The sequence below is a fragment of the Mucilaginibacter mali genome, assembly GCF_013283875.1.
Lineage (GTDB): Bacteria > Bacteroidota > Bacteroidia > Sphingobacteriales > Sphingobacteriaceae > Mucilaginibacter > Mucilaginibacter mali.
Map to the genome: position 1 here is coordinate 2,417,050 of NZ_CP054139.1, position 115,343 is coordinate 2,532,392.

A 115,343-nucleotide genomic window follows, 5' to 3' on the forward strand; every position below is an offset into this window, starting at 1 on the left:
AAACTTATACCGTTACACCGGTAATCAGCGATGCGCGTATGCAGGTACGCCTTAAAACTCCGCTTGGTGCCGGTGGCGATAAGATATCGGTAAAGGTTAATTACGATTTCTCTATCCCCTTTTATGGCGCCGACCGTATGGGCCGCAAAACCTTTAAGCAAGGCGTAGTTTACGAAATTGCACAATGGTACCCGCGCATGTGCGTATATGATGACGTGGAAGGCTGGAACACCCTGCCTTATATGGGCTTAGGCGAGTTTTACTGCGAGTATGGCGATTTTGATTACTACGTAACCGCCCCCGCTAACATGACTGTGGTTGGCTCAGGCGACCTGCAAAACCCTAACGAAGTGCTTACTCCTACCCAGCAAGCCCGCATGGCTAAAATGCGCGCGAGTGATAAAACCGTAAGCATTATCACTCCTGAAGAAGTTGGCCAGGCGTCGGCCCATGTGGGCACCAAGCCTTTAACGTGGCACTTTAAAATGCTGAACACCCGCGATGTATCATGGGCTGCATCAAAAGCGTTTATTTGGGATGGTGCAAGGGTTAATTTCCCGTCGGGCCGTAAGGGCATCTCTATGTCGGCTTACCCGGCAGAAAGTAATGCTATCGGCTGGAACCGCTCTACCGAATACCTGAAGGGCAGTATGGAGATCTACTCTAAATTATACTACGAATATCCATGGAACTCCGCCGTCAACGTATCGGGCGTGGCTTTAGGTATGGAATATCCGGGCATCATCTTCTGTATGAGCACCTGGGGTGGCGAACAACTTTGGGGCGATGTTACCCATGAGATTGGCCACAACTGGTTCCCGATGATCGTTGGATCGAACGAGCGCAAATACATGTGGCAGGACGAGGGTTTTAACACATTCATTAATCAATATTCTACCAAATACTTCAACAAGGGCGAATATGACCACCCCGAAGCACGTCCGGCTATCGGCCTGGCGGCCCCCATGGCAGCTATGAAAACCCCGTTGATGACGCCATCTGAAGCAATGGGTGTGGGTAATAACGATTATGGCTTTTACTACGTAAAAACTTCGTTGGGTTTAGATATGCTGCGCAATGTGGTATTGGGTCATGATCGTTTTGATTATGCCTTCCACGAGTATATTAAAAACTGGGCAATGAAGCACCCTACACCTTACGACTTTTTCCGCGCCATGAATGATGCCGCAGGCGAAGACCTGAACTGGTTTTTTAAACCGTGGTTCTTTACCACCTGGACAATTGACCAGGCCGTAACATCAGTTACGCACGATAAAAGAGATGGTGCTAACGATATGCGCATCACGCTGGTTAACAAGGAGAAAATGGCCATGCCGGTTGATGCAAAGATCACCCAGGGCGATGGTAAAACCGAAATTATACACCTGCCGGTAAACATCTGGCAGCGCGGCGGCACCTGGACATTTAAATACAATGCCCCGGCCGGTATCCAAAGCATAGAGCTTGATCCGGATCATCAATTACCTGATGTAAACCGTGGTAATAATATCTGGAAGAAATAGAGATTAGAGATTAGAAGGAATCTCTTTTATAGCGATGGGTTTAAAACCCATCGCTATTTTTTTATCGCTATTTTTATCTTTACCTGTATATGCAATACATCTCAAAACTTAAATGGGCCAAGTTAATTATGCTGCTGGCCGCCATCTACAATTTGTTTTGGGGAGCGGTCATTTCACTTTATCCGCAGCTATTGTTGTTTGGCAATCCTCCGACTGATTTTCTGCTGATCATTTTGCGATGCGTAGGGATGCTGGTTGGTGTTTATGGCATTGCTTACTGGTTTGCTTCGCGCGATCCGGAACGTTACTGGCCGTTGATACTGGTTGGCTTTATCGGGAAATTTTTGGGGCCTTTTGGTTCGGCTTATTATATTTATGTTGGGCAATTGCAGCCATCTTTCATTTGGATGAATGTTTGGAACGATTTGATCTGGCTATTACCTTTTGCGTGGGTGATGTGGCTGGTATTGGTTACGCGTAAATAATTTACCTTTTTAAAAACTGTGCAAAACCTTTAACCTTTCGGCTTTTACCTTTCCCCTCAAAAACATTATTTTCGCAGATTACAGAAAAGAGGAAGCAAGATTTGGATTACTTACAGGGATTAAACCCCGAACAACGAGGAGCAGTAGTACAATTAAAAGGCCCGGTAATGATCATTGCCGGCGCCGGATCGGGCAAAACACGTGTAATTACCTATCGTGTGGCGCACCTGATAAACAGCGGTGTTGATGCCTTTAACATACTGGTTTTAACCTTTACCAACAAAGCCGCCAAAGAAATGCGCGAGCGTATTACCCACGTGGTTGGCCCCGAGGCAAAGAATATATGGATGGGCACCTTCCACTCGGTATTTGCAAAGATACTGCGTGTAGAAGCCGAGAAACTGGGCTATCCAAACAACTTCACCATTTACGATACCGACGATAGCAAAAGCGTGTTGCGGGCCATCTTAAAAGAGATGAACCTGGACGATAAGCTGTATAGCGCCAACTTTGTGTACAATCGTATTTCCGCAGCCAAGAATAACCTGATCAGTTGGATGGAATATGCCAAGAACGAACAGATACAGGCCGACGACCATTCCAGCGGGCGCCCGTTTTTAGCTAAGATATACGAAACCTATGCACAGCGCTGCTACAAAGCCGGGGCGATGGATTTTGACGACTTGTTATTCAAAACCAACGAGTTACTGAAGAGTTACCCTGATGTGCTGAACAAATACCAGCACAAATTTCGCTATATTATGGTGGATGAGTATCAGGATACTAACTTTTCGCAATACCTTATTGTAAAGAAGCTGGCCGCTGTTACCGAAAACATTTGCGTAGTGGGCGACGACGCGCAGAGTATCTATGCCTTCCGTGGGGCCAATATCCAAAATATCCTGAACTTTGAAAAGGACTACCCGGATGTGAAGGTATTTAAACTGGAGCAAAACTACCGCAGCACGCAAAACATTGTAAACATTGCAAACAGCATTATCGCCAATAACAAGGAGCAACTGAAGAAGAACGTTTTCAGCGAGAACGAGGTTGGCGACCGGATAAAGGTAATGCGGGCTTTCAGCGATAATGAAGAGGGCAAAATAGTGGCCGAAGCCATTATGCAGGACCGCAGCACCAAAGGCCTGAAATGGGGCGACTTTGCCATTTTGTACCGTACCAACGCACAATCGCGCGCGATGGAGGAAGCCTTGCGTAAAATGGGGACGCCGTATAAAATTTATGGGGGCCTCTCTTTTTATCAGCGCAAAGAAATTAAGGATCTGATCGCTTACTTCCGCCTTACGTTTAACCCCAATGATGAGGTGGCCATGAAACGCGTGATCAATTATCCCAAACGCGGTATTGGCGATACAAGCGTCGACCGGATCATTATCGCCGCCGATCAGCACCAGGTTACCCAGTGGGATGTAATTACCAACGCGCAGCTGTATATGGATGGCCGCAGTGCCGGTGCCGTAGCTACTTTCGGCACGCTGATCCAAAGCTTCCAGGTAATTGGTAAAAACATGTCGGCTTATGATGCCGCCCTGCATATCGCGCAACACTCGGGTTTATTGAAAGATCTTTACGAAGATAAATCGGTAGAAGGACTTAACCGCTATGAGAACATACAGGAATTATTGAACGGTATCAAAGAGTTTTCGGAGCGCGAGGATATCGAAGAAAAAGGCCTTGATGTATTTATGCAGGATATCGCGTTATTAACCAACGATGATAACGACAAAAACCCCGATGCCGATACCGTATCACTGATGACCATCCACTCGTCAAAAGGGCTGGAATTTCCGCAGGTGTATGTGGTGGGTTTAGAGGAGAATTTATTCCCGTCGCAAATGTCGCTCAACTCCCGCAGCGACCTTGAGGAAGAGCGCCGGTTATTTTATGTAGCCGTTACACGTGCCAAAACCAAGTTAACCATTAGCTATGCTACGTCGCGCTTTAAGTTCGGTACGCTGATCAATTGCGAGCCAAGCCGCTTTTTAGATGAGATAGACGCAAAATACATTGAGCTGGATTTTACGGCTAAACCGGCTGCCAGTTCGTTTTTCGAGAACGAGCGGACTGCCTGGAGCCGCAAACCCGATACTTTCTCTAAACCTAAAGCACCGGCAACTTCGCCATCGGCGCCACCTAAAACAACTTCCATTTTGGCTAAGGCCCATGTGCCTACGCCGGGCTTCGCGCCGTCTGATACGTCTAAACTGCAAACAGGTATGGAGGTGGAGCACGAACGTTTCGGCTTTGGCAAGGTATTGCAATTAGAAGGCAACAAACCAGATATAAAAGCGACGATCTTTTTTAAAGAGATCGGCCAAAAGCAATTACTATTAAAGTTTGCCAAGTTGCGCATTGTGAATTAAACTATTTGAATAGCATAGTTAACTATTAATCACAATTAATTACAATTATTAACCCTTGCATATAATTACCCAATTTACGGGGAAGTAATTCCCCATTTTTAAATCAATACTTTAAAAAGAGTGCGTTTTAAGCTATATTAGGCAATATTATAGCAATGGCATGGGCTTTGGTTTATAGTGATGACCATATATAATAAAATTATTGCTCACGAACTATGAACGAGAACTTCAAAACCCAATCAAACAAATCGGCAGGCCGTAACATCCGCGCGGTAAGGCACCAACGCAACTGGAGCCAGGAAGATGTGGCCAACAAGCTTGGTATCTCTATACCTGCTTTTTCAAAAATTGAGACCGGTATCACCGACATCAATTTATCACGCTTACAGCAAATTGCCGATATTTTTGAAATGAGCCTGGTGCAGCTTCTATCTTTTGAAGAAATTCAGGACGATTATCAGTCATCGCACCTGCAGGATGCTAAAAGGAAACTTGAAATTTGCGAAGCCGAGATAGTAGAACTACAACGCAAGGTTATTGGCTTATACGAAGAGTTACGTTATAAGAACGTAGTTGCGGTTTAAAAGCTACAACAATTTGTATTGGGTTTTTATATGATATAATAGGTTTTGCAGTTGAATAAGCTGCAAAACTTATTAACCCTATTTTCCGGATCACAATTTTATGAGGCAATGCATACCTGGCGTTGCTTATTCTGTTAAAACCCCGCCCTGTCGGGGTCGTGCAGCATATCACTCATATCGATGATCTTGTCATCAATTTCGGATACGCACTTATTCATCATCGAGATACATTCCTTCTCATCAACCAGGCCCTCTTTTTCAAGGTTCATTAGGCCTTTAAGGGTAGCTATAGGCCCCCTGATCTGGTGCGAAAGATATGATGAGTAATCAGATAGTTTACGGTTCTTAATCTGAAGGTCCTTGGTACGCTCATCTATAATTTCTTCCAGGTGATGATTGATCCTGTCGAGGTTATCCTTTTGCCTCGATACCTCTTCATTTAGTTCGGTTAAACGCTTGTTAGTTTGCGCTTTACGCTTAACATTTAAAATAAGCAGAATAATTAAACCGGTTAGCAATACAGATGATATTACCGCACCCGTGAGTATTAACTGATTATTTCTATTCTTTGCGATAACCACCTGTTGATCTTTCAGGGTCTTTTCGTTAGCATGCGAGGCCTTCAGGAGTTTAAGCTGGTTAGAAACATATTCGTGGTAGTCGATACTATCCAACTTATAAATATCGCTCAGATACTCCAGCGCCTTACCGTAGTTTTTACGCTTATACTCTAATTGGTAGCGGGTGTATTTATAATCGTAGTCTGTTCTTTTATTTTGCGAGTAAGACAACCCCTCATTTATATATTTCTCGGCGTTATCAAATTGGTTTTGCGCGATATAAATATCGGCAAGTGTCATGTCGATACTGGCTATCGTGGCGCTCATCTCCAACTGTTTGGCCCCTTTGTTAGCCATTAATAACATTTCCTTGGCTTTATCGGGCTTGCCGATTGTGTTGTACACAACTCCGGTGTTCTGCAGGCAACTGATCAGGCTTGCGCTATCTTTTACTATCGAGAACATTTTGCGGGCGATAGCAAATTGTGCCAACGCATCCGGATATTGGTTTTTACGCACATAAACATTACCTATGTTTAAATTAATTGATGCCAATAAAGCGGTATCCTGCAAATGGAGCGCTATACTAAGGCCCTGCTTGTAGTTTTGCAGGGCCACGTTATGATCGTTATCCCGGTATAAATTTCCAATATTGTTGTAAACCTTTGCTACGCCGTTTTTGTTGTTTGCCTTATCAAACCAGGTAAGTGCTTCTAAATAATTGTCAATTGCTTCGCGCTGGTTGTCCTGGTAACCTAAGCCAATACCTATTATACGGTAAGATTCGCCTACGCCATTGTCATAATTTTTGATTTTTTTGGCCAGGGCAAGCGCTTTACGTCCAAGCGCTACTGTTTTTGTAGCTTCAGATAAACGCGCCTTATACGCTTCTTTATTCAGCCTGATCACCTCGCTTGTATCGGCACTGGTAACTTTTTGAAAACCAAATACGTACAACGGAGATATCAAGATGAATAATAGGAAAGATCCTAAGCGTATAATTTTCATCAGTGGTGATAAAGGAATAAATTTGCGTTTTTAAATTATAAATATACCAGTCGTAATTTTGTTTATTACGTAATAAAACTAACAAAAGATATGTAAAATAATTTTTTTTCAACATTTTTTTTTAATTAAAAAAACATTTATACATTTGTACCGTTTGTTTAAGTAAAGTTTATAACAAACTAAAATACAATAAGTTATGATGGTTTTTTAAAGGAATTTCTCATGCTAAAAATTTAATTTATATCGAGGCTTTTTAAAATATAACAACATGAAAAAAAGGACTATCGGAGCAGTTGTACTACTTACAATTACGCTATCAGCACTTACCCGCGGGGAAGTAAAATCAAAAATCCAGGCACCTGAACAACATTATAAAGCTGTAGTAAAACCTAATACTCCGAATATTGACGGCACTGCCGCTTTACTATCGAATACCAATAAGGCTAATTTATCGCAGGCTGATGGCGAATAATCGCAACACTATTAAAATTAATTAAGCAACACCAAATAATTAGTACTCCAAACAACAAACGACAATGAAAAAATTAACCATAGCAGCAGCAATATTATTAAGCACTTTAGCTTTCACTTCGTGCACTAAAGAAAACGTACAGCCACAAGCACAACGTAAAGCAACCACTTTAGCCGATAAAGGAAACTTATCTCAGGCAGATTTTAACGGTGATCCGGATGCTCCTGTAAACGGCGATAAAGGCAATTTATCACAAGCAGACGGCGCTAACTAATTAACGCAACTCCACAACAACCAATTTTTATATTAACAACACACCAACAATAATTAAAACTCCATACGACAATGAAAAAATTAACCATAGCAGCAGCAATATTATTAAGCACTTTAGCTTTCACTTCGTGCACTAAAGAAAACGTACAGCCACAAGCACAACGTAAAGCAACCACTTTAGCCGATAAAGGAAACTTATCTCAGGCAGATTTTAACGGTGATCCGGATGCTCCTGTAAACGGCGACAAAGGCAACTTATCTCAGGCAGACGGCGCTAACTAATTAACGCAACTCCTACTAACAACCAATTTTTATAATAACGCAATCAAACCAACAATAATTAAAACTCCATACAACAATGAAAAAACTAACCATAGCAGCAGCAATATTATTAAGCACTTTAGCTTTCACTTCGTGCACTAAAGAAAACGTACAGCCACAAGCACAACGTAAAGCAACCACTTTAGCCGATAAAGGAAACTTATCTCAGGCAGATTTTAACGGTGATCCGGACGCTCCTGTAAACGGCGATAAAGGCAACTTATCTCAGGCAGACGGCGCTAACTAATTGAAATATTTGATAACCGATCCATTCTTTAATTCATTATTCATTAAATCATTAGTATCATGAAAAAGTTCATCATCATATTAGGCATTGTATTAACATCAGGAATTGCAGCTTTAGCTTTATCTAATAAAAAAGCTCCTGAAACTATTGTGAGCCGGGTTAACATAGATAAAAATGAGTTGAGCGCAGCTAAAGCCCAGGTAAACAACACCGTTAAGGACAACCTTACCAACGCCGATTAATTATACACCCGGGCGGGGTTATTTTACCAGTAAAAGTTTTTTACTTAATTGCTGCCCACCTACCTGCATTACGTAGATGTACATACCTGCGGTTAGGTCGCCAAGGTAGGCGTTTACTTCGTGGAAGCCCGAAGTTTGGTATTCGTCGACGAGGGTGCGCACTGGTTTACCAAGCAGGTTATATAATTTAATTTGCACTTTACCGGCTTGCGATAAGCTGAAATTGATACGTGTGTTATCGCGTACCGGGTTTGGATAGTTTTGACTGATGCCAATAAGCAGAAGTTTTTCTTCGATAGCTTCGTTAATGGCATCAAAAAGTACAAAGCTAATAAGCTTATATCCCTGGGCATTGGGGTGCACCATATCCTGGTACAGGTTAAAATCGCGGCCAAGCGATTGGTTAATATCCGCAAGATATACGTGATAATCCATCGCCAGCTTTTTGTAAAGCGTGTTAATTTGCTTTACCACCAGGTTACAGTTCTTTAAAAACTGATCATTCTTATCGTTATAAAACTGTATGGTGCCTATAATAGGTATCAGGTTATGTTTTATCGATTCTTCAATATAATACCGCATATTTCGTTCGGTATCTGTAATTCTCATCTTTTTATTAACAATGGCCTGCGCATCGTTAGCGCCCATGTCAATAACGATAAAGCCCGTTCGGCCCTCAATCGCTTTCGGGAAACGGGTTAAACCCTGTGTAGTAGTTTCGCCAGGAATACCATTATTGGTGATATCGATAATTTTACCGGTATAACAATTTTCGAAATTTTGCTTCAGGCCGGGCTGAAAAGAAAAGCCCCCAATGCCCGCCACCGTACTGGCGCCAAACGTGGTGATGTTGATACTATCCTTACTGTAAAATTTTGAGGCGGCACTACAATTCGGCAGCTGAGCGTGTGCCGATAGGAAGAACAATAGTAAAGCGACCGTAAAGTAAATTATCCGTTGATAATTCCTGTTTTTCCTTTTCAAAGCCTAACCAATAGTAATTGAACAAATATATAAAATAACCCTTGATATTTAGCAACTTAACCAACAGTAAAACCTATCGGGTAAAACTATATTATTTATGCCGATGCAAATTAAATACCACAATGTGTTTTAAGTGTTAATTAAAGCTATTAGACTTAAAAGTTAACGCAATTGTTGCAACATCATTATAAATTAATATTTGCGGGATATTTAGGCGGGGAATTGCATGGAAATATATCCACAGTTTACACGCTTACCGGCAACAACCTATATATTTGCCAACAAACTAAACAACCAATGCAGGATATAAAACAATATGTAGAAGCCAACAAGCAACGCATGCTTGATGAACTGTTTGAACTGTTGCGCTGCCCATCGGTAAGTGCCGACCCTAAATATAAGGATGATGTATTAAAAACTGCCGACCTGGTAGCCAAGCGACTTACAGAAAGCGGCGCCGATAAGGTAGAAGTTTGCCAAACCGCCGGCTACCCTATTGTTTACGGAGAAAAGATCATCGACCCAGCCAAACCTACCGTTTTGGTTTATGGCCATTATGATGTGCAACCGGCCGATCCGCTGGAATTGTGGCATACCCCTCCTTTTGAACCTACTGTACGCGATGGCAAAATATATGCCCGCGGCGCCTGCGATGATAAAGGCCAGTTTTATATGCACGTTAAAGCATTTGAACTGATGATGCAAACCAACACCTTGCCTTGCAATATCAAATTTATGATTGAGGGTGAAGAGGAAGTTGGGTCGAACAACCTTGGCATCTATGTTAAAGCTAACAAGGAACGCCTGAAAGCCGATGTGGTACTGATATCGGATACATCAATGATCAGCATGGAAAACCCATCGCTGGAGACTGGTCTGCGTGGCTTATCATATTTAGAAGTGGAAGTTGTTGGCCCTAACCGCGATCTGCATTCGGGCGTTTACGGTGGCGCAGTAGCTAACCCGGCTACTATACTGGCCAAAATGATCGCATCTATGCATGATGAAAATAATCATATCGCCATCCCTGGTTTTTATAACGATGTGGTGGAGTTGACCGATACGGAGAAAAAAGAACTTAACTCGGCACCATACGACGAGGAAGAATATAAGAAGGATTTGGGTGTGGATGCCCTGTGGGGCGAAAAAGGCTACTCGACGTTTGAGCGTACCGGCACCCGCCCTACTTTGGAAGTAAACGGTATTTGGGGCGGCTATATTGGCGAAGGCGCAAAAACTGTGCTGCCATCAAAGGCCAACGCCAAAATTTCTATGCGTTTGGTACCCAACCAAAGTTCGGAAAAGATCACCCAGCTGTTTACCGATCACTTCAACAAGATTGCCCCGCCATATGTAAAGGTTACTGTTACGCCACACCATGGCGGCGAACCGGTGGTTACCCCAACGGATAGCATCGCCTACAAGGCAGCACAAATGGCTATTACCGAATCGTTCGGCAAAGCGCCTATCCCAACCCGTGGCGGCGGCAGTATCCCTATTGTGGCACTGTTTGAAGCGGAGTTAGGTATCAAGACCGTTCTGATGGGCTTTGGTTTGGATAGTGACGCGCTGCACTCGCCTAACGAGAAATACGACATTTATAATTACTATAAAGGCATCGAGACTTTACCCTTGTTCCACAAGTATTTTGCGGAGTTGTCTAAGTAAAATAGAGAATTTTTAAACGGCGATGGAAGTTATACATCGCCGTTTAATTTACACACTAAACCGTTCGCATTTAGCTAAAAACGCCTCATCCGCATCAGCGCCGATCCCTGGAGCATCCGGCATTTGCAGATGGTAGCCGTTATAACTAACCCCGCCAACACAGGGGTCTTCCAAATGACCAAGCTTGCAGGTATCCATATCAAAAAATTGGATATTTGGACTGGCATATACCAGGTGCAGCTTGGCGCTCAGGGCTATGCGGCTTTCCAGCATCCCGCCCATCATACAGGGGATGCCGTACCCGGCAGCGGCATCATGTATCTTTATCGCTTCATTTATTCCGCCCGATTTGGCCAGTTTGATATTGATATAATGGCAGGAATGACTTTTTAACTGCTTCAGCGCATCGTAATGGTTATATACACTTTCATCGGCCATAATTTTTACCGGAGATAGCTGCATCAGTTCGGGCAGGCGGTCATCAAACCAGGTGCGCATGGGTTGTTCGCAAAATTCAATATCGTAAGCGCTGATACCATTAAGCGCAAACAACGCGTCGTCAAAAGTCCAGCCCTGGTTAGCGTCAACCCTTATCTTCATTTCCGGGCCAACCGCGGCACGGATCTGCCTGATGCGCTCCACATCGCCGGCGGCATCTTTTCCTAATTTTACCTTTAGATAATTAGCGCCCTCGTTACGGAATGCCAATGCCCGTTGCGCCATAATTTCTGGAGCGGCAATGCCAACGGTGATATCTGTTTCAATACTCCTTTCAGTACCTTTTAGATATTGCCATAACGGTAAACCGGCATTTTTGGCAGCGATATCGTACAAAGCCATATCAAAGGCGCTTTTTATGGTACCGTTGCCGGCGGTAAAATCGTGCAGTTGCTTTAGGCGGGCTTCGATATCCAAAGCATCCTGTCCCTTCCACAGGCGGGCAAACTCCTTTGCCATTACCAGGCAGGTATCCTGCGTTTCGCCTACTATCATAGGGAAAGCCGAGCACTCGCCCACACCATAAAAACCGGCATCGGTATGCACGCGGATAAAGGTATTTTGTGCATAATCCATAGTTCCGGTAGCAATGGTGAACGGCTCCATAGGGATGCTGAAGCGGTAGATATCTATGTGGGTAATGATCATTTTAAATATTAGTGTTAACGGCTAAATATCGTTTTTATACGGGTAACATTCAATCAAAAAATTTGCTTTGCAAAACAATTGGCCTATATTTGTGTCTCCACAACAATTCAACTTTAGCCGCCACCGATGTTCATTCCGGTTGGATCTGCGCTAATTTTAGCTTCAAACAAATAGATATTTACATTTTAAAAGAAATTAATATATGGCTAATTTAAGTCCATCTGCTCCGTTTGATTATAATTCAACCCGGAAAAAATTATTACTTACCGAGTACGGCCGCAACGTACAAAACATGGTGAAATACATTGTGGAGCTGCCGTCTAAAGAGGAACGAAACAAATACGCCCAGGTGGTTATCGACCTGATGGGCTTCCTGAACCCGCACCTGCGCGATGTGGCCGACTTTAAGCACAAACTTTGGGATCACCTGCACATCATATCCGATTTTAAGATAGATGTAGATTCGCCCTACCCGGTTCCAACTGTCGAAGCTATCCATCTGAAGCCTGAACCACTCCGTTATCCGCACCAACGCATCAGGTACAAGCACTATGGCAAAACCATCGAGCTGATGATAGAAAAGGCGAAAAGCATTGACGAGCCTGCCCGCAAACAACACATGGTACAAGCCATTGCCAACTTTATGAAGATGGCCTACGTGCAATGGAATAAAGATTCGGTATCGGACGAAAGCATCCTGGCCGATTTACGCGAACTATCGCGCGGCGAACTGAAGCTGGAAGACAACGTAAACCTGAATAAGGTTGAATTCCGCCAGCAGGATACTAAGGCACGCAACAACAATCAACGTAACAATAATAACAACCAGCGCAACAACAATAACCAGAATAACCGTAACAATAACCAGCGCAACAACAATAACCAAAACAACCGTAACAACCAGCGTAACAACAACGGAGGCGGCAGGAAATACTAATTGGCTGCGCCGTTCATAGCTAATGGTTCATAGTTCATCGCTTATCCAGTAGTGTACTATAAACCATCGGCCATGAACCATGAACTATTTGTGAACCATCAACCATGAACTTCTAAAAATGACTAACGCATTTGAAATTATAGGCGGCAAGCCGCTAAAAGGCGAAATAGTACCGCAGGGTGCCAAAAACGAGGCCCTGCAGATCCTATCGGCTGTGTTACTGACCGGCGAGAAGATGACCATCAGCAATATCCCGGATATTAAAGATGTGAATAAACTGATAGAGCTGCTGGGGGATATGGGCGTAAAGGTTGAGCGACTGAACGGAGACACCTACACCTTCCAGGCTGATGAGATCGATCTGAACTTTTTCGAGTCGGATGTATTCAGGCAAAAAGGCGGTAGCTTGCGTGGATCGGTGATGATCGTTGGCCCGCTGCTGGCCCGCTTCGGCAAGGCATCTATCCCTAAACCGGGTGGCGATAAAATTGGCCGACGACGTTTGGATACCCACTTCCTTGGTTTTGAAAAGCTGGGTGCCCGCTTTGATTATAATGCCGATACCGGTTTTTACAATGTAGATGCATCAAACCTGCAGGGTACTTATATTTTGCTGGATGAAGCATCGGTAACCGGTACAGCTAACGTAGTGATGGCCGCGGTATTATCAAAAGGTACTACCACCATTTATAATGCAGCCTGCGAACCATACCTGCAACAGCTTTGCAAAATGCTGAACCGTATGGGCGCTAAGATCAGCGGCATTGGGTCGAACCTGTTGACCATTGAAGGCGTAACCGAACTGGGCGGCACCGAGCACCGCATGCTACCGGATATGATAGAGATCGGCTCGTTCATTGGTTTGGCTGCCATGACCGGATCGGAGATCACCATTAAAGATGTACATTATAATGAGTTAGGTATTATCCCCGATGTATTCCGTCGTTTAGGTATCAAATTGGAATTGCGCGGCGATGATATTTTTATCCCCGCACAGGAACATTACGAAATAGAGACTTTTATCGACGGTTCTATCATGACCATTGCCGATGCGCCATGGCCTGGCTTCACCCCCGACCTGTTGAGCATTGTGCTGGTGGTAGCTATCCAGGCCAAAGGTTCGGTACTGATCCATCAAAAAATGTTCGAGAGCCGCTTGTTCTTTGTAGATAAACTGCTGGATATGGGCGCACAGATCATCCTTTGCGATCCGCATCGTGCTACCGTTATTGGCTTAGATAAACAAGTACAGCTGCGTGGTATCTCCATGACATCGCCGGATATCCGTGCAGGCGTATCGTTACTGATCGCCGCATTATCTGCACAAGGTAAATCAACAATTTATAACATTGAGCAGATAGAGCGCGGTTATCAGCATATAGATAAACGCCTGCAAGCACTCGGCGCGGATATCAAAAGGGTATGATATCCAACAAAAATAAAAAAACAGAAAAGTCGAAGTTAAATGCTTCGACTTTTCTGTTTTAAAGCCCCTCTCCTTCAGAGAAGAGGTCTGAGGTATTAGAATAACGTAAACTCAACCCTACGGTTCTGTTGACGACCGGCAGCGGTTTTGTTAGTCGCTATCGGTTGTGTTTCGCCGTAACCTGTTGCTTCAATACGTGATGGATTAGCACCTTTACTTACCAGGAACGATTTTACCGACTCGGCCCTGTCTTTCGATAGTTTCATATTAGCTTCGTCCGAACCTACGTTATCGGTATGACCGGCCAGCTTCAGGCTGAAATTTTTCTCGACCAGTAACTGGGCTACTCTTTCCAGGCTTGGGAACGATTTGGCGCGGATAGTAGCCTTACCAAAATCAAACTCCAGGTTTTGGATGGCTTCCTTCACAATTTTCTTATCAGCCTCGGTTACATAAACCTTTACATCAGGCTTGGCAACCGGCAGCGGGCAACCCGAACCATCAACCTTGGTACCGGCAGGCGTGTTAGGGCATTTGTCAAAAAAGTCGGGCACGCCATCGCCGTCGCTATCCATCGTAAACTTAGCCAGGTTGGCGTTAGTTGCGGCTAAATTTGCGTTAGTGGTATTCAGATCGTTGCGCAATTGCTCATTACGGGCTTTTTCAGCATCGATCATGTTTTGCAGCGCGATCTCTTTAGTAGTATACTCGGTACGCATAGATGCTACCGGGTTATGCGTTGCCAATTGCGGTTTTGAGCGTTTGCCTAAAGCAAACTCCAAGCCGATGTGTCCGTACGAAAACTGATCGTAGTTACCGCCTGTGGTATAGCCATCCAGGTTATCGCTATGCATAAAATTTACGGTGTAGCCCAAATCGATATTGATTGAGGGACTAACATTGAATTTTAGGCCGACACCAACCGGAACATAAAACTCGCTGATATTGCTACCATTACGATAACCCGGCGTAGCAGCACCCGAAGCATTGTATAAAGTTGGCTTATACCCGGCAAACCCACCACCGGCCAACATATATGGCTGCATGCCGCCTTGCTGATTACTCCAGCTGATATTGGCAAGCGTGAACACACCGGTCAGATCTACCGCGTAATTAACATCGGTTTTCACACGGTTAAAAGCAGTGCCTAAGGCTGGGTCGGTACCCTCAAGCTGGCCCCGGAAGAAATTGGCTTGTATACCGAACGAGTGCCAGATCTGGTTTTTGATGTAAGCGCCGTAACCGAAATTTATTTTCTGTGTATGCCAATCCTCTTTACCCTGAAAGGGGGTGTAAAATGATGGTGAGGCACCATACAGGCCAATTGACCAGGTACGGAATGAGCTTACGGGCGAAAAAGGTTTTACATAAGTTGCAGTTGCCACAGAATCGGGCGTTTGTGCAAATAGTTTGCTCCCCATCAACAGTCCGGAGACCAGTAACGAGGCTTTGTTTAAATGTAGCTTCATGGTTGTGTAGTTTATAATGGTGTTTATTTAAACACATATACAACCATCCAATATCGGTGCCAATATAAAAACAGGTATTGGTTTATTAACTACAATAAGGTGTTACACAACATCGCTTAAATACAGAATATCAGCATACAATTCTGTTTAAAAAGCTAATTGTAATCTATAACAAATCCACCTGTCGGTTAATAAGCGACAGCACAAATAGTACTAAAAAGGCTACAATTAATTTATTGATATCAGGATTTTACCGGTTGCACCCTCCAGGTAAAACTATACCTGCTCAGCTGAAATGTAAATGAAAAAGTGATATTTTGCTCCATTGGTTTCCCATCGGCAGTGCCTGGTTGCAAGCCCGGCAGCCTGCGCAACTGATTAATTATTCCACGTGCAATTTCCTCGTTAAAAGCGTTGGTATATCTAAGGTTATATACCAGGCCATTTTTACCCACAATACCGGTAATTTCTAACTGATCGTTATACGGCGCTAAGTCTACCTTGCTAAGGTACGCGCTGATCAGCCGGCTAATTTCCTCGCTATACGCCCTTACGCCTCCCTGATAAAAGGCATAAACAATAGCTTGTTTTTTTGTTTCGCCACATGCTGTAGGCGATAGTATCATTTTTTCGGCGGTAACATAAGGTAGCATATCCGGCCCTATAAATGCAATGCGCGACGCGTTAGTGTATTCGCCCATGGCGTTAGCTCCCTTCTCAAACACGCCCTTTTTAAAACTCTCCCGTATTAAGGCCGATTTCGCCGGGTCTGCGGTGGCGTAGCCTTTCCATGTCCCATCGGGCAGTCCGTTATCCAGCTTACCTACCCAGGTTATCGGGCCAGCGCTTACTTCATAATTGCCTTTACCGTTATCAATTATTTTACCTCCCTTTTCGTTCCAAACGCTGGCAATCTTTATTACGCCATTGCTGACTTCAAACGTCATCCTGGGCTTGCCATTATCAAAGTTTATCTCCCACTTACCATCGTACTTGTTATCCTTATAATTGCCTTTTGATTGCAAATTACCATTGGAATAACGGGAGACAAATTCGCCATCCTTTAAACCATCGGCCGAATAATTGCCTTCAGAAAGTATCAGTGATGGATTCTGCCTGCTTACATCCTTAAACTTGCCAAAAAAGATATGTTTGGCCGGGCTGTAATGCGCATAACGGATCATCGTGGCGCAACTATCCTCGATCATTTGATAATCTTCGTTAAGGGCGAGGTTAATGCTATCGTTACGCATCGTACGGAAACGAACCATACGCGGGGCATCCTGGGCAATGGCATATGTGCTTAGCGAGAAGCAAAAAAGAGCAGTAAATAATAGTTTCATTTAACGGGGGTTAATATGTAGCAATATAGCAATTGGCAAGCTATTTAAATACAAAGACCGGCCTTTTTTTGACCGGTCTTTCCGCTTATCTTTTAGATAAATTCAAGATATCAGGAATCAGGATTTACTATCCTTGATTCCCGATTCTCCCATCTTTACTCCCAATCTAATCAATTACTCAGCAGGATGTATAAACACCTGCCAGTTAATGGCCGCTCCGCCTTTTTTAAGAGTGGCAGCTACCGAGCAATATTTATCAACCGATAGTTCGGCAGCGCGCTTGGCTTTATCCTCATCAATATCGCCATAAAGATGGAATTCGATAGTTACATCCTTCCAAAGCGAGGGTTCAACGCCGGCCTCACGATCGCCGTTTACCACCATTTTATAATCCACCACATCCTGGCGTTGTTTCTTTAGTATGCTGATCACGTCGATAGCCGAACAACCTGCCAAACCCATCAGCAACATTTGCATGGGGCGTACGCCGTAGTTTTTGCCGCCGCTTTCGGGGCTGGTATCCATTTTAACAGTATGACCGTTTTGGTCGGTGGCCTCGAAGCCAAAGTCGTCGCTAACGCGTGATAGATTAATTGTAACTGACATAATATATTTGTTGCGCCTAAGTTATGATTTTATTAGCCTAAATTTGGAAAACACTACTAAAAACATAGATTTTAACCATAGCATGAGCAAAACTATAAAAACATTCATTTTCATATTGTCATTTTTCCTGGCCACGCAACTATCTTACGGGCAAAAGCAATTACTATCGTACGAAGACATGAAGTATCTGATAGAAAATAACCTGGGCAAGGCCGATACCTTTATGGTGGCTAAGGGCTATACCATCACCAAGTCAAACATCAAAAAGAAAACCCGCACCTACATGGCAACCATGCAGGGCGGCACCAAAAGCAGCGTAGAAGTACGGGCGGATGGCCGCAAGATATTTGTAGAGATAGATACCGACGATATTTCGCAATACAACATGATCCATAACTCCATCGCCCAGTTTTTGGTAACCAGCGGCACTGTTCCGGCAGATATCCAAAGTTATAATGTAAAGGATCTGGGGATGATCTATATTTCCATTAATGATACGGTGCCATACAGCCCTATCCGTAAGGATTATGATATACACTTAGTAGCAGATAAGAATATTACGAGTTATAATTAGGGCTACCCCATTATTACATGTTGTCATTTCGAACGCAGTGAGAAATCTTATACGTCCATGCGAACCAACTTGCATATCGTATAAGATTTCTCTTTCGCCCCATTCCCTATTCCAGCCCAGCTCTATCGTAATGACAAGTAGTAGAAAACAAAAAGGGGCTACTTCGATGTATCATCCACCTGCATCTTCCCGGTATTAAAACCACGCACGATCAGCCGGTTATCGCTATCCTTATTGATATAATTAATAGCCCAGCTAAAAAATACGATCAGCTTATTACTAAACCCGGCCAGCGATAGCAAGTGCACAAACATCCACATTAGCCAGGCAAAAAATCCCTGGAAGTGTAAGCGGCCAATATCGGCAACGGCCCGGTTACGGCCGACGGTGGCCATAGTACCCTTATCAAAATATTTAAAAGGTATAGCTGGCTGGCCATTAATGATATGGATGAGGTTTTTTGCCAGGTGCTTGCCTTGCTGCATGGCAACAGGAGCAACACCGGGTAAACCCTCCGGTAATTCGGGCGTGATCATAGCGGCAACATCACCTATGGCATAGATGTTCTGACAACCCTCTACCCTGCTGATGTTATCGGTTTTGATGCGGGTACCACGGGTGAGCGGCGCGGTTAAGCCACCCGGCATTTCGCCACGCACACCGGCAGCCCAAAACACGTTACGTGTTTTTAATACAGTGCCGTTATCAATACTCAACGTTAGGCCATCGTAATGTTCTACGTGTACACTGTTAATTACCGTTACGCCACGCTCTACCAAAAAATGCTTTGCCTTTGCCGATGCCCCCTCGGACATTGCAGCCAGCAGTTCCGACTTTCCCTCGGCCAGGTAAACCTTCATATCATCAAGGCACAAACCGGGATAATCCTTACAAAGGATATGCATGCGCATTTCGGCCAACGCGCCGGACAATTCCACACCGGTAGGGCCGCCGCCTACCACCACAAAGGTGAGCAGGGCCTGCCGTTCTTCGGGGTCGGTAGTTACTAATGCCTTTTCCAGGTTTTGTAAAACCAAGGCGCGCAGGTTTAGCGCCTCGGGCAGGTTTTTCATGGGCATAGTGTAATGCTCCAGCTCCTCGCTGCCGAAATAATTGGTATTTGCGCCGGTAGCTATCACCAGGTGATCGTACTTAATATCACCAATATTGGTGTTCAGGATATTGGCATCAGCATTTATTTGCTGCACATCGGCCATTACGAATGTAAAATTCTTTTGCCCGGCAAAAATGCGGCGGATAGGGAACGCTACCGAATCGCCCTCGAGGGCGCCCATAGCTACCTGGTAAAGTAAGGGCTGAAAGGTGTGGTAGTTGTGCCTGTCTAACAGAATTACTTCCACCGGTTTATTTTTAAGGTTTTTTGCAACCTGTATGCCGCCAAAGCCGCCACCAATAATAACAATGCGTGGGGTGCCTGCGGTTGTATTTATCAGATCCATAGATGTGTTTGCGGTGTTAGCCGCGTATACTTAAATTGTAATAATAAGGCGATATGTGTTGCTTATGTTTTCAATGATAGCAAATTTAGGTTGATTAAGCTGTGGAATTATTAATTTAGACGATTGATTACACCCAAATGAAAAAATACCCCTTAATTATCCTGTTGTTTTTAGCTATTGCCTCCTTTGGGCAGGTGCGCACTATTGATAGCAAGACCGATGGTAAATACATCCGTGTAAACGGCGCCCGGCTTTGGGTGGTTACCGTTGGCGATGGCGACCCGATCATCCTGATACCGGGAGGCCCTGGTGGCGCGCATCCCGGTCTGCGCAGTTTCGACGCGCTGGCGCAAAATCATCACCAGCTAATTTATTTTGATGGCTTTGGTCGCGGTAAGTCTGATACGGCTTTAAACGTGAGCGAATATACCCTGGCCCGCGATATTGAAGACATTGAGGGGCTGCGCAAGGCACTGAAGCTTGAGCACGTTTCGGTTTTGGGCCACTCGTACGGTGGCGTGGTGGCACAGGGTTATGCGCTGAAATATCCCGAGCATTTAAGTCACCTAATATTGGCCAATACCTTCCACAGTTTTGTAATGTGGCAGGAAAACGATGATAACAGCAACCGGGAGATCAAGACCAATTATCCCGAAGTTTGGAACGAATTAACGAAACTGCGGGATAAGGGTTTGGTTTCCAGCGATGCCCGGCACCAGGAAATTTATGGGCGCGTACCTTATGGCTTTTTGTATGCCTACAACCCATCAAAATTTGAGGGCGGCAAAAGCGATTACCCCAACAGTATGAACACCAAACTATACTACCAGATGGTAGGCAGGGACGGCGATTTTATTGTAGGCAGCGACATCGGCAGCTTCGACTACCGTAAGCAACTGAAAGACTTGAAAATGCCGGTACTGATCATAGGCGGAAGGTACGACCGTGTGGCCGTACCCTGGATGATGATAAAGTTTAAGCAGTACTGCCCGCAGGCAGAGTTTGTGATGTTTGAACGATCGGGCCATAACCCGCAGGTGGAGGAGCCTGCACGCGAGTTTGCCGTGATCAATGCATTTTTAGCGCGATAAAGTACTTTTTATAGTACCTCTTTGCCCCCACACCCAGGCTTTACTTTTTTGCGTCTCCCAGTTATATACAATGGAATCAGTGTAAAATGCGTTATCGCCTTTAATGGTTTTTACACTTGGAATGCCGGTATAGCTTTTTGTTTTAGGATCAATACGCCCGCTGGCATACAGCAAATGGTTCTTTTTATCTACGAGTACGTAAGCAGCCTCCAGTTTAAAATCTCCGGCGGATACCGATGCATTATAAAGCCTGATGATCTGTCTTTTTTCATCTTCGCATAACGAATCTGCTGCTTGTAAGTTAAGCTTCAATAGATCTGACTTATTAGGAAGAGCTGCTGTTTTATTTTCCTGTTTAGCCTGCGTATTTACAGTTGTTGCCTTTGCATCCACATAGTATTTGTCAAACAGTTCAGGATTGCGGATACCATAACCGCTTTCACCGGGACTAATAGACACCCAATCGGCAATGTTAAATGTTTTATTGCCATTGCTTACCTCGTGCACAAAACGCAGGCGAACGTGATCACCCCATTGTATATCCTTCATTGCAGGCGCGTTAGGTTTAAAGGTGAGGTAAAACTTATAGCCGTTCACTGTTTCAAAAAGGGCGCTTTTCCATTTGCCATTAGGGTATTTTTTAATATCGCTGATCTGTCCATCGGCATACCGCACCTTATTAGGCTCGTATAAGAACGGGGCTGTCGGTAGTTTATCCGCTTCAGCCAACTGGAATATTTTTTCGTTGTTCTTGCTTACAGATGCAGGCACAACCGTTACTATTGTTTGGTCTTTCCCCCATCCAGTACTAAAAACCTTTAGTTGTATCTCATCGCCCGGCTTCAACAGTTTGTTCAATATTTTTTCCTGGCCGTAAAAGGTGAGCAAGGTGTATTTGTGTCCATTCCAGGTAAACACCATTCCCGTTTTGTTTTTTTCGGGTGTGATCTTAATATCTATAGTGCCCGCGTGATATATATCGTCTGATAATTTCTTTTTTGTCTTGTAATCATCCGTTTTCATGTATGCCACTTCCCCGGGCGACAGGTGCATGTTTTTTAGCTTGGCTTTAAGTTTAAGATCGATACCGTTTTTTCTGATCGTATCTTTTTGGCTATCAAAAATATTCACCAGGTCCATTTTATAGCTGAAGAAAAACACAGCTTCATAACCATCCATATTTGCGGTGTATCCTCTTTTACGTATACTGGAGAAGTCTGTTCCATCACAAACCCCTACGCTCCCTTTATTGGCCAGCACCAGTTTAATATTATCTGATACCTTGTTAAATGCTTCCTCGCTGTAAAAATCGCGATCGATATAAAAGCCTACTTTACCATTGTGTTTAATATCTGTTGTAGCCATGCCGCCACGCGAGTATGATACTACCTCATCATAGATTTCGCCGTTACTCTTTTTAACCTCATTGCGAATAAAAAGACCGGCTATCTTCTCCTTATTAGTCCGGTCATCATCAGGGTAAGCAGCGCGGCTATTTTGCGCTTCATCTTTTTCAGGGTAGCGCACTTTATTCGTATTGTCGTTATTCTCCTTTGGTTTATTAATATAAGTAGGCCCATCACCGCCATGGTGCTTAAATATCACTTTACCATCTTTATAAATAGCCGCCTGGATAATAAATATCGAATCCCTCTGAAAGTCAGCATACTTCACCAGTACCTGAATACGATCGCCAACTTTTAACGGTTCGTTAGTTTCAAGGCCCTGGCCGTAATAAAACTTCATACCGTATTTATCGCCATCTAACTCAAATGATACCCGGTCGGTACGGGTTTTGATAAATTGGTTGTTTACTACGCCGTTTATAACCACATCCAGTGTTTTACCATTCATTTCAGATGTTAGTTTCAATTTGCGCTTATATTCATCAGATGAGATATATGCTTTGTTCTTTTCCTTAAACGCTTCTATTGAAGTTTTAGCTTTTGGCGGTAAGCTTTTAAAGTTGAATACTGAAGCATAACCTTTTTGCGGCGCATCGGGAAAACTACCGGCAGGGCCAACACTATAGAAAGCTGAAAGGTACATGGTAACAGACTTATCCGCTTTTTGTATTTCATCCTCGTTATAAAATTTTTTATCGATCAGGAAACCAGCTTTTTCACCCGGTTTTAGCATGGTGCTTACCTTACCGGCCCCGTATACATTTACAATCACTTTATCATAGGTAGTGCCATCATCATTTTTCAAGTGTATGCGGCTATAAAATTGCTTTTCGGGAATCAAACGTTCCTTTAGCAGGTTTTCCTTTTCAAGTGCATTCATATAGGTGATCACCCCTTTATTGGTTTTGATATCCACATAGCCATCCTTAATAGCTACGCCATGCTTCACCACGGTAGCATCAGGGTTCCAAATGCCGGAAGAGGCGATACAGTTCTTACTAATTTTATACAGGATGTCTTTTTTATAAGTTTTACCATCGATGATCACAAGCGGGTCTTTGCCCAGTTCGTCAATATTTTCTATTACGCTGTATTCCTTATCCTTACTTTTTAATCGGGCAAAGGCCAGGCAACTGATAAGCACCACAGGTACCACCAGTACATAAACTATCTTTTTCATATTTGCGGAAGGTTGGTTAAATAACATGGTGATGCGCTTTTTAAGCGGCACTTTGCTGAAGTTATGATACAGCATACCCTGCCCGGCTACCGACAAGTGTACCAGCAGGTTGGCATAGTTATGCTTATCCGTTTCGCGGGCTACGGCGCGATCAACCTCAAACTCGTGGTTTTCTTCTACCGAGCGGGCATACAGGTAAATAAACGGGTTGAACCAAAGGATGATCTGCGCTATTTTAACGATGATCCGATCGACAGAGTGGTAAAGTTTTACGTGCAGCATTTCGTGCGCGATGATCTGCCGTATCTCATCCGGACTTAATTCATCATCGTTCAGGAAAATATAATTCAGGAAGGAGCCATTCGTGATCTTCTCGTTACCGGTAAGGATGTTTACCTTACCTACTTTGGTGATCCGCTTGCCTTTCAACCGTTTAAAAAAAGCAAACAGGGTTGCCAGTAAATGGATATTTAAACCTATTACAGCCAATAAATAGGTATACTGAAGAATAGTGCTCCAGCGCATCGGCTGCGGCTTGGGGACATCGGGGTGGATAACAATTGGTGTTACCTGCTCGGGTTGCTGCGTGTATTGGTATACCACATGCTCCACCACGCCGGTGTAAACATGCGGCTGGCTTAGCTGTATCTTTATCAGCGGGATGATAAAACTCAATACCACCGTAACCAGCAAGTACCACCTGTTGATTACAAAAAACGTAAGCCGGGTTAAAAACAGGTAGTAAAACAGGTAAAATACGGCTGTGCACGCGCATACCTGCAGCAGGTAAATAATGCTATCCATTTTTATTTGTTTTTATTGATGATGTCTTTGATCTTATCCAGGTCTTCTTTGCTCAATTGCTGTTCTTTCACCATAAAGCTGAAAAGGCTCTCGGCCGAGTTATCGAAGTAGCCCGAAAAGAACTTTTTGAATGATGATTTACGGTACTCGCTTTTGCTGATAAGCGGGAAATACTCATAGGTTTTACCATATGCCTTATACCCTGCATAACCCTTCTTCTCCAGCAAACGTACTACCGACGATATGGTATTATAAGGGGGTTTGGGATCATCGGGCAAAGCATCAATGATATCTTTCACGAAGCACTTTTTCAGCTGCCATAAGATGTGCATTACGCGTTCTTCGGTTTTTGTTAATTCTTCCATACTCAAACTTATAACTTATATTTCAGTTTTACAACTATATTTTACGTTATATAACGTTTTTATCAGTTAATATTATTAAATAATTGAAAATCAATTTAATAATTTAACCACAAAGTGCACAAAGAAAGAAACCACAAAGTTCACAAAGGCTTATCATATCTATTATTGGTTATTTCTTTGTGCCCCTTTGTGAAAAACCTTTGTGACCTTTGTGGTTAAATCGCTACCTATTCTCTACTAAATCAGTAGAATTTTTAATTTAAACACTCATCTTTCCCCGTTTATCTCTATTTTCGCAGCTATTAATAAAATATGGAGTCGCTATATATCATCAAGATCGGCGGGAATGTGATAGACAATTCCGAAAGCCTGCATCGTTTCCTTGAAGCTTTTACTAAGCTAAAGGGACATAAAATACTGGTGCACGGTGGCGGTAAGGTGGCTACTCAATTAGGAGAAACCTTAGGCATTGAGGCCAAAATGGTGGATGGTCGCCGCATTACGGATATTGAGACCCTGCGCGTGGTAACCATGGTTTACGGCGGTTTGATCAATAAGAACATCGTTGCCCAGCTACAGCGGTATGGCACCAACGCCATTGGCCTTACCGGTGCCGACGGTAATTTTATTAAAGCCCGAAAGCGCCCGGTAAAAACCATCGACTATGGTTTTGTTGGCGATATTGACGATGATTCGGTAAATGCCAAAGGTATCAGTGCATTGCTTGATGCTGGCTTCACCCCTGTTTTCAGCGCGTTGACACACGATGGCGAGGGCCAGATGCTGAACACCAATGCCGATACTATAGCCTCTGCCCTGGCAGTAGGTTTATCGGGATTGTACAAAACCACGCTAATCTATTGTTTTGAAAAGAAAGGCGTATTGAAAGATATTGATGATGAAGACTCTCTGATCAGGGAGATCAATCCTGAACGTTATGATGAGCTGAAGACGGCGGGCATTATTCACAGCGGTATGCTGCCAAAACTGGATAACGCTTTTAAGGCCATTGGCTTTGGCGTGCAGGCGGTGATCATTGGTCATGCCGATGATCTGGGCAAACTGGGCGACGGCGCATCTTTCGGTACACGATTAAGTAATTAAGAACATGAGCACACCAAACATAGCCATTTTAGGCAGCGGTAATATCGGTCTGTCATTAGCCAAAGGATTGGTTAAAGCCGGCATTTATACGCCGCAGCAAATTGGCCTTACCCGCCGTAATGTAGCGGCTTTAGCCCCGCTTACTGAAGCCGGCTATCAAACCACAGCCAATAATGCCGAAGCTGTAAGCAAAGCAGGCATTGTAGTATTAGCTATTTTACCGCAGCAACTGAATAAATTGCTGGACGAGATAAAACCGGCTATCGACCCGGCTAAACATTTGCTGATATCGGTAGTATCGGGCGTTAGCTGCCAGGATATCCGCCAGCATTTGGGGATGGATGTGCAGGTGGTACGCGCCATGCCTAACACGGCCATTGCCATTGGTCAAAGCATGACCTGCATAGCTACTGATACGGCATCGAACGATAACATCAAACTGGTTACCTCCCTTTTCGATACCGTTGGGGTGAGTATCCGCATTAACGAGGAGTTGATGACGTCAGCCACTGCCCTGTGCGCTTGCGGTATCGCCTTCTTTTTACGGTCGATACGCGCAGCATCGCAAGGTGGTACCGAGATCGGTTTCCATGCCCACGACGCGTTGAAGATGGCCGCCCAGACCGCCAAAGGTGCCGCCGATCTGCTGCTTCAACTGGCATCGCACCCTGAGCAGGAAATTGATAAGGTAACATCGCCCAAGGGCTGTACCATTGCCGGTTTGAACGAGATGGAGCATAACGGCTTCAGTTCGGCTATGATAAAGGGGATAAAAACATCGGCCGAAAAAGCGGGTGTGTTATATAAGCAGTCTTAATTATCAAATTGGTAACTTAGCACCCCGAAACGGAATAGTAAACAAGCATTTATAAAAAACACCTGAATTAAAATACCATAATTACCAGCATCTTACACGCAATTAGCTTATAAGGCATTCCCTTTGCAAAGGTCCGGTAAATTCAAAATACCATGTTCACAGTAGAAAAAATAGGCGGCACATCAATGAGTGCCCTGAAAGACGTAATCAATAACATCATCCTTTTTAACCGTACCGGCGACGAACTTTACAACCGCATTTTTGTAGTTTCGGCATTCTCGGGCGTAACCAATTTATTATTAGAGAATAAGAAGAATGGCGAACCCGGCGTTTATCACCGTCTGGCACAATACCAGGATTTCCATAAGCCACTGAAAGAACTGGTTGCTAAACTAAAAGAACTGAACAAGAAATACGCCGAGCTGGGCCTTGACCTGGCCGTGGCCGATGAATTTATTGAGAACCATATTCACGATGCGCAAAAATATTTAGAGAACCTGTCGAATATCCTGGCATCGGGCTATGTAAGTAAAGAAGGCATCCTGCAAGCAGCCCGCGAGATATTGGCCTCTATCGGTGAAAGTCATTCGGCTTTTAACTTTACCAATATCCTTCAAAATATGGGCATCAACGCTACGCTGATTGACCTTAGTGGTTTGCACGATCATCGCCAGTATACTATCGATCAGCGTATAAAGCATGCCTTTAAGGATATAGAATTCGAGAAAACCATCTGTATTGTAACCGGCTACTGCAAAGGTACCGAGGGTATTATGCGTGAGTTTGACCGTGGTTACAGCGAGGTCACCTTTAGCAAAATTGCGGAGGAAGTAATGCCTGCCGAAGCTATCATTCATAAAGAATACCACCTCTCTACCGCCGATCCCGGCATTGTGGGTTTAGAGAATTGCCACCCGGTGGGCAATACCAATTATGATATTGCCGATCAGCTGGCCGACGTAGGCATGGAAGCCATCCACCCTAAAGCATCGAAACCGCTGGAGATAAATGGCATTAACCTGCGTATCAAGAACACGTTCGAGCCATCGCACCCCGGCACTTTAATTACCCAGGATTTTATTTGCGAAACCAAGCGCGTGGAAGTGATTACCGGTACCGATAAACTAGTGCTGATAGATGTTTACGACCCGCTGATGGTAAGCAACGTGGGGTCTGACTTAAAGATCATGCAGATCTTTTTTGATCATAACGTCAGCTACATTTTCAAAGCCACCAGCGCCAACAGTATATCCATAGTGATCTGGGAACGCGATTTCGACAAAAAGCTGATCGCCGAACTGGAAGATAATTTTGAAAAAGTAATACACGAAAAAACCGCCATGGTTTGTATGCTGGGTACCAATATGGATCAGCCGGGCTTACTGGCCCGCGCCGCCGCAGCGTTAACCGATGCCGGTATTAATATCATGAGCGCCGGTTTTGCCCTGCGTAAAGTGAATATCCAGTTTTTAGTAGCGAGGGAGTTCTTTAACCAGGCAGTTATTGCGCTGAATAAAGCGATGAGTAATTAAATTGTTAAATAAATTACGATCAAGTATCCATGAACAGATCTCCGTCGGAACAGTTAACTTATTGTACTGTACGAATAGAAACTAAATACGAAGATGGTTCTTCCGGAACCGGAACAGGTTTTATAATCCGGTTTCTTGAAAATATAACAGAAGGATTAAATTTTCCAGTAATAATTACAAATGTTCATGTTATTAAAAATTCTATTAAGGGAGAATTAATATTTTGCGAAAAGGATAATAATGGCGAACCAATAGATAGTAAACATGTAATCATAACGTTTGATTCATTTGAGAAATACTGGATTAAGCATCCTGATAAAGACGTCGATTTGTGTTGTATGGCTTTAAGTCATGCTGTTAACAACGCAACAAATATGGGAAAGGAGTTTTTCTTTACAACTCTAAATCATGGCCATTTCGCGGATGATGATCGCAGAAAATCATTTCCCGCAATTGTAGATATCATAATGGTAGGGTATCCTAACGGTTTGTGGGATAGTAAAAATAACAAACCAATCGTAAGAAAAGGAATTACAGCCTCTCACCCCTCTAAACACTTTGAAGGGAGAAAAGAGTTTTTAATAGATGTTGCATGTTATCCGGGATCGAGTGGTTCACCGATTTTTTTATATAATGAAATAGGCTATTTTGATAAAGAAACACAAAAGTTTAAACATGAAGGATTAGATTTATTCTTACTTGGTGTTTTATATGCTGGTCCAATGTACACTATTACTGGTAATATTAAAGTTATCACTATTCCAACCAACAATAAACCTTTATCAATATCCGAAATTCCGATGCACTTAGGTTATGTTATAAATTATAAAAGGATATTAGAACTTGAAGATCACATTAAATATCTTAACAATATGGTTTAATATATATTATTCACACTTACTTACCTAAATTTTCTCCGTCAAGTGCCGCCAATACCTTTTAGGCACATGCATTAAATGCAGCTTAGAATTCTTCCTTGCAGGAATGTTAACACTTTTAAAATAGTTCTTCCACATATCCTGGTACAGGTTTTCATCAGATGTATAGGCTGATATAACGTTTGCGGCTTTCACATCGGCATGCTCGAGTGAAATATATTGTGTATCGTGCAGATCATAATAAACCCCATACCTGCGCCGCAGATCATAAATGATCCATTTCTGATCTGCATACCTCGATTTAAAATGTTCGATTAGTAAGGGCAATACATTAAAATCGGGCTCTATTCCGGCATAAAAGGTTTCATCTCTTAGTTTCCGGAAACGGATAAACGCCTCCATCCGGTGCTTTTCGCGGCGTACCATGCGCACAATTTCCGATACGCGCATTACATACTTGTTGCCGTAATCCTCCTCTATATTTTGGCCGGCGTCAAACACGTAGCGTATGTATCCTAACAAAGTATTGTCCTCCCCGTCAATCTCGGCCAAATGAGCAGCATACAAGCGTTGCACGCCGATAGGTGATAATTTCATTTTTAAACCTCTCAGTACTCGCTGCGCTTTGCCATCATCGGTAATAATCGAAATCACTTCCGTAAACAACGCTTCATTGCGCAACTCCCCTTTTTTCAAACTCACATATACCAGCCTGCGCTCATAAACTTCAAACGCGGCAGTAAGCAGGCCCTCGAAGGTGCCATCGTATATCAGCGTGGTTATCATACTAAAACAGGTTTAATTGTGTAGATGAATTTTTAAGGTATTTGCTTTGCGATTCGGCCAGGATAAATTGCTTGATGCGGCTACCGGTCAGGTCGCGGCGTTCAAAATCGTTACTATTGCACACTATAAAATACCGGGCCCGGTTAACGGCTACGCCCATCTTCTTTAAATGCTCCCAGTTCAGCTTACCAAATTTGCGCGCGCTAACCATTTTTTGCGCCGACTGTAACCCGATGCCCGGCACACGCAATATCAAATGCAGATCGGCTTTATTGACATCTAACGGAAATACCTGCATGTTGCGCAAAGCCCAACTTAGCTTAGGGTCTATATCCAGATCGAGCAGGGGTTGCTGATGGTTTACGATCTCATTCACCTTAAAGCCATAAAAACGCATCAGCCAATCGGCCTGGTATAGGCGGTTTTCGCGCACCATAGGCACGGCGGTATTTAATCCCGGTAAACGCTTATCAGCCAGTACCGGCACATAGCCCGAATAGTAGACCCGCTTTAAATTGTATCCTTTATAAAAACTGGCAGCGGTATACAATACCTGCTGATCGGTCTCCGCTGTCGCACCTACTATTACCTGTGTACTTTGCCCGGCCGGCGCAAACATGGGCGCTTTTTTAAACAGCTTATTTTCCTCCGTGCGTTGTATGATCTCGCTTTTTAAAAAACCCATGGGTTTTATCATCTCCTGCCTGTCTTTGTCTGGTGCCAATAGTTTTAAACCTTCTTCGGTCGGCATTTCCAGGTTAACGCTCAGGCGATCAGCATATAGGCCAGCCTCGCGCATCAGTTCATCGCTGGCACCGGGGATAGATTTCAGATGGATATAGCCGTTAAACTTATGCTCGGTACGCAATTTTTTAGCCACCCGTACCAGGCGCTCCATTGTAAAATCAGCATCTTTAAATATACCCGAACTCAGGAACAACCCTTCTATATAATTGCGCCTGTAGAAGTTGATGGTAAGATCGACCACTTCCTGAACCGTGAACGCGGCGCGCCTGATATCATTGCTTTTGCGCGATACACAGTAGGCGCAGTCGAAAATGCAGTGGTTAGTCAGCAAAATTTTCAATAACGATACGCAGCGCCCATCCTCGGTATAGGTATGGCAAATGCCGTTACTGGCGTTGCCCAAACCCTTATTCTCGTTCTTGCGCTTACTCCCGCTCGATGCGCACGACACATCATACTTAGCGGCATCGGCTAAAATATTCAACTTCTCTGTTATCCTTTCAGCATCCATTAAAAGTAAATTTACTAATATTTTTAGTAAATTGTTTTACCGTTAATAAAAAACTTTACAACCATTAGTGGGTTTAAATACTATACACATCAAAACCATGGAAAAACTATATACTGCTGTAGTTACCGCCAAAGGCGGGCGCGACGGCCATATCAAATCAAACGATGGCATTATCGACCTGGAAATGAAAAAACCCAAAGCCCTGGGCGGCAAAGACGGTTTTGCCAATCCCGAATTGCTTTTTGCCGGTGCCTGGGGCAGTTGCTATCTGGGCGCGTTGGGTTCGGTAGGTAAGCGTGATGGCGTAGATGTAAGCGAAGCTACAGCCGAAGTGCATATCAGTTTTAACCGGGAAAGCGAAACATCGTATGCCCTATCGGCAGAGATCCATGTACATATCCCCGGGATAAATGAAGAGCAAACCCAAAAGCTGGCGGACGCCGCACACCGTGGCTGTCCCTATTCAAAAGCTACGCGCGGGAATATTGATGTTAAGGTAATTGCTGTATAAATTTGCCCCTGATGAGATCAGCAAATAAAAATACCGCCGCATTATTTTTGATAGCCAACACACTGTACATTGTTTGCTTTGCCATATTAATGGTATGGTTAAAGCAGCCCTTTATTGCAGATGTTACACGTCAGCCGGTCATCCTGTCGAACGGGGTATTGGCAACTATACAGATCACCATGTCGGTGCTTAGTCTGTTGGTTTATATGGGGCTGGCCTGGGTATTAAGCGCGCATCACGAAAAGCTATGGATCATCCTGGGCGTTTGCATTTACCTGTTGCTGCAGGTTTATTTCAACCTATTATCGGTATTAAATATTTTTGGCCAACCCCTGCCCCATTTATTTTATAATTATACCGCCTATGTAAATTATGCCCTGCTACTATTTATGCTGATAGGCATGGTACTGGTTCACAACAATACGATCAGGGAATATTTCCGGTGGTTTGGCTTAAGCACGGTTATCGCTATTTTGCTGGTGCGCTTTATGCCTTATCTATACGAACATTATGGTTTAAAATGGGCGCTCATCAATCCCGGGGTGCTAAAGATGATACCGTTTCTGGTGAGTTTATTTTTATTTGTGAAGCTGAGCAGGCGATAAACAAAAAAACTTACGAAATTTTGAAAACTTCGTAAGTCTTTATATTTTTCCAACCTAATCTCTAACCACTAATCTCTCTTAACTTCCCTCCCTATCACACTATACTTATAACCATAGGTAAAATAAAGCACCAGGCCAATGATCAACCAAACCAAAAAGCGGATCCAGCTTTGGTAGGTTAACTCGGTCATCAGGTAAAAGCAACTTAGCAAGCCGAGTACCGGTATCAGCGAAAGCTTTTTGATTACAGCAGCTACAGTTAACCCTGCCGATAATATCACAAAAAGAAAAAATGGGAACCGTTCATGCACATCTGCACCTTCGAATAAGCTAAGGAAAGGTTTCCAGAATACAATCAGACCAATAATAAATAATACCGGCGCGATAAACTGCGAGTTGATATAAGGCATACGGAAGCGCCCTTGCTTTGCTTCATCTTTTGGCAAAAGCAACACACCGCCGCATACCAGCACAAAGGCAAACAACGTACCGATACTGGTTAAATCCGTTACTTCCGTCAGGTTCATGAACAAGGCCGGGATAGCTACCACAAAACCGGTAACAATAGTAGCGAAAGACGGCGTATGATATTTAGGGTGAATGCGAGAGAATGCCTTAGGCAATAGCCCATCCCGGCTCATGCTCATCCAAATGCGGGGCTGGCCTAACTGGAATATCAGCAATACGCTGGCTGTAGCCACTACCGCGCTGATGGATATCACGTAACTGATCTTTTTCAAGCCTACCTTAACAAATACAAAGGCCAGTGGATCACCCACCTGTAGTTCTTTATAACTTACCATGCCGGTTAGCACCAATGCTATCAGGATATATAATACGGTACAGATCACCAGCGAATAGATCATCCCCTTAGGCAGATCCTTTTGCGGGTTTTCGCATTCCTCGGCAGTGGTAGATATGGCATCAAAACCGATATAAGCGAAAAACACACCCGATACTCCCTTCATTACCCCGCGGAAGCCATTAGGTAAAAATGGATGCCAGTTGGCCGGCGTAACATAAAAGAAACCGATAATAATTACCGCAATCACAATAGCGATCTTCAGGAACACCATAGCGTTGGTGGCCTTTTTGGTTTCGCGGATACCTACATAAACCAGCCAGGTAATGGCTACCACTATAGCTAATGCGGGTATATTGGCAATCAGCTTTAACCCGCCAATGCCGGGTGCTGTGTTCCAGGCCAGCGCGGCTGATTTTAAGCTGTCTGTGATTTCGGTTAGTTTACCACTTGCCGTTAATTCCTGCACTTGTTCGTGTGCGCGGAACGCGGTGAAATAATCCAGCGTCAGGTACTCGGGCATGTGGAGGCCAAAGCCCTCCAGAAAGTTCACAAAATAAGTACTCCATGATATAGCTACGGCTATATTACCAATGGCGTACTCCATCAGTAAGTCCCAGCCGATGATCCAGGCAATCAACTCGCCGAAAGTGGCATAGGCATAGGTATAAGCGCTGCCCGCAACCGGTATGCGCGAGGCAAACTCGGCATAGCATAGTGCCGAAAATCCGCAGGTAATAGCCGTTAAAATAAACAGAATGGTAACACCCGGACCGCCATTAAAAGAAGCTTCACCAATTGTAGAGAATATCCCCGCACCCACTACGGCTGCTATACCCATCAGGGTAAGGTCTTTTACTCTAAGTGCTTTGGTGAGATGGTTGCCGGAATGCTCGGCATCGGTAAAACCGCTTTTTACATCGTTAAGTATATGTTCCAGTGATTTCTTTCGGAAAAGGTCTTTTAACATGCTTTGGTCATTATTCTGTCAACCAAACATAATGATTTTTTCGCACTGTGTTAATACCAATGTAATTAAGCACAGTATTGATACATTTCAAGTGTACCTTATAAAAAAGCCTTCCGATTTAAAAAAAACTTCGGAAGGCTGGCTAATATGCATATCTGCATTTTCAAAAAAATTACTTACTCGTTATATCCGTCAGCAAAATATCGTGCCTCCGCTTTTTGCGCAGCATCAGTACAATAAATACAATAATGGCAACGCCAGCGGCCACCAGTACAATTACCGTCGTGCTGAATCCCTGCCATTTACCAAAGGTGGTGTACTGATCGGTACCGTCCAGTTCGGGCGGCGATTTGATGCTTTTAAAGAACGCGTCCATTTCTTTGGATGCCACATCCTTACGGGCCTCGTCATACAAATACTGGAAGGTATAGGTAACCGGCTGGGTATACAAGATCCTGAACTTACGTAACTTTACGCCGCTGCCGGTATCGGTACGCAGCACAAAGTCGCGCACTTCCAGCTTATTAATAATGGTATCGTGGTTATCGGTAATATTACCCTCCTTTAAACTGGCTTGTACTTTAAAAATGTATTCTTTAAAAACGTTTTTCAAATCCTTTTCCTTTTTCAATACCTTATTGGGCGGATTAGGTACACGGCTTACAATGATATATCCGTATTGTCCGCGGGCGCTGTAGGTTTGTTGTCCAAGGGTATCGGTCTTATTAAAATCAACCGGCAGGTTTACGCTGACTACGCTATCTAACTTAACAGGTTTTATTGCCTGCTGGCTATATCCGGCCAGGGCAAAAAGTATCATGCTAAAACTTATTAGTATCTTTTTCATAGTAAATAAATAACTCCAAAAACACTGCCAATTTTTCAACTGATACATAAATATCTGTTCTATAATTACATAATATAGACCTATAGTACTATTTAAATGCACTACAGCAACGCTATAAAATACTTACGCGATAAAATTAAGTGTACTTTTTACACTTAATAAACAAAATTATTTAATTAAGCCTAATAGCTAATCGTATCTTTGCACCATGGAAATAACTGCCGCCAAAACCATCAATCAACGCTTAATGCTGCGCATAGCGGTGGGCTGTATGTTTTTCCTGGCCGGTATCTGTTTTGCCAGTTGGGCATCGCGCATTGCCAGCATACAACAAAGCCTTGGCCTAAGCGATGCGGCTTTAGGTGGCGTACTCTTTACCCTGCCGGTAGGTTTAATGCTTTCGTTACCTTTTGCCGGATGGGTGATCAGTAAAACAGGCAGTCGTAATATCCTGATAGCCGCGGTTATTACTTATGGTGTAGCTTTGGTTGGTTTAGGTTCTGCGCAGCATGTTTGGCAACTGATAGCCTGTTTGCTATGCTTTGGATTTGCCAGTAACACAGTAAACATATCGGTAAATACCCAGGCCGTTATTGCCGAAAAAATGTACGATAAACCCATCATGGCCTCTTTTCATGGCTTGTGGAGTTTGGCGGGCTTCGCGGGTGCAGGTATCGGTACTTTTATGATCGGTAAAAACATTATCCCTCAACATCATTTTATACTGATACTTATTGTAATGATAGCCGGGGTGATCTACAGTTCGCGTTACCTGGATCATGATAAAAATGGTGGCGACAGCGGACCGATATTCGTAATGCCGGATAATTCGCTTATTAAATTGGGGATCATCGCTTTCTGCTCGTTAATGTGCGAAGGCGCCATGTTCGATTGGAGTGTGATCTATTTTAAAAAAGTGATCCTTGCCGATGGCGCCTGGATCGGTGCCGGTTATACCGCCTTTATGCTTACCATGGCATCGGGCCGTTTCATTGCCGACTGGTTTGCGCACCGTTTCGGATTAAAACGCATTTTACAGATCAGTGGCTTATTAACAGCTACCGGTTTGATCATAGCCGTTGCTTTCCCCTACCTGTATACAGCCATGGCCGGCTTCCTGCTGGTAGGCTTTGGCGTGTCATCGGTAGTACCAATGGTTTATAGTGCGGCCGGGCGTTCAAAAACCATGTCGCCGGGTGTGGCGCTGGCTGCGGTATCAACTATTGGATTTATCGGCTTTTTGGTAGGGCCACCAGTTATTGGCTTTATTGCCGGTGCTACCGGTAGCTTGCGTTATTCGTTTATGCTGATTGCTGCCATGGGGATCAGCGTGGCGGTGGTATCTACTAAGGCGAAGCTGTGACCGCTGATTTAAATGATTTTTTGATTTCGCTGATTCTTTCTTAGGGTCAACTATTAAATTGTACTCAAACCCTGTATCGGCTATTCTTCCAGGTCGGAATAATTTGGATTGATCACATAATCAAACTCTTCGTAACCGTTTTTGATGATAAAACGCAATCGTTTAGCCGGTTCCTCAATGTCCAATGATAATTGCCCGATAATGGTTGGCAGGTTATCACGTATCACCTTTAGGTCGGTAATGTGAGGCATCACCACCATAATATCATCGCCTACAGGTGTAATCTCCCAGCCCTGTAAACCGGCATTATTTAATATATCTATCCATTTTTGTTGGTACGTATTCATGACCGCTAATTTTGACCGCTGATTTAAATGATTTTTTGATTTCGTTGATTATCTCTAATAAAAAGAGGCTGTATCATAAATCATGGTATGGCCTCTTTTTTATTTGTGCATAATTTATTGGAATAAAGAGGGGTATTTATTTGATATAATAATCTGATTTTCATATATTTATGTATCGAAAGTAGCGTAGTATGTCCTCTAAAAGACCTGTATTCAAGCCCTACCAGCAACGGCAGTTGATGGCTATTCCTCCGACACTTGACGAATTAGTTCCGGCATCGCACCCGGTGCGTGTAGTTAACGATGTGATCGACAGGCTCTATCTGGAACCATTGCTGAAAGCTTATCATATCCGCGGGAGTTCAAGCTATCACCCGCAAATGTTGTTAAAGGTGCTGGTATATGGGTATGTAACCAACACCTACTCCAGCCGAAAGCTGGCAGCAGCCTGCCGGGAAAGCGTTTACCTGATGTGGCTGAGTTCGATGAACTATCCTGATCATAATACGATCAACCGTTTCCGGGGCGTACGTTTGAAGCATGCGCTGCGTGATGTGTTCGAAGATGTGGTGAAACTTTTGGCAGAGGAAGGCCTGCTCAGTATTGAAGAAGTGAATACGGACGGGACAAAGATAGAGGCGAATGCAAACCGGTATACCTTTGTCTGGAAGAAAGCGATTCAGACCAATAAGGAAAAGATGAAAAAGCAGCTGTCAGAGATATGGGACTATGCCCAAAGCGTAGCAAAAGAAGAAGACAGGCTGCCTGATCCGCCTGACTTTACTGTTATTGACAGTGAAAAGGTCAATGCCGCAGTAGATAAACTCAATGAGAAGCTTTCCTCGCGTGAGGATGTTTCCAAACAGGTCAAAAGCAAGCTGCGGTATATCAGCAAACATTACCCGCAGGCCATTGCCCGCTATGAGCAGCAGGAAGCTCTGCTGGGTGAACGCAACAGCTATTCCAAGACCGATACGGATGCCACATTCATGCGGATGAAGGAAGACCACATGAAAAACGGCCAGTTAAAACCGGGGTATAATGTTCAGATATCCACATCCAACCAGTTCATTGTCAATTACACCATTCACTCCAACACCACAGACACCAATACATTAAGTGCTCATTTAGCGCAGCATGAAGTCAGCTTTGGCAAAGCACCGCAAGTGCTTACAGCCGATGCCGGATATGGCTCCGAGGAGAACTACACGCGGTTGGAACAAAAAGGAACAATCGCCTTTGTAAAGTATGGGATGTTCGATAAGGAACAAAATGAGAATCACAACAACAAGCACCCTTTTGCAGCAAATAAGCTTTTTTACAACCAGGAGAAAGATTGTTACATCTGCCCGATGGGCCAGCAAATGAATTTCATCGGAACAAGTAAAAGAAAAACAAGCACGGAGTTTGAACAAACGGTAAAAAGATACCAGGCAGTTAACTGCGCTAACTGTCCGCTGAACGGTATTTGCCATAAATCAAAAGGGAATCGGATCATTGAAATCAATGAAAACCTGAACCGCCTGAAACAAAAGGCGCACGAGCTGTTAAACAGTGAAGAAGGCATACAACGGCGAAAGAAACGCTGCTTTGATGTAGAACCTGTATTTGGTAATATTAAGCAGAACCATGGCTTTAAACGGTTTATGCTCCGCGGCAAGGAAAAAGTAGAAATAGAATGGGGTTTAGTTGCAATCGCACAAAATCTAAGGAAAAAAGCGGCTTAAATGAGTCGTTTTACCACTCAGGTTCGCCCAAGAAAGCTACCCCCTCCCCCTCAAAAAATTCCATAGAAACTCAATACCAAATTCAGCTATTAGGCTAAAAAAATAAAGACCGCATCATTTGATTTATGATACGGCCTCTTTAATCTTGTAATCCTTAAATCTGTTAAATCTTGGTTCAGGCCATTACTGTGCCATCAAGCTAATATTTTTTACCTGACTGGGGAACCATATCATCATTTCGCCCTTACCCCGGTTAGCCCACGAGTAATATGGAATAGCAGTGATTTGCTTGTTCACCGTGTTTACGTTTTCGCCATTAGCATCAATATTCACTTGTTTTACATCGCCCTTTAATACAGTTACACCATTAAGTAAACCAGCATTATGTTCGGGTTTAAAGGTTGTAGTTGATGGGATAATGAAATTGCTGGTCTTGCCGCCGTTATCGGCCCATTCGGCACAATACATAATCGGGCCGCGTTGCAGGGCTATCTTACCAATATCATCGGTTACTTTAACATTGGCAATAACACGTCTAACTTCCATAGGCAGCGAGATGTCGATCTTATCACCTGCTTTCCATTTTTTGGTGATGACAGCGTAACCATCCTTCATGATATATTCAACAGGTTTACCGTTCAGTTTTATCTCTACTTTATTAATCGCCGGCTGTTGATAGCTGTACAGGTTTGATGGTATAGTTTCTTCCCTGGCCCAACCTGGTATACGGATCTTTAAGTTCATATCCATTGCCGATGAGGGGTTAATAGTAAAGGCCAATCCCCCGTCCCATGGGTAATTATTTTGCTGTACGATGTTTAGCGCCTTACCGTTTACCTTCAGGTTTGCGGTGCCACTGATGAAAAGGTTCACATAAACATCATTACCCTTTTGGGCGTAAACATAACCGGGAATAGCCGGGATCAACCGCACCAAATTGGTTGGACAGCACGAACAGGTAAACCAGCCCGAACGCGCCGGCTCGGCATCGGCATGGGTGAAACCGTTGGTAATTTGCATGGCATTGGTATAAAAAAACGATTTGCCATCCAGCCCTACGCCCGATATTAAACCATTGTACAGTGTTTTCTCCAGCACATCAATATACTTAGCATCGCCATGAAGCAGAAACATGCGCTGGTTCCAAAAAACATTGCCAATAGCAGCACAGGTTTCGTTGTAGGCAGTGGCATTGGGTAATTCATAGTTTCCGCCAAAGCGTTCACCATCGCCAACGGCGCCGATACTACCCTGCACATACATTTTTTGGCTTACCATATTATCCCATATCTTATCAATAGCCGCAAGGTATTGCTTATCGCCGGTAAGCGCGGCTACATCGGCCATACCTGCATACAGGTACATGGCGCGTACAGCATGTCCTTCGGCTTCGTCCTGGTCTACCACGGGTTTATCATCCTGGAAATAGGTGCCGTTTTCCCACACGTTTTTGCTCTTTTTATTATAAGCCTTTTTACCACGCTGATCAATAAAGAACTTGGCCAGGTTCAGGTAATCGGTTTTGCCGGTGATACGATAAAGACGCACCAGGCCCATCTCTACGATCTCGTGCCCAGGCGCTACTCCCCGCTTCCCCGGCCCGAAAGTGGCCACCAGCAGGTCGGCGTTTTTAAGGGCAATATTTAGAAAATTGCGTTTGCCGGTGGCCATATAATGCGCCGCGGCGGCTTCAAACATATGCCCGCTATTATATAATTCGTGGCTCATATTGGCCTCGTTCACCCAACGTTCGGTCCCCGACCACGAATGCGGGTGTAAAGGGTCGATGGTACGGGCAGTATATAGATAGCCGTCCGGCTCCTGCGCTTTGCCAACAATAGTGATCAGCGAATCCATATAGGCATCCAGCTTTTTATCCGGATGTTCGGCCAGCGAGTATGATCCACCCTCGATGGTTTTATAGATATCAGTATCGTCAAAAGGATAGGTAGTACAGAACTTGCCGCTTTTGGCGGCGGCCATTTCAAAATTCTTTACGCGGCCGGTGCTTACGCAACGCTCGAACGAAGCTGGTATCGTTACCGTGCGGTTAGTTTCAATGCGCGGCGACCAGAATTTATCGGCCAGCTTTACACTGGTAAACGGCACCGGTTGCACGGGATAATCCTGTTGGGCAAATGCTGCTGAGGATAGTAAAATAGCAGAGAAGAAGCTGAGGACTTTCATATTTCTTTATAAATGTCATTGCGAGCGATAGCGCGGCAATCTCGTAGCAAAAAGAGCGTAGCTACGAGATTGCCACGTCGCTACGCTCCTCAATGACAGAACGTTTAATTACTTAGCAGAGAACTTATAAACCGTAGTTGTTTTATACGTTTGGCCTGGTTTCAACTCGGTAGTTGGGAAAGCAGGTTTGTTTGGCGAATCCGGGAAATGCTGGGTTTCCAGGCAAAGACCAGTACGGTAATCGTTTTTAGCGCCGCCTTTAACCGCATACTTACCGGCCATAAAGTTACCGCTGTAAAACTGGATACCCGGCTCTTCGGTAAATACTTCCATCACAATGCCGCTTTTATCACCGGTAAGGGTGGTGATGGCTTTGCTGATATCGTGTTTGTTCAGTACATAGTTATGATCGTAACCTTTACCTGCTTTTAACTGATCATCAGCCTGACCAATACGTGCGCCAATAGCGGTAGCAGTACGAAAATCGAAAGGTGTGTTTGCCACAGGGGCAATTTTACCGGTCGGGATCAGCGTAGTATCTACCGGTGTATAGCCATCAGCATCAATTTGCAGCATGTGGTTTAATATGGTGCCACTGCCGCAACCATTCAGGTTCCAGTAAGCATGGTTGGTTAAATTGCAAACAGTTGGCTTATCGGTAGTAGCTTCGTAGCTAATTTTCAGGCTGTTATCATCCTGTAAATTATAAATCACTTTAACATTCAGGTTGCCAGGGAAACCCTGTTCGCCATCTTTAGATATATAAGTAAGTTCAAGGGTGTGGCCGTCGGTCTTTTTTGCATCCCATACTTTTGTATCGAAACCAAATTTGCCGCCGTGCAGCGTATTCGGGCCATTGTTGGCCGGCAAGGTATAGGCTTTACCATTTAGCGTAAAAGTGGCTTTACCGATACGGTTACCATAACGGCCGATAGTGGCGCCATAAAAATCGCCTGCTACCTGGTAAGTGCCAAGGCTATCGAAGCCTACAACCACATCGGTCATTTTGCCTTTATTATCGGGTACTAAAAGGCTTACTAAACGGCCGCCCCAACTGGTAATAGCTGCTTCTACCCCATTTTTATTTTTAAGGTAGTAGAGGTCGGTCTTTTTGCCTTCAACGTCTTTCTGAAAGTTTGCGGCCACCGGTAAAGCGGCTGTAGTTTTTGTTGCGCTGCTACTATCGGTTGTAGCGGTTGAACTTGTGCTTGATGAGCCTGAGCAGGCGCTTAGCGTAGCAATACCTGCTGCTAATAAAATAGCCGCATAGTTTTTAAGGTAGATGTTCATATTTTTGTTTGGTTTATATGATGGTTAATAAATGTAAATCTAACAGTAATTACCATTAGTTCACCAATTTGAGAAAAGATTTTAAAAAAAATTTGGATACATAGAAATTCAATGTATATTTGAAACGTCATGACAGCAATTAGTAAAGATCTTGTAGCTGCGACATCGATACCTGTTATATTGGCCATATTGAAACAGGGTGAGAGTTACGGTTACGAGATTATACAGAAAGTAAAAGAAGCATCGAAAGGGCAATTGCAATTTTCGGATGGTACACTTTACCCCATTTTACGCAAGTTAGAGGATAAAGAGTTTATTATATCTGAATGGCGCATTGCTGAAAACGAAAAACGACGCCGGTACTATAGTATCACATCAAAAGGCAATGATTATTTTAAAGATGAACACGCCGCCTGGGATGCTATGTATCAGCTGATAAATGAATTATGGAACTTACAACCTAAACTTTATACACTTTAATTTAATGAGCCCCGGCAACTGGCGGCAGATACGGCAAATACCGTATTTGTTGCTGGTTGCCTTTTTTATTTCCGCAGAAATGGTTTTATGCAAGCAGGTGATATTTAAGCTGATTTATGGAGCAAATTCAAAGTGTTTTTAATTTAGAAAACGCGATCGGTAACTGGCAACAAGCTATGCTGGTTACAGCGCTAACTCCCGATGATGTTGAAGAATTAACCCAGCATTTGGTTGATGAGATAGAAAGATTACAAAGCAGCGGCTTAGATCAGGATGAAGCATGGATAATTGCAAAAAAGCGCATCGGACAGCCATCAGACATTGACGTTGAGTTTAGCAAAGTAAACTCTGATTTTGCAACTAACCGCAACATGTTAATGGCGTTTTGGGGCGCTACCATATTTATGGTAATGCAATCTTTATTATTTGTGCTGCCTACCCGTTTGTGGCACCTTGTCGGGCATGGTTCAACACTGCACATTGAATATCTCCTGAGCTATACGCAAACCAACAACCTGTTAAATATATTCAGTGTTACTATTTTAATTGGAGGTATTGTTATCATAGCAAGATCAAACCAAATAGTTATTTGGTTTAACAGGATGCTTACAAAAAATAGCGGTATAATTAATCCGATACTCTTAGTAGCAGGTTCGTTCATTGCCTTTTTTAATTATATTCCATTTAAAAACATGTTCTTCAATATCAGCAAAGGCACCAACTTTAACAGCACTTTAAATATGCTGGCGATTATATTTTACGGCTCGCTAATTTTTGGTACGGCCTGGTTCACTATGCGCTATTGCAAAAAAGAATTAAGGAACTTTAAAACCTTTAACGAAAATATTAACTGGCTTACCGCGCTGGCTATAGGGCTTATTATACAAATGATTATACTCAGCACCAAATTTTTTGAGTTATATGGTTTAAAATATATCATCATCGCGCTTTTATTTTGTACAGCCGGATGGATGATAGGTAACTCCAAACGGTACGTGTTAAACTTATTTACAGTACAACTTGGTGCTTTTTACGTTTATTGGGTTATGCTTTTTATGTTTGCACACTGGCCGTGGCTCAGTTGTGCAACAGATTACTTTTCTATACTATTTGCCTTGATTATTGGTTTCATTATAAAAAAACTAACAACGCCGCACCCTCACACGTCCTAAGCGCATGGTTTCCAAAGACCAACCATCGACAATTTTAACGTGCCTATATTATATTGGTAAGATTATGACAGGCTAAACGCATTATATTTGCGCAGCATCATTTTTTGCAGATAAGTTATTATTATTGCCTTTAAAACAAACACATGTAAATGTAAGGTGAGATAATTAATTTATGGACCAAACTGAGCCTTTTTATAATCTGGAGAAAGAGATTAGTACCTGGCAACAAACCATGCTGCTTGGCGCCTTAACACCCGACGATGTAGAAGAACTTACAGAACACCTTCGTGATGAAACGCTTGAGTTACAAAACCATGGCTTAAGCGAGCAAGAAGCATGGATGGTGGCAAGGCAACGTATTGGCCACCCTTTAGCTATTAACAATGAATTTAATAAAGTAAACCCTGATTTTGCCGCCAACCGTAACTTAGTAATGTTATTTTGGGGAGGAATCATATTTATGATACTACAAACTGCATTATTTAGCTATCCGACAAGATTAATGACACCATTGTACAATGGCCCGCACAAAACGTGGGAAAAACCACTTATAACATTAGATCAGGCTGTGGTTTTATTAAATATTTTTAGTGTTCTTACAGTTGGCCTAATCATACTGGTTAACATAAGAGCAACTAAAATATCCATATGGTTCAATACATTACTAATAAAATACAGCATTTATATCAGTCTGATACTTATCACTACGGTAACATTCGTTGCTATGAGGAATTATGGGGCAATAAGCCAATCGATGCGTAGCATATATCGTGAAAATCGCACGCTTGATTTCTCTATTGCTGTAATGGGTTCAATATTTTATGGGGCACTTATCTTTTGTACTATATGGTTCACAATACGCTATCGTAACCAGGAACTCAGAAATTTTAAAATTTTTAGTAGACACATCAACTGGATCATGTCATTGATGATAGGCACTATTTTAGAATTTATAACGGCTCTCACCAATGCCAATGAAAATCCATCCCTTTATCTAAAAATTATACTGATATTCATTTTATTTGGCGCTGCCGGATGGACAATAACAAATTCAAAAAGAATTCTTTTGAATTTTTTCATGGTGCACTTTACTGCTTTATGCTTTTGCATTACAACATACTTTTTTACGCATCATCCCTTTATGGCAGTGATAGAATATTCAAGCACCTGGCTTGCTTTGTATACCGGATATGTAATAAACAAACTGCATACATCCCGGTTAAAACAATTGATTTAGCAGTTAAAAAATCAATTATTTTTAATTTCTCTGTAATATTAAATCGCTAAGGCTACCCCCCCCATTACATTTGCAGTCAAAGTAGTTTTCGGGCATATTATCATAAAAAGCACTTTAAAACATTAATGACAGGCAGCAAATTAATTTATGAACCAAACTCAACCCATTTTTAATTTAGAAAAGGAGATCGGCAGCTGGCAGCAAACCATGTTGCTTAGCGCGCTAACCCCTGACGATGTTGAAGAAATAACACAGCACCTGCGCGATGAAATATCAGGCTTGCAGGCAAATGGCCTAAGCGACAAAGAAGCCTGGTTTGTAGCAAGACATCGCATGGGCGAGCCTTTATCTATCGACCAGGAATTTAAAAAGGTAAATCCCGATTTTGCTGCTAACCGTAGCTTATTAATGCTTTTTTGGGGCGGTACTATATTTATGATGCTTCAAAATCTATATTTTGTTTATCCGGCTTTTTTGCGGTTTATAAGCCGCAGACTAACTGGTGATTTTAAACCAAGGCCGTACATATCCTTATATCAAATATCTGTTATATTAAATGTACTCAACATCCTGGTTTTATGTCTCGCTGTAATATGCTTAACAAGGGCAACAGTAATAGCAACCTGGTTTAATAATTTGTTGATAAAATACAGTGCCTTTTTAAGTGTGTTGGTAATTATACTGGGAGCATTTACAGCTTTCTTTAATTTTCACACCATCACCAACTTAACTAGAAAATATTACGTAGACCTAACGGGTGATATGTTTACTTTCACCACATGTGGGTTTGTATTTTACGGGATACTACTTTTTTGTACAGCCTGGTTTACAATTCGTTATCGTAAATCAGATTTCAGAAACCTAAAATCATTCAGCCTAAATATTACCTGGCCCGTTTCTTTTGGTTTGGGTGTGATGATCACTGTGATAGCGGGTTTCATTAATCTATTAAATTCTGACAGTTTCAAATACCTGGCAATTCTAATAATAGGTATCCCAACAGGTTGGATGGTAGCTAATTCAAAAAGGCACTTCTTAAATTTATTTATGCTTCAACTTAGCCATTTATTTTTTATCACTTATATCGAATTTACTACCAGCCACAACGAATATCGCTTGCTTTATGAACACATGGCAGTACTTATCGCTATAATTATCGGTTCGTTTATTTGTAAAATAAATAAAGCCAGGCTCCAGGCAAGTTAAACAATTGATTTTAGCAGTTAAAAAGTCAATTATTTTTAATCTTTACGTTCGCTTAACATTAAATCGTTAAAGCTATTCGGGTAAACATATTACATTTGCAGGCGCAAACAGTTTTGCGGGCGCATTGTCAATATATACAATATTTGACAATAGAATTGCCGCAATTACGATTTTAATGATTTAATGGATACCCCGGATAAGTTAACACCTGCACAACCGCGAAGGTACAGTTCCTTTAGGCGTGGCCTGGATAATTTTTTTCTGAGCCTGTACAAGATATACCTGTTTGTAGCCAGGTTTTTTAAAGAAGTTTTTTTGCCACCATACGAATGGAACGAGGTAATTAAACAATGTTACCAGGTGGGTGTTCGCTCATTCACGCTGATCACTGTAACCGGTTTTATTGTAGGGGTGATCTTTACCAAGCAATCGCGCCCGTCTTTATCCGAGTTTGGCGCCACCTCGTGGTTACCCAGCCTGGTTTCCATCGCTATTATGCGTGCACTCGCCCCTTTGGTTACCGCGTTAATAGCAGCCGGTAAAGTAGGCTCGAGCATTGGGGCCGAATTAGGCTCGATGCGGGTTACCGAACAGATCGACGCCATGGAGGTATCGGGCACCAAACCTTTTAAATACCTGGTTTGCACGCGGGTAATTGCTACCAGCTTGGCTATCCCCCTGCTGGCTACCTATGTGGGTTTTATCGCTTTGCTGGGTGGTTTCTTAAATGTTAATGCCGGCGAAGGTACCAGTTACAGCACCTACATGCAGCAGGTATTTGAACCATTAACTTTTATCGATTTTGAAGCATCGCTGGTTAAATCTCTTGTTTTTGGGTTTACTATTGGCATCGTGGCCTGTTACCAGGGTTACTATGCCGATAAAGGCACCGAAGGTGTAGGCAAAGCAGCAAACGCATCGGTAGTAACGGCCATGTTTTTGGTATTTATTGAAGAAATAATTATTGTACAGATAGCGGGCTGGTTCCGCTAATATATATGAATAAACCTAAAGGACATATCGATTACAACAATACCGTAATTAACATACGCGGCCTGCGCAAGTCGTTCGGCGATCTGCACATTCTGCGTGGGGTGGATCTTGATCTTTACCAGGGCGAAAACCTGGTGGTGCTTGGCCGTTCGGGTACAGGTAAATCGGTACTGATCAAGATCATATCTGGCCTGCTTAGGGCTGATAGTGGCACGGTGAAGGTATTAGGCGAGGAAGTAACCACAATAACCGAAGATAACCTGCAAAAGCTGCGCATGGATATCGGCTTCTCGTTCCAGAACAGCGCGCTGTACGATAGTATGACCGTGCGTAAAAACCTGGAATTCCCGCTGGTGCGTAACCAGCGCAACCTTAGCCGGGCAGAGATCGATAAAGCAGTTGAAACTGTACTGGATGCTGTTGGCCTGTCGCGTACCATCAACCAAATGCCATCCGAATTATCAGGCGGGCAGCGGAAGCGTATCGGTATAGCACGTACGCTTATCCTGCAGCCTAAAATTATGCTGTATGATGAACCTACCGCCGGATTGGACCCGATTACCTGCATCGAAATTAACGATCTGATAAACGAGGTGCAGGAGCGTTACAAAACATCATCAATTATTATTACGCACGATATGACCTGCGCCAAAAGCACCGGCGACCGCATATCTATATTACTTGAGGGCCAGTTTCAGCGCCAGGGTAATTTTGACGAGGTATTTGATACGGACGATGCCCGTGTTAAACCATTTTACGACTATAACTTTATACAATAAAACAAACATGGATACAGGAGAAAATAAACGGGCCATTATTGTGGGCATATTCATTGCCCTTGGCATTGTTATATTTGTATTAGGGATATTTACTTTAGGCAGCAACCAAAAAACCTTTGGCGGCGGCATACAGATCAGCGCGGTGTTTGATGACGTTGCCGGTTTGAAAAAAGGCGGCGCTGTTTGGTTTTCGGGGGTTAAAGTAGGCACTATCAACAGCATTAAGTTTAAAGGCGTATCGCAGGTTGATGTACAGATGACTGTTGACAAAAGCTTACAGCCTTATATTCACCGCAATGCGGGGGTACGTATCAGTTCGGACGGATTGATCGGCAACAAGATCATTGTAATAGATGGTGGCAGCCCGCAGGCGCCGCCGGTACAGGACGGTGATGTTTTGCAGGCCGAGAAATTGCTATCAACCGATGATATCACCAAAACCCTACAACAAAACAACCTGAACATTTTAGCTATCACTACCGATTTTAAGAAGATAAGCCGTCAAATGGCCGAAGGCAAAGGCGTAGTTGGCGCTTTAATGGGTGATAGCGTACTGGCTATGAAATTCCGTACCATTGTACAAAACCTGAACAATACTACCGCTGCAACCACCCGCATGGCTTTGGAGCTGGATAAATTTGGCGCTAAGCTAAACAGCAAAGGTACTTTGGCCGATAACCTGCTGACCGATACCAGTACTTACCGTAAATTAAGGGCATCGGTAGATAACCTGCAGAAATCAACCGCCTCAGCATCCGAATTTGTAAATAACCTTAACACCGCCAGCGCTAAGCTAAACAGCAAGGATAATGCCATGGGTGTATTGCTAAACGACCCTAAGGCCGCTTCGCAAATCCGTTCGACCCTCGACAATTTGCAGCAAGGTTCGGTAAAACTGAATGATGACCTGGAGGCCCTGCAAAGCAACTGGTTTTTTAAAACCTTTTTCAAAGACAAGGCTAAAGCAAAAGCCGACAGTATTAAAAAAGCGAATAAGCAGTAGTTGAGAATATTTACTTTTTATAATGACCGTGATTAAGTAAATTTGAATATGAACTTGCAGGCCGAAAAAATTGAATTAGCTAAGATGTTACTGGAGACAGATGACAGGTCTTTGCTTAAAGATATCAGGACTTTATTTACACGCAAGGAAGAAACGCTTATTGCAACTCCCCAACATGTTATTGATGGCATAAAAAAGAGTCAGGAACAATTTAAGAATGGCCAATATTCATCTTATGAAGATGTTAAAAAGCTTTTAGATAAAATATGAGTTTCGAGATCTTTATTTCGGATGATGCGACTGAGGGCCTTTTATCAACAGCAAATTATATAAAAAATACATGGGGCGAAGCGGCGCTCAAGAAGTTCAAAAAAAGAGTTGACCAAATATTAAAAAATATTTCGCGGGATCCCTATATCTTTCAAGCATCTGATTTTAGCGATAGCGTCAGACGAGGCTTAATAACTCCCCAATGTTCTATTTATTATCAGATACATGAGGAGTATATCCAGGTTTTATTCTTTTGGGATAACAGGCAAGAGCCAATATTTTAATTATTTCCGAATAAGCTTTTCTATCTCAGGTTCCACACCTACCAACTCTTCTGCATGTTCTTCAGCAGCTTCGGCAGTTGCATAATTTAGTTTACGGAAACGCCATAAGGCGAAGGCCGGCTCCTGCATCCTGTCTATCAGTTTAAAGTATTTGGGAAAGTTGTGCACTTCATCTAACAACAAACCGGGTACGATGCCATTATTATCTAATACCTCGCGAATAGTGTATTCCTTATCCTTAGTTATCCATATCTCAAAGTCACGCCGTATCTCCTCGGCTTTTTCAGGGTCGATAGCCGCGTTGATACAAATTACCTTATCTCCCGGTTTCATAGTTCACTCCTCGCAAATAGTATAAGCTTACAAAGATACAATTAGCGGGTGATAAGGGTTTCAATTAAATGTCAATTTCACAACCCCGCGCGTCATTCTGAACGATAGCGAAGGATTCCAAACTATGCATTTCCACTCTGCTTATCGGGGAACCTTCGCTATCGCTCAGGATGGCGGGTTGGTTTTTATCACGCCCTCTCCACAAACTCCTTCAAACTCTCACCCAAAATAGCGTTCCAGCCCATATTGAAGTTTTTTGATGCAAAGGCTTCTATAGCAGGGAATGTATCCAAACCTGCATGAGTAACCCTCACGCGCGAACCAGCCCCCTCTTCAAACAATTCAAACGTCACCAGCGAATCGCCCGCGTAGCCATCATAGCGCCAGCTATAGGCCAGCTTTTTCCCCGGGACAACTTCCTTTACCACACATTTGTGCAGGTATTGTTCGCCATTGGGGTCGCCGCCCATAAATTCAAATTCAAAACCTACTTCCGGTTTAAATTCGGGTAAAACAAAATACCATTGCTTCATTTTATCGTTATCGGTAAGCGCTTCCCATACTTTACCAACCGGGGCGTTATAGCTTTTCTCTACTACAACCGGTTGTGTTTTTGATGTTTCCATATTGATGTTTGTTTAATTGATTTACTATTTTGTTTCTTCGGATGACAAAAACCTGTCCAGGTCATCCAGCTTGCTTGTCCAAAATTTACGGTACTGATCTACCCAGGTAGCCACCTCGCCCAGTTTTTTATAATCGGGCAGGCAATAGCGGTCGCGCCCCTCCTGCCTGATGGTAATAAGGCCGCATTGCATCAATATCTTAATATGCTTTGAAATAGCCGGCCGGCTGATATCGAATTTATCAGCAATAGCGTTCAGGTTCATCTGCTCGGCAGCCAGCATATTAATAATAGCGCGGCGGGTAGGATCGGCAATGGCCTGGAATACATCTCTTCTCATTATTATATTGAAATAAGTAACCGTTCGGTTACAATTATAAGCGTAACCATTTAGTTACGCAAGTAAATTTTCAAATTTATTTTATCCAAACGCAATTAAACAAAAACGGCCCCGGGCATATTTGCCCGGGGCCGTTACAATACGATATAGGTAAATAAAACTTATTTAATTACGAGTACGCCATCAGCTACAATGGCTACATCTTTTTTAGGGGTTTTTATCGCGGCAATTTCCTGCTCGCTTTTGCCGGCATCTTCGGCATAGTGTTGTAATTGCTCAACCGATGTGGTGGTTACTTTAGCGGTACCCTCAAGTACTACAGTTTTGCCTACAATATTTTGCGGCATAAAATAACCATAGTCTTTAAAGGTAACCATAATCGGTTCGCCGTTGGCCTGGGCCAGTTTCATAAAGCAGCCCTTTTTAGTGCAAACCTGCACTACTTCGCCGGTGATCTGGCCAGTATAAACCGAATCGCTTTTAAACGAAGCGGCCAGCGTTTGGGTATTCACTGCCTTGCCGGCCGTAACAGTTTTACCATAGGTAACCCCCGGTGCAGCAGGCGTTATCTTGTCTTGCGCGAAAGCACCAACTGATACCAGCAATGCCGCGGCAAATAATAAAATAGCTTTCATGTGTTTGATTAGTTTTTAGTATCTGCATCAAAATTAAGCATTTATCAGCCGACAACAAAATGAACGAGGCCCCGCCTTAATTCTTAACAAACTCCAGGTTGAGGCGGATGGGGATATCGTCAGACAATATCGCGTTTTGCAATGACCACATGATATTGGGGTTAGGCTTTTCATGGATCCCAAATTTTATCCGGTCGATGGTGAACTCGGCTGTGGCCTTTACTCGGTTTACCGCCTGTTTTATTACAGCGTTAAAGGTTATCTGCCGTGTTATATTCCTTATGGTCAGGTTACCGGTTACCTTATATTGATCGGGAGTGCCGGTTGCATCTATCCGTATAACATTTATGGCAGATGTTGGATACCCTGCTACAGAAAAGAAACTCTCTCCTTTCAATTGCTCATCAACTTCCTGGTTATCTTTCTTTTGCTGATGATCATTGCTGCTGATGCTGTTCATATCCATAATAAAATTGCCGGTATTGAATTTACCGCCGGCATCGGTACTAAGGCTGCCCGCTTTAAATAGTATGGTACCAGTATGCTTACTACCTACCGTTTTTGTGCCCTGCCAAAAAAGCTTGCTTTTACTGATATCCAATAAATAGGTCGACGCCTGTCCGAAGCATTTCTTTTGATGCAGGTTTAAGGTGATTACCGCTAACAACAGGTAAAAAAGGTTTCTTCTTTTCATAATGTATTTAATTGATGAAGCAAACCTAAAAGCTGTTTACGATAACGTTGCAACAGATTTTGTAAAAAGAAATGTAAAATTCGTAAATTCATGTGCAATATTATTTCAGATGATTTTTGGCAACCGTTTATACTACCTGGCAGGCGCGCTTGTTTTGCTAATGATCGTAGCGTCATGCGCGTATGTCAAAAACTCGGCCGATAGTGAAGCTTTTGAATTTGCCAAACGCGGCATCATGTTGCGCAATGTGGGGCACCTGTTACTGCTGCAATCGGGCGATAGTACCTCGCGCGTGCTACCCGTTAAACAAATTGCCGAAAACGAATACCAGTTACAATTTGAAAACAAGTTTACCTTTCAAACTGATTCGCTGGTTAAAACCATCAAATCATCCCTTGCGCGTAATGATGCATCAGCTGATTATGTGGTAAATGTGATCGGTTGCTCAAGCCCGCAGGTGATATTCGGCTATGCCGTGCTTAATGGCAATAAAAATAACGTGATCCCCTGCTCTGGTCGTAAACAACCGGTGGATTGCTACCGGGTAAATATCCTTTTCAAAAACAAGGGCATCAGCGCCCGGCAAACAGGTTACCTGGTAGGCGGATTGCCGCTGCTGGCTTTTATTGGCCTGCTATTATTTAAACCGAAGCGTAAAGATCAAATTGAGATAGCCGCAATAGATCAACCAGTTACAAGCGATATCATCACGATAGGAAAAATCACTTTTGATAAAACTGCCCGGAACCTCACTATAGGCCATCAATCCATTCAGCTTACTGTTAAGGAAAGCAAACTGCTGCTGATATTCGCGCAGTCGCCTAACCAAATGATAGATCGCGCCCGCCTGCAAAAAGAGATATGGGAAGATGAAGGTGTTATTGTTGGCCGCAGCCTGGATATGTTCATCTCCCGCCTTCGCAAAAAACTGGAAGCCGACCCGTCTGTTAAATTAATTAACATCCACGGTAAGGGTTTCAGGCTTGAGACACTGTAAATATTTCGACGCAAAAGCACTGCACAACTTTTGGCTATAGGGTCGTCAAAACCAAATTTATATCGCCCCGTTCTCATAGGTAAAATGTCCTAATTATCAAATATGTGTAACTATTAAGCACATTTTTTTGATAATGACGGATCATTCAACCGCCTATGATTAGTATAAAAAAAATACCTGTACTGCGCTATGGCTTAATTGTCCTGCTGGTTACCGTGTTGTTTTCGGGGGCAATTTATTTATACATACATTATAATAGTGCGCAAAAACTACAGGGCAATATCAGCAAATTGATCTCAGCGCGCGAAAACTCCGAACTGATAGACAGTTGCCTGCTTAACCTATATAATGCCGATAACAACAGCCGCCTATATGCGGTAACCGGCGATAAACGTTACATTCGCGAGTTTTCTGTACAGATAAACAAACTGAGTGAACTGTTAAGTAAAATTAAATTCAGTGCGCCGGGCATAAGCAATTTGAGAGCCGACAACCTGAAACAACTGGTTAAGGAAAAAGCAGACAAAACCAATAGTTATGTACAATTACGCCGGTTAACCGATAGCCTGATCGCATCGACATCGAAGATAGACAGTACGCTGGCTTTCACTAAAATGCGGATACCTATCCCGGTAAAGCAAACGGTAAAGACGGTGATCCATGTCGACACGCTAAAACAATCGCCAAAAACAAATGCTCAACCGCAGGCACGTAAAAGGTTTCTTGGCCGGGTTATAGCTGCAATCACCGGTAAAAACAAAACACAACCTGGCAGGCCTGTAATGGTGAAGCGTGATACCGTAAAAACCATAACCGAGGCAAAAACGTTTTACACGGTACTCCCCACAAAAACCCGTAATTATTACCACAAGCTCTACTCCGCGAACAATAAGCTGCGCAGCAATGAGCATGACATCCTATTGATCAATAACAACCTTGTAATCAGTATTATATCTGAATTAAAACAATATAAAACGCTTGAACTTGCTTACGCGAATGAAAGCAAAGCCGAACTTACCGGAAAGGTAACAGACGTATTTAAAGAGTATAATTATTTGTCGAAAATAACCCTTGGTGTTTTGATAGCAATGGTGATCATTGTGCTGTATAACATTTGGAAGATATTTATTAACGCGCGTGATATTATTGATGACGCCGAAAAAGCCCGCCTATATGCCGATAACAAAAGCCGCTTTATGGCCAGCATGAGCCACGAGATCCGCACCCCGCTCAACTCGGTCATCGGTTTTTCTGAGCAGCTGAGCATGAGTAAGCTACAGCCCGACCAGGTAGAACAAATAAACGCGATACGCAACTCATCGCACATGCTGTTGGAGGTGGTTAACGAGATACTGGACTTTTCGAAATACGAAACCGGTAAAATGGCATTTGAGCAACAGCCCTTTGTGCTGCAGGACGCATTAACCGGGGTATTGAACACGGTACATATCCAGGCTGCTAAAAAAGGCTTACAATTGAGGAAAAGTTTTTTGTTTAGCGAGGATACCTGCTTTAGTGGGGATATGTTGCGCCTGAAACAGGTGGTAATGAACCTGATGGTGAATGCGATCAAATTCACCCCGTCGGGCGAGATATTTTTACAAGCGGTGGTAATGCCGCTAAAAAATGGCCGGGCTTTGCTAAAAGTACGTATTAAAGATACCGGCATTGGCATTAAAAAGCATGACCTGCCGATGATATTTGATGAATTTTCGCAGGTGAACGATGCGCAGAAGGTTACCCGCCATAAAGGCACAGGTTTAGGTTTGGCGATATGCAAAAAGATAGTTGAGCTACAGGGCGGCCATATCAAAGTGATCAGCGAATTGGGTAAAGGCTCGGTATTTAGCTTCGAACTGCCTTTTATGGTGGCTAAAAAAGAGGATTGCGTTATTGATATACCGATCAGCCCGGCCGAACTTGCCCAAAAAGTAACCGGCGCGCACGTATTGCTGGCCGAGGATAACCAGTTGAATGTGCTATTAGCCAAAACCATCCTGAAAAAGTGGAATATCACCTGCGATATTGCTTATAACGGACAGGAGGCTATCGAACTATTCGAGACTAATCATTACGACATGGTGCTTACCGATATCCAAATGCCGGTAATGGGTGGCCTTGAACTATTGGGTTTGATACGAAACAACACCAATAGCGTTAAAGCAGAAACGCCGGTAATAGTACTCACCGCCAATGTATTGAAAGACGACAGGGATATGTACCAGCAAGCCGGTGCCAACGATATTGTGCTGAAACCTTTTATTGAACGTAACCTGATAGAAAAGATAAGCCTGTTATTAAAAACACGGTACACCCGTACCGACGAACTGTTATTCCGTTACGGGTGATGATGGTGCGGGCGCGCTGCCTTCATTTGGTTTCCCATCGCCCTTAGGTTTGCGCCTTGGCCACTTCTTTTTCTTGTTGCGCTTTTTAGGGTCTTTATTCTCGCCGCCTTCTGATGGTTTACCTCCACCGGATGGCCTGTTACCGCCACCCCTTTTATCGTTATGATTGTGATGGCGGGTACGCTCCGGTACAGGTCCGGGGGCTTCACCCAGTTCTTCGGGCAATTGCTTTTGCGGTACTGGCTTACCGATCATTTGCTCAATACGGCGTAGTTTATGCTCATCGCGATGATTGATCAGGGTGATAGCCGTTCCGGTAGTAGCGGCACGGGCCGTGCGACCAATGCGGTGGATATAATCTTCCGGATCGGGCGGGGCATCGTAATTGATCACCAGATCTATCCCCTCTACATCGATACCGCGTGAAAGCGCATCGGTACCAATAATAATAGGCAGGGTTTTATTTTTAAAATCGCGCAGGATCTCTTCACGTTCCGATTGTTTAAAATCTGAACTGAAGGCCATCACTTTAAGCTTTGCCGAACGCAGCTCCTTATAAACCTCCTTCACTTTCTCTTTGGTTGATGAAAAAATGATGGTGCTCAGGAAATTGCCCTCGGCCAATATCTTCTTAATGAGCGGGATCTTTTGATTATCGAACACGCGATACATCTGCTGATCGATACCCACAGCAGGTTGAGAAATGGCGATATTGATCTGCTCGGGATTGCGCATAATGCTGTTGGCCAGCTGGCGGATCCGTGGCGGCATGGTAGCCGAAAACAATAAGGTTTGCCTGTCGGCCGGTAAATGCCTGATGATGCGGGTAATATCATCATAAAAACCCATATCCAGCATACGGTCGGCTTCGTCCAGTATCAGGTGCTGCAACCTGTCCATTTTAAGCACACCTGAAGTTAAGTGAGCGATCAAACGGCCCGGTGTGGCTATTACCACATCTACATTATTTTGTATGGCACGGCGCTGCTGCTCGTAAACAATGCCATCGCCACCACCAAATACCGCTACCGAACTGATACCAGTAAAATAGGCCAGGCCCTCTACCTGCTGGTCAATTTGCTGGGCCAGTTCGCGTGTGGGCGCTAAAATAAGGGTATTGATATGGCTTTTGTCGCCCTCGCCTATTTTGTTTAATACGGGCAATAAATATGATGCTGTTTTACCGGTACCTGTTTGTGCGCAGGCAATCAGGTCTTTCCCCGTCATAATTACGGGGATGGCCATGGCTTGTATAGGTGTAGGGGTGGTATAGCCCATGGCATCAAGGCCCTCGGCTAAATGTTCGTTAAAGTTAAAATCCTGGAATGTCACTATCTGTATTTGTAGAATTGCGCAAGATAGTAAAATTTAACGGGCTTATCATTAACGTGATAATGCTAACCCTATACCTCCTATAGGTGATTGCATCCAATAAAAATTTAATTACCCCGAAATATACTTACCAATAAAGGGCAACTTGTTAATAAGGTACACCAACAACAAGGTCAATACGAAGCAAACCAATGCCGTAAGCGGGATACTGAAAAACGGGTTGAATGATTTATAACTGAGGTTATAATGCTCATCATAATCCAGCAAAGTAAGCACCAGCGCATGCCCTAAATAGATGCCATAATTATATTTTGTAATAAAATTTCTTATGTTAATTATTGCTATGGATCTAAGCGACTTTGTAAACCTCATCATCATAAAAATAGCCGAGGCCGCGAGCACGATCGGCCAGCTAAGCGGCTCGTACATCAGGGTGCTGATACCATTATAATGCTGGTGCAATAAAGCAGTCCCCCATGTAATAACAGCCACTGACGCAATAGCCAGCACAGCCATCATACCAAACACACGCATGTTGCTAAACTGTTTATTAGCCAGGTAATAGCCCAACACCAGGTAACCAATGTATCCCCCAAAGTACCGGGCATCAACCTGCGGGTTGTAGCGCATTAAGTATGGTTGGCTGAATAACATCACCACCAGCCAAACCACCAAAAAGTAAAGCGTTTCTTTTTCGGACGCGTTACGGATAAATTTACCCAACACCGGAATTATAAGATACAGACCGATAAGCATATACACATACCACAAGTGGTACGAACTACCGTATTTCAATTGGTGCAGCACTTGCTTAACAGTTATCCAGGTATCGCCGGTATAAGGAATTTCCTCGTTATAATAAGCATAGGCCACATACACCAAACTCCAGAACAGGAATGGCACCACTACTCTGCCCAATCGCTTTTTCAGGAATACAAATACATCCTCTTCCCTCCCCAGTAGCAGCGCGCCGGTTATCATTACAAAAACAGGCACGGCAAAACGGGTAAGCGCGTTATAGAGGTCGGCGGCCAGCCATTGCGCACGGGGTACTTTTATATAATCAGCCAGTAAGGGCGAACTGCAATGCAGCATGATCACCGCGAACAGGGCGATAATGCGCAGGTTATTTATCCAGTCTAAATTTTGCGGGCGATCATTCGGCAGGTGGTCCGGGTTTTTCATAACTGAAGTTATAAGGCGGGTGTGGAACAATAAAGGTTTCGTGCACCCGCTCCGACCGGCGGAAATAAGGTATCCATATGGCCGCGGCAATAATACTGCGTACCATCGCGTATCCCGTTGTGTAATTAACGGTGTCGCTATGTAACCTAAGAGATAGCAGGTAATCAACCAGGTTAAAAACAACAATAAAGCCCAGGTAAACAGTAATTGTTTTGGGCAATATATCGCGCTTGTTTAAAAAAAGCACCAGGCAAAAAACGGCCAGGCAAAAAATAAGTGTATACCCAATTGTTTCCCAAACAATAAGGGCTCTTATCGCGCTGCTTCTGCCCGTGTCGGTATACAGATTCCAGGCCGACATGCTGAAGTAATCGCCGGTGATAAAAGTATTAGCTACAATAAAAGGCGTAATAAACAACCCTATCAACACCAGTATCAGCCAGCCACCAATAGCTACAAACGATGCGCCGTGGGCAAAAACAATCCCCGGTGTTTCGATATGATAGATCCAGATGGCCAAACCAACGCATATCACAAGGGTGATCAGTGCCAGGGCAATCATCCATACATTAGGATGTAACTTTATCCCTGCGGTATCATAATTGCCCGCGCCGGGTGTATACGAAAAGCTGTAGGATAGTTTACTGTCGCGCAACAAACTGATATCCTGCCGCGCCTGTTCTAACTGATCGACAGGGATAAAATCCTTCAAAAACGAGAACTGGTAGTGTAACAACAGCGAATTCCCCTTAGCAGTATAATCCGAATTAAAGTGATAAGCATCGCGCTTAACATCGTACTGCCGGTCAGCAATTCCCCAGCCCGATGGCAAAACCACCTCTATGGTATAGTCAATATCATAAGGGTAATTTAAGGTTACGGGGTTTTTAGTTTGATTGGTAATGGTTGGCAACTGCTCGTCGATAGAATTAGCGTAAAAGCCCGCGGTAAATTTGCCAACAACCGTAGTGTCGCGGGTAAAAAAGTCAGGGATCAGGTAGCTTTCAATCGTGGTCAGTTCGTTTCTTTCCTCATCATCTTTAACAATCAACGAATCGCGTTTTTCAATTTTGGGGTAGATCTTGGCGTAGTACTTCAGGTAATTCTTTTCGGTAGTGTATAAACCGTTCGATGCCAACCTGCTGCGGATATCATCGGCCTCGTCTAAGGTATATGTGCTGGTTACATCCAAACGCACCTTATCGCTCACCTTGGTTACGGTATATTTTTCGCGCGAGGTGATCTTACCTAATTTGGTAACCGGGATATCTACCAAACCGGTATTGCCGGGCTTCAATTGCAGTCCCTTGCCATATTTAGGAAAGTACAGATCGGTACCCTTACCACGCTGGTATGACATGGTAGCATCAACCCAAACCTGCTTGCCATTAACCGTAGCCACTGCAACGGCATGATTAAACGCGTCGGTTGTAGGCAGCAGCCGCTCTACCTTATCCTGCAAGGAAGTATTCACCAGCACCATATCGGCCTGGATATTATTGGCGCGCAGTATAGATACCAGCAGCAGGGCCTTATCCTTGCAATCGCCATAACGCTGGTTAAAAACACGTTCAGGCTGGTTGGCCCGATGCGAGTACTCTCCTATTTCAATCCCCATATACCGCACTTCGTCCTGAACCATTTTAACCGCCAGCCGGAAGTATTTTTCCTTATCGTTACCGGCCTCGGCCTTTAATTTTGCCACACGCTGCGCCAGTTCGCCGTGTAATGCTGACGATACCGGGTTAACCGCCAATGCCCAGTTAATTACCTGCGCCCAGTTATCGTATTCGCTTACCTGTATATTGGCATAGGTATCATACCAGCCGGGTGAATTACCAAGATCATCGGCCGCGGGCACCTGGAAACTCTCCCAAACATAATGCTTTGCACCATTGGCGGTAGTGATAACCGGGTTTGGCACTTTGTTAAAATTCTTCACATACAGCTTGCGCGACGCGGATGCCTGCAAACTAAGATACTGGTGAGCGATCACCTGTCCGCCCTGTATATACAGATCCTGGCAAAACCTGCCGCCAAAAACAGGGTTACGGCCCGTTATGGTGTACGAATATTCGATGCGGTCGCCTTTGCGGATATCCGGAATAATATAATTAGCCGAATAGCTGCCCTGGTAAATAAATTTAGAAAAATCCTGCTCATCCGCCATCACCTTAAAATCGGCCGGGTTGAGGCGGTTTTGCGGTTTATTATCGCGCCAAACCACTATTTCATGAAAATCAAGCCGTTCGTAAGCCGGATCAAAGCTTACCGATATTTGCGAGCCATTTTGTATGCCCGCTTCCGATACGATCTCGCGGATGAAATGGTGATAATCAGCAGCACGGTCTACATCCATCTGCCGTTCAAACAGCATCAGGAAATAGCCGTTCTCAATGCTGCGCGCGGGTGGGCGTTGATCATACGGTTTTAAGGCGCTTATCCACAATGGCCTGGGCGAAATATGCACCACAGGATTTGCGGCACCGGCAGTTTTCACTAATCCCGATAGCAACAGCACACTTAAACCGATAGCAAAAGCCCTGATCTTACAATATCTCATACAGGTTTTGAAAATATAAAAAAGATGAGGATTTTACTACACAGGCGACATTAATTTTACCGTGGGTTTATTTTTAAAATAACCACAGAGTTCACAGAGATTTTGCACTGAGTTTATAATGTGTAAATAAATTGCCTGACGAATACCCGGTAATTTCCGACTCATATCTTCTAAATATTACATTATTTGGCTTACTTTGGCGGTTGGATAATTAATATAAAGAATGACTTATTGCCTGGGTATAAAAGTTAAAGAAGGATTAATAGCCATAGCCGATACACGCATAACATCCGGCACGGATACCACCATAAAAAAGAAGGTTTGGGTAAAGCAAAAGGATCACTTTTCGCTTTATATCATGACCAGCGGCCTGCGCTCGGTGCGTGATAAGGCCATGGTGTATTTTGAGGAAATGCTGGAGCATAAAGAATACAACAAGCTTTACAAAGCCGTTAACGCCTTTGGCGAACAGGTGAAGCGTGTTGCTAATGAAGACCGGGCAACCTTAGAAAAAGCCGGGTTTAAATTTGATTTAAACACGGTAATAGGCGGGCAGTTAAAGGACGACGAGGAGCATAAGCTCTTCCTGCTTTATCCCGAAGGTAACTGGGTTGAACTGGGCAGCGGCGCGCCGTTTGTTATCATCGGTAACTCGGGGCATGGCAAACCGATATTGAACCGGGTGCTGAAGGAGGATTCATCTATGCGGTTAGCACTGAAGGTGGGCTTCTTGTCGTTTGACAGCACCAGGGTAAGTTCCAACAATGTGGACTTCCCGATAGATGTGGTTTTGTATAAAAAAGATTCGTTCGATATGATCGAACAACGTTACGAGAAAAAAGATCTGGAATATATATCCGACCAATGGGCGCAGGAATTAAGCACCGCGCTGCAAAACGTTGGCGAAGACTGGATGGAGAAGGCTTTTCACAATTTATCTGAAAATACTGTATGAAATTAAATGTATCGGCACAGCTTGACTATAACATATCCTCGGCAAGTACGCTGATATTGAACATACAGGCCCTGCGTACGCAGGAACAAAAGATTTTGCACGAAGAATTTATCGTAAGCGAAAGCGATGTTAAAATAGATGAACTTACATCTGTAGGTGGCGAAAACCGCATGATGCGCCTGGCCGTGCCTAAGGCTTGCAAATTGCGTGTAAATTATAAGGCTACTGTTGATACCTCGTACCAAATAAACAACTACAGGAAGCTAACCGAAGAGCCGATCTCTAAGCTCGATCCGGAAATATTGCCTTATCTCAACCCCAGTCGTTATTGCCAGTCGGATAAGTTGTACCGTTTGGCTGCGCATATGTTTGGTGATATCGATAGTCCCTTCGCACAGGTGATCGCACTGACCAACTGGATAAATACCAATATCCTGTATCTGAGCGGATCGACCAACTCTCAAACATCGGCCTTTGATACCGTTACCGAACAGGCCGGCGTTTGCCGCGACTTCGCCCATTTGGGCATTGCCCTTTGCCGGGCGCTAACCATTCCGGCCCGGTACTTTACCGGCTATGCCTATAAGCTAAAACCGGCCGATTTTCATGCTTGCTTCGAAGCTTACCTTGGCGACAATTGGGTGCTGTTTGATGCCACCGGCCTTGCCCCGCTAAACGGCATGGTAAAAATAGCCACCGGTCGCGATGCTGCGGATGCCCCCGTATCCAGTCTCTTTGGCAATGTGCGAGGCACGGGCAGGCTGATTAGCTGCGAACTTGCAGAGGACGATTTTAAGCCGTACTACTATTTCGGAAACAAGTTTGAGGGGTTGAGTTATTTGTAGGCTCATCATTCCACAACAAAGCACAAAGCGCCATGCCGAACTTGTTTCGGCACCCCACTTGCATAGTTAAGCACTGCATTCCGGACCTGTGTGATGGGGTGCTGAAACAAGTTCAGCATGACATGTTTGTTTTTCCGCTGAAGCCTCACCCTGCCCTCTCCAGAGGAGAGGGTTCCAAAGTCTCCCCCTTTGGGGGAGATTTAGAGGGGCTTTCATCGGCATGTCATAAAAACCATTAGAGACCGCCGGGATTATATTACTCAGCATGACACATTGTTTTCAATCATTGAACGCTTGCAAAGCCATAACAGTACAGGATGCCGCCATCCAAATAAAAAAGCATTTTTATATTTCCAATTAAACCTGTTTGCCCGCCAAACCCTTACGGAATTATGAAAACACTTTTACAATTAGCTGTTTGTGTATGCTTATCCATTTGCCTGTTTACCAATGATGCATCAGCGCAAAAGGCAGCTCCTGCAGGTACGGTTATCGTCCCGGCTTCCTCTTTTTTAGGCGGCATGCCTAAGGGCGATATCATTGCCGATGCCCGCGGCGATAGCTGGTATTTCAATAACACGGCGCTGGTGCTTAATTCGCTAACCAACCTCATAACCTGGGTAAACGTACCCGAAGCCGGCAAATATTATGTATATGTGCGTAGTAGCGGCGAACGCCGTACCGGTTTTAAGGTAGTAGTGGCCAATATGGTTACGCCCGAGCGTTTTGGCGATACGACGTTGAGCTGGAAGCGCGGTTCGGCGTTTGATTTGAAGGCGGGGCGCACCGTGGTGAAGATCACCCGCATTAACCCCTCGCCTATTGTTGATGTGATTGTGCTGAGCAAGAATCCAAATCTGAAGGAAGAAGACATCTTGCCCTACCAGCTTAATCCCGATGTGGTTTTGCTGAAGGAATATAAGTCGCCGCTATTCCCCGGCCTGCCAAAATTTGGCGATGTAGATGGCGATAAGAAAACCGACTTCCTTATCCTCTCGCCCGATTTTACAGCAACCATGTTCGATAACTTGGGCAAACAATTATGGCAATACCAGGCACCGCCTGAAAACGCCAGGCTACGCTCTGAATTTGAAGCCCCGGGCGTGATCTGGGATTTCGACCACGATGGCAAGGCCGAAGTAGTACACTGGCGCTTTATTGACGGTAAGGAGTGGCTGGTGATCGCCAATGGCCAAACCGGCGAGATCATCCGCAAAACAGAATGGCCTACGCAACCGCTGCCGCATGTGTATAACAATTTCCGTCTGGCCATTGCCAAGTTAACCAAAGGTGCACCTAACGAAATTGCTGTGTTTACCGATATGGGCGGCACCATTAACACCACCCTGTACGATAGCAACCTGAAACAGCTTTGGCAGCATACCGAAAAACGGCTAAAGGATAACCAGGGCCATTATATTTACCCGTTGGATATCGACGAGGACGGCATTGACGAAATTCTTGTCGGTTCGCAACTGCTGGATGCCAAAGGAAAGGAGATCTGGAACCGCTTTGATTTGGTAAACGATAACCACGACCATGCCGATAGCTACAAGGTGATTGATATGGACCACGATGGCAAGCTGGACATTGTGATATCCAACAGCGAGACCGGCGTTTACGCCATTAAGGGCATGACTAAACAGATCATCTGGCAGGCAGTAGCCGAGCACAGCCAGCAACTGGATGTGGGCAATTTCCTCCCGGGCGTGCCTGCGCCGCAAACGGTTATCGGTGGACGTACCTATGGCAAGGCCCCTGGCGAACCGGGCCTGGCCAGTCAGCTGTTTTGGTATGATAACAAGGGTAATTTAGTGAACATGTGGCCGCATGGCTTCCCAATAAACGGTAACCCCAACTTTGTAAGCGGTAACTGGCATGGCAAAGGCGTGCGCGAAGTTTTTTGGTACAAATTTAAGCTGGATAACAAAGGCGAAGGCGTGCTCTATTTCCCCGATCAGGTTTACCACATGTTTGATTTTACCGGTCGCGGGGCGGATGAGGTGGTTACCTTTGGTCGTGGCGTGATGCGTATTTATGGCTCACGTACGGCGATACATACAGGTAAGGACAGGAAAGCCGACTTGCGGTATTTGCAATTGAATGTGGCTAATCATACGCATTATTAGTAGTTTGGTGAAAAACTTGTATGTCGAGATTATTGGCCATCCGGCAAAAACTTAATCTAACCCAGGAAGAGCTGTTTGAAAAATCAGGCGTTTCGGTGCGCACTATTCAGCGCATCGAAGCGGGCACTAATCCGAAGGGATACACCTTAAAGGCGCTGGCCAAAGGATTAGGTATAAGCGAAGATGAACTGACCGGGAAGCAGGAGGCGATCTCAGCAAAAGATACCAAGTGGTTAAAACTGATCAACCTTTCGGCCTTCCCCTTCATGTTCGCTCCACCTTTAAATATCGTAGTGCCGCTGCTTATTATGTTTGCGAAGAAACAGTTTAACCCGCTTACACGGAAAATTGTTACCATACAAATTGTATGGACGCTGATCGCCGTAGTATTGGTTTTAAGTGTTATGATGTTGAACGACTGGTTTGCCATCAGGAGCAAGTATATGATGCTGATCCCTATTGTATGGGTACTGGTAAACACTTTTATTATACTGATAAACGCGGTGACAATAGACCGGAACAAAGTGCTACGCATTGACATCGGTTTCAGCATTATATAACCATTTGATCATTTGGCGGGCTGTTGTCGGCCATTTGGCGGCGGGTGTCGTACAGATAACTTTAGGTTTTTATTTTCCTTTGGAACTATAAAAACAATAAAAATGGCTTACACAAAAATCACGTCAAGGTGCGCATCTATATTGTTACTATGCCTCGCCCTGGGCATACCTGCTTTAGCACAAAAGAAAATCCCTGTAATAAGATCTACCACCAGGCATTCCACTATTTACGATGGAATGATAAAAATGCCATGGGATCTGGACCCTAAAGTTAAGACCGATGTTTATTATGTAAACGTACCGCGCCGGCCAGGCAAAGTAACCCTGGCAACCGATCAGGGCCAGGTTAGCTTTAAAACAAAGTTTGGAAATGATTACGACCTGATCGTGCTGATTAATGATAAAGACAGCTGCCATGTCCGCATCAGCGCTAAGGATGACCCGGCAACGCGGGCGTTAAGCCCGGGCGGCTCCTTCCCTGATACCATATCATTTACATTAAAAGGATCGAGGATCTATTTGCCGGGGATACTTAACGGGAAGGATACCGTGAGTATTCAGTTTGATACCGGCGCCAATGCCGCCTGTGTCAGCAAGGCATCGTCCGAAAGGTTGAAACTTGTTTTTGGGGGTAAAACCATCCTGAGTAATTCGCAGGGTGTTAACGAGGTGCGTAAAAGCGTGAATAATAAACTTACTGTGGGCCGTCTCCATTTCAACAGCATGTCGTTTGTAGAAACCGGTAATATGCAGCCCGGTGAAGACCTGATTATCGGCTACAATCTTTTACGCCATAAGATCATTGAAATTGATTACGATAAACACCTGTTTATTGTGCACGATAAGCTACCTGTCAATGCCAAAAGCTTCGTAAAGCAACCACTGGTTAACCGGCTGAGCCTTAAAACAAATATTGTACAAAACGGCAAAAAATATATCTTTTGGGTGGGCATGGATACCGGGCGCGACGGCACCATGCTGATCGGCCAGGAATTTACAGAACAACCCGGCGTTTGGGAAAATCTGAAAGAATTGACCATGATAAACGGACGCAAAATCATCAGGCTTGACGCAACCATTGCCGGCGTAACCTTTAAAGACATTGTAACCAACGCCGCCGACCCCACAAAACCCGCGGCCCGAAGAACCGGAACTTATTTTGGTAATGTGATCCTTAACCATTTCAATTGGATCATTGATAACGTTAATGGCTGCATTTATTTAAAACCCAATAGTCGTATTAATGAGCCTTATTCTAATTATAGTAGTTATGAGAGTGAGATGAAGAAGTTGAATCAGTAGGCTGGCTGCGGTATTTGCAATTAAATGTGGCAATCATGCATATTATTAATAGATTAGCCATTCATCGCGTGGGATAGTAATAAATGGAAATATTTAAAGACTTCGATTTTTCAAACTTTTGGGATGACAGCGAATATGCGCTTCAAGAGTATATCGAAGAAAAGCCGACAGATCAGTTAATTAAATCAATTGAAGATGAACTTGGTTATAAACTACCGGCTTCATATATTGAGTTAATGAAGTTGCATAATGGGGGAATTCCTAAAAATGATTGTTACCCAACATCAGAACCTACTACCTGGGCAGAAAACCATATCGCAATTACTGGGATCATGAGTATAGGAAGAAATAAAAGTTATTCTCTATGTGGAAGTTTAGGTAGTCAGTTTATGATTGACAAGTGGGGCTACCCAAACACAGGTATTTTTATTTGCGATTGCCCTTCGGCAGGACACGATATGGTAATGCTTGATTATTCAAATTGCGGTAAGAATGGCGAACCTGAAGTTGTTCACATTGACCAGGAATCTGGTTACAAAAAGACCTTTTTAGCTAAGAATTTCGAAAGTTTTATATGCGGTCTTGTTACTTCCGATGTGTATTCATAAAGATATCTCCACTGCTTGCAATGGGTAATAATGAAATCCAGCCAATGGCTATGCATTTTTTAAGATTAGTTCATCAAGAGAACAAAATCTAAACAAATTACTAAAGGCTTTTTTAGAGGATTGAGCTCCCCTTAGAGTTCGAACGCAATTGATTGAGGTAATTAAAAACATGAGTAGAGAATATAGCCTACCCCCTCCTAAACACATAATGCAACACCATCCGATACAACTCATCCGGCAGGAATGGCTTCACCATTACATCATCAATACCCGCTTGTATGGTTTGCTCCTCTACCTCCTTGGGTAAGTTGGCGGTTAGGGCTATAATAGGTACAGCCACATTGCTGGCGCGCATTTTTTTGGCCGATTCGTAACCGTCCATCACGGGCATGTGCAGGTCCATCAGCACCAGGCGGTGGCGGGTAACGTCAAGTTTCTCCAGGGCTTCCTGCCCGTTTGTGGCCACATCAATAGTGGCCCCCCAGCGCTTCAGGTAGGTTTGGGCCACAAGTACGTTCATGGGGTTGTCTTCCACCAGCAAAATAGCAATACCGGTTAAGGGTTGCTGCGTTTCGGCCGGTAAGTTATCTTTCTGCATTTGTTCGGCATTGGCCGCGCTTTTATCAAATGTTTGTATAAAATAGAAGGTAGAGCCCTTGCCCTCCTCGCTATGTAAATTCAGCTGCGCGTTTTGGAGTTCCAATATACGCTTAGTAATGGCCAATCCCAAACCCGTACCCCCAAAGCCGCGCGAGGTTGACGAATCGGCCTGGGTAAAACGTTCGAATATCAGTTGTTGTTTTTCAACCGGGATGCCAATGCCGGTATCTTTCACCTGTATGTTAAGCGTGATGGTTTGGTCGGTTTCCCCGTTCACGCTTACAACCACCTGCACATAACCGATATGGGTAAACTTAATGGCATTATGCACCAAATTGGTCATCACCTGCGAGAGGCGGGTCGGGTCGCCCATTACCTTATGCGTCAACCCCTCATCAATTTTTATCCGTAGCCCTATCCCCTTGTCCTGCGCCGAAGCTTTTAAAGCGGCCACCACATTGCGGGCAATAGCGGCCACATCCATCTCAATATGTTCGAAGGTGATCTTACCGGCTTCTATCTTATTATAATCCAATACATCGTTCACAATAGCCAGCAGGTTGTTGGCACTGAACAGCATTACGTCCAGATGCTCCACCTGGTCGGGGCGCGGGTTATTCTTTAACAGCAGGTGCCCCATTCCTATCACCGAGTTAAGCGGCGTACGGATCTCATGACTCATCGTACTCAAAAACTCGCTTTTGGCTATCAGGCCCTGCTCGGCATCGCGACGGGCCTTCTTTAATACAAACGATACCCGGTGCGACAGGATAAGCGATTGCAGAAAGAAAAACATCAAATACCCGATAAAGCTCAGCAATTGTAAAGGCGGTATCAGCGCCCAGTAATGAAACAGCGATATGCCGAAAACGGACATCAGCGCCACAGCGCTCATCAGCGAATAGATAGCCCCCGGGCGTTTATTGCGGTAAGCGCGCGCGTATACAAACGGAATGTAGACCAGGCAAAACAGCATCACCACCAAAAAGGGGTTCACCAGCTGGGTAAAATAATACGGCGTAAGGCATAAAGAGGCAATGGTAAACGCGAAGCAAAGCAGATTGATGATATATACCGCGGCCTTGTTAGCATCAAGCGGGTAAATATAGCGCGTATACAGGCCAAACAGCCCCAGGCCAAGGAACAAACTCACATACTCCAGCCGGGCGGCTATGTACCAGTGTATACTGGGCAGCAGGCTGTGCAGCACATAATTATCGGTGCCGATAATGCGGTAACTGTAAACAATGGAATATAACGAGAACAGCAATATAGCCTTATCGCGACTGCCCAGCAGGTACAGCCCCAAAAAGAAAAAGCCGCCCATCAGCAAGCAACCGGTCAGCAGCAGGTCGATGGCTTCGGCACGGCGGCGGTCAAGTTCAATAATATCGCGTTTGGCAATAAACAAGGGTTTGCTTACGCCGCCCTTGCTGTGCACAAAATTAGCTACCTGCAATACCAGGTGCAAGGTATCTACCCCGCGGCGCAGGTTGGCACCGCCGTAAGCCCAATGCGGTTCAAAACCTTTTGCCGAAGTACTGATCTGCCCATTCTCGGCCACCGGATCGCCGTTAATAAAAAAGCGGTAAGCGCAATACATATCAGGTACCGAAATGCGCAGGCGCACACTGTCTTTCGGTATCAATACGGTTAGTTTATAGGTGGCATAGCCGAAAGCGGGAAGTTCCTCTCCGTTAAGGTTATACCCGTTCCATTTAAAGGGAAATTTTACAAGGGTGCCTTTATGTTTTGCCGAATCATTGGGTTCGATAAATTGCTGCCAGTAAAATTCCCATTCGCCGTTCAGGGCGATCTTCTTTTCAAATGATTGGTGGCGCAGGTCCAATACTCCTTTTTTGGCTACCGGCGGCTGCGAAAAATCTCCGGTGCACCCGCCCAAAAACAGGCATGGCAGTAAAAACAGCAGCAAACAAAAAGGCCAGGTAAACCTCATGTAACAGACGGTAGATTTGGCTTTAAAGATATTGAATAAAATATAGCTAAAGGGAATATTGTTCATTCATTTTTTGTTTGCACTTAGCCATAAAGCGATTCTGTAGAGACACGATACTTCGTGTCGCCCGCTACGTTGATAATAACCTGGCACTACGCAATGTACTAAGACACGAAGTATCGTGTCTCTACAGAGTGTTCCATCCTGCACCATCCCGATTTGCCTAAAAATCTGGTTACATTAACAACGATTAATAATTGTGTTGATTAAATTTAAATAGTTTTTATAAACCCATTATTTATCCCCGCTTACTGTAACCCATCATGAAGAAACTGTACCAGGCAGCCTTTTTCGTAGCGTGTATTATTGGCATTCATTCATTTGCATTCGCGCAGCAAAATCCACAAACGGCAACCAATATCAATGTCGATATTAATAGATCCGTTGGCGATATGAAGCCCATCTGGGCCTGGTTCGGGCATGACGAGCCTAATTACACCTACATGAAAGATGGCCGCAAGCTGCTCACTGAACTATCGGCGCTTAGCCCGGTACCGGTTTACATGCGCACGCACAACCTGATGACCAGCGGCGATGGCACCCCCGCCCTAAAATGGGGATCGACCAATATTTATACCGAAGATGCCAGGGGCAACCCGGTTTATAACTTCCGCATCGTAGACAGTATTTTTGATACCTATATTAAACGCGGAATGAAACCGCTGGCGCAATTGGGCTTTATGCCCGAGGCGCTCTCCACCCATCCCGAACCTTACCAGCACCACTGGAAACCGGGTGTGGAATATAAAGCGATAGAAACCGGCTGGGCTTATCCCCCAAAAGATTATAAAAAATGGGGCGAACTGGTTTACCAGTGGGTAAAGCATTGCGTAGCCCGTTATGGCGCCAAAGAGGTGGCCTCCTGGTATTGGGAAGTTTGGAACGAACCCGATGGCGCTTACTGGAAAGGTACTGTCCCCGAATTTTATAAACTGTACGATTACGCTGCCGATGGTGTAAAACGCGCGCTGCCCGAAGCTAAAATTGGCGGTTGTAACGTTACCGGTGGTGGCATGCGGTTCCTGACCGGCTTCCTAAACCATTGTTTAAAAGATACCAATTATGTAACCGGTAAGATCGGCTCCCCGCTGGATGCAGTGCTGTTTCATGCTAAGGGATCACCCAAAATAACTAACGGGCAGGTGCGTATGGGTATCCTGAACCAACTGCGCAACATGAACAACATGTTCAAACTGATCGCATCCTATCCGCAACTTAAAGGCTTGCCGGTTATCATCGGCGAATCGGACCCGGAAGGCTGTGCGGCCTGTGGTATGGCTACCAATCCGGAAAATGCCTACCGTAATGGCACACTTTATTCAAGCTATACAGCTGCTTCATTTGCAAGGGCTTATCAACTTGCCGATCAGTACAATATCAATCTCATCGGCGCGGTGAGCTGGTCGTTCGAGTTCGAGGATCAGCCCTGGTTTGCCGGCTTCCGCGACCTGGCTACCAATGGTGTGGATAAGCCGGTACTGAATGTATTCCGCATGTTTGGAATGATGAAGGGCAAGCGCCTCAGTGTTCAAAGCGATGCGATGTATGCTTTGCAACCCATATTGGATTCGGGCATACGCAAACAGCCCGATGTTGGCGCACTGGCATCAGCAACCGATAAAACCGCGGCGGTAATGATGTGGAACTATCATGATGATGACAATGCACGCACCCCTCGCCCGGTATCGCTGCAATTAGCAAACCTCCCTGCAAAAACGGTTACATTAACGCGCTATGTGATCGACTGGACACACAGCAATTCGTACGAGGTATGGAAAAAGATGGGATCGCCGCAAAACCCAACTCCGGCACAGATAGCGCAACTGGAAAAAGCAGGAATGCTGCAAAGTTTGAGTAAAGGGCAAAAAGTGAACACCATCAACGGAAACCTTAACGTAAAAACCACATTGCAGGCGCAGGGGGTTGAGTTGGTGAAGGTGGATTGGTAAAAGACTCACCCGGTCGTGGCTTCGCCCGCCCCCCCTCTCTCCGCTACGCGGAAAGAGGGGGTATACGAGAACCGATAGCAACAGGTTTGAAACTTATCGCTATATAAAAAATACGCCTACCCTCTTTCCGCGTAGCGGAGAGAGGGTAGGCGAGCGTAGCGCAGTCGGGGTGAGTCTACAGATATGGATCGCTTCTGCGCATAACCATAAAATATACAGCATGAAAAAATTAAACATACTCCTCCTCTCGGCCCTTGCATTTGGCACCTTAAAAACATTGGCACAAAACCCGCAGTGGCAAAAGGTAACACTACCCACTTATGCGGATATGGCCTCGCACCTGAAATCGTTCCCGGTGGCTTATTCGCAAACTTTAACCTGGGGACAAACAGGACCGATTAGCAGGGAAAGCATCATTAAGGATCTGGACGATATGAAAAGCCGCGGCATCCGTTGCGTAACTATCGAGGCCGGTTATAAAATGAATGATCCCTACCTATCGGATGGCTGGTTTAAAACCGTGCAGACCATAGTTGAAGAGTTGAAGAAGCGCGACATGCGCCTTTGGATCATCGACGAAGGTAAATATCCCAGCGGTTTCGCGGGCGGCAAATTCAGTCAGGAAAAGCCTGAATTGCGGATGCAGGGTTTGGTGGTTGCTAAGCGAATCTCCTTAAAACAAGACGAAACGGCAAATCAAACCTTAGATCCTTCCATCGTTAGCGCAGTAGCGGTCAATAACGAGACTAAGTCAAACGAAATGATTGACGTCAGCAATCATCAGTTGAACTGGACCGCTAAACAAGGCGACTGGCAAATCATGTTGGTACAGCACCGCTTTAAAACATCGGTTACCCGGGCTGCAAACAACCCTACGGGAGGCAAGGATACGGTCAATTCACTTTGCGATTATCTGAACCCCGCGGCTACCCGGCAGTTTTTGGAGTTTACGCATGTACAATACAAAAAGTACATTGGCAACGAGTTTGGCAAAACCGTTTTAGGTTTCCGTGGCGATGAACCAGAATACAACTTCACCCCATGGACACCGGGTTTAGATGATATTTTTAGAAATAAAAAGGGTTACGATATTAAACCATACATCGGGACGTTTTTCACACAAAACGCCACCAGGGAGCAAAAACTGGCCAAGGCCGATTTTTGGGATGTATGGAGCGACCTGTACCGCGATAATTTCTTTAAGATCCAAGCCGACTGGTGCGCGCAAAACGGATTGGAATATATGGTCCACATCGATCATGAAGATATGCTGATGGACCTGGCCCGCACCGAAGGCGACTTTTTTAAGGATATGCGCTACGTGCAAATACCCGGCGTTGACGCAATATGGCACCAGATCTGGTACGATAACGTAGCCGATTTCCCTAAACTGGCATCATCCGCTGCACACTTGTACGGCCATCCAAGGGCGCTTAGTGAAAGTTTTGCCGCTTATACGCCCAAGCCAACTGTCGACGATGCCCGCTGGGTAGTGAACGAGCAACTGGTGCGGGGTATCAATCTGTTCGAGTTTATGTTTTGGTCGTCATCAGCCGGTGGTCGTGGCGGTGCATCGGGTTATATGGCCGAAACAGGTTTCCCCGCTTTGGAGGAATATTCGAACCGTGCATCCTATCTCCTGTCAAACGGTATCCCGGCGGCACAGGTTGGGCTCTACTGCCCTACCGAAAGCATGTGGCTTGGCAATAAGGATGCCAACACAAGTCTTTTGGCTATCAGCAAGCAACTGTTGGAACACCAAATTGATTTTGATTATGTAGATAACCAGTCGCTGGAAAGTGTTTTTAAAGCCGGCAAGGGCACCTTTACCAATCTGAGCGGCCAAACTTATAAAGTAATTATTGTGCCAACTATCAGTATTCTCACTGCTCCGGCTCTTGCCAGGTTAAAGGCGTTCGCTCAATCAGGCGGCAAGGTGATCTACACCGGCAAAGTACCATTTATAGTAACCGATAAAACATACCGCGATGCCAAAGTACAGGATAATATCAATTGGGCCGTAAATAGCGAACTGACCGATGATATCATTAAAAAACAGATCCCCGCAGATGTTACGCTTGATAAGGCTGCACCTGCTGTAAAATACCTGCACCGCAAATGGAAAGACGCCGAAATGTACTTCTTTTTTAATGAGGGCGATCAATCGCAGAGTTTAAAAGCCGCTGTAGCCGGCACGGGCAAAACTGAATTATGGGATGCTGGCACTGGCACTGTATCAGCCATCACAGGGACCGTTGCGAAAAACGGGCAGACCACTTTACCGCTTGAGTTAGGCGCGCATCAAACCAAATTTATAATTGTACACGCATCAAAATAAAAAAGCGATGAAAAAGATATATACACTGGCAGCGGTACTGATCATTTGTTCATCGTTTGTGATGGTTAAACAGGGCAAGGATAAAACCTACATTATTACCGATTTTGGCGCAAAAGGTGACAGTTTGACCATGAACACCAAAAGTATCCAGCAGGCTATTGATGAGTGCGCGGCTAAAGGCGGCGGGACGGTTGTCGTACCCAGGGGCATCTTTATCAGCGGGGCGATATTTTTAAAAAAGGGTGTTAATTTAAGGGTGGATAAAGGTGCCGTGTTAAAAGGTTCGCTCAACCAGGACGATTACCCACAGGTACCCACCCGCTGGGAGGGCGAAGAACGCAACTTTACATCAGCCTTTATTAATGCCGACCATTGCGATGGCACTATCATCAGCGGTGAAGGCACCATCGATGGCTCGGGCGACTTATGGCTGAAACGGGATAAGGAACGCGGCCGCGCACCCGGCAGCGGGCCAAGATTAGGCCACCCAAGAATGATCTGCGTATCTAATTCGGAGCGGATCACCATTAAAGACCTGCGCCTGCACAACCAGGCCGTCTGGTGCCTGCATGTGTTGTATTGCAAAAACGTGCTGGTAAAAAATCTTAACATCAGCGCCGACCACAACATCCTTAGTTCCGACGGGATGGATATCGACAGCAGCGATGGCGTACATATCACCGAATCGACCATTGATGTGAACGATGATTGCATTTCTATTAAATCGGGCAAGGACGAAGATGGGCTGCGTGTGAACCGGCCAAGCACCAATATCCTGATAGATAAATGCCATTTTGCCTACGGGCATGGCGGCGTGGCTATGGGCAGCGAAACATCGGGCGGCATTAACAAGGTAGTTGTTAAAGATTGCATCGTCGATTCGAACAACTGGGCGCCTATCCGCTTTAAAACACAACCAAGCCGCGGGGGTGTGGTAGAAGACATCACTTATCAGAACATCAAACTGCACGGCACCAAAAAAGCGTTCGAGTTTAACATGGCCTGGCGCATGGTTGGACCGGCAAAGGCTCCGTCGGCGGTACCGCCTGTGGTGCGTAATATCAAGATCATTAACGTAAGCGGTGATGTTGATGCCGTTGGCGATATGCATGGACTGATTAACAGTCCTATCAGCGGTGTCACTTTTAAAAACTGTGATATCACCGCGAAGAGCGGTTTTGTGTTAGAGCGTGTTGAAGATGTTAATCTTGCCGGGTTGAAGTTGACGGTGCAGAATGGAGAGCGTGTGATCAGGAGGGATTAGCAAAGCTAAACACTACGTCTTCCTTAGCAATAGCGAAGGATCCCCGGCAAGCTGAGCCGTTGTGTATAGTTTTGGATCTTTCGCTATCGCTATCCATGACATGTTTGTTTTCCGCTGAAGCCTCACCCTGCCCTCTCCAGAGGAGAGGGTTCCAAAGTCTCCCCCTTTGGGGGAGATTTAGAGGGGGCTTTCATCGGCATGTCATAAAAACCATTAGAGGCCGACGGGATTATATTACTCAAGATGACGTTTTTTTGGTAAAGAAAGAAAGGCCCAATAGTGTACGTTATTGGGCCTTTCTTTCTTTAAGATATCGCTTACTTCGTCAACTTATAAACCTCACTACCGGCTAACAGGTAGCACCCCAGTCCATAATCCTCAAAATCAGGAAAGTTATCATAACCCACCGGCTGGCCGTCTTTTGGCTCCTTGCCGGTGCCTTGCACATAGCCCAGCATACCATCAGGATGTAAACATTCGGTGCTCATGGCGTTCCATGCTTTGGTTAATATAGGCAGGTAGGTTTTCTTATTTAAAACGCCGTGATTGATGCCCCAGGCCATACCGTAGGTAAATAATGCTGTACCCGATAACTCCTTACCGCCAAAGTGTGATGGGTCTTTCAAGCTCACATTCCAGTAACCATCCTCGCGCTGCAGCGGGATCAGGGCCTCAACCATTTCCTTAAACACGGTTTCATACTCATCACGGTGAGGCGCGTTCTTTGGCATAATTTCCAGCACACGTGCCAAAGCGGCCACTACCCAGCCATTTCCACGCGACCAGTAGCAATCGGCACCGTTTGGTTCTTTGTAAGGTGGCACAAAGTCCTTATCCCTCCACCAAAGGTGGTCGGTAGTGTTGTATAAACCTTTGCCGCCGTGCACGGTTTTGCTGTACATATAAATATCGTACATCTTCTCGAAGTACTTGTTATCGTTATACATTACCCCAAATTTGGCAAATACCGGCATGGCCATTTGCAGGGCGTCAATCCAGTTCCAATCGTCTTTCTTCTCGCTGTTCACCATCAGGTCAACGCATTCCTGCATTTTGGCAATACGCTCCGGCTTTTTATCGATCAGGTAAAGGTCGATATAAGTTTGCGCGGCACACTGGTTATCAGCATTACGGGTGATCTTGCTGTCGCGCGGGTTCCAGTTGTGGGTTTCGCCCCACTGCACGGCATAGTCGTAATACTTCTTCTGTGGGTCGAGCTTATACATCGCCATCAGGCCCTCGTAGTAAACGGCCCTTGTCCATAATGTACTTTCGCGGGTAACGCCCTTTACGGTTACCTTAGCACCCGGGTCGGGCCATTTATCCATAAAATACTTGTTGGCCAAAGTCATATCAGCCAATACCTTGGTTTTAGCGGGTAATTTTTGTGCAAATACATTGGCCGTTAAAGCCAGCGTCACCCCCAAACAAATTGTAGTTTTCATATTCATCATATTTTCGATCAGGTTATTCTTTAAGTCATTGTCCTACACCATCTCGTCATTGCGAGCGATAGCGTGGCAATCCCCGGCTTGGTGAGCGACTCTGCTTATCGGGGATTGCCACATCGCTACGCTCTTCGCAATGACGATTTGGGGCTACGGCATCCGCTTCAACCCCTCCCACTTCACGTTCCACTTTCCATCCTTCGGAAAACCTGGCGTGTTGCCTTTGCTGCCATCCCATCCGGCGGCCATCATGGCTACAGCCGTTAATAAACCACCATTTCCGGGCAGGTAGATGGTTAAGCGACCGTCCTGGTAATTATGTCCGTTGGGCAGATAGGTATTGGTTTTTATTGGCATCAACAGTGCCTCAATAGCTTTTTCGGGCAGGTTTAAACGTGCCGCGGTCATGGCCGTCATTGGGAAATCCCAGCCCCATGTTTCGGGCCAGTTCCAGCCTTTCCAAATTACATCAAAGGTTTTATGCATCACGGTAGTATCCATCATTTTGCTCATCGGCATCATACCATAAGCAGCTAAAGTTGATGGATGGTCGGTAATATCCTTTGGATTAGTATACGAATCGGGCGCGCTTTCTGCCTCCAAATAAACACCGTCTTTTTGCGGCAGTGCCGATAGTTTTTGCATCACGGTATCCCAGTCCTTATCACGCGGCAAGCCAAGGCGTTTTTTCCATTCCTGTGCTACGTTCAGCGCCCAGTCCCAGTAAGTGAGTTCGTAAGGCGGGTTAAAGGTCAGGTCGGCCTTGTGCACTTCCTGTGATGGGATGATACCCTTACCCAAAATATAGCGGTTAGTTTCCTTATCAAAATAAGCGAATGAAGCCATAAACTCGGCCGTGGCGAATACCATATTCTTATACTTATCCAGCGTTTCCTTATTGGGATGCGCGCGATAAGCCAACTCTGACATATAAATAAAATGCGGCTGCTGCCAGATGAGGAACGCCCCTACCGACGATGGGCTTTCATTACCCCAGGGATCGGTCATTTTTGGCCAGCGGATACCTTTATAACCCTGTCGCTGCGCAATGGCAAGACCCTGATCCTTGATCTTATTATACCAGCCCAAACTATTCTCCATCAGTTGCGGGCGGCCCCACAGGGCAAAATGCACATCATGCCACCAATGCATCTCCAAATGCGGGCGACCATACCAGCTGTTGTAGGTCAGGCCGGTTTCCTGTGGCGGATATTGCCCTGTGCCCTGCACACCCATAATGTATTGCGATAGTACAATGCGACGTTCCAGTTCCTTAGCCCGTGGGTCGGTACTGCCTGCAAGGTCGATCGCGCCGCCAGATGCCCAATATTTTTGCCAGCCGGTTACGCTGCTGCTTTTAATTGAACCAAAGCCAACCTGGGTAAACACCTTTTTGGTAAGATATTCAAAATCGAAACTCACCTCCAACTGATCGCTATTTTGATTTGGTGTTAAAACAAATTCATGCGGCCTGCCTTCGTCAAGTTTTGCCTGGCCGGTCCAGTTGATATTTACCTGGTAGTTTAGTCCGTTAATATCATGCGATACGGTAGCCCTGCCATTTGCCGAAGAGGCGATCCGCGAAGTATGCTTATCCGCGTTCTTGTAATTCACGCCCATATCGGCAAACTGGTTGGTAGGGAACGGGAAACGAACGCGTACTTTCAAACGGCCCTGCCTCAACAACCCCGACTGTACGCTTACACCGATGGCATCGTTCCATTTACTGCCGTAGGTTTGCACTTTTACACCCTCGCCATCAAAAGTAAAACTACTGCTGATGCCGCCTGTCCATAGGTTCAATTCCTGGCGGATGTTTTGGATATCCGATGGTTTAGCTTCGCTGCCATCCTTATGCAATAGCACAAAACCCAGGTTGCCCAGTTGCAGGCGATGCGGGTTTTCGCGATACCAGTTCACCGCGTCTTTAGTACGCTGCGATGAATTGCCTTGTGTAGAATAGCTGGCCTCGTGCCCGTTAAAATGGTAGGTCTTCAGCGTTTCCTCAAATTTAAAATCGCCGCTGTTAGGGAACTTGCCCCAACCCCATTCCGATTGTGTGCCTAACGGTACGCCCTTGGCATAATGCTCCGGAAAAGTTTGCAGACCGGTAGCATCTACTGTAAACGCGAATCGGCCGTTACCAACGGTAAGCGAGGCTAAAGTATCCATCCACTTGTTCACTACGTTATGCCTGGTCACCAAAGCTTTACGATCTATCTTTTGCACGGCTTTTTGTGCCTGCGTGAAGCCCAGCGAAAAACTTGTAATGACGATAACGGATAATATTTTCTTCATTGGATATAATTACGATTCAATTTTAAATATAAACGGTGCGGCGGTCATATACTTGCCCCCCTGCGATGTAGTGAACAAATAAGTGGGCTTCCCTTTTTGAAACAGCAGTTGTGGCCGTTCAAAACGCCCGTACTTATTCAGGTATTTTGGCGGTGGCGGCTGCTGGATATGGTAATAATCGGCATTGAAGTAAGCGATCTCCGGCTCGTTCCATTTTTTGCCGGTTTTTGATGTCATGATCAAACCATCCTGGTGATTATACCAACCCATATCCCGGGCCAGCATATTAAATTTGCCTTTATCCATCCAAACAAAAGCATCCTCCAACTGAGCGTTATTGCCCTTGCCCGAGAAATCGATAACCGGATTACCATCATATTTCACGTACGGCCCCTCCAACTTATCTGACATGGCCAGCCCGTACTTGCGGTTTCCCTTCACCAGCGGGTCGGTACCGGTCTCGTACTCTTTGGTATTCCACGATTTATAGAACAACCAGTATTGCCCGTTGGGATGTTTGATGAATGCCGGATTGGTGGTGCAATGATCGTCCCAGGCACCCTCCGGACCGGGCAGCAGCAGTGGCGAATCGGGTCGTGTCCATGGCCCGTTCAGCGAATCGGCAATGGCCAGGCCTATACGTTTGGTGTTAGTCTTGCCATTACTGTTGCCCATAAAAAACAGGCAATACTTGCCATCAACAAATTTGATGGATGGGTTGTGACAAGTAGTGGCATCCCAAAAACCGGGGCCACGTGGCGCCAGCACCACGCTTTTAAATGCAAACTCGCTTTCGGGCGTATCGGCTACGGCATGGCAGATCTCCGATCCGTTTATCCAGCCACTCATCTTTTTTGATTCTGCCCAGCGCGAAAAGAATACATGGATCTTGCCATCCGGCCCCTCTATCGGGCTATTGCACCATACGTAATAGCCCTCCATTTCCAACGTACGGCCCACAGGCTTCAGCTTTTTAGCAAAGGCCGATACGTGGTCGCCATCAGCCAAAACCAGTCCCGGCATTAATGCCAGTGCCGAAGCTACCCCTATCTGCTGTATAAATTCTCTGCGTTCCATTGTTTAAAACACTACCTGGTAAACCGGCGTAGTTGTTATGCCATTAAGCACGGCATGGCTATTATCCTTAAAATTAGTATCCGTTCCCGGCTCAAAGTAAATATTAGTTTTACCAATCATTGGCGTTAACTGCAGCATAAATTTATCGCCCGCTAAATGCTGCTGCTCGCGGCGCAGGCTGAAAGGCATAGCGCCAAGGCCATAATAGTCGTCGGCGATAATTTTACCATTAGCGTAGATAGCCGCTGTATTTGCCTGGTAATTAATGAATATTAAAACATCGTATACATTAGCGGGCAAACGTTTTGGCAGCGATAACTCGTACGCCTTGTAAGGCAAGGTATCTAAATAGTTAACGCCATAAGCCGGCTTTAAAGGTGTTTGCCCAATGGCTGAAGCGTATTGATTCATCCGCTTATCATCCGATACTTGTTTAAACGGAACATCTACCCGAGCGGCAGACTTCAACGCCACATCGTAACGGTTAAATATACCTGTTGTGGTAGCCGCATGCACATCTTTATTCTTTACCCGGATGGCCGGATAAGTATAAAACGAGAACTTCTCGTTGCCGACAGAACGTATCGTTAGCGAGTCCTTTACCTCATCATAAAACGCCTGTTTATCGGCTATCAGTAAAGTTTTAATTCCCTTTATATCAAATGTGTAACTATTTTTTGCTTCTTCTTTAGTTAAGATGATAAGCTTTACTTTTTTACCCGACTTTGTGGTAATACTTGCCACACAATTTTTACCCGGCTTGATATCTGTAAGATAGGTAAAGCCGCCATCCTTAACCGCTTTACCGCTTGCGAAAGTTATTTGGGCAATGGTTTTGTTATCCAGTTTAAATTCTGGCTTGATGTTGCCGATAGGATAGTAAAAATAGCTATTGCCCAAAACAGCTGATGGGTGAACTGTAGCGTATTTGATCAGTAAACCACCTGCATTATCATTGAACGGTAGCGCGCCATAGTCGCCATCGCTAATATTAATGCCGCCTTTTTCGGGGATACGTATCGTTTCGCCAGCCGTTTTAATGATAAACGCCGCCTGGTGGGCAGCCATATTTGCATGACGGGTGTAATTATTGAAAAACACAAATCCCGAATTACCTTTATTACGCACCGCGTAACGCAAGGTCTGCATATCATCAGGCTTAGACGGGTTATCTGCCGGGATGGTACTGAACATAGGCGCCAGTTTTTCGGTATAGCTGCTGATGAACTGATGCAGCAATTTCAAATCGTGATAACTTTCGCGGGGATATCCCCATTCATTGAGCGGTGCCTGGAAATCGTACGATATCAGGGGATAATCGTTTGGATACGGATAAATACCTGTCTTCGATTCCTGCGTTGGGTAACTACCATCCCAACTTAGCGGGTGCTGCGTACCATGGAAAACATAGTAACCCAGCATATTAGCGCCAGTACCTAAACGAGTATATAGCATACCCATTACATCTGCCGGTTTAATAATTGGACGGCGTAAATAGGTAATTTGGATCCCCGGCCCCATCTCCACTGTTAAAAACGGATGGCGGTATATGGGCTGACTGGCTTCTTCGGCAACAGGTTTATTAATATCGTTCCCAATGTTTTTATCGCGGCGGTCGGTAATAAATGTATAAAGGTTATTTGGCGGAAGTTCCTTAGTATTCTGCGTCCACGGTGCTTCGGCATAACCGCCCCAAAGTGGTAATACGTCATCCTCGGGCACAATTGGCCCGGGCCAACCGGTTACTACGTAAAACGGCACGTCCATCCCAAGGCTTACAGCCAACTTTTTCAAAGCGGCCATATACTGGTAACCCGCGCTTTGCGGACTGGTGCTGCGCACTTCGTTATCAACCTGCAAGCCAATAATAGGGCCGCCATCTTTATAGTAAAGTCCTTTAAATTGTTTAGCCAGTTCGGTATACCAGGTAACAACCTCGGGCTGGATGTTGCCGTTGGTACTGGCACGGTCGGTGCCGCTTTTTAAACGTTTTTTTACATACCAATCAGGATAACCACCATTACGGGCTTCGCCATGCGCCCATGGCCCAACGCGTACTACAGCCTGCAAGCCGTGTTTAGCACACAATTGCAAAAAGTAACGCACATCCCGGTTATCATCAAAACGAAAATGCCCTTCTTCCTCCTCGTGATGATTCCAGAAGTTATACAGGGCGATAACCTGTATACCCGCCGCCTTCATTTGCAGCAGGGCCTGCTCCCACTCGGCACGGGGGTAGCGCGAATAATGGAACTCGCCCATTATCGGCAAAACTGGTTTACCACCCCGGCGCAGGTACCAGTTGTTCAGATCGAACTTTTGACCTTTCGGATCGACGTTGGTTCCCTGTTTAAAATGATTGTTCTCCACATAAGCAGGATACTTACCTAACGCTACAGTATGCTCTTCTACCGATTGCGCATAACTTGAAACTCCAAACCATCCCGCGAATGCGGCCAATAAACTGATATGTTTAAGATATGCAGGCACTATTTCAGAAATTTATTTAGGGTTAGATCAGGGTACGATTTGATACCGGCAATCACAAATTTGGTATTCTCTTTAGCGCCGGCCTCGATGGTATGGGTATGGTCGGCATGGAAATAAGTGGCACGCACTTTGGCTTCGCCTTCCTTATCATAAAAATCGCAGATCATGGTGTTCAGATCGATGAAGTAAGCGCCGGTTTGCTGCGCTACTTCCTTAGCCCATGCACCATAATTGTTGGTCATATTGCGGCCTGATGATTTACCGTCCTTCCAATCATTACGCGGTATAGGCGAGCAGATGATGGCGATAGCGCCTTTAGCTTTGGCATCGTTAATATACTTGCGCATATACCATCCGTAGCTGTGCACCACTTCCTGTTTTTGCATGTATTTCATAGGGTTGTACACCTCCTTTTGCTCGTCGCCAACGCCTTTAAAAGTGCCGCGGGCACGGGCCGTATCATCCAGCGGGCCGTTATCGTTATGGCCGAACTGCATGATCACATAATCGCCCGGCTTTACTTTGGCCAGTACCTTATCCCACAAACCCATGTTAATAAACGACCGGCTGCTGGTGCCGCCAAGCGCATCATTCTCAATATTTATCCGGGTAGTATCAAAGTATTCGTGAATATAATGCCCCCATCCCCACTGTCCATCCGAGCCCATTTTCTGACCATCATCGCGGCCGTTCTTCACGGTCGAATCGCCGATCATATAAAAAGTGGGCTTATCCTGCGGTTTAATGAACATAAATGACGACAGCGATATGATAGCCGTTGTCAAAATCATTAAACCAGTATGTTTGCGTATGAAACTCTTTGCGTTCATCATCAATATTATTTCTTCACGTAATTATTCAATGCGATGGATGGCTGTAATTTTAACCCCTCAACAAAAGATTGGGCGTTAATTTCGGCACCGGCTTTATTGGTATGCGTGTGGTCGGTACCAAACAGCGCGAAAACCTGTTCGCGGGTTAGCTGGTTGTATTTATTGGCGGTGATGGTATTCACATCCACAAAAGGTACATTTTCCTGCTCGGCTACCTGTTTAGCCCACAGGCCATAGTCTTTATCGGCCAGGATAATTTTCCCGTCCTTATCCCATTCACGGCGCGGTATCATCGAAACTACAATAGGGTTAGCACCTTTTGCTTTCGCTTCGCGGATAAATTTGCGGAAATACCAACCGTAAGTATGCACCACCTCTGGCGCTTTGTTAGCCCAATTAAGGGTAACCGAATCGTCGCTGATGCCCCTTAATACGCCACGGTCGCCGTTCTTTTTAGCGGTATCCGGCTTCGACCCTTCATTGTGGCCGAAACCCATAATTACAAAGTCGCCGGGTTTTAATGATGCAACCACCTTAGCCCAACGGCCTTCGCGGGTAAACGAGCGTGTGCTGCGACCGGCCATGGCGCTGTTTACCACAGTTATACGGTTAGTATCCAGCTGCCAGGCAATGGTGGTACCCCAGCCCCATAATTCCTTATCGTTATTATGCATGGTCGAGTCGCCCACCATATACAACGTAGGCTTTTGCTGGATGAATGCCGAACCGATAACAACCATCATCAGCAGGGCGAAAACGTATTTTATCTTTTTCATTTATTGAGTAAATATTGATTCAGGGGATTTTTAGGGTTGGCACGGATACCATCAACAACAGATTGCGCGTTCACCGCCGCACCCATTTTATTAGTATGCGTTTTATCGGCGGCGAAAATTTTGGCTACCGAATCGGCGCCCATTTTCTCGTATTTATCGGCAGCGATATTATTCATATCGATAAAGATCACGCCCTCCTGCTCGGCTACCTGTTTCGACCACAGGCCGTAGTTCTGATCGGCGCGGGGCACCTTGCCATCTTTAAAAACATCATGCGGTATCATAGATAGCACCATCGGTGTAGCGCCTTTTGACTTGGCTTCGCGGATAAACTTGCGGAAATACCAACCAAAAGTGTGCACGATCTCCAGTTTGCCATCGGGCCAGGTTAAATGTACGGTATCCTCGCCTATGCCTTTCAACACGCCACGCCCGGTAGCACGGCCATTAGCATCAGGGTTTGGCGGCGGGATGCCGGGTTTAGCGCCCTCGTTATGGCCAAAAACCATCAGCACATAATCACCCGGTTTTAGCAGCGAATCTACCTTATCCCAGCGGCCCTCCTTTACAAAGGTACGGGTACTGCGCCCGGCCATAGCATGGTTGGCCACGCTAATGCGGTTGGTATCTACAAAATCGGCAAATGCCGTCCCCCAGCCCATCATCGGCAGGGTATTTTTGGTTGTGGAATCGCCAATGATATAAATGGTTGGCTTTTGTTGTTTTGTAAATGCCAGTCCGATGAGTCCTGCCACCAGCAGCATCGCTAATCCCTTTAATGTATTTTCAGCCCGCTTATCCATAGCTTATTATTTTACAACGTTAATAGCCACCGAACCTGTAGCCACACCCGGCGCCGATGCTTTTACCATTACCGCACCCATAGCGCTGCCTTTTATAATAGCAATGCATTTGCCCTTAAAACTGTTACGATATGGCAGTATAAACGAATCGTGATTGGCCAGATCGCCGTTATCGGTAGCAGCAATAACAGCCGGACCGGTCACACTAAAGGTTACCACCTTATCGCTGTTGGGGCAAAGCACACCATCTGCATCCACCACCTGTGCAGTTACATAGGCTACATCGTCCCAGTTGTTATTTATTTTCGGGCGGTCTACCGTTAATATCACTTTAGCAGGTGCACCGGCGGTCTTGAGCTCATCGTTGGCAACAACTTTACCGCCATTTTTAGCTACAGCTTTAATAGTGCCTTTTTCAAACGGAACGCTCCAATCGCGTGGCGCGTCATTAGCCGGTTTCAGCTTCACACCCAATGATTTACCGTTCAGAAACAACTCCACTTCATCGCAATTGCTGTAAACCGATACGCGGGCATCTGTATAAGCCGCCATATCAGCAGGCGTCCAATCGGCTACCATTGGGCCGCCACCAGCATTATCCCTTTTGCGCACAATATGCACTACCGGTTTCTCCGACCACCAGCTTTCGCGCTGATAACTTAAAGGGCGCGAGCCGCCAGTACGGTCTAACAAAGCCTGCCCGTTAACGGTATTTGGCCAGTCGGCTTCGCCCAGGTAATCTACACCCGTCCACAGGAACTGGCCGGCCATATATTTATTATCGCGCATAGGCAGCCAGGCGCTGAGGGTATGGCCATTTTCGGTACCGATCACTTTCCAATCCGGGTGCGCTTCGTGGGCGGCAACCAGTTCGTTTTCGCGGTAATTTTGGCCAACCACATCCATCATTTTGGCAAAGCCGTTATCGTATACTTTGGATACATTGGGGCGGAACAGCGCCATGGTAACCGGGCGTGTGCCATCAGTCTTGTGGATCAGGTCCTGCATATCGCGGTATTTTTTAAAGCCCGATGAGTCGCCCAGGTTATCGTGGATCTCGTTACCAATACTGTAGATCACGATGGATGGGTGGTTACGGTCGCGCATAACCATATCGCGGGTATCGGTAAGGCCCCATTGTTTAAAAAACTTATCGTAACCGCCTTCGCCGCGCACTTTGTTGGCTTCCCAGGTGTCGAAGTTCTCGTCCATCACCACAAAACCCATGCGGTCGCATAGGTCTAAAAACTCAGGGGCTACCGGGTTGTGCGATGTACGGATACCGTTCACGCCCAAGTCTTTTAGTAATTGCAATCGGCGCTCCCAAACTCGCAATGGAACAGCCGCGCCTACCGCGCCGCCATCGTGGTGCAGGCAAACACCTTTTATCATCAGCTTTTTACCGTTTAGTACAAAGCCTTCTTCTGCGGTAAACTTCGCTTCGCGGATACCGAAACTGGTGGTTTGATCATCAACCACTTTACCGCCAACACTTACCGATGTAAGCGCTTGGTATAAAGCAGGTTTGTCAGTGCTCCATAACTCAGGCTTGGTGATAGTATAGTCGTTCTCTACGGTAACCGAGCCACCCGCAGGCACGCTGCGCGTTCCACCTGACGTCGAGGCGTTAACCGGTTTGCCATCGGCAGCTGCAAAAGTGGTTTTTACCGTAAAGTTTTGGGTTGATCTTCCCGAGTTAACGACGGTTGTTTTAACGTGCACCGTTGCTTTATCGGCACTAACATTTGGTGTGGTTACGTATACACCCCAGTTATCAATATGCAGCGCATCGGTAACTACCAGCCTTACATGCCTGTAAATACCCGCGCCGGTATAATAGCGCGAGGCGGGCTGCACCGAGTTATCGGCACGCACTGATATCACATTGCTTTTGCCATTGCCAAAGTTAAGGTGGCCGGTCAGATCATACATAAAGCTGATATAGCCATAAGGCCGTTTGCCCAGGTGAAAATCGTTTATCCAAACATCGCTGTTGGCCATTACACCATCGAACGCGATGCTCACCTGTTTTGCAGCATCTGCATCATCCATAGTAAAATGCTTACGGTACCAACCTGTACCCGATGGCAAATAACCACCGCCTCGACCTGTAGGGTTATCCTTATTATATTCACCCAAAATCATCCAATCATGCGGAACATCTACCTTTTTCCATTGCGCATCTGCAAAACTTGTTTTGTCGGCTCCGGATGGATCGCCCTGGAAAAACAACCATGACTTGTCGAAAGATAGTGTTTTGCGGCCTGCGGCAGTGGTTTGCGCATGTGTTGTTGCCACAGTTACCAGCAACAGTGAAAGCAATGGAAAGTATATTTTCTTCATAAGCACGATGGTTTATTTTAATTTGGGTTTCAGTTTATCATCAGTTTTTTCCTTCAGTAAGGCCCGGCCAGCTATCCGTTCGGAATGGCGAGGCAGGTAATCCGGCCTTATTATATAAATTGGGATACGGAATACTACGCCACGCGAAACGCACCGCTACCGGTTTGTTTACCAGCGAACTGCTCACTATCAGCATATTTCCTTCTATTTTAGCCTGCGCGCCATGAAAAACGTGGTCATCGCCGGCAATAGTAAATTCTTTGAGGTCGCCATCTTTGGCTACTAATCCCTCGCCCACTTCGTCAAAACTAATGCGGATCTTATCGCCTTCGATTTTCATAGCTTTATAAAGCGGACCTGAATAAGGCATCTCCTTAAAACCATAATCATGCGCAAGTGGCCACAATGCCAGGCGCTTACCAACCAGTTCCTTATTACGCGGATGTACATTGGCCGAGTCGCCGTTATCAATAGTTACAGCCATACCGGTATGCGGCACGTTGCGGTAGGTTAGCAACTGCGCTTCGCGGATCTCGGCATTTTGGGTATAGTGTGGCGAGATCTGCACGAAATAAAACGGCAGGTTTTGATCGTGATGGTCATCGCGCCAGCTTTTTATCATGGCCGGGAACAGTTTGCGATACTGGTAAGCATGGTCGGCATTGCTTTCGCCCTGATACCAGATCACACCTTTTACCGTGTAGTTAATAATAGGCGCTATCATACCGTTATACAGTTTATAAGGCGATTTGCTGTTGGTCATCGGGTCGGCAGGTTTTGCCGGGGCCTTGGGGGCTTTTATATTTTGCAGGCGTGCAGCGGCGGTATCCTTTTGCCATTGCGCCAGTAATGCAGGGTAGTTTTTCATTTCCTGCGGATAGCTTTTCAGCGCGTTATCATAACGGGAAAGGATAACGTTCAGATCGGCGTCCGATTGCAACACTTCCTTCTTCGTCCAGGCTTCGGCTGGGGTACCTCCCCAGGTAGAAGCGATCAGCCCGATGGGGAACCCTGTTTTTGCATAGATCTCGCGGGCGTAGTAATAAGCCACTGCCGAAAACAGGCGGGCGTTACCTGGGTTGGCTTCCTGCCACTCGCCCTGGGTATCATTCATCAACGTATCCGAAACAGTTTCTTTAACGGTGTACTCCCTAATGTATGGGTTATTGATCTTGGCTACTTCGGCCTCGTAATCGTTCACGCCGGTTTCCCAGGTGGCCGGGCCTTTAGCAATGGTAAATTTCATGTTAGATTGTCCCGAACACAACCACACCTCGCCTATCAGTACGTTTTTTATTTCGATGGTATTTTTGCCTTTGAAAGTAAGGCTGTAAGCGGTTTTACTTGCGGCCGGGGTGACTATAGAAATATTCCACTTGCCATTTTTATCGGCGGTAGCAACTATGGCGCTTTTAGACCAGCTATATTCTACACTCACCTTTTCTCCCGGCGATGCCCAGCCCCATAAGTTCACCTTAGATCTTTGCTGCAGCACCATGTTATCGGCAATAACCGAGGGCAGCTTAATATCGGCCCGAGCCATACCGCCGCACAACAATAGCAAAGCAAGCGTTTGCAGTTTTTTAAGGATAAAATTAAAGCCGTTTGGTTTAAAAATCATTCTTCTGTTCATAACTCATATTGGTTTTTAAGAATTTTAAAACTAAAAATTCCTATTGCCCATATATGGTGACTGGTTTGCAATTCATTCAGCAGAAATTACCTTGCGCCGAAGCTATAATTGGTACACGAACTTATAAGATAATTTACCAAATGGCATCCTGTAGTATCCTGTAAAAAACGAGAAAAGCGGCCCGGGCGGGTCGCTATCTCCTTTATTAACCAATTTATTACAGAAGAGAGGTTTAGTGATCTTTTTATATTGCCCGGATGTGTTCAAAACACGAACCATATCCTTCGATGTTTAATTTTTATACTGATAAAATAGCCGATTACGGTTTGTTATAATTGTTATACAAACATAGGGGTCATCAAAAAAACAGCCGTCATGGGGTGTCCTGATTGGGCGGGTTAAACCCTTAATATCAGGACAGTACATGATGGCTGAGGAGCTTTACGCCTGGTATATATACTCACCCCGACTGCGCTACGCTGGTCGACCCTCTCTTCGCTGCGCGGAAAGAGAATAGGAACAGTATCGGATCCCCTCTTTCGCCAAAGGCGAGAGAGGGTGGTCGGGCGTAGCCACGACCGGGTGAGTCCACTCGCCGATGAAGCTCCTGTTACGGTTTCTTCACCGCCAACGGCGTCAACGTTACCGGCCCCATCAAACCTGATGGTTTTGGCGACCAGTTTATTGCCGTAAACAAACCATCGGCACCCCGCGAATCGCGACCGTGTGACGGGAAGTTGGTGTTATAGAATATCCTGTACGGGATATTCTTTTTATCCATATCGATAATACGATTGGCCATCAGGTTGGCCACACGAACTTCCAGTTTGTTTACTGCTTTTAACTGTGCGGCAGAGATGTTCAGTGTATACCGCGGACCTATCAGCGTTGCCAGTTTGGCACCGTTTAAAAACACCTCGGCTTCTTCGTGGGCTTTACCTAAATCAAGCTGCCATGTGCCGGTTGTACCGGCAGGTTTGTTAAAGGTGATGGTATAGCTGCCCGTACCTGAAAATGCCTTAGCGTCATCGCCGCCCAGCTCCGTCCACGATTTTAACTCGCCGGTTTTAATATCGGCAGGGATACTCGGGCCGCCGTTCATAAATTTAAGTGTCCAATCGCCGGTTATAGTAACGGCATCGCCTGCTGTTTGATAATAAATGTATGGCGCGCCAGTAATTACGGTTGGCGATGTTTGCAGCACGCAGCTTTCGCCGGGTTGCAGTTGCAGGTATACACTGGTATGTTTATCCTGCTTTATTTTTGCTATGCCCGATCGTTTGGTCATAGGATTGAAGATCACCACCGATTTGGCGTCAACCGATAGCGGCACCCAGCCATCAACCACTTTATCTGTTTTGTTAGATATAAAATAGCTGTTACCTGTTTTGTAAGTACGGCGCACAAATTGCAGGCCCGAATCAGTCATTTCCTCACGACCAATACCGGCTACAGCCATCAAAGGCGTAACCTCATCCGAAAGCAGGAAGCGCCCTTTGCCAACTTTAGCTTCTTTAACGCCATTATTGGTATTGCTGAATTGCAGTTGAGCTAACAGCCCCATCAGCGCGCTGCCGCGCTCATCCAACTTACCGTATCCGGGCACTGTTGAAGGCAGATTTTTATAAACCACTACAGTAGCACCGGCCTTAGCCAGCGACATGATCTTAGCGAAAACGTCAACCGGGATATATTTGGCATTAGGTAGCAGAATGGTCTTATAGCTATTGCCGCCTGTCATCAGCTTTGTGCCTGCCGATTGTACGTTCAAGATCTGCCTGTCGGATATAAAATCGAAGGTATAGCCTTTTTGCAGCATTTCAGCCGAAGCGGTTTCGAAACCTGTCCCCATAAAATCAGGGCGCATACCGGCATAGTGTTTCAGCAGGTCGCCGCGGCCGAGATCCGAGAAGCTATCGAACAATGGGTAATAAACCAGCACATCGTTATTAGGCTTACCCTGCTGCAGGAACGATTGCACACGGGCGATGTAATTGTTCAGCGTCGAGAAATCGCCCCAGAACGGATTGGTTTGATTGAAATGCACTGCCGCGTAAAACAACCATCCCGGCCATGGCGCATCTTTTGGCGAGTAACTTACGCCATGATAAAAGATGTGGTTAACACCGCCAATAAACAACTTATCAATAGCCTGCTTCACATCGCCCAGCGATGACAGGAAGTGATCATTAAGCCAGGTAGCCGATTCTGATGATGCCAATGGTTTACCCATTACGTGCGCGGCAGATGTGGCCGGTTTGTAGCTCAACACATCGTTACCCTCTGTTTCAGGGATATCGATAGCGCCATACAGATCCAAAATATTAGCGGGCGAACCATGCGATTGATTACGAATGATAGCGCCTTTTGATTTGGCCCACTGGTGCCACGGTTTGGTAAAGTTATCCAGCAACAGGTCGGATATGGTTTCGCGGTAATCGCAAATTACTCGGTTGCTGGTTTCTTTATCGGCTTTGCCTAACAGGGCATCCAAATGATCGCGCAGATCGTAACCGCGACGTTTCATAAACTCATCAAAAAATTGCGGCGTAAAGTTAGATTGCCCGCGGGCATCATCCACCTCGTACGAATCGTTAAAGAAACCACGGATACCGCTTACATCCTTACCTTTAAAAGCTTTATCAAACTGCCCCAGGTAATGATCAAGCGCTGGCCTGCTGAAGTGATCGATCACATAACCCTCGCCACCGGGAGCGGCACGTTCTACCATTTTACCGTGCCAGCCTAAAAACAGTGCGCACAGTTTCCAATCGCCCGCAGGGGCTGTCCAATCCAATTTACCATCAGCGCCTACTTTATTGGTGAGGTTAATGTGCTGACCTTTGCCATCATAAGCCATCAGTATGGTCAGGGGTAGTTTCTTTTCAAAACGCACCTGGTCGAGCGCCATTAGCTGCATATTTTTATTGCTGCTGATGGGTTCTACCAAATCGGTTATCTTGGGTGCAACTCCGTCTGCACGAATGAGCGGCTGTTGGGTAAAGCTTACAGATTCACTCAGCTTTTCACCTCCTTTTACCTCGTAAGTTTTCCAAAACAACTCTTTACTGGCGTCTTCTGTGCTTACCCATGGGCCGCCAAACGGCCAGCCGGTAGCGTTGGCCAGATCAATACCCAGATCAAGGCGCTTACCTTCGGCCAAGGTATGCTGAAGCATACTTACCCATTGCGGCGACAGATAGGTAATAAACTCGTTTTCGTGACCTTTTACCCCATAAATAGGCGTGATCTCCAAACCGCCCAACCCGGCAGCCCGGTAGCTTTCCATATTCCAGGTAAGGTCCTTTTTGTTTACGGCGCTGCCCTCCCACCACCAACGGGCCCATGGCTTGGTTTGTTTGGTAATAACAGGCCAGCTCACCTGTGCCGAAGCGCTATAGCTACTTAATGAAAGCGCCACCGCGGCGGCTATTTTTATATTTTTCTTGTTTACAAACATGTATTGTGTTCCTTATTAGTTCTTAGATCATAGTTCATGGTAGAACTTTCTTTATCCATGAACTATAATCCATGAACCATGAACCGAAAAATTAATGCTTCGCAATCTCCACCGCGTAAACCTGCTCTATGCCGTTCTCGAAATTAGCACGGAAGATGATCCATTTTTCATCGGGCGAGAAGTGTACGTTAGGCTCAAGTTTGTAGTTATGGTTCTTCATCATCACCAGTTTCTCCGATTTTAAGCGGTCGCCGTTGGGTTTAAACAGGTAGATCCATTCGCCATCCGGAGCTTTGGCCACCTGGCCGGGATCGCCGCCATCGCCGGCAAAGGTTTGCTCGTCTTTGGTTACATTAAAGTGTATCGACCATTCGTTGCGGTCCATCTCGTAAACACGGTCTTCCTTACCGGTCTTCATGTTAATAGCCGCCAGGAAAAAGGTTTTCCCTTTAGGTTTCTGCAAATCGAACCACTCGCGCTGACCGCCGATACCGAAAAATTCGTGCCCGGCTATCTCGTTCACCATGGTGCGTTTATGCATCAACTGGTTATCCAGCGTTTTGATATTGATGTTCCAGATACGGTCGTTCTTTTCCCATGGGCCTTCGTGGCAATAGGATAGCACATCAGGATCAACCGGCGAAAATAGTAAGTGGTTGGTCCACTCGTTCTCTTTATGAATTTCCTTTAGTTCGCCTGTTTTGATATTCAGCGTGTACAGTAAATGCTCGATATGCGCATCGTAAATGCGGTTAAAGTACTGGCTTTTTTCAGGATACTTAGCGTGGATCTCTCGCTCTAATTCGCCGGTGGCTTTAACGCAAGCAAGGTAAGTACCATCCGCATTAACGGTAGCTACCCTACCTTTAAAGGCCGGATCGAAGGCATAAACAAACCTGTTCTTACCAGTTAAAGCGTTAACCGCAAAAACACTGTCCCCGCTTTGATAAAAAGCCTCATTGGTTTTAGGGCAAACCATTTCACCAGCAATCTTCGCGTGATTGGTCAGCTGTTTTGTTTCCAGTGTTTTCAGGTTAACAGTGAACAATTGGTTGCCCATCGTCTTATCGGCCACACTGCCCGAAAACACCATCAGATCGCCTTTGCCTCCCTTTTGCGGGATAAAACAATAATTATTAAAATAAAAGCTACCATTGGTAGTGCCCGGGCGACGCACCAGTCGGATCACTTTATGGCCGGTATCCTTATCAATCCATTCGTCGGGCATGCTTTTGCCGCCGGTTTCCATCGCTTCCTGTGCTTTTACGCTTAGCAGGCCCGCCTGTGCCAGGGCAAAGGCCAGCAAAATAATTTTCTTTCTCATCTTTCAGATCAGGTTTTAATTGGTGTATGGCTATGCAGGTAGTGCTACCTGCATAGCGTTTGATATTAGTTTCCCGCCGGCTTTTCCACGCTCCACTTACCGCTCATCGGCAGGCTGAAATTCTCAACCGTATCTGGGTGCGATGGGTCGAACGTGGTTTTATCGATAATAAATTTTTCGATGCCTAAATGGTTGCTTTTAATACCCTCCATTACGCATTTGGCAATTTCGTAAGCGCCGTAACTGTTAAAGTGGGTATTATCGGCCAACGCCTTGGTTTGCCCGGGGAAAGTATTGGCAGGGTAATGTACAAAAGCTTTGGTTGAATTATCCTTGCCCAGGGCCTCGTAAAATTTAGTGGTCATGGCGTTAACATCAATCAAAGCTACGTTCATATCTTTGGCTACCTTTCTGGCGGCGTCGGGGTAATCGCCCAGGTTATTTATCGTATGGCCGCTATCGTTAAAGTTTCGACGCGCGGTCGAGGTTACGATAACCGGGATCATCTGCTTTTCGCGGGCGCGGTTGATGAATAATTTGAAACGTTCGGTATACGATTTATAAGCCCCGTCATTAGGCCCCTTCTCCTTTTGATCGTTATGGCCAAATTCGATAAACAGGTAATCGCCGGGTTTGGCTACACTTAATACCTTATCTAAACGGTGGCTGCCTAAAAAACTGCCCAGCGTCAGGCCCGATTCGGCATGATCGGCCACGGCAACGCCGGGTTTCAGAAAACGCGTGATCATTTGCCCCCAGGCGCACCATGGTTCCTCGTCCTGGTCTACAACGGTTGAGTTACCCGCTAAAAATATGGTGATCTGATCATCAACCTTTTCTACCTCTACAGCATCTACACATGGGTGGCTGTCGTTAAATTCCAGCGTTAGTTTATCGTCCCAATCGTATTTACCTATCTCGCGGGCATTGCGTTTCACCTCGCCGCCGGTACTGATCTGCGGTTTGCGAATGTTTACTATGAAAGTATATTTTTTAGTATCGCCATTGCCTGTAACCGCTTTTTCCAGCATCAGCCGGCGCGATTCGGCCCTTACCGTGGTAGTGCTTTCGCCTTTGATATCGCCCAGGGTAACCGTTACTTTATAATTCCCTTCGGGAACGTTAACCGAGAAGTAAAATGGTTTGTCAGCCGTGATATAATCGCCTGTTAAGGATTTTTTAGCATCACGGGTAACCGCGGTAACCTTCGAACCGAAATCAAAGCCATACCCTTTAGTCGCTACCGATGTATCCTGCGGGGTTACCTTAGTGTATCCTTTGGCCGCTTCGCCGCTACCAAAATCAAACTTAAATTTAGTTTGTGCCTCCTGGGCAAAGGCGTTGACAGCAATGCTTGCTGAACATAAAAAGGGCAATAAGATTTTAAAGCGTGCTCTCATCAATACCAGGACTAATAAAATACAGGGTGCCTGTAAAACGGCGGTTTATATGTTTTAAAGGTATGTTAACACCCAACAAACAGCATCCTGTTCTATCCTGATGAATTGTAACAAGTTTAACACGGGGGGAGTTATCTATGCTTATCCTGCGGCAGTACGATCTCGAACGAAGTCCCCATGCCGGGTTTCGACGTGATATACATGTGGCCTTTCAGCGTATCAACCAAATGCTTTACCAGTGTCAGGCCAAAGCCGTAGCCCTGTTCGCCATCGGTGCCGTCGGTAGTTTTGCCTTGCCCGGTCATTATCTGCTGTATCTTGGCCTCATCCATACCTACGCCCGTATCCTCAACTACCATATGCAATTCGTTGCTAAACTCGCGTACCCGTAGCGATAACCGTACCGTTATGCTGCCATTGGCCGGAGTAAACTTCATAGAGTTTGATACCAGGTTGCCAATAATTTGCAGCAATTTATTTTTTGAGAATGGCACTACCCCGGTTTCGGGGTTGGTGGTCACAGCGAAGTTGATACTCTTATTAACTGCCTGCGGCATGTAAAGCTTTTCCAACTTATCCTTTAAAACCAATTGGTTAAACTCATCGGCACCCAGTTTTGCTTCTTTTTTGGGTTTATCGGCACTTAGTATCTCGTCGGCCAGTTCCAGCAGCGAGTCGCCGCTTTTTTGTATCAGGTTGATAAATTCAAGCACCTCATCAAGCGTGTTTTCATCGCCCTGTTCGCTGATAATCCGTGCCAGGCCAATAATGCCTCCTATCGGCCCACGGATATCATGCGCCACCCGCTTTTGCGATTCGGTAGCGGCGTCCAGCCTGTGCTTCAGCGAATCGATAGCTTTCAACGCCTTCAGGCGGTTAACGATCTCGTCGGCAATGATCTTCAGCATTTCCGTTTTTTCGGGCGTAATTTCTTTTATCCCGGTATCCAGTACACAAAGCGCGCCTATATTATTGCCATTGCCCATTTGCAGCGGCAGGCCGTAGTAGTAGCGCATGTTTGGCGAATCAGTTACGTAGGCTTTATCTTTAAAACGGTCGTCTGCCCGCAAATCGCTCACCTCAAACGGATGGTCGTTCATAATGGTAAACTGGCAAACGGTATCCTCTCGCGGGGTTTGGCCGCCGTCAATATTAAAGTGCGATACGCTCCACTGGTTATAAAGATCAATAAGGTTGATGACCGACATATCGGTACCGGCAATTTTGGCGGCCAGTTTGGTCAGATCTTTAAACTGGTCCTGCAAGTCGGTATAATCCAGGTCAAGATCGCTCAGGGCGACCAGCCTGTCCATTTCGTTAGCGGGTACCGGCGGAACAAAAGTTGGGGTAGTCATAATTATTAGGGTCGGTTATAATGGTCCTTTTAAAATGGATGCGCTTCGGCACAAATATCTTATCCTAAAATAGTTGTTCTATCATTTTTAACGTAAACTATTTTAAAATTGTGTTTGAACTGCTGATTTTGACCGCTGATTTTTAGATGATTCTTTTGATTCCGCTGATTCAGCAACCTACGTGATCAAAAAAATCGGCAAAAACCAACGGTTCAGACAAAATCATCATTAAATTTACGAAGACCAATTGATGTGTTTTTATGCATCCCAACCCAAACAAAACGTTTATGAAAAAAACTTTACTCTTTATTTGCGCCGCGCTTTCTGCATCCGCACTTACCTATGCCCAAAACCGGCCGGGCGAAGGCAGAGCTAACCCGGGCGGCCCCGCTACCACCATTGCCGCTGTAACCCAAAACCTGAAAAAGTTTGACGGCTATTTTAACTTTTACTACGATGAAAAGAGCGGCAAGATCTACCTGGAGATAGATAAGTTTGATAAGGAATTCCTGTACTTCAGTTCGCTGGTGGATGGTGTGGGCAATGGCGGTGCCGAGCGCGGGCAGGCTTCATCGGTAATTACCAAGTTTGTAAAAGTTGGCCCGAAGATATTTTTGGTGGAGCCGGTGACCAATTACCGCGCTGTAAACGGCAACCCCGACGAGGTGAAGGCCGTGGAGCATAACTTTGCCAAGTCGGTTTTGTTTGGCTTTACCCCTGCAGCTATTGAGGGCGATAAAGTACTGGTTGATTTTACCTCCTTTGTAGTACGCGATGTGATGCACGTAGGCGACGATATGGGTTCGGGGGCGGCTAACCCCGGCGCAGCGGCTGTGCGTGGCGCCCGTACGAGTGGTGGCGGCGGCTACCGTTTGGATGATGCCCGTTCAGCCGTTTATATGGATAACACCAAAAACTTTCCTAAAAACACCGAATTTGAGGCGATGCTTACATTTGCCGGCCCAAGTCGTGGCCGTTTGGCGCCTGATCCCGGTTCGGTTACGCTGAACGAACACCAGGCCTTTATCGAACTGCCTGAACCGGGTTATAAGATGCGCAAGTTTGATGCCCGCTCGGGTTTCTTCAACTTCCAGTACCTGGATTTTGCCGCGCCCATGAGCGAACCGCTGACCAAAAAATTTATCGAGCGCCATCGCCTCATTAAAAAAGATCCGTCGGCCGCCGTTAGCGAACCGGTTGAACCTATTGTATACTACATCGACCGTGGCGCGCAACCCATCGTTAAAAAAGCCCTGATAGAAGGCGGTGCCTGGTGGAACCAGGCCTTTGAAGCGGCCGGCTTTAAAAACGCGTTCCTTGTTAAAGAACTTCCGGAAGGTGCTGACCCAATGGATATCCGCTATAACGTGGTAAACTGGGTTACCCGTTCGGGCACGCCTACCCGCGCGTTCTCTTACGGAGCATCGTACATTGACCCGCGCACCGGCGAGATCATCAAGGGCGTGGTAACCTTGGGTTCCGACCGTCATCGCCAGGATTACCTGATAGCTGAGGGTTTACTACAGCCTTATATTGACGGCAAACCGGTGAGCAGGCAAATGGAGGAAATGGCGCTGGCCCGTATCCGCCAGTTATCGGCGCACGAAATTGGGCATACGCTGGGCTTAACACACAACTTCGCGGCCAGCCCTAAAGACCGCGCATCGGTAATGGATTATCCCTACCCGCGTTTTAATATGAAAACCGATGGTACCATCGACCTAAGCGATGCCTACGCAAAAGGCATTGGCAGCTGGGATAAACGGGCCATTATTTGGGGGTATTCCGACTTCCCTAAAAATGTGGATGAGAACGCCGCGCTGGACAAGATCATGAAGGAAACCCTGGCTCAGGGCTTTAAATATATCCCGGATATCGGCGGCAACGCGCACCCTATGGCTAACCAATGGGAAGACGGCGTTAACCCTATCGACCAGTTAAATAAGCTGATGACCATCCGCCGCAAGGTACTGGATAATTTCTCGGAAAAAGCTATCCGCGAAGGTGCGCCCATGGCCACACTTGAAGAGGTTTTGGTGCCGATGTACCTGCTGCACCGCTATCAACTGGAAGCTGTGGCAAAATCTATCGGCGGCTTATATTTTACCCATGCGGTAAAGAATGATGGCCAGGAGCCAACAAAGATGGTAGAACCCGCCGAGCAATGGCGTGCTTTTGATGCCATGATGGCCACCATTACCCCCGATGCGCTGGCCCTGCCCGAAGCATTGATTCAAAAGATCCCGCCGCGCCCATCAGGCTTCCCGGGTAGCGTAGAAACATTTAGCGGGCATACCGGGCCAACGTTTGATCCGATTGCTGCCGCTGAAACCGCTGCCGAAACCACCATTGCCTACATGCTCAGCAACGAACGCGCCGCCCGTTTAATTGAATACAACGCCCGCGACAGCAAGCAACCCGGCTTAATGGCCGTGTTGGATAAAATGATAGACCAAACCTGGAAGGCCACTTTGCCAACCGGCTATAAAGGCCAACTGCAAATATTGGTTAACAACCTGGTGCTAAAGCATCTGCTGATGCTGGCTGCTGATGCCCGCACAGGAGAGAACGTGCGCGGCGAGGCCCTGCTAAAAGTGCACGAACTAAAAGATTGGATGACCGGCAAGTTGCCCGCAGCCGAGACTAAACAAAAGGCAGCCCTTTACTTCGGCCTGTCGGAAATTGAGGAGTTTGAACGCAACCCGGATAAATTTCAACCGGAACCGGCACTGGAGATGCCACCGGGTGCGCCTATCGGCATGCCGGGGATGATGGATTTTGAGGTAATGAGGCAATAAAAAATAAACGGGGGATTTAAAAATCCCCCGTTTATTTTTATATCACCGCACGTTCAAGCGTCCACGCTTGAATGTTATCCGGAGGGAGCGTGGGCGCTTGACGCGGCGGTTGGTATATTATTGATCTTTATACGCCCTGCACGTTGTTATTTACATCGTTTACCACGTTCTTAATTTTCGATTTGGCGTTGCTCAGCAAATCTTCACCAAACTCGGTAGCGCGGTCGGTATAATCGCCTGCCGTAGCTTTTATCGAATCGCGCACCTGGTCGCGGTAATCAGACAGGTTACCTACCATACCATTAATTCTGGATTTGGCACGGTCTGCAATATCATTGCCATAACCACGCAGGTTGCCAGCGGTTTGCTGCGCCTTTTCTTTCGATTTTTCAACCAGGTCGTTAATGTAATCGGCTACTTCGCCGCGTATTTCTTCGCCTTTATCGGTGGTAAATAATAAACCTATGGCGGCACCAGCCGCAGCACCCACTAAAAGCGCCGCGATAATTTTAGTTTGATCTTTCATATTCATTTATTTTAGATAGATGATATAAAAGCAACAAAAACCCTGCCGCTATGTTTACCAATAATTAATTTTTTTAGCTTATTGCAATGCATGCAACTCTGTTTTACCGTTTAACCACGCCTGCCAGTCCAGCACCACCTTATCCCAGTTAAACACCTCAGTATCGGCCCCGCCGCCGGGTTTTGTGGGGAAGTAATTATGATCAAGCCCGGCATAGCATTTAAAGGTAAAATTGGTTTTATGTATGCGGATCATCTCTATCCGCAACAGGTCGTTATACTTGCCCGAGTGATCTTTGGTGCCATAAACTACCAGCACAGGGATCTTTAGTTGCTGTAGATACTCGATGGGTGGAATAGATGATTGGTAAGTGGCCTTATTGGTATCACCCTTCTTTTTGCTTAGGTCGTTTGGCTTGTTTACTATACTTTGCCAGTCTTTAAAAATAGCTTCGGTTTTAATGCCCATGGGGTCAAGTTCGCGCTGCTGCTCTATCTCGGTCATAATGCGCCCGAAGGGGTTTTCCGAACCATAGATCAGTTTGCTTACATCTGTTGATATTAAGGCTAGTTTGGCAGCAACAGTAGCACCTTCGGAATGCCCGGCGATAACGATCTTCTGCTTCGGATCGGCAATATCCAGCTTGCGCAAAAACTTCAGCACCGCCGCGTCGCGCTCGGCATAGTAGTTAATATAATTATGCTGCTGATAAACGTGCGGAAAGAGGCCCGTAGCGAGATCGTTATAGCAATAATCTTTAGTCAGTAAGCTATCATGACAAATTACCGGCACGCCCGGCTTACCGATAATAGCCAGGTGATATTGATTGAGTAAACTATCGGGCTTAAAAACAAATACAAAGTAAGGCTTATCGGCTTTGTCTAATATGATCAATGGAATAGGCAACGATCCCTGCACAAACAGCAGAATAGGCTTCCGCTTTTTTTCGTCGCCTTTTTTCGATTGGATAAGGATATCCACCGGCAAGTCTTTATAAACCATCTGCAGGTGGCGATAGCCAAAATCCTCAGGTTTTTTGTTTTGACATAGCGCCACTGCCGGAAGCAATAGCAACAGGATCAGTTTTTTCATGGTTTGTGCAGGTTCTGATACCTCAAATAAACCTTAAAAACCGATGCCTTGTATGCCATTTAACTTTCTTTAACAGGGGTTTTAACGTTATTTAACAGTTAGGGATGGTGGTGATTAACCACAGAGAGCACGGAGGGAGTAGCACAGAGGACACAGAGACAGAAATCAAACCATTTTTTGTAGAGACACGATACCTTGTGTCTCCCGGTTAGAGGGCAGCATAAAGAGACACGAGGTATCGTGTCTCTACATTTGTATACACAAAAAAAGCGCCCCACTCTTTTGGAGCGGGGCGCTGAAACGGTCTTGATGGTATTATTATACTTAGATAACTTTTACATTTACTGCGTTTACGCCTTTACGTCCGTTCTCAACTTCATAGTTAACTTTGTCGTTTTCACGGATTTCGTCGATAAGGCCTGTCGAATGTACAAACACGTCCTGGCCACCGCCATTAGGGGTGATAAAGCCGAAACCTTTTGTTACATTGAAAAATTTTACTGTTCCTTCGTTCATTGTATTATGGTATTATTTATATAAAGTGTGCAAGGTAAGTAAATAAATCAGATTAAATCCAAATAATCCGTCATTTTAAAAATATCACAATAAAATGAGGTTGGGCTGATACAGGAGATCATTCAAAAAAAGTTGGATGATGGGCCTTTCTTATCCACTCGTTTTTGAATATCGTGCTCCTGCCTTTTACGGTTATAACCTCTGTCAAACAGGTAAACCAGCAAAAATGCAGTCGCCCACAGCGCAGGAAACCAGGTACCGGGTAAATACGAATCGGCGCCCGCAGCAATAAATAATGAAAAAAATCCCGTTACCATATAATAATTGGCTTGCTGGGCACGCAGTATATCTCCGTCGCCGATTACAGCACGCCTGATGGACGATGAAAAATTCGGGATCCAGACTATAAAAAATACCACTTTATGCCAAACCTTTAAATCGGCAAGGTAATCTTCAGGGTGCAACCTGTTTAATTTTTCAAATTCCTCTTCGAATTGCTCAATCACATCTCCGGATACGCCCCGTTTCTCAATCTCCAGTTGTGCTATACTTACAGCCAACGGCGTAAAGCTGCCTTTATCTGCAATTATGATCAGTAATTCTGCTGTATCTAAATTAGCATATCTCTCCTTCAAGCTTTCTTCTGTTACCATATTACTTAGCTTAATCTATAAAACTATTAAAATAACGCTTAAAACCTCCTTAACAATGATTTATAAATATTTATTAAATTTAACATCAGATCAATAACAATGGCCGGCACTCCATCAACCCATAAATCTATAATCATACAGATACGACAGAGCAATAAAGGAACTGGTGGAATAAACCTTTATGGTTTCCTCACCTGGAAAACCGGGTGGACGGACCTACCCGCATAGTCTTCGACATATTAAGATTGACACCTCAGATTATCATAAAAAACTAAAAATCAATAATTTAATATTTATTTGAAAATAATTCTTGCAGATGGTCTCAATCTGTTTACATTTGTACTACTAAATCGATAGACTTTATATACAATGTTAAGATCATCGCCCCTCTTCTGCTGTTGTTGCTGTCGCTAAACAAACGTTTATCAACACCAGTATTCATTTAAAATCATCACACTTAAACACTTCATGAAACTCTTTACAAGCAATTTAAAAATTGTTGTGCTTCTTTTTGCCCTTTTTCCGCTCACCGCACTTGCACAACTTAACGGATCGTATATCCTGAGCGGTAAAATAAACGACGATAAAGGCCAGCCGCTTATTGGCGCTACCGTCAGCATAAAAGGCACAACAACCGGCACCGCTACCGATACTACGGGCAAATTCAGTTTAACAACCAGTCTTAAGCTCCCTTATACGCTGATATTTAAAGCCGTTGGCTATCAGCCGCAAGAGTTTTTGATCAATAAAACCGGGACAGCGTTAAATATCCAGTTAAGTGCACAATCACTACTCATTAACGAAGTGGTGGTTACCGCATCCCGCAAGGAAGAAAAACTGCTTAAATCGCCGGTGGCTATCGAGAAATTGGATATCCGCGCGCTTAAACAATCGCCCGGGCCCAGTTTTTACGATGCACTGGAGAACGTTAAAGGCGTTCAGATGACCACTACCAGTTTAACGCTTAAAGTACCCAATACCCGCGGTTTTAACAGTCCTAATAACTTTCGTTTTATGCAGCTGACGGATGGAGTGGATATGCAGTCGGCCACTTTGGGTGTACCATTAGGTAATGCAATTGGCCCAACCGAGCTGGATATTGCCAGTATCGAGATCACTCCCGGCGCTGCGGCGGCCTTGTATGGTACCAACGCGCTAAATGGCTTATCAAACCTGATCACTAAAGATCCCTTTAAATACCAGGGCCTTAGTTTTTATCATCGCACCGGCGTTAATCATGTGGATGGTATCGGTATAAAACCAAGTGTACTAACTGAGGATGCATTGCGATACGCCAAAGCTTATAACGACAAATTTGCCTTTAAATTGAACTTCAGTTATCTGCAGGGGCAGGACTGGCAATCGAACACGCGGAACGACCAAAACCCCGGCAACCTGAAAACCGCTAACCCCGCCTACCCAGAATTATATGGCAGCAATGCCGCTTACGATGGCTGGAATAAATATGGCGATGACGCTTTGGCCGGCAGTAATACCGTAGTGATAAAAGGCATCACCGTTGATGGCATTGCCCGCCCTAACCTAACAGTTGCCCGTACTGGCTATAACGAGGTGGACCTGGTTGATCCCAAAGTATCAAACCTGAAGTTTGACGGTACATTTGCCTACAAATTAAATCCAACCACTACGCTATCCTACACCTATCGCTTTGGCCGTATGGATGGCGTTTTTCAGCGTGGTAACAAAATAGCATTGAACGGCGCGACAGTTCAAAACCATAAAATAGAACTTAAAGGCAAAGACTTTTTAGTACGCGCTTACGAATCGATAGAGAACACCGGCGACAGCTACAACGTAAAGCCGCTGGCCGATAATCTCGATCTGAACCATGCCAGCAACTCTGCCTGGGGAACTTTATATAAGAATGCGCTTACCGCTTACGGTACAAGCCACGGCGGCCTGACCGCAGCCAACTTTGCCGACGCGAACAATGCCGCTCGTGCCGCGGCAGATGCCGGCCGGGTTGAACCGGGCACCGCAGCCTTTAACGACTTGAAGAAGACCATCATCGGTATCAATAATTGGGATATTAAATCCAGCCTGATACCAAACGCGCCGGTTACGGGTGGTGCGGCACTGGTGCAAAAAAGCCATCTGTATAATGCAGAGGCACAATGGGACTTAGCCGATAAGGTAAAGATCTTCGACTTATTGGTGGGTGGCGATGCACGTATTTACCAGATCATCCCCGATGGCAATAACTTTGTGGATTTCAGCCGCCCTATTGCCGACCGCAACACCCCACTGGCCGATGGCAGTTTTGGCAAAGATGTTTATTACAAAAAATTCGGCGGCTTTGCTCAGGTTACCAAAACCTTGTTCGATAACAAGCTGAAGCTGTTTGGTTCTATCCGTGGTGATTATAATCCATATTACGATCCGAAATTCACGCCGCGTTTGGCAGCCGTTTATTCGCCGGTTGAGAATCATAACTTCAGGTTTACCTTTCAGAATGGTTACCGTTTCCCGGCATTATTCGAGGCCTTATCTTACGTAAATAATGGTCGTGTAAAGCGTGTGGGTAGTCTTCCATTTATTAATGATGGATTGGGTTATTTGGGTAATAGCTACACCCAATCATCAGTAGCGGCATTTAACGCTGCTGTAAACGCCGCCCCGGGTGCGGCCAGCGGTACTGATGCAACTGCTTTAGCCAACCGGAATATTCTGCAGGTAGCCGATCTGCCAAAGGCAAGGCCAGAGCAGATCACCTCGTTCGAAGTAGGTTATAAAGGCATCCTGTTAGATAACAAAGTGTTTGTAGATATTGATGCTTACGCTAACCGTTACAATGGTTTCTTAGGGCAAGTGCAAGTATTTGTACCTAATGGAACTACTGTAGGCACCGATGCCGCCGTACTGGCCATGCTGGATATCAACCGCGACCCTACTACCGCCACTGCCAATAATGCCGGCAGCCAGGGCCAAAGCCGTTACCGGGTATATACCAATGCTAAAAACATCTATAATAACTACGGTTCATCGGCCGGTATTAGCTATAATTTCTACAAGCGCTACACCATATCGGGCAATGCCAGCTTTAATAAAATGGAGGCGCAATCGGCATCGGATATTTTTGTAACCGGCTTTAATACGCCAAAATGGTCGGGCAACGTATCCTTCGGTAACCGCGAGATCGCAAAAAATGTGGGCTTTAACATCGTATATAAATGGCAGCAGGCCTATTTATGGGAAAGCCCTTTGGTAACCGGGACTGTGCCATCCATCAACACGGTGGATGCCCAGGTTACCTTTAAAGTGCCGGTATACAACGCCACCTTTAAAATCGGCGGCACCGATCTGTTCAACAAGCGCTATATCCAATACGCCGGCGGGCCAACCATCGAGGCTATGTATTATGCTTCGGTAACGCTGGATGGGTTGTTAACCCCCTAACCCCCTAAAGGGGGAACCATGTGCATACGGATATGCAATACAAAAAAGGGCGCCGGATACGCGGCGCCCTTTTACTTTCCAACTCCCCCTTTAGGGGGCCGGGGGGTTAAAGCCCTTTCAACACCCCAACCGTATACTCCACCTGCTCCGGGTGCACATCCAGGTGCAGTACAAATCGGATACGATTTGGCCCGGTAGGCAGGCAAATGATGCCCTTCTCCCCTAATTTATTTACGATAACATCAGCCGGTTCTTTGGTATCGAACAGTACGATATTGGTATCAGCAGGCAATACGTTGGTAACCCAGGCACATTTGCTTAGTTCTTCAGCTAAAATACCGGCATGAGCATGATCTATCTTTAGGCGCTCCACATGGTTATCCAGCGCGTAGATACCGGCTGCGGCTAAAAAGCCTGCCTGGCGCATGCCACCGCCAAACACTTTACGGATACGGCGGGCGTATTTAATAGTAGCCACATCGGCCAGAAGTACCGATCCAACCGGAGCGCCCAAACCCTTTGATAAACAAACAGATATCCCGTCGAAATATTTACCGTAATCAAGCGCTTTATCACCTGTGTTAGCCAATGCGTTAAATATGCGGGCGCCATCCAGGTGCAGCTTTAAACTTTTGCTTTTGCACAGATCGGCTATGGGGGCAATATCATTTAGGGTATAGCAACTGCCGCCGCCTTTATTTACCGTATTTTCCAGCACGACCAAACTGGTATGCGGGAAATGGATATTTTCGGCATTTATCTCGGGCGCGATCATTTCGGCAGTGATGCGGCCACGGTTGCCATCCAGTAAACGGGTTGATACGCCAGAGTTAAAGGCGATACCCCCACCCTCGTAACGGTACACGTGCGCGGTTTGGTCGGCTATCAGTTCATCAAGCGGTTGGGTGAAGCATTTAATGGCTATCTGGTTGGTCATGGTGCCCGACGGGCAAAAGATCCCGGCTTTCATGCCGAACATTTTGGCGGCTTTGGCTTCAAGTGCGTTTACGGTTTCGTCTTCGCCAAAAACATCATCGCCAACTTTGGCGTTCATCATTGCTTCAAACATGCCCGGGGTAGGCTTGGTAACGGTATCGCTGCGCAGATCAACAGTTATCATAAATATTAAAAATGTGCGTTATTTGTGTCAGTTATGGTACGTCCAATTTTAATCATTTTTATTTTAATGCTGACTTTCGTATCAGCAAAATCACAAAAATTCCAACCGGGCTTCTTTATCGATACCCGTGGCCAGAAAGTTGACGGATTGATCAACCCGTCACCATCGGGCAAAGCGCCGATGAAAGATGAAGCCTTTATTGTTTATAAAGATAACCCCAAAGGCACCGAAACACGTCTCAGCGCCAGCGATATCAAATGCTATGTCATCGGCCCCGACAGCTTTGTGGTAGCCCATGCCCCTCACAACGAAACCTGGACTAAACAGGAACTTGATTTTGTAAAAGTGGTGTTGAACGAGGAAACCAAACTATACGTTATTAATGGTGGCAAAGCCGGGGGCGGGGGCAGTGGCTTCAGTTTCCACCCGGGGATCTCCATTGGTACTGGCGTTGGCAACTATGGCGGCGTTGGCGTTGGTTATGGTGGCGGGCAGGGCGGCTACGGAGGCGGTAACGGAAATAATAAGATCACTTATTACTTCGGCGCCAACACTGCCGAAATGAGCCAGCTGACGGTAGAAAATTTTAATGATGTAATGAGCGATATTATGGGCGATGAACCCCAGGCCCTTGAAGCGATCCGCAGCGGCAAGTTCACCGTTGGTAATGTGAATGGCTTGATAGAATATTTTAAGAAGCTAAAGGCGGCGCATCAAAAATAATTGCCTGAATCAGAATTTTCAGGATGTCAGGATTTTCAGAATTTTGTTTATTCGTAAATCCTGAAAATTCTGATTCAGGCAGATAAGCTACGCGGTCGCTAATTTACCGTCCGGCTTTTTATCCAGCAATTTATAGTATTGGGGCTGGTCTGGTCTGATGCCTTCCTTAGCGGTAAAGTCTTTAAACATCAGTTCGTATGATAAAATAAACCATACGATGATGCATGGCCAGGCTTTCAACACGTAGTTACTTACAATTTCTTCGCGCAGATATTTAGGGAAAGCATCGGTAAGGCCAAGCCCGGTGATCACCAGTAATAATACCAGAATAATGATATTGCGGGTGGTAAACGGCTTATCCTGCAAAAACATCCACAACATAGCGCCGGTAACAGCGATAACATAAGTAGGATGCTCGGAACCTGTGCTAAACAATACTACCGTAAGTAATGCTGAAGCCAACACTCTCAAACGGAATTTAAGCGCAGTGAATTGACTGAACCTTAGCAGCGGTAGCCCAAATACCACGGCGCCAAACAGCAGGAATGGCGTATTTGGCAGGTAAGGGTTGCCTACCATACGGCGACAAACCCCCATGAACGAAATATCCTGCGCGGCGCCAAAACCTATATTCTGATGATTTTTATCCAACAGCGAATGGTACCAATCGGTATAAGACTGCACTACAAAGTGCGGGCTTGATATTACCGCCGGCAACACCAGGAAAAACGCGAACCAAAATACGGTATAGCCAATAAATTTGCCCTTGTTTTTAGAGAACATGAAAAATGCCAGGCCTATTATGGGATATAGTTTGATCAGCGCACCTAATACAATAAACAAGGTAGCCCATTCATCCTTCCCCTTACGAACCAGCCTGAAACTAAAAATAATAAAAGCTGTGATAATTGGGTTAAACTGTATATTATGTACCGAATTAGCAAACTCTATACTACTACACAGCAGGATAAGCATTTTCACTTTATTTGATAAAGGCAAGGTGTCTACAGCCCAAAGCAGCAACACGGCATTGAGTAAACTCCAGAATAAGAGTCCCCACCCATCGCTCATTAATGCAAATGGCGCAACAAACATGCTAAAAACAGGGCCGTAATGGTTAGAGTCGTAATATTCGCCGGGATATAATTTATAGAGGTCGGTTTGGGCTACGGTATGAAAATATACCTGCTTAAATATAACATAGTTGTTATACATGTTGGGTTTATACTTGTAATACGCGCAGAAAGCAGCTACTGCGATCCAAAGCGCGCACACCAATCTATAGTTGGTTAAAAAGGGGTGTTTCCTGGGCATTTGAAACAAATACGTTACAAAATTAATATATCAACTATTATTTACAATAGCTTAACATCAATAATGTTGATATGACAATTTGTTTACAAATACTGTGCTATAACATAGCCACTTGCCCAGGCCCACTGAAAATTATAGCCTCCTAACCAGCCGGTAACGTCTACACACTCACCGCCAAAAAACAACCCGGGGATTTTTTTGGACTCCAGCGTTCGCGATGACAACTCATCTGTAGAAACTCCTCCCCGCATTACCTCAGCTTTATCGTATCCCTTATCGCCGGCGGGCTTCACTTTAAATTGATGAATGAGTTCGTTAAGGCTTTCCAGTTCGGCTTTATTTAATGATGCCAGGTTCTTATCTGCAGGTAGCCGGCTGCTCAACGCGTCGGCAAATTTGCGGGTGAACAGGTTGGCAATTAAGGCCAGCAAAGGCTTCTTACCATTCAACTTACGCTCCTGCTCTATTACCTCAATGATATTTTGATGAGGCAACAGGTCGATCATGATACTTTCACCCGGCCGCCAGTATGATGAAATTTGCAGGATGGCCGGGCCGCTGAGTCCCCAGTGAGTGAACAGTATGTTTTCTTCAAAGCTGGCCCTATCGTTCCAAACCCGGCAAAAAATACTGTTGCCCGATAGCTGCTCGTACCAGGGCTGGTCTTTACCGGTGATGGTTAGCGGCACTAAGGCCGGGGCAGTGGACACGATCTCCATACCGAAACTACGGGCTGTACGCAGGCCAAAATCGGTAGCGCCCATTTTAGCAATAGGCAGGCCGCCGCTGGCAATAACTACTTTAGGCGTTTTTGTCGTTGATGTTTTGCCCTGTCGTTCGAACGTGATGGTGAAATCATCGCCGTTGTTTTCAATGCTTTTCACTTCGGTATCGCACCAGATCTCCTGCCCCATATCGGCGCATAAATTGGTGAACACGTTTACAATATCCCGTGCCTTATCGCTCTCGGGAAACAGTTGTCCTAAGGTTTTTTCCTTGCCGATGATACCGTATGTCTCGAAGAAGCTGACAGTATCGTCTACCGTCCATTGCGCAAATGCCGATTTGCAGAAATGTGGATTGGCCGAGACAAACTGCTGCGGCGAAGCGTACAGGTTGGTATAATTGCAGCGCCCGCCACCGCTGATGAGGATCTTGGCCCCCACTTTATCATTTTTTTCCAGCACCAGTACACGCTTGCCTAAAAAGCCGGCCTGCACGGCACACATCAGTCCGCAGGCGCCGCCGCCAATAATTATGGCATCAAATTGAGATGTATTTATTAAGTTTGCAACCATGGGCGAAATCTCGCAAATATCAGAATTTGGAAAGATATTGGTGTTTATAATTACCGGATTTGTTTTGGTGGCTGTAACCCTGTTTGTTGGTAAGCTGGTTGCGCCCGATAAGCCCAATCCTGAAAAGCTGACATCGTACGAGTGTGGTGAGGAGCCCACCGGTAACGCCTGGATCCCGTTTAACCCCCGTTTTTATGTGATTGCATTGGTTTTCCTGCTGTTCGAAGTGGAGATGGTGTTCATCATCCCCTGGGCAACTATTTTTGGCAGCCACGAGTTAATAGCCGCCGATAGCCGTTGGGGTAAGTTTACGCTGATAGAAATGTTAATTTTTATGGGCATCCTGATATTGGGTTTAGTTTACGTTTGGCGCAAAGGCGACCTGAACTGGATAAAACCCGAAGCCGAAATACCACATACCAACGTACTGATCCCGGCATCGTTATACGATAAACTGAATACCGAGCAAGGCAACTACACAATAAAAGCCTTTTCGGCCTTAACCGAAAAGGAAATCGCGACAAGCCAGGTGCCGATCGCAACTCCTTCAACTGCTCCTGCTACCGAAACTTCTGCGACAACGCCTGCAACGCCGCCGGTAAGAAAGCCCATGTTTAAACCATCATTTAAAAAGCCAGAAAATGAATCCTGAGAGCATGAACGAGAATGGCGGTGTAATGGTAACCAAGCTGAACGACCTGATGAACTGGTCGCGCCTGTCATCGCTGTGGCCGCTGAGTTTTGGTATTGCCTGCTGCGCGATAGAGATGATGGGGTCAATGGCATCAACTTACGATCTCGACCGCTTTGGCGTATTCCCCCGCCCATCAGCCCGCCAGGCCGACGTGATTATTATAGCCGGCACCGTTACCTTTAAAATGGCCGAGCGCATCAAGCGCCTGTACGAACAAATGCCCGACCCAAAATATGTCATCAGCATGGGTTCCTGCTCAAACTGTGGCGGGCCTTACTGGCAGCATGGCTACCATGTGGTAAAAGGTGTTGACAGGGTGATACCGGTTGATGTTTATGTGCAGGGTTGCCCTCCGCGCCCGGAAGCTTTAATTGGCGCTATTCTGGAATTGCAGAAAAAGATTGAGGGTGAGCAGCTGATCAGTTTAGGTTAACTGAATATTTCTGATCGGCGTGTTTGGCTCTTTGCTCCAAAATATTTTTAATTACCTGCTGTAGCATATAAGAGTCCCAATCTGTTGAAAACCTCAGGCTTTTGTTAAACAAGGCGTTATCTGCATGGCGTATCGCAAAATACGTTTTGTAATTGCTTAGCTGCACCTTATCCCAGGGAATCAATTCGTTATCGTTCCAACAAACACCCTGGTGATTAAACTCCACACCACTGATAAACAAGGCTTCCCGTTTTTTAAACCGTTCGGCAATATCCAACAGATCGGGCTGGAATAGGTTTGCCCAAACCGCATTGATCAATTCTCCAAACTTATCGGTATAAAGGTCTTTCTTTATCCCATAGTAACTTGAAAATTTTAGCGGGATGATCTCATTATTATCCAGCTTCAGTTCAATATTAAAATGCCTCCCAATAGGGAAGTATAATCCTTTTATCCACTTAACCCCAAATCTTAAGGAGAGTACCTTTTCTCTCGGTATCACCATTTTAGCATCCGGATAAGCGTCGGTACTTACAATTAAACAATCGTCGGCAAAACAATAGATTTTTCCTTGCCGGGATAAAAGGTTCGGTATAGATATGGTATTTTCGGCAGACATTTATAAAGCCAATGTATAAATATTCCGCAGTATTTTAAATCTTATATCCCTGTTTTTAGTGGTATTCTGAACATAATTCACCTCCCCCTTATAGGGTGATTTTCGCACATTTCCATTTACACATCCACGCCGTCTATTGCATTTTTTAGTTTTTACCCTATCTTTAAAAACCTTAAACACAAACTATTATGACCAGCAAAACCCAAAATCCCGGCCTGATCAAACAAATTATCCTCACCTGGTTGCTTTGCGGCACGCTTGATGCTATAGCCGCTATGGTGATCAATCCGGGTGTACCCATCGCTGCCATTTTCAAATATATTGCCGGGGGATTTTTTGGCCGGGAAGCGGTAGCGGCAGGCGGTACAGAGATGGTAGTTTACGGTGCCCTGTTCCATTATCTTATCGCGCTGATATTCACTTTTATATTTTTCAAACTCTACCCAACACTTATTGGTGTTGTGCGTAACAAGATAGTGCTGGCCTTTCTTATCGGCATTGTGATATGGCTGATCATGAACCTGCTGGTAGTGCCCTACTTAAGCCACATTGTAACCAGGCCAATAAACCTGGTTGGTATGCTAAAAAATATGGCGGCGTTAATTGCAGCCTTTGGTTTTCCTATAAGTTTTATTGCCGGGAAGTATTGGCGTCAGTGATTAGAGGTTAAAGATTAGAGATTAGACTTTCATATAACTAAAAACGGCAGGATTTTATAAACCTGCCGTTTTATTTTACTAATCTCTGATTAACTAATCTCTAATCTTCAATCGTAAACTACTGCCCCTGTGCCAGCGTATAGCCTATCTTGCCGCCAAAGTTCATCAGGAACTCTACCGAGCAAACCTTTACTTCTTCAGATAGGTCGGCGGCTATGTGCAGGATCTCTTTTTGTTTGATCTGACGGCCTTCCTTCTTTTCAAAACGGATCCGGTATTCGTTCACAAGTTCGGTATAGATTGAACCGGTTGGCCAAACTTGTGTACCACGGTTAGATATCATCACCAGGTCGAAGTTTTCGTTAAAGCGCAGGCTGCGTTTGGCTATCGTGGCCAGTTCATCAGGCTGCATATTTACTTCAACAAACACGTCCACACCTATCATTTCTTCTTCAACACCTTCGGTGGCGGTCAGTTTATTTTTGATCAGGTGTTCCTGGATATCCTTACTTACCTCAAAGCTGGTATCTTCAAACACGCCGCCGTTGGCAGGCACTTTACCTAAGTTAGCGATGATGGCATCGGCAAACTGGTTGGTGTTTGATGCCGGGATCGACTTATCGCCGAAATCGCCGGTGTGCACGCCTTGCTCTAAAGTATACAACAACGCGTTCTCAATAGCGGCAGCGTTAGCGCTGTAACCTAAATAACGCAGCATCGAGATACCCGAAAGCAACAGCGCCGTTGGGTTAGCGATACCCTTACCAGCGATATCCGGCGCTGTACCATGCACAGCTTCAAATATCGAGATATTATCGCCGATGTTAGCCGATGGCGCGAAGCCTAAGCCGCCTACCAAACCTGCGCATAGGTCGGATACGATATCGCCCTGCAGGTTGGTCAGCACAATGGCCTGGAACATTTCCGGGCGCGATACCAGTTTCATGCACAGGTCGTCAACAATGATATCAGTCGCTTCAATTTCAGGATATTCTTTGGCGATATCTTTAAATACCTCCAAAAACATGCCGTCGGTCAGCTTCATGATATTGGCCTTGTGGGCGCAGGCCAGTTTGGTATAGCCCTTGCGTTTAGCCATTTCGAAGGCGTAACGAATTACCTGGGCTGAACCCGGGCGGGTGATGATACGGCGGCCAACGGCTACGTCGTAGGTGAGCAAGTGCTCGATACCACCATAGGTATCTTCTATATTTTCGCGTACAATGGTGATATTGATGGGGATGCCTGCTTTAGAGAAAACAGTATCTACACCGTTCAGCGTACGGAAATCGCGCTGGTTGGCATAGGTATTCCATACTTTACGGGCGGTAACGTTAATACTTTTTACACCTTTGCCCTTGGGGGTTTCCATAGGGCCTTTAAACAACAAGCCTAAGGTTTCGATGGTTTCTTTGGCCTGGGCGGTCATCCCGGTAGAATGGCCTGCATCGAAATAGGACTTGCCCATTTCAACAAATTCGTATTCTAACTTAACATCGTTGGCTTTAAATATGCGCAGTACGGCATCCATTATTTCCGGGCCGATACCATCGCCATTTGCTACCGCTATTTTAGTTTTCATGCAGTATATTTTGTTGGTGATAAATACTATGCAAACATACTACTTTTTGAGCAATCCTCCGCCTCATCTACGTATAAAATACGCTTTTTATCAAACAAATACCAATAGTGTAATTTATACACTATTGCAGTGAATTTATTTTAACATACAGATAATACTTTTAGGCTTTTTGAAAGATTTGGGCTAAACTTGCATCATCATTATGAAAGCATTTTACGGAGATCTGAAACTGGGCATTTTAGGCGGCGGCCAACTGGGGCGCATGCTGATACAACAGGCCATTAATTATAACGTGACAATTAAAGTATTAGATCCTGACCCCGAAGCGCCCTGCCGTAAACTGTGTGATGAATTTACCGCCGGTTCCCTTGGCGATTACGAAACCGTTTACAACTTCGGTAAAACTGTAGACCTGCTCACCATCGAGATTGAAAAGGTAAACGTTGATGCCCTGGAGCAGTTGGAAAAAGAGGGCGTAGTGGTTTATCCGCAACCCCGCATCATCCGCCTGATACAGGATAAGGGACTTCAGAAGCAATTTTTTAAAGAGAACGATATCCCCACGGCTGATTTCCAGATCATATCCTCTATCGAGCAATTGAAACAAAGCCATATCCCCTTTCCATATATCCAAAAGCTGCGTCGCGACGGATACGATGGTAAGGGCGTTTACAAGGTAACTGATGAAGCCGCACTTGATAAAGCCTTTACCGCCCCCAGCCTGGTAGAAAAGCTGATAGACTTTGAAAAGGAAATTGCAGTTATAGTGGCCCGGAACGATAACGGCGAAGTGAAATGCTTCCCGATGGTGGAGATGGAGTTTAACCCCGAAGCCAATTTGGTGGAGTTTTTAATAGCCCCATCGATGCTGCCGTTTGAGATACACCAGGAAGCCGAAAATATTGCCAAACGCATTGCCGAAAGCCTGAAGATAGTCGGATTGCTGGCAGTAGAGATGTTTTTAGATAAACACGGCCGCATTTTGGTGAACGAACTGGCCCCACGCCCGCATAACAGCGGCCACCAAACTATCGAGGGTAATACCGTATCGCAATTTGAGCAGCACCTGCGCGCTATATTTAACCAGCCATTGGGCAATACCGACTGCCTTAACAACGCCATTATGGTAAACGTTTTGGGCGAAGCAGGTTATGAAGGCCCCGCGGTTTACCAGGGCATTGAAAAGATCTTGAACAAACCGGGTGTTTACATTCATCTTTACGGCAAAGCCTTAACAAAACCATTCCGCAAGATGGGCCATGTTACCATTGTGGATGCCGACCGGGAAAAGGCGATTGAGAAGGCACGGTTTGTGCAGGCAACCCTGAAAGTTATTGCCTGATATTAAAGAGCACTATAGCTTCAATTGATACTAACGTATTCTATAAAATGAAACTTAAACCATGCATTGCGGCCTTAGTGTTCATGTTTTTTTCCATAAAATCATTTGGCCAGTATAAGTATATTCAAAAGCTTGGCAATCTTGCTACAATTGCGTTGCCAGATACACCAAAAGTTATAGAGAAGAGCGGTAATAAAATGTATGGCACAAAATACCATGGCGTAATATTTTTTGCAGCAGTTGGTGATGTTTCAGGCGGACTTAGGGACTTATTTGTGAAAAACAATCTCGACTCTCTTTACAATAGCTATATACACGCAATGATAGCCCCGGCCCTGGGTGAAATCTTTTACAAAAACAAGATCAATATTAATGGACACGCAGGTATAGAGTTTGGATATAAAGCCGAAATTAACAGGCAAATGATATTCAGGTATAACCATGTTGTAGCGGTACAAGATACGGTATTGTTGTGCAGCATTTTGTCGGCCGATTCATTATCAAAAGATGACAAAAACCTTGTTCACTTTTTTAATGGGTTCAAGGTAAAAAGCGCAGAAAGGTTGAGCAGCGAACACGCAGAAGAACTGGGATATAATACAGGCTACGTTTTGGGAATTTTGATTGTAATAGCTATTCCCGTTTTGTTAACGCTGGGGATAGTGTTCGCGATAAGAAGAATTGCTTACCGG

The 115,343-nt window shown here is 45.2% G+C and carries 97 protein-coding genes (2 of these 97 only partly in view); 50 read left to right on the plus strand and 47 right to left on the minus strand.

The genetic code is table 11. The features are described 5' to 3' along the window. The 4 genes from HQ865_RS10200 to HQ865_RS10215 all read left to right on the plus strand — a co-directional run. Positions 1–1,523 carry the 3' portion of a M1 family metallopeptidase gene (locus tag HQ865_RS10200; protein WP_173414805.1) on the plus strand. It extends 448 nt beyond the left edge of the window, so the window shows 1,523 of its 1,971 coding nt (coding positions 449–1,971); its start codon lies beyond the left edge, outside the window; the stop codon is at positions 1,521–1,523. Between the two features lie 89 nt (positions 1,524–1,612). Beyond that, the gene (locus tag HQ865_RS10205; RefSeq protein WP_202020466.1) at positions 1,613–2,008 is read left to right on the plus strand and encodes a hypothetical protein; all 396 of its coding nucleotides are present in this window, start codon (positions 1,613–1,615) and stop codon (positions 2,006–2,008) included. Between the two features lie 101 nt (positions 2,009–2,109). Continuing rightward, on the plus strand, positions 2,110–4,392 hold the full coding sequence (locus tag HQ865_RS10210; RefSeq protein WP_173414806.1) for an ATP-dependent helicase: 2,283 nt from the start codon (positions 2,110–2,112) through the stop codon (positions 4,390–4,392). Positions 4,393–4,607: 215 nt separating this feature from the next. Continuing rightward, on the plus strand, positions 4,608–4,976 hold the full coding sequence (locus HQ865_RS10215) for a helix-turn-helix domain-containing protein (protein ID WP_173414807.1): 369 nt from the start codon (positions 4,608–4,610) through the stop codon (positions 4,974–4,976). A 134-nt stretch (positions 4,977–5,110) separates the two neighbouring features. Here the strand turns inward: HQ865_RS10215 and HQ865_RS10220 are convergent, their stop codons facing one another. Then, complete coding sequence (locus HQ865_RS10220; protein ID WP_173414808.1) at positions 5,111–6,544, minus strand: tetratricopeptide repeat protein; 1,434 nt, start codon at positions 6,542–6,544, stop codon at positions 5,111–5,113. Positions 6,545–6,812: 268 nt separating this feature from the next. On the opposite strand from HQ865_RS10220, the gene HQ865_RS10225 reads away from it, so the two are divergent. The 5 genes from HQ865_RS10225 (at position 6,813) to HQ865_RS10245 (ending at position 8,099) form a co-directional block, all read left to right on the plus strand. Next, positions 6,813–7,016: a hypothetical protein gene (locus tag HQ865_RS10225; RefSeq protein ID WP_173414809.1), complete on the plus strand. Its 204-nt coding sequence runs from the start codon at positions 6,813–6,815 to the stop codon at positions 7,014–7,016. A 64-nt stretch (positions 7,017–7,080) separates the two neighbouring features. Then, a complete protein-coding gene (locus tag HQ865_RS10230) occupies positions 7,081–7,290 on the plus strand; it encodes a hypothetical protein (protein WP_173414810.1) in 210 nt (69 codons plus the stop codon). Between the two features lie 71 nt (positions 7,291–7,361). Next, positions 7,362–7,571: a hypothetical protein gene (locus HQ865_RS10235; protein ID WP_173414810.1), complete on the plus strand. Its 210-nt coding sequence runs from the start codon at positions 7,362–7,364 to the stop codon at positions 7,569–7,571. A 76-nt stretch (positions 7,572–7,647) separates the two neighbouring features. Next, entirely contained in the window at positions 7,648–7,857 is a 210-nt protein-coding gene (locus HQ865_RS10240) for a hypothetical protein (RefSeq protein WP_173414810.1), read from the plus strand. Positions 7,858–7,916: 59 nt separating this feature from the next. Then, positions 7,917–8,099: a hypothetical protein gene (locus HQ865_RS10245; RefSeq protein WP_173414811.1), complete on the plus strand. Its 183-nt coding sequence runs from the start codon at positions 7,917–7,919 to the stop codon at positions 8,097–8,099. An 18-nt stretch (positions 8,100–8,117) separates the two neighbouring features. Here HQ865_RS10245 and HQ865_RS10250 read toward each other — a convergent pair whose 3' ends face one another. Further along, positions 8,118–9,083, minus strand: coding sequence for a GDSL-type esterase/lipase family protein (locus HQ865_RS10250; RefSeq protein ID WP_173414812.1), 966 nt, complete (start codon positions 9,081–9,083; stop codon positions 8,118–8,120). Positions 9,084–9,380: 297 nt separating this feature from the next. On the opposite strand from HQ865_RS10250, the gene HQ865_RS10255 reads away from it, so the two are divergent. Beyond that, positions 9,381–10,751 carry a dipeptidase gene (locus HQ865_RS10255; RefSeq protein ID WP_173414813.1) on the plus strand — a complete coding sequence of 457 codons (1,371 nt, stop codon included), beginning with the start codon at positions 9,381–9,383 and terminating at the stop codon, positions 10,749–10,751. A 48-nt stretch (positions 10,752–10,799) separates the two neighbouring features. On the opposite strand, the gene HQ865_RS10260 is transcribed toward HQ865_RS10255, so the two are convergent. Beyond that, the gene (locus tag HQ865_RS10260) at positions 10,800–11,897 is read right to left on the minus strand and encodes a mandelate racemase/muconate lactonizing enzyme family protein (protein WP_173414814.1); all 1,098 of its coding nucleotides are present in this window, start codon (positions 11,895–11,897) and stop codon (positions 10,800–10,802) included. Between the two features lie 202 nt (positions 11,898–12,099). Here HQ865_RS10260 and HQ865_RS10265 point away from each other — a divergent pair, with 202 nt between their 5' ends. Next, positions 12,100–12,834 carry a DUF4290 domain-containing protein gene (locus HQ865_RS10265; protein ID WP_173414815.1) on the plus strand — a complete coding sequence of 245 codons (735 nt, stop codon included), beginning with the start codon at positions 12,100–12,102 and terminating at the stop codon, positions 12,832–12,834. 118 nt (positions 12,835–12,952) lie between these two features. After that, positions 12,953–14,260 (plus strand): UDP-N-acetylglucosamine 1-carboxyvinyltransferase, encoded by a 1,308-nt coding sequence (gene murA / locus HQ865_RS10270; RefSeq protein ID WP_173414816.1) that lies wholly within the window; start codon positions 12,953–12,955, stop codon positions 14,258–14,260. Positions 14,261–14,355: 95 nt separating this feature from the next. Here the strand turns inward: murA and HQ865_RS10275 are convergent, their stop codons facing one another. The 3 genes from HQ865_RS10275 to HQ865_RS10285 all read right to left on the minus strand — a co-directional run bounded on the left by HQ865_RS10275 (position 14,356) and on the right by HQ865_RS10285 (position 17,678). Then, complete coding sequence (locus tag HQ865_RS10275) at positions 14,356–15,729, minus strand: OmpA family protein (RefSeq protein WP_173414817.1); 1,374 nt, start codon at positions 15,727–15,729, stop codon at positions 14,356–14,358. A 242-nt stretch (positions 15,730–15,971) separates the two neighbouring features. Next, positions 15,972–17,072 carry a toxin-antitoxin system YwqK family antitoxin gene (locus HQ865_RS10280; protein WP_173414818.1) on the minus strand — a complete coding sequence of 367 codons (1,101 nt, stop codon included), beginning with the start codon at positions 17,070–17,072 and terminating at the stop codon, positions 15,972–15,974. Positions 17,073–17,246: 174 nt separating this feature from the next. After that, positions 17,247–17,678: an OsmC family protein gene (locus HQ865_RS10285; RefSeq protein WP_173414819.1), complete on the minus strand. Its 432-nt coding sequence runs from the start codon at positions 17,676–17,678 to the stop codon at positions 17,247–17,249. Positions 17,679–17,760: 82 nt separating this feature from the next. On the opposite strand from HQ865_RS10285, the gene HQ865_RS10290 reads away from it, so the two are divergent. Further along, positions 17,761–18,252 (plus strand): hypothetical protein, encoded by a 492-nt coding sequence (locus HQ865_RS10290; protein ID WP_173414820.1) that lies wholly within the window; start codon positions 17,761–17,763, stop codon positions 18,250–18,252. Between the two features lie 158 nt (positions 18,253–18,410). Here the strand turns inward: HQ865_RS10290 and HQ865_RS10295 are convergent, their stop codons facing one another. Beyond that, positions 18,411–19,712 (minus strand): NAD(P)/FAD-dependent oxidoreductase, encoded by a 1,302-nt coding sequence (locus tag HQ865_RS10295; RefSeq protein WP_173414821.1) that lies wholly within the window; start codon positions 19,710–19,712, stop codon positions 18,411–18,413. A 137-nt stretch (positions 19,713–19,849) separates the two neighbouring features. Here HQ865_RS10295 and HQ865_RS10300 point away from each other — a divergent pair, with 137 nt between their 5' ends. Further along, positions 19,850–20,803 (plus strand): alpha/beta fold hydrolase, encoded by a 954-nt coding sequence (locus HQ865_RS10300; protein ID WP_173414822.1) that lies wholly within the window; start codon positions 19,850–19,852, stop codon positions 20,801–20,803. Here HQ865_RS10300 and HQ865_RS10305 read toward each other — a convergent pair. Together HQ865_RS10305 and HQ865_RS10310 are read right to left on the minus strand one after the other, a co-directional pair. Beyond that, entirely contained in the window at positions 20,792–24,193 is a 3,402-nt protein-coding gene (locus HQ865_RS10305) for a M56 family metallopeptidase (RefSeq protein WP_173414823.1), read from the minus strand. The genes HQ865_RS10300 and HQ865_RS10305 overlap by 12 nt on opposite strands. Positions 24,194–24,195: 2 nt before the next feature. Further along, the gene (locus HQ865_RS10310; protein WP_173414824.1) at positions 24,196–24,558 is read right to left on the minus strand and encodes a BlaI/MecI/CopY family transcriptional regulator; all 363 of its coding nucleotides are present in this window, start codon (positions 24,556–24,558) and stop codon (positions 24,196–24,198) included. Between the two features lie 312 nt (positions 24,559–24,870). Between HQ865_RS10310 and argB the strand changes: the two genes are divergently transcribed. The 4 genes from argB to HQ865_RS10330 all read left to right on the plus strand — a co-directional run bounded on the left by argB (position 24,871) and on the right by HQ865_RS10330 (position 28,892). Continuing rightward, positions 24,871–25,662 (plus strand): acetylglutamate kinase, encoded by a 792-nt coding sequence (gene argB / locus HQ865_RS10315; RefSeq protein ID WP_173414825.1) that lies wholly within the window; start codon positions 24,871–24,873, stop codon positions 25,660–25,662. 4 nt (positions 25,663–25,666) lie between these two features. Continuing rightward, a complete protein-coding gene (proC, locus tag HQ865_RS10320; protein ID WP_173414826.1) occupies positions 25,667–26,479 on the plus strand; it encodes a pyrroline-5-carboxylate reductase in 813 nt (270 codons plus the stop codon). Positions 26,480–26,631: 152 nt separating this feature from the next. Beyond that, on the plus strand, positions 26,632–28,011 hold the full coding sequence (locus HQ865_RS10325; RefSeq protein WP_173414827.1) for an aspartate kinase: 1,380 nt from the start codon (positions 26,632–26,634) through the stop codon (positions 28,009–28,011). Between the two features lie 29 nt (positions 28,012–28,040). Further along, positions 28,041–28,892, plus strand: coding sequence for a S1 family peptidase (locus HQ865_RS10330; RefSeq protein ID WP_173414828.1), 852 nt, complete (start codon positions 28,041–28,043; stop codon positions 28,890–28,892). A gap of 24 nt (positions 28,893–28,916) precedes the next feature. On the opposite strand, the gene HQ865_RS10335 is transcribed toward HQ865_RS10330, so the two are convergent. Together HQ865_RS10335 and HQ865_RS10340 are read right to left on the minus strand one after the other, a co-directional pair. Then, entirely contained in the window at positions 28,917–29,675 is a 759-nt protein-coding gene (locus HQ865_RS10335) for a TIGR03915 family putative DNA repair protein (RefSeq protein ID WP_237073785.1), read from the minus strand. A gap of 1 nt (position 29,676) precedes the next feature. Beyond that, complete coding sequence (locus HQ865_RS10340; protein WP_173414829.1) at positions 29,677–30,933, minus strand: putative DNA modification/repair radical SAM protein; 1,257 nt, start codon at positions 30,931–30,933, stop codon at positions 29,677–29,679. Positions 30,934–31,030: 97 nt separating this feature from the next. Between HQ865_RS10340 and HQ865_RS10345 the strand changes: the two genes are divergently transcribed. Next, complete coding sequence (locus tag HQ865_RS10345; RefSeq protein WP_173414830.1) at positions 31,031–31,444, plus strand: Ohr family peroxiredoxin; 414 nt, start codon at positions 31,031–31,033, stop codon at positions 31,442–31,444. A gap of 11 nt (positions 31,445–31,455) precedes the next feature. Then, complete coding sequence (locus HQ865_RS10350) at positions 31,456–32,049, plus strand: hypothetical protein (protein WP_173414831.1); 594 nt, start codon at positions 31,456–31,458, stop codon at positions 32,047–32,049. A 68-nt stretch (positions 32,050–32,117) separates the two neighbouring features. On the opposite strand, the gene HQ865_RS10355 is transcribed toward HQ865_RS10350, so the two are convergent. Together HQ865_RS10355 and HQ865_RS10360 are read right to left on the minus strand one after the other, a co-directional pair. Continuing rightward, positions 32,118–33,821 carry an amino acid permease gene (locus HQ865_RS10355; protein WP_173414832.1) on the minus strand — a complete coding sequence of 568 codons (1,704 nt, stop codon included), beginning with the start codon at positions 33,819–33,821 and terminating at the stop codon, positions 32,118–32,120. A 172-nt stretch (positions 33,822–33,993) separates the two neighbouring features. Then, the gene (locus tag HQ865_RS10360) at positions 33,994–34,668 is read right to left on the minus strand and encodes a hypothetical protein (protein ID WP_173414833.1); all 675 of its coding nucleotides are present in this window, start codon (positions 34,666–34,668) and stop codon (positions 33,994–33,996) included. Positions 34,669–34,876: 208 nt separating this feature from the next. On the opposite strand from HQ865_RS10360, the gene HQ865_RS10365 reads away from it, so the two are divergent. Next, positions 34,877–36,031, plus strand: coding sequence for an MFS transporter (locus tag HQ865_RS10365; RefSeq protein ID WP_173414834.1), 1,155 nt, complete (start codon positions 34,877–34,879; stop codon positions 36,029–36,031). A gap of 80 nt (positions 36,032–36,111) precedes the next feature. On the opposite strand, the gene HQ865_RS10370 is transcribed toward HQ865_RS10365, so the two are convergent. Continuing rightward, the gene (locus tag HQ865_RS10370; RefSeq protein WP_173414835.1) at positions 36,112–36,378 is read right to left on the minus strand and encodes a hypothetical protein; all 267 of its coding nucleotides are present in this window, start codon (positions 36,376–36,378) and stop codon (positions 36,112–36,114) included. Between the two features lie 191 nt (positions 36,379–36,569). On the opposite strand from HQ865_RS10370, the gene HQ865_RS10375 reads away from it, so the two are divergent. Beyond that, entirely contained in the window at positions 36,570–38,105 is a 1,536-nt protein-coding gene (locus tag HQ865_RS10375; protein ID WP_173412997.1) for an IS1182 family transposase, read from the plus strand. A 183-nt stretch (positions 38,106–38,288) separates the two neighbouring features. Here HQ865_RS10375 and HQ865_RS10380 read toward each other — a convergent pair whose 3' ends face one another. Beyond that, positions 38,289–40,292: a glycoside hydrolase family 127 protein gene (locus tag HQ865_RS10380; protein WP_173414836.1), complete on the minus strand. Its 2,004-nt coding sequence runs from the start codon at positions 40,290–40,292 to the stop codon at positions 38,289–38,291. 108 nt (positions 40,293–40,400) lie between these two features. Then, positions 40,401–41,582, minus strand: coding sequence for an aldose epimerase family protein (locus HQ865_RS10385; protein ID WP_173414837.1), 1,182 nt, complete (start codon positions 41,580–41,582; stop codon positions 40,401–40,403). A gap of 129 nt (positions 41,583–41,711) precedes the next feature. Here HQ865_RS10385 and HQ865_RS10390 point away from each other — a divergent pair, with 129 nt between their 5' ends. The 9 genes from HQ865_RS10390 (at position 41,712) to HQ865_RS10430 (ending at position 49,006) form a co-directional block, all read left to right on the plus strand. After that, a complete protein-coding gene (locus tag HQ865_RS10390; RefSeq protein WP_173414838.1) occupies positions 41,712–42,062 on the plus strand; it encodes a PadR family transcriptional regulator in 351 nt (116 codons plus the stop codon). 116 nt (positions 42,063–42,178) lie between these two features. Next, the gene (locus HQ865_RS10395; RefSeq protein ID WP_173414839.1) at positions 42,179–43,234 is read left to right on the plus strand and encodes a hypothetical protein; all 1,056 of its coding nucleotides are present in this window, start codon (positions 42,179–42,181) and stop codon (positions 43,232–43,234) included. A 172-nt stretch (positions 43,235–43,406) separates the two neighbouring features. Beyond that, on the plus strand, positions 43,407–44,471 hold the full coding sequence (locus HQ865_RS10400) for a hypothetical protein (protein ID WP_173414840.1): 1,065 nt from the start codon (positions 43,407–43,409) through the stop codon (positions 44,469–44,471). Between the two features lie 147 nt (positions 44,472–44,618). Beyond that, positions 44,619–45,677: a hypothetical protein gene (locus HQ865_RS10405; RefSeq protein WP_173414841.1), complete on the plus strand. Its 1,059-nt coding sequence runs from the start codon at positions 44,619–44,621 to the stop codon at positions 45,675–45,677. Positions 45,678–45,860: 183 nt separating this feature from the next. After that, positions 45,861–46,670 carry an MlaE family ABC transporter permease gene (locus HQ865_RS10410; RefSeq protein WP_173414842.1) on the plus strand — a complete coding sequence of 270 codons (810 nt, stop codon included), beginning with the start codon at positions 45,861–45,863 and terminating at the stop codon, positions 46,668–46,670. A gap of 5 nt (positions 46,671–46,675) precedes the next feature. Next, positions 46,676–47,449 (plus strand): ABC transporter ATP-binding protein, encoded by a 774-nt coding sequence (locus HQ865_RS10415; protein WP_173414843.1) that lies wholly within the window; start codon positions 46,676–46,678, stop codon positions 47,447–47,449. Between the two features lie 7 nt (positions 47,450–47,456). Then, a complete protein-coding gene (locus HQ865_RS10420; protein ID WP_173414844.1) occupies positions 47,457–48,452 on the plus strand; it encodes an MlaD family protein in 996 nt (331 codons plus the stop codon). Positions 48,453–48,500: 48 nt separating this feature from the next. Continuing rightward, positions 48,501–48,722: a hypothetical protein gene (locus tag HQ865_RS10425; RefSeq protein WP_173414845.1), complete on the plus strand. Its 222-nt coding sequence runs from the start codon at positions 48,501–48,503 to the stop codon at positions 48,720–48,722. Next, positions 48,719–49,006 (plus strand): type II toxin-antitoxin system RelE/ParE family toxin, encoded by a 288-nt coding sequence (locus HQ865_RS10430; protein WP_173414846.1) that lies wholly within the window; start codon positions 48,719–48,721, stop codon positions 49,004–49,006. Before HQ865_RS10425 ends, HQ865_RS10430 begins: the two co-directional genes overlap by 4 nt. On the opposite strand, the gene HQ865_RS10435 is transcribed toward HQ865_RS10430, so the two are convergent. The 5 genes from HQ865_RS10435 to HQ865_RS10455 all read right to left on the minus strand — a co-directional run bounded on the left by HQ865_RS10435 (position 49,007) and on the right by HQ865_RS10455 (position 51,633). After that, positions 49,007–49,339: a hypothetical protein gene (locus tag HQ865_RS10435; protein WP_173414847.1), complete on the minus strand. Its 333-nt coding sequence runs from the start codon at positions 49,337–49,339 to the stop codon at positions 49,007–49,009. A gap of 188 nt (positions 49,340–49,527) precedes the next feature. Continuing rightward, entirely contained in the window at positions 49,528–49,965 is a 438-nt protein-coding gene (locus tag HQ865_RS10440; RefSeq protein WP_173414848.1) for an SRPBCC family protein, read from the minus strand. 24 nt (positions 49,966–49,989) lie between these two features. Further along, on the minus strand, positions 49,990–50,304 hold the full coding sequence (locus tag HQ865_RS10445) for an ArsR/SmtB family transcription factor (RefSeq protein WP_173414849.1): 315 nt from the start codon (positions 50,302–50,304) through the stop codon (positions 49,990–49,992). Between the two features lie 161 nt (positions 50,305–50,465). Continuing rightward, positions 50,466–50,939, minus strand: coding sequence for a DUF4920 domain-containing protein (locus HQ865_RS10450; protein WP_173414850.1), 474 nt, complete (start codon positions 50,937–50,939; stop codon positions 50,466–50,468). 76 nt (positions 50,940–51,015) lie between these two features. After that, positions 51,016–51,633 (minus strand): YceI family protein, encoded by a 618-nt coding sequence (locus HQ865_RS10455; RefSeq protein WP_173414851.1) that lies wholly within the window; start codon positions 51,631–51,633, stop codon positions 51,016–51,018. A 109-nt stretch (positions 51,634–51,742) separates the two neighbouring features. Here HQ865_RS10455 and HQ865_RS10460 point away from each other — a divergent pair, with 109 nt between their 5' ends. Continuing rightward, positions 51,743–52,630 carry a winged helix-turn-helix domain-containing protein gene (locus tag HQ865_RS10460; RefSeq protein WP_173414852.1) on the plus strand — a complete coding sequence of 296 codons (888 nt, stop codon included), beginning with the start codon at positions 51,743–51,745 and terminating at the stop codon, positions 52,628–52,630. Between the two features lie 155 nt (positions 52,631–52,785). After that, on the plus strand, positions 52,786–54,978 hold the full coding sequence (locus HQ865_RS10465) for an ATP-binding protein (RefSeq protein ID WP_173414853.1): 2,193 nt from the start codon (positions 52,786–52,788) through the stop codon (positions 54,976–54,978). Here HQ865_RS10465 and HQ865_RS10470 read toward each other — a convergent pair. The 3 genes from HQ865_RS10470 to HQ865_RS10480 all read right to left on the minus strand — a co-directional run bounded on the left by HQ865_RS10470 (position 54,961) and on the right by HQ865_RS10480 (position 60,058). Continuing rightward, on the minus strand, positions 54,961–56,310 hold the full coding sequence (locus tag HQ865_RS10470; RefSeq protein ID WP_173414854.1) for a DEAD/DEAH box helicase: 1,350 nt from the start codon (positions 56,308–56,310) through the stop codon (positions 54,961–54,963). The two genes, HQ865_RS10465 and HQ865_RS10470, sit on opposite strands and share 18 nt — an antisense overlap. A gap of 111 nt (positions 56,311–56,421) precedes the next feature. Beyond that, the gene (locus HQ865_RS10475) at positions 56,422–57,495 is read right to left on the minus strand and encodes an acyltransferase (RefSeq protein WP_173414855.1); all 1,074 of its coding nucleotides are present in this window, start codon (positions 57,493–57,495) and stop codon (positions 56,422–56,424) included. Continuing rightward, positions 57,467–60,058 (minus strand): DUF3857 domain-containing protein, encoded by a 2,592-nt coding sequence (locus HQ865_RS10480; protein ID WP_173414856.1) that lies wholly within the window; start codon positions 60,056–60,058, stop codon positions 57,467–57,469. Before HQ865_RS10480 ends, HQ865_RS10475 begins: the two co-directional genes overlap by 29 nt. A gap of 223 nt (positions 60,059–60,281) precedes the next feature. Here HQ865_RS10480 and HQ865_RS10485 point away from each other — a divergent pair, with 223 nt between their 5' ends. From HQ865_RS10485 to HQ865_RS10510, 6 genes are all read left to right on the plus strand, one after another. Then, a complete protein-coding gene (locus HQ865_RS10485) occupies positions 60,282–61,013 on the plus strand; it encodes a peptidase (protein ID WP_173414857.1) in 732 nt (243 codons plus the stop codon). Beyond that, a complete protein-coding gene (locus tag HQ865_RS10490; RefSeq protein ID WP_173414858.1) occupies positions 61,010–61,858 on the plus strand; it encodes a transglutaminase-like domain-containing protein in 849 nt (282 codons plus the stop codon). Before HQ865_RS10485 ends, HQ865_RS10490 begins: the two co-directional genes overlap by 4 nt. A gap of 392 nt (positions 61,859–62,250) precedes the next feature. Beyond that, positions 62,251–63,987, plus strand: a complete 1,737-nt coding sequence (locus tag HQ865_RS10495) for a hypothetical protein (RefSeq protein WP_173414859.1) — start codon at positions 62,251–62,253, stop codon at positions 63,985–63,987. Between the two features lie 20 nt (positions 63,988–64,007). Beyond that, positions 64,008–64,547: a helix-turn-helix domain-containing protein gene (locus HQ865_RS10500; RefSeq protein ID WP_173414860.1), complete on the plus strand. Its 540-nt coding sequence runs from the start codon at positions 64,008–64,010 to the stop codon at positions 64,545–64,547. A 102-nt stretch (positions 64,548–64,649) separates the two neighbouring features. Further along, positions 64,650–65,849 carry a retropepsin-like aspartic protease gene (locus HQ865_RS10505; RefSeq protein ID WP_173414861.1) on the plus strand — a complete coding sequence of 400 codons (1,200 nt, stop codon included), beginning with the start codon at positions 64,650–64,652 and terminating at the stop codon, positions 65,847–65,849. Positions 65,850–65,932: 83 nt separating this feature from the next. Further along, positions 65,933–66,457, plus strand: coding sequence for an SMI1/KNR4 family protein (locus HQ865_RS10510; protein WP_173414862.1), 525 nt, complete (start codon positions 65,933–65,935; stop codon positions 66,455–66,457). 187 nt (positions 66,458–66,644) lie between these two features. On the opposite strand, the gene HQ865_RS10515 is transcribed toward HQ865_RS10510, so the two are convergent. After that, positions 66,645–69,014, minus strand: coding sequence for an ATP-binding protein (locus tag HQ865_RS10515; protein WP_173414863.1), 2,370 nt, complete (start codon positions 69,012–69,014; stop codon positions 66,645–66,647). Between the two features lie 323 nt (positions 69,015–69,337). On the opposite strand from HQ865_RS10515, the gene HQ865_RS10520 reads away from it, so the two are divergent. From HQ865_RS10520 to HQ865_RS10530, 3 genes are all read left to right on the plus strand, one after another. After that, entirely contained in the window at positions 69,338–71,023 is a 1,686-nt protein-coding gene (locus HQ865_RS10520; RefSeq protein ID WP_173414864.1) for a GH39 family glycosyl hydrolase, read from the plus strand. A gap of 220 nt (positions 71,024–71,243) precedes the next feature. Continuing rightward, positions 71,244–73,361, plus strand: coding sequence for a glycosyl hydrolase (locus HQ865_RS10525; RefSeq protein ID WP_173414865.1), 2,118 nt, complete (start codon positions 71,244–71,246; stop codon positions 73,359–73,361). Positions 73,362–73,368: 7 nt separating this feature from the next. Next, the gene (locus HQ865_RS10530) at positions 73,369–74,625 is read left to right on the plus strand and encodes a glycoside hydrolase family 28 protein (protein ID WP_173414866.1); all 1,257 of its coding nucleotides are present in this window, start codon (positions 73,369–73,371) and stop codon (positions 74,623–74,625) included. A gap of 317 nt (positions 74,626–74,942) precedes the next feature. Here HQ865_RS10530 and HQ865_RS10535 read toward each other — a convergent pair whose 3' ends face one another. The 13 genes from HQ865_RS10535 to HQ865_RS10595 form a co-directional block, all read right to left on the minus strand. Beyond that, entirely contained in the window at positions 74,943–76,070 is a 1,128-nt protein-coding gene (locus tag HQ865_RS10535; RefSeq protein WP_173414867.1) for a glycoside hydrolase family 88/105 protein, read from the minus strand. Between the two features lie 153 nt (positions 76,071–76,223). Then, positions 76,224–78,371: a hypothetical protein gene (locus HQ865_RS10540; RefSeq protein WP_173414868.1), complete on the minus strand. Its 2,148-nt coding sequence runs from the start codon at positions 78,369–78,371 to the stop codon at positions 76,224–76,226. A gap of 9 nt (positions 78,372–78,380) precedes the next feature. Next, complete coding sequence (locus tag HQ865_RS10545; protein WP_173414869.1) at positions 78,381–79,448, minus strand: glycoside hydrolase family protein; 1,068 nt, start codon at positions 79,446–79,448, stop codon at positions 78,381–78,383. Positions 79,449–79,451: 3 nt separating this feature from the next. Then, the gene (locus HQ865_RS10550) at positions 79,452–81,938 is read right to left on the minus strand and encodes a beta-galactosidase (protein WP_173414870.1); all 2,487 of its coding nucleotides are present in this window, start codon (positions 81,936–81,938) and stop codon (positions 79,452–79,454) included. Then, on the minus strand, positions 81,938–82,729 hold the full coding sequence (locus tag HQ865_RS10555; RefSeq protein WP_173414871.1) for a rhamnogalacturonan acetylesterase: 792 nt from the start codon (positions 82,727–82,729) through the stop codon (positions 81,938–81,940). Before HQ865_RS10555 ends, HQ865_RS10550 begins: the two co-directional genes overlap by 1 nt. A 47-nt stretch (positions 82,730–82,776) precedes the next feature. Beyond that, the gene (locus HQ865_RS10560; RefSeq protein WP_173414872.1) at positions 82,777–83,547 is read right to left on the minus strand and encodes a rhamnogalacturonan acetylesterase; all 771 of its coding nucleotides are present in this window, start codon (positions 83,545–83,547) and stop codon (positions 82,777–82,779) included. Beyond that, positions 83,544–84,350, minus strand: a complete 807-nt coding sequence (locus HQ865_RS10565) for a rhamnogalacturonan acetylesterase (protein WP_173414873.1) — start codon at positions 84,348–84,350, stop codon at positions 83,544–83,546. The genes HQ865_RS10560 and HQ865_RS10565 overlap by 4 nt, the downstream gene beginning before the upstream one ends. A 6-nt stretch (positions 84,351–84,356) precedes the next feature. Next, positions 84,357–86,693, minus strand: a complete 2,337-nt coding sequence (locus HQ865_RS10570; protein ID WP_173414874.1) for a glycoside hydrolase family 2 TIM barrel-domain containing protein — start codon at positions 86,691–86,693, stop codon at positions 84,357–84,359. A 40-nt stretch (positions 86,694–86,733) separates the two neighbouring features. After that, on the minus strand, positions 86,734–88,326 hold the full coding sequence (locus tag HQ865_RS10575) for a sialate O-acetylesterase (RefSeq protein ID WP_202020468.1): 1,593 nt from the start codon (positions 88,324–88,326) through the stop codon (positions 86,734–86,736). A 610-nt stretch (positions 88,327–88,936) separates the two neighbouring features. Continuing rightward, positions 88,937–91,786 carry a glycosyl hydrolase gene (locus HQ865_RS10580; RefSeq protein ID WP_173414875.1) on the minus strand — a complete coding sequence of 950 codons (2,850 nt, stop codon included), beginning with the start codon at positions 91,784–91,786 and terminating at the stop codon, positions 88,937–88,939. A gap of 91 nt (positions 91,787–91,877) precedes the next feature. Then, positions 91,878–93,110: an oligogalacturonate lyase family protein gene (locus HQ865_RS10585; protein ID WP_173414876.1), complete on the minus strand. Its 1,233-nt coding sequence runs from the start codon at positions 93,108–93,110 to the stop codon at positions 91,878–91,880. 65 nt (positions 93,111–93,175) lie between these two features. After that, positions 93,176–94,486, minus strand: coding sequence for a rhamnogalacturonan acetylesterase (locus HQ865_RS10590; protein WP_237073786.1), 1,311 nt, complete (start codon positions 94,484–94,486; stop codon positions 93,176–93,178). A 155-nt stretch (positions 94,487–94,641) separates the two neighbouring features. Next, positions 94,642–95,865 carry a GAF domain-containing sensor histidine kinase gene (locus HQ865_RS10595; protein WP_173414878.1) on the minus strand — a complete coding sequence of 408 codons (1,224 nt, stop codon included), beginning with the start codon at positions 95,863–95,865 and terminating at the stop codon, positions 94,642–94,644. Between the two features lie 287 nt (positions 95,866–96,152). On the opposite strand from HQ865_RS10595, the gene HQ865_RS10600 reads away from it, so the two are divergent. Then, on the plus strand, positions 96,153–98,663 hold the full coding sequence (locus HQ865_RS10600; RefSeq protein WP_173414879.1) for a zinc-dependent metalloprotease: 2,511 nt from the start codon (positions 96,153–96,155) through the stop codon (positions 98,661–98,663). A gap of 127 nt (positions 98,664–98,790) precedes the next feature. Here the strand turns inward: HQ865_RS10600 and HQ865_RS10605 are convergent, their stop codons facing one another. The 4 genes from HQ865_RS10605 to HQ865_RS10620 form a co-directional block, all read right to left on the minus strand. Next, positions 98,791–99,189: a YtxH domain-containing protein gene (locus tag HQ865_RS10605; RefSeq protein WP_173414880.1), complete on the minus strand. Its 399-nt coding sequence runs from the start codon at positions 99,187–99,189 to the stop codon at positions 98,791–98,793. Positions 99,190–99,267: 78 nt separating this feature from the next. Continuing rightward, positions 99,268–100,281, minus strand: a complete 1,014-nt coding sequence (locus tag HQ865_RS10610) for a dienelactone hydrolase family protein (protein WP_173414881.1) — start codon at positions 100,279–100,281, stop codon at positions 99,268–99,270. A gap of 324 nt (positions 100,282–100,605) precedes the next feature. Further along, positions 100,606–100,797 carry a cold-shock protein gene (locus tag HQ865_RS10615; protein WP_173414882.1) on the minus strand — a complete coding sequence of 64 codons (192 nt, stop codon included), beginning with the start codon at positions 100,795–100,797 and terminating at the stop codon, positions 100,606–100,608. Between the two features lie 122 nt (positions 100,798–100,919). Continuing rightward, complete coding sequence (locus tag HQ865_RS10620) at positions 100,920–101,450, minus strand: hypothetical protein (protein ID WP_173414883.1); 531 nt, start codon at positions 101,448–101,450, stop codon at positions 100,920–100,922. A gap of 468 nt (positions 101,451–101,918) precedes the next feature. On the opposite strand from HQ865_RS10620, the gene HQ865_RS10625 reads away from it, so the two are divergent. Beyond that, positions 101,919–104,867 carry a TonB-dependent receptor gene (locus HQ865_RS10625; RefSeq protein WP_173414884.1) on the plus strand — a complete coding sequence of 983 codons (2,949 nt, stop codon included), beginning with the start codon at positions 101,919–101,921 and terminating at the stop codon, positions 104,865–104,867. 106 nt (positions 104,868–104,973) lie between these two features. On the opposite strand, the gene HQ865_RS10630 is transcribed toward HQ865_RS10625, so the two are convergent. Beyond that, positions 104,974–105,987 (minus strand): threonine aldolase family protein, encoded by a 1,014-nt coding sequence (locus HQ865_RS10630; protein WP_173414885.1) that lies wholly within the window; start codon positions 105,985–105,987, stop codon positions 104,974–104,976. Between the two features lie 66 nt (positions 105,988–106,053). Here HQ865_RS10630 and HQ865_RS10635 point away from each other — a divergent pair, with 66 nt between their 5' ends. Continuing rightward, positions 106,054–106,710 (plus strand): hypothetical protein, encoded by a 657-nt coding sequence (locus HQ865_RS10635; RefSeq protein ID WP_173414886.1) that lies wholly within the window; start codon positions 106,054–106,056, stop codon positions 106,708–106,710. A gap of 87 nt (positions 106,711–106,797) precedes the next feature. Here HQ865_RS10635 and HQ865_RS10640 read toward each other — a convergent pair whose 3' ends face one another. Continuing rightward, a complete protein-coding gene (locus tag HQ865_RS10640; protein WP_173414887.1) occupies positions 106,798–107,925 on the minus strand; it encodes a glycosyltransferase family 87 protein in 1,128 nt (375 codons plus the stop codon). A gap of 182 nt (positions 107,926–108,107) precedes the next feature. Further along, complete coding sequence (locus tag HQ865_RS10645) at positions 108,108–109,322, minus strand: BaiN/RdsA family NAD(P)/FAD-dependent oxidoreductase (RefSeq protein ID WP_173414888.1); 1,215 nt, start codon at positions 109,320–109,322, stop codon at positions 108,108–108,110. Here HQ865_RS10645 and HQ865_RS10650 point away from each other — a divergent pair. Both HQ865_RS10650 and HQ865_RS10655 read left to right on the plus strand, forming a co-directional pair. Further along, positions 109,321–109,974, plus strand: coding sequence for an NADH-quinone oxidoreductase subunit A (locus tag HQ865_RS10650; RefSeq protein ID WP_173414889.1), 654 nt, complete (start codon positions 109,321–109,323; stop codon positions 109,972–109,974). The genes HQ865_RS10645 and HQ865_RS10650 overlap by 2 nt on opposite strands. Next, a complete protein-coding gene (locus HQ865_RS10655) occupies positions 109,964–110,449 on the plus strand; it encodes an NADH-quinone oxidoreductase subunit B (protein WP_173414890.1) in 486 nt (161 codons plus the stop codon). The genes HQ865_RS10650 and HQ865_RS10655 overlap by 11 nt, the downstream gene beginning before the upstream one ends. On the opposite strand, the gene HQ865_RS10660 is transcribed toward HQ865_RS10655, so the two are convergent. Continuing rightward, positions 110,436–111,068, minus strand: coding sequence for a hypothetical protein (locus HQ865_RS10660; protein WP_173414891.1), 633 nt, complete (start codon positions 111,066–111,068; stop codon positions 110,436–110,438). The genes HQ865_RS10655 and HQ865_RS10660 overlap by 14 nt on opposite strands. Positions 111,069–111,256: 188 nt before the next feature. Here HQ865_RS10660 and HQ865_RS10665 point away from each other — a divergent pair, with 188 nt between their 5' ends. Further along, positions 111,257–111,727, plus strand: coding sequence for a hypothetical protein (locus tag HQ865_RS10665; protein WP_173414892.1), 471 nt, complete (start codon positions 111,257–111,259; stop codon positions 111,725–111,727). A 118-nt stretch (positions 111,728–111,845) separates the two neighbouring features. Here HQ865_RS10665 and HQ865_RS10670 read toward each other — a convergent pair whose 3' ends face one another. Then, positions 111,846–113,309, minus strand: coding sequence for an isocitrate/isopropylmalate family dehydrogenase (locus tag HQ865_RS10670; RefSeq protein WP_173414893.1), 1,464 nt, complete (start codon positions 113,307–113,309; stop codon positions 111,846–111,848). A gap of 202 nt (positions 113,310–113,511) precedes the next feature. Here HQ865_RS10670 and HQ865_RS10675 point away from each other — a divergent pair, with 202 nt between their 5' ends. Then, positions 113,512–114,651 carry a 5-(carboxyamino)imidazole ribonucleotide synthase gene (locus HQ865_RS10675; protein ID WP_173414894.1) on the plus strand — a complete coding sequence of 380 codons (1,140 nt, stop codon included), beginning with the start codon at positions 113,512–113,514 and terminating at the stop codon, positions 114,649–114,651. A 47-nt stretch (positions 114,652–114,698) separates the two neighbouring features. Further along, positions 114,699–115,343: the 5' portion of a hypothetical protein gene (locus HQ865_RS10680; protein WP_173414895.1), read on the plus strand. Its footprint extends 18 nt past the window's final position; 645 of the gene's 663 nt are visible here — the first part of the coding sequence; the start codon lies at positions 114,699–114,701; its stop codon lies off the right edge, out of view.

Excerpts from the sequence above, each read along its gene's own strand:
- HQ865_RS10255 (WP_173414813.1), top strand. The coding sequence starts at position 9,381 with ATGCAGGATATAAAACAATATGTAGAAGCCAACAAGCAACGCATGCTT.
- HQ865_RS10615 (WP_173414882.1), bottom strand. The coding sequence starts at position 100,797 with ATGAACGAAGGAACAGTAAAATTTTTCAATGTAACAAAAGGTTTCGGC.
- HQ865_RS10205 (WP_202020466.1), top strand. The coding sequence starts at position 1,613 with ATGCAATACATCTCAAAACTTAAATGGGCCAAGTTAATTATGCTGCTG.
- HQ865_RS10500 (WP_173414860.1), top strand. The coding sequence starts at position 64,008 with ATGTCGAGATTATTGGCCATCCGGCAAAAACTTAATCTAACCCAGGAA.
- HQ865_RS10545 (WP_173414869.1), bottom strand. The coding sequence starts at position 79,448 with ATGGAACGCAGAGAATTTATACAGCAGATAGGGGTAGCTTCGGCACTG.
- HQ865_RS10430 (WP_173414846.1), top strand. The coding sequence starts at position 48,719 with ATGAGTTTCGAGATCTTTATTTCGGATGATGCGACTGAGGGCCTTTTA.
- HQ865_RS10475 (WP_173414855.1), bottom strand. The coding sequence starts at position 57,495 with ATGAAAAACCCGGACCACCTGCCGAATGATCGCCCGCAAAATTTAGAC.
- HQ865_RS10480 (WP_173414856.1), bottom strand. The coding sequence starts at position 60,058 with ATGAGATATTGTAAGATCAGGGCTTTTGCTATCGGTTTAAGTGTGCTG.
- HQ865_RS10335 (WP_237073785.1), bottom strand. The coding sequence starts at position 29,675 with ATGATAACCACGCTGATATACGATGGCACCTTCGAGGGCCTGCTTACT.
- proC (WP_173414826.1), top strand. The coding sequence starts at position 25,667 with ATGAGCACACCAAACATAGCCATTTTAGGCAGCGGTAATATCGGTCTG.
- HQ865_RS10495 (WP_173414859.1), top strand. The coding sequence starts at position 62,251 with ATGAAAACACTTTTACAATTAGCTGTTTGTGTATGCTTATCCATTTGC.
- HQ865_RS10285 (WP_173414819.1), bottom strand. The coding sequence starts at position 17,678 with ATGTCAGTTACAATTAATCTATCACGCGTTAGCGACGACTTTGGCTTC.
- HQ865_RS10640 (WP_173414887.1), bottom strand. The coding sequence starts at position 107,925 with ATGTATAACAACTATGTTATATTTAAGCAGGTATATTTTCATACCGTA.
- HQ865_RS10225 (WP_173414809.1), top strand. The coding sequence starts at position 6,813 with ATGAAAAAAAGGACTATCGGAGCAGTTGTACTACTTACAATTACGCTA.
- HQ865_RS10325 (WP_173414827.1), top strand. The coding sequence starts at position 26,632 with ATGTTCACAGTAGAAAAAATAGGCGGCACATCAATGAGTGCCCTGAAA.
- HQ865_RS10215 (WP_173414807.1), top strand. The coding sequence starts at position 4,608 with ATGAACGAGAACTTCAAAACCCAATCAAACAAATCGGCAGGCCGTAAC.
- HQ865_RS10665 (WP_173414892.1), top strand. The coding sequence starts at position 111,257 with ATGACCAGCAAAACCCAAAATCCCGGCCTGATCAAACAAATTATCCTC.
- HQ865_RS10245 (WP_173414811.1), top strand. The coding sequence starts at position 7,917 with ATGAAAAAGTTCATCATCATATTAGGCATTGTATTAACATCAGGAATT.
- HQ865_RS10620 (WP_173414883.1), bottom strand. The coding sequence starts at position 101,450 with ATGGTAACAGAAGAAAGCTTGAAGGAGAGATATGCTAATTTAGATACA.
- HQ865_RS10560 (WP_173414872.1), bottom strand. The coding sequence starts at position 83,547 with ATGAAAAAGATAAAATACGTTTTCGCCCTGCTGATGATGGTTGTTATC.
- HQ865_RS10300 (WP_173414822.1), top strand. The coding sequence starts at position 19,850 with ATGAAAAAATACCCCTTAATTATCCTGTTGTTTTTAGCTATTGCCTCC.
- HQ865_RS10535 (WP_173414867.1), bottom strand. The coding sequence starts at position 76,070 with ATGAAAACTACAATTTGTTTGGGGGTGACGCTGGCTTTAACGGCCAAT.
- murA (WP_173414816.1), top strand. The coding sequence starts at position 12,953 with ATGACTAACGCATTTGAAATTATAGGCGGCAAGCCGCTAAAAGGCGAA.
- HQ865_RS10645 (WP_173414888.1), bottom strand. The coding sequence starts at position 109,322 with ATGGTTGCAAACTTAATAAATACATCTCAATTTGATGCCATAATTATT.
- HQ865_RS10390 (WP_173414838.1), top strand. The coding sequence starts at position 41,712 with ATGACAGCAATTAGTAAAGATCTTGTAGCTGCGACATCGATACCTGTT.
- HQ865_RS10660 (WP_173414891.1), bottom strand. The coding sequence starts at position 111,068 with ATGTCTGCCGAAAATACCATATCTATACCGAACCTTTTATCCCGGCAA.
- HQ865_RS10410 (WP_173414842.1), top strand. The coding sequence starts at position 45,861 with ATGGATACCCCGGATAAGTTAACACCTGCACAACCGCGAAGGTACAGT.
- HQ865_RS10575 (WP_202020468.1), bottom strand. The coding sequence starts at position 88,326 with ATGAACAGAAGAATGATTTTTAAACCAAACGGCTTTAATTTTATCCTT.
- HQ865_RS10485 (WP_173414857.1), top strand. The coding sequence starts at position 60,282 with ATGACTTATTGCCTGGGTATAAAAGTTAAAGAAGGATTAATAGCCATA.
- HQ865_RS10465 (WP_173414853.1), top strand. The coding sequence starts at position 52,786 with ATGATTAGTATAAAAAAAATACCTGTACTGCGCTATGGCTTAATTGTC.
- HQ865_RS10455 (WP_173414851.1), bottom strand. The coding sequence starts at position 51,633 with ATGAAAAGAAGAAACCTTTTTTACCTGTTGTTAGCGGTAATCACCTTA.
- HQ865_RS10305 (WP_173414823.1), bottom strand. The coding sequence starts at position 24,193 with ATGGATAGCATTATTTACCTGCTGCAGGTATGCGCGTGCACAGCCGTA.
- HQ865_RS10600 (WP_173414879.1), top strand. The coding sequence starts at position 96,153 with ATGAAAAAAACTTTACTCTTTATTTGCGCCGCGCTTTCTGCATCCGCA.
- HQ865_RS10505 (WP_173414861.1), top strand. The coding sequence starts at position 64,650 with ATGGCTTACACAAAAATCACGTCAAGGTGCGCATCTATATTGTTACTA.
- HQ865_RS10230 (WP_173414810.1), top strand. The coding sequence starts at position 7,081 with ATGAAAAAATTAACCATAGCAGCAGCAATATTATTAAGCACTTTAGCT.
- HQ865_RS10630 (WP_173414885.1), bottom strand. The coding sequence starts at position 105,987 with ATGATAACTGTTGATCTGCGCAGCGATACCGTTACCAAGCCTACCCCG.
- HQ865_RS10345 (WP_173414830.1), top strand. The coding sequence starts at position 31,031 with ATGGAAAAACTATATACTGCTGTAGTTACCGCCAAAGGCGGGCGCGAC.
- HQ865_RS10670 (WP_173414893.1), bottom strand. The coding sequence starts at position 113,309 with ATGAAAACTAAAATAGCGGTAGCAAATGGCGATGGTATCGGCCCGGAA.
- HQ865_RS10530 (WP_173414866.1), top strand. The coding sequence starts at position 73,369 with ATGAAAAAGATATATACACTGGCAGCGGTACTGATCATTTGTTCATCG.
- HQ865_RS10235 (WP_173414810.1), top strand. The coding sequence starts at position 7,362 with ATGAAAAAATTAACCATAGCAGCAGCAATATTATTAAGCACTTTAGCT.
- HQ865_RS10540 (WP_173414868.1), bottom strand. The coding sequence starts at position 78,371 with ATGAAGAAAATATTATCCGTTATCGTCATTACAAGTTTTTCGCTGGGC.
- HQ865_RS10355 (WP_173414832.1), bottom strand. The coding sequence starts at position 33,821 with ATGTTAAAAGACCTTTTCCGAAAGAAATCACTGGAACATATACTTAAC.
- HQ865_RS10425 (WP_173414845.1), top strand. The coding sequence starts at position 48,501 with ATGAACTTGCAGGCCGAAAAAATTGAATTAGCTAAGATGTTACTGGAG.
- HQ865_RS10490 (WP_173414858.1), top strand. The coding sequence starts at position 61,010 with ATGAAATTAAATGTATCGGCACAGCTTGACTATAACATATCCTCGGCA.
- HQ865_RS10350 (WP_173414831.1), top strand. The coding sequence starts at position 31,456 with ATGAGATCAGCAAATAAAAATACCGCCGCATTATTTTTGATAGCCAAC.
- HQ865_RS10295 (WP_173414821.1), bottom strand. The coding sequence starts at position 19,712 with ATGGATCTGATAAATACAACCGCAGGCACCCCACGCATTGTTATTATT.
- HQ865_RS10340 (WP_173414829.1), bottom strand. The coding sequence starts at position 30,933 with ATGGATGCTGAAAGGATAACAGAGAAGTTGAATATTTTAGCCGATGCC.
- HQ865_RS10395 (WP_173414839.1), top strand. The coding sequence starts at position 42,179 with ATGGAGCAAATTCAAAGTGTTTTTAATTTAGAAAACGCGATCGGTAAC.
- HQ865_RS10460 (WP_173414852.1), top strand. The coding sequence starts at position 51,743 with ATGATTTTTGGCAACCGTTTATACTACCTGGCAGGCGCGCTTGTTTTG.
- HQ865_RS10240 (WP_173414810.1), top strand. The coding sequence starts at position 7,648 with ATGAAAAAACTAACCATAGCAGCAGCAATATTATTAAGCACTTTAGCT.
- HQ865_RS10415 (WP_173414843.1), top strand. The coding sequence starts at position 46,676 with ATGAATAAACCTAAAGGACATATCGATTACAACAATACCGTAATTAAC.
- HQ865_RS10265 (WP_173414815.1), top strand. The coding sequence starts at position 12,100 with ATGGCTAATTTAAGTCCATCTGCTCCGTTTGATTATAATTCAACCCGG.
- HQ865_RS10365 (WP_173414834.1), top strand. The coding sequence starts at position 34,877 with ATGGAAATAACTGCCGCCAAAACCATCAATCAACGCTTAATGCTGCGC.
- argB (WP_173414825.1), top strand. The coding sequence starts at position 24,871 with ATGGAGTCGCTATATATCATCAAGATCGGCGGGAATGTGATAGACAAT.
- HQ865_RS10330 (WP_173414828.1), top strand. The coding sequence starts at position 28,041 with ATGAACAGATCTCCGTCGGAACAGTTAACTTATTGTACTGTACGAATA.
- HQ865_RS10380 (WP_173414836.1), bottom strand. The coding sequence starts at position 40,292 with ATGAAAGTCCTCAGCTTCTTCTCTGCTATTTTACTATCCTCAGCAGCA.
- HQ865_RS10580 (WP_173414875.1), bottom strand. The coding sequence starts at position 91,786 with ATGTTTGTAAACAAGAAAAATATAAAAATAGCCGCCGCGGTGGCGCTT.
- HQ865_RS10510 (WP_173414862.1), top strand. The coding sequence starts at position 65,933 with ATGGAAATATTTAAAGACTTCGATTTTTCAAACTTTTGGGATGACAGC.
- HQ865_RS10440 (WP_173414848.1), bottom strand. The coding sequence starts at position 49,965 with ATGGAAACATCAAAAACACAACCGGTTGTAGTAGAGAAAAGCTATAAC.
- HQ865_RS10435 (WP_173414847.1), bottom strand. The coding sequence starts at position 49,339 with ATGAAACCGGGAGATAAGGTAATTTGTATCAACGCGGCTATCGACCCT.
- HQ865_RS10375 (WP_173412997.1), top strand. The coding sequence starts at position 36,570 with ATGTCCTCTAAAAGACCTGTATTCAAGCCCTACCAGCAACGGCAGTTG.
- HQ865_RS10525 (WP_173414865.1), top strand. The coding sequence starts at position 71,244 with ATGAAAAAATTAAACATACTCCTCCTCTCGGCCCTTGCATTTGGCACC.
- HQ865_RS10625 (WP_173414884.1), top strand. The coding sequence starts at position 101,919 with ATGAAACTCTTTACAAGCAATTTAAAAATTGTTGTGCTTCTTTTTGCC.
- HQ865_RS10650 (WP_173414889.1), top strand. The coding sequence starts at position 109,321 with ATGGGCGAAATCTCGCAAATATCAGAATTTGGAAAGATATTGGTGTTT.
- HQ865_RS10675 (WP_173414894.1), top strand. The coding sequence starts at position 113,512 with ATGAAAGCATTTTACGGAGATCTGAAACTGGGCATTTTAGGCGGCGGC.
- HQ865_RS10220 (WP_173414808.1), bottom strand. The coding sequence starts at position 6,544 with ATGAAAATTATACGCTTAGGATCTTTCCTATTATTCATCTTGATATCT.
- HQ865_RS10635 (WP_173414886.1), top strand. The coding sequence starts at position 106,054 with ATGCTGACTTTCGTATCAGCAAAATCACAAAAATTCCAACCGGGCTTC.
- HQ865_RS10405 (WP_173414841.1), top strand. The coding sequence starts at position 44,619 with ATGAACCAAACTCAACCCATTTTTAATTTAGAAAAGGAGATCGGCAGC.
- HQ865_RS10310 (WP_173414824.1), bottom strand. The coding sequence starts at position 24,558 with ATGGAAGAATTAACAAAAACCGAAGAACGCGTAATGCACATCTTATGG.
- HQ865_RS10275 (WP_173414817.1), bottom strand. The coding sequence starts at position 15,729 with ATGAAGCTACATTTAAACAAAGCCTCGTTACTGGTCTCCGGACTGTTG.
- HQ865_RS10360 (WP_173414833.1), bottom strand. The coding sequence starts at position 34,668 with ATGAAAAAGATACTAATAAGTTTTAGCATGATACTTTTTGCCCTGGCC.
- HQ865_RS10595 (WP_173414878.1), bottom strand. The coding sequence starts at position 95,865 with ATGACTACCCCAACTTTTGTTCCGCCGGTACCCGCTAACGAAATGGAC.
- HQ865_RS10555 (WP_173414871.1), bottom strand. The coding sequence starts at position 82,729 with ATGATTTTGACAACGGCTATCATATCGCTGTCGTCATTTATGTTCATT.
- HQ865_RS10655 (WP_173414890.1), top strand. The coding sequence starts at position 109,964 with ATGAATCCTGAGAGCATGAACGAGAATGGCGGTGTAATGGTAACCAAG.
- HQ865_RS10420 (WP_173414844.1), top strand. The coding sequence starts at position 47,457 with ATGGATACAGGAGAAAATAAACGGGCCATTATTGTGGGCATATTCATT.
- HQ865_RS10445 (WP_173414849.1), bottom strand. The coding sequence starts at position 50,304 with ATGAGAAGAGATGTATTCCAGGCCATTGCCGATCCTACCCGCCGCGCT.
- HQ865_RS10450 (WP_173414850.1), bottom strand. The coding sequence starts at position 50,939 with ATGAAAGCTATTTTATTATTTGCCGCGGCATTGCTGGTATCAGTTGGT.
- HQ865_RS10570 (WP_173414874.1), bottom strand. The coding sequence starts at position 86,693 with ATGAAGAAAATATACTTTCCATTGCTTTCACTGTTGCTGGTAACTGTG.
- HQ865_RS10280 (WP_173414818.1), bottom strand. The coding sequence starts at position 17,072 with ATGAAACTATTATTTACTGCTCTTTTTTGCTTCTCGCTAAGCACATAT.
- HQ865_RS10370 (WP_173414835.1), bottom strand. The coding sequence starts at position 36,378 with ATGAATACGTACCAACAAAAATGGATAGATATATTAAATAATGCCGGT.
- HQ865_RS10585 (WP_173414876.1), bottom strand. The coding sequence starts at position 93,110 with ATGAGAAAGAAAATTATTTTGCTGGCCTTTGCCCTGGCACAGGCGGGC.
- HQ865_RS10565 (WP_173414873.1), bottom strand. The coding sequence starts at position 84,350 with ATGGATAAGCGGGCTGAAAATACATTAAAGGGATTAGCGATGCTGCTG.
- HQ865_RS10520 (WP_173414864.1), top strand. The coding sequence starts at position 69,338 with ATGAAGAAACTGTACCAGGCAGCCTTTTTCGTAGCGTGTATTATTGGC.
- HQ865_RS10260 (WP_173414814.1), bottom strand. The coding sequence starts at position 11,897 with ATGATCATTACCCACATAGATATCTACCGCTTCAGCATCCCTATGGAG.
- HQ865_RS10605 (WP_173414880.1), bottom strand. The coding sequence starts at position 99,189 with ATGAAAGATCAAACTAAAATTATCGCGGCGCTTTTAGTGGGTGCTGCG.
- HQ865_RS10400 (WP_173414840.1), top strand. The coding sequence starts at position 43,407 with ATGGACCAAACTGAGCCTTTTTATAATCTGGAGAAAGAGATTAGTACC.
- HQ865_RS10290 (WP_173414820.1), top strand. The coding sequence starts at position 17,761 with ATGAGCAAAACTATAAAAACATTCATTTTCATATTGTCATTTTTCCTG.
- HQ865_RS10385 (WP_173414837.1), bottom strand. The coding sequence starts at position 41,582 with ATGAACATCTACCTTAAAAACTATGCGGCTATTTTATTAGCAGCAGGT.
- HQ865_RS10610 (WP_173414881.1), bottom strand. The coding sequence starts at position 100,281 with ATGAAAAAACTGATCCTGTTGCTATTGCTTCCGGCAGTGGCGCTATGT.
- HQ865_RS10515 (WP_173414863.1), bottom strand. The coding sequence starts at position 69,014 with ATGAGGTTTACCTGGCCTTTTTGTTTGCTGCTGTTTTTACTGCCATGC.